This is a genomic window from Mesorhizobium sp. W050 (assembly GCF_054719535.1).
The window spans coordinates 284293-397832 of record NZ_JBTTIH010000001.1; the positions used below are offsets into that span (position 1 = coordinate 284293).

Consider the following 113540-nt stretch of genomic DNA (forward strand, 5'->3'; position numbering starts at 1 on the left):
CTCGAGGCGATTTCCGGCATCAGGCGCGCGGTTTCCGGCTCGGTGATGCTCGATGGCAAGCCGATCGACCTGACCGGGGCCGCCGATCCCGGCGAGTTGCGCGACCGTGGGCTCGCCCATGTGCCGGAGGACCGCCATCATGTCGGCCTGGTGCTGGCCTTCGAGGAGAACGAGAATTCGATCCTCGGCTACCATGACGACCCGCGCTACCTCAAAGGGCCGTTCCTCAACATCGACGCCATCATGACCGATGCCAAGGACAAGATCGAGAAATACGACATCCGTCCCGGCAATCCGCGTCTGAAGACGGCGAATTTCTCCGGCGGCAACCAGCAGAAGATCGTGCTGGCGCGAGAAATGGAGCAGGACCCCGGTGTTCTGATCGTCGGCCAGCCGACACGCGGCGTCGATGTCGGCGCCATAGAATTCATCCACAAGCGGCTGATTGCCATGCGCGACCAGGGCAAGGCGGTGCTGGTGGTGTCGGTCGAGCTCGACGAGATCCGTTCGCTGTCCGACCGCATCCTGGTGATGTTTGCCGGGCGCATCGTCGGCGAACGCGGCCCGGAGGCGACCGAAGGCGAGCTTGGTCTGCTGATGGCAGGCGTCGATCGCCAGGAGGCGGCAGAGTGAGCACGCCTTACGCCAAGCTGCCGGCCTGGGCCGATTATGGGCTGATCCCGCTGATCAATCTGTCAGTGGCCTTCATCGTTGCCGGTTTCGTCGTCATGCTGGTCGGCGAAAACCCGTTTCGTGCCGCCGTCATCCTGGTCGAGGGCGCTTTCGGCAAGGGAACCGGCATTGCCTTCACGCTGTTCTATGCCACCACCTTCATCTTCACCGGCCTGTCTGTGGCGGTGGCCGCGCATTGCGGCCTGTTCAACATCGGGACCGAGGGCCAGGCCTATATTGCCGGCCTTGGCGTGGGCGTGGTCTGCCTCGCCTTCGACACTGTGCTGCCGTGGTGGCTGACCTTTCCGCTGGCGATCGTCGCCGGAGCCGCCGTCGGTGCGCTGTGGGCGCTGATCCCGGCCTATCTGCAGGCCAAGCGCGGGTCGCACATCGTCATCACCACCATCATGTTCAACTTCATCGCGGCCTCGATCATGGTCTACCTCCTGGTTGGGCCGTTGAAGCCGGCGGCGTCGCAGGCGCCGCAGACGCGCAACTTCCTCGCCGGCGCCGAACTGCCCAAACTCAACTGGATCATCGAACTGTTCGGCGCCAAGATCCGCTCGGCGCCGTTCAACATCTGCTTCCTGCTGGCGCTGCTCATGGCATTCCTGGTCTGGCTGCTGATCTGGCGCACCAAGCTCGGCTACGAGATGCGCACCTATGGCCACAGCCCGAAAGCGGCGCGCTATGCCGGCATTTCGGAGACCCGCATCATCATTATCGCGATGATGATTTCGGGCGCGCTGGCCGGCATGATGACGCTGAACCCGGTGATGGGCGACCAGCACAATGTGGCGATCGATTTCGTCTCCGGCGCCGGCTTCGTCGGCATTGCCGTGGCGCTGATGGGCCGTCTGCATCCGGTCGGCATCGTGCTGGCGGCGATCCTGTTTGGCATGCTCTACCAGGGCGGCGCCGAACTTGCCTTCGAAATGCCGGCGATTTCCCGCGACATGATCGTCATCATCCAAGGCCTGGTCATCCTGTTTGCCGGTGCGCTGGAGCACATGTTCCGGCCCTACGTCCAGGCGCTGTTCGCCTCGTTCAGTCCAAGGTCGGTCGGCATCGAAGCGGTCAAAGGGAAGGGCGCCTGAGATGGACGTCTTCATCGCCATCGTGCAGATCCTGGACTCGACCATACGCCTGTCGGTGCCGCTGCTGCTCGCTTGCCTCGCCGGCCTCTATTCGGAACGCGCAGGCGTTTTCGACATCGGGCTGGAAGGCAAGATGCTGGTCGGCGCCTTTGCAGGTGCGGCCGCCGCTTCGGTCTTCCATTCGGCCTTCCTCGGTCTCGGCATGGCGATCGTGATGTCGGTCGCCTTTGCCCTGGTGCACGGCTTCGCCTCGATCACCCATCGCGGCAACCAGATCGTCTCCGGTGTGGCCATCAACTTCGTCGCCGCCGGCTCGACCATCATTCTGGGCCAGGCCTGGTTCCAGCAGGGCGGGCGCACGCCGGCGCTGCAGCCGGGCGAGCGTTTCGAGGCCATCACTCTGCCAGGTGCTGCCGCGATCCATGATGTGCCCATCATCGGGCCGATCTATTCCGAGCTGCTCTCGGGCCATTCGATTCTGGTGTATCTCGCTTTCGCCATGGTGCCGTTCACCTGGTGGGTGTTGTTTCGCACCCGCTTCGGCCTGCGCCTGCGCGCCGTCGGCGAGAACCCGGCCGCCGTCGACACCGCCGGCATCTCGGTCGCCTGGCTGCGCTACCGGGCGCTGATCTGCACCGGTGTGCTGACCGGCATTGCCGGCGCCTACCTCTCGATGGTGCAGAATGGCGGCTTCGTGAAGGACATGACCGCGGGCAAGGGCTACATCGCACTGGCGGCGCTGATCTTTGCCAAATGGCGACCGGTGAACGCCATGTTCGCCTGTCTTCTGTTCGGCTTCCTCGACGCGGCGGCGATCCGCCTACAGGGTTCGCCGCTGCCGTTGATCGGCAAGGTGCCGGTGCAGTTCATGCAGGCGCTGCCCTATGTGCTGACCGTGATCCTGCTTGCCGGCTTCATCGGCAAGGCGATCCCGCCGCGCGCCGGCGGCGTGCCTTATGTCAAGGAACGTTGATCCGGGCGCCCAGGAGCACTGTGTCGAACATGCGGCTGGTGCTCGAAAGGCGCCAGGAAAACGCAAATGGCCGGGTTTTGACCACGATCGTCGGAGAGAACGTCTAGATGTCGCATGATCTGTTCGAAGCCGCGCAGGAGGCCATGGCCAAGGCCTACGCGCCCTATTCGAAGTTTCCGGTGGGTGCGGCGTTGCGCACCGAAGACGGCCGTGTCTTCACCGGCGCCAACATCGAGGTCGCGTCCTATCCGGAAGGCTGGTGCGCCGAGACCACGGCGCTCGGCCATTACATCATGGGCGGCGGCGGCAAGATTGTGGAAATCGCCGTCATTGCCTCGCGCATGGCCAAATGCTCGCCCTGTGGCGGCTGCCGGCAAAGGCTGGCGGAATTCTGCCGGCCGGACACAAAGCTCTATCTTTGCGACAACACCGGCGTGGTCGAGACCGTGACCATGGGCGACATGCTGCCCTACGGGTTTCGTGGCGACATTTTGAAGTGAGAGTTGGCTGATATGAAGGAAGCTCTGGACCACCTCGTTGAAAGGCTGGACGGGTTGGCGCCGACAACGGCGATGGTGCTGGGGTCGGGCCTTGGCGGGCTTGTCGACCAGGTCGAAAATGCCGTGCGCATCTCTTATGCCGACCTGCCGGGTTTCCCCCGCAGCGGGGTGACTGGCCATGCCGGCGAGGTGGTCGCGGGGCTTTTCGCCGGCACGCCGGTGCTGATGCTGTCCGGCCGCGCCCATTATTACGAGCACGGCGTTGCTGCGGCGATGCGGCCGGCGCTGGAGGTGCTTGCCGGCATCGGCATCACCAAGCTGATCCTTACCAATGCCGCCGGCTCGGTCGATCCCGACATGCTGCCTGGATCGGTGATGCTGATCACCGACCACATCAATTTCTCCGGCTCCAACCCGCTGATCGGCGAGCCTAGCGACCGCCGCTTCGTCGGCCTGACCGAAGCCTATGATGCCGGCCTGCGCGCGGCGATCGAACGGGCGGCGAAGGCGACAGGGACGGCGCTGCACAAGGGCGTCTATATGTGGTTTTCCGGTCCGTGTTTCGAAACCCCTGCTGAAATCCGCATGGCCCGCGTCATGGGCGCCAAAGCGGTAGGGATGTCGACCGTACCGGAGGTCATTCTCGCCCGCTTCTTTGGGCTTCGCGTAGCCGCCTGTTCGGTGATCACCAATCTCGCCGCCGGGATGACCGGGGCGGAACTGTCGCACCAGGAGACCAAGGACATGGCGCCGATCGGCGGCGCACGGCTGGCGACGATCCTTGCGCATGTGTTCCAGGATGGGTTGCCGGAGCCAAAGGGCACCTGATGCTTCCGCAGGAAATCATCCGCCGCAAGCGCGACGGCCAGAAACTGTCCGCGCAGGAGATTTCGGCCTTTGTCGCCGGCGTCACTTCGGGCAGCGTCTCGGACGGCCAGGTCGGCGCCTTTGCCATGGCGGTGTTCTTCAACGGCATGAACCGCGACGAGGCGGTGGCGCTGACGCTCGCCATGCGCGATTCCGGCGATGTGCTCGACTGGTCGGACCTGCCGGGTCCGGTCACCGACAAACATTCGACCGGCGGCGTCGGCGACAATGTCTCGCTGATGCTGGCGCCGATCGTCGCCGCTTGCGGCGCCTATGTGCCGATGATCTCCGGCAGGGGCCTTGGGCATACCGGCGGCACGCTGGACAAGATGGACGCCATCCCGGGCTATATCAGCCAGCCGGATATCGCGCGCTTCCGCAAGACGGTGCTCGAGACCGGCTGTGCCATCATCGGACAGACCGCCGATCTCGCGCCCGCCGACCGTCGCCTCTATGCGATCCGCGATGTGACCGGAACGGTGGAATCGGTGCCGCTGATCACTGCCTCTATCCTGTCGAAGAAACTCGCGGCCGGCCTGCGGTCGCTGGTGCTCGACGTCAAGGTCGGCAATGGCGCCTTCATGGAGAAGTCGCGCGACGCGACAGCACTGGCCAACAGCCTGGTCGAGATCGCCAACGGCGCCGGCCTGAAGGCCTCGGCGCTGGTCACCGGTATGAACGAGCCGCTGGCGTCGGCGGCCGGCAACGCGGTCGAGGTGCGCAACGCCGTCGATTTCCTCACCGGAAGGTTCCGCGACAAGCGACTGGAGGATGTGACGCTGGCGCTGGCCGCCGAGATGCTGCAATCGGCAGGGCTGGCGTCGTCCAATCAGGACGGTCTCAGGCGCGCGGCCGAGACGCTGGCCGGCGGCCGCGCGGCAGCCGCCTTCGCGCGTATGGTCGCAGCCCTTGGCGGTCCCGCCGATTTCGTCGAGAAGCCGGAAAAATACCTGCCGAAAGCGGCGGTGGAGTTTGCGGTCAAGGCGACAGGCAACGGTTTTGCCACCGCTATTGCCACCCGCGATATCGGCCTTGCCGTGGTCGGGCTCGGTGGCGGGCGCACGCGGCCGGACGACAGGATCGACCATGCGGTCGGCATCACCAGGCTGCTGCCGCTCGGCGCCGAGGTGCGGGCCGGCGAGCCGCTGGCGCTGGTCCACGCCCGCACGCAAGTGGAGGCCGAAGCGGCCGCAGCCGCCGTGCTTTCGGCCTATACGATCGGGGCGTCGAAACCAGCCGCCGACAAGACTGTCATCCGGCGCGTGCTGCCGCGCGGGTAGCGGAACGCGCTACTGCACCAGCAACAGTGTGCCGTTTTCGACCTGGTATTTTGCCAGCCGCTGCAAAAAGCTCATGCCAATGAGGTTGGTGCGCAGAGCCTTGTCGTCGAGCACTACCGCCTGGACGTTGTCGACGCTGATCTTGCCGATCTGCAGGCGATCGATGTTGACCACGGCGGCCCTGATCGCGCCATTGGCGGTGTTGACCTGCTGGTTGAAGTCCGACGGGTTGAGCGAGATGCCGATGCGGCGCGCCGTCGAGGTGTTGATGGCGACCAAAGTGGCGCCGGTGTCGATCATGCCGTCGACCTGGCGGCCGTTGAGCTTGAAGGCGGAGGTGAAATGGCCGCGCTCGTCAGCCGCCACCAATACTTTGCGCCCAGTGGGCAGCGGTGCGGCCGGCTTGCCGGGAACCGAGGCCATGTTCAGTTCGGGCTGAGGCTGCGCGGACGGCTTGCCGGCGACGGTCGACTTCAACAGGTTGTCGAGAATCTGCGGATTCGACTGATAGACGATCGGGATCGATGCCGACGTTCCGGCGAACACGCCCAGAATGACAAGCTTGCGCAGCATGAATGGACCTTCGTGAAGGCCCATTCTTGCCCACGTATGGTGTGTGCCGCTTTAACGCCAACCCGAAACCGCGGCTTTGCGTAAACGGGCGGTAAACGACTGGATGTCAGCTGGCCTTGCCAGCCGCCGTCATTTGGTTCCGTACATGCGGTCGCCGGCATCGCCGAGGCCGGGCATGATGTAGCCCTTCTCGTTGAGCTGGCGGTCGATGGAAGCGGTGAACACGGGAACATCCGGATGCGCCTTGGTGAAGCGCTCGATGCCTTCTGGCGCCGCCAGCAGGCAAAGGAAACGGATGTTGGTGGCGCCGCGCTCCTTCAGCTTGTCGATGGCCGCGATGGCCGAGTTCGCGGTCGCCAGCATCGGATCGACGACGATCACCAGCCGGTCGGCGAGATCGCTCGGCGCCTTGAAGAAATATTCCACCGCCTCCAGCGTTTCGTGATCGCGGTAGAGGCCGACATGCGCGACGCGGGCCGCCGGGACCAGGTCGAGCAGGCCTTCGAGCAGGCCATTGCCGGCGCGCAGCACCGAGGCGAAGACCAGCTTCTTGCCCTCCAGCGTCGGCGCTTCCATGGTTTCCATCGGCGTTTCGATGGTCGTCGTCGTCAGTTCGAGGTTGCGGGTGACCTCGTAGCCGAGCAGGAGCGAGATCTCGCGCAGCAGCCGCCGGAAACCAGCGGTCGACGTCTCCTTCTTGCGCATGATGGTGAGCTTGTGCTGGACAAGCGGGTGGTCGACGACGGTGACGCCCTGCATGGGTTGCTCCAGTGAATGGTGAATAGTGAATAGTGAATAGTGAGCAGGTTTGCGAGTCCCGATGGATCGATCATTGCCGTTGACAGGCCGAAGCGCCGGCAAACCAATCACCAATCACCAATCACCAATCACCAGTCACCTCTTCGCATCGAGCCGGGCAAGCAGCGCGCTTTTCGTCTTCCTGTCGACGAAAGCCGCCTCGATCGCGGTTCGGGTGATGGCGGCCAGCGCCTTTTCGTTCATGGCGAAATGCTCGGCGGCGATGTCGTATTCGCGCTTCAGCGAAGTCCAGAAATAGGGCGGGTCGTCAGAATTCAGCGTCACCTTGCAGCCGGCTGCCTGCAGCGCAGGGAAAGGGTGATCGGCGAAACTGTCGTAGACCTTGAGCGCGATGTTGGAGCCGGGGCAGCATTCCAGCACGATGCCCTCATCGGCGATGCGCCGCACCAGATCGGGGTTTTCGATGGCGCGCACGCCATGGCCGATGCGCGACGGGCGGATATGGTCGAGTGCGGCCTGCACCGTCTCCCATCCGGTCAGCTCGCCGGCATGGATGGTGATGCCGAGGCCGGCTTCGCGGGCGATCTCGAAGGCCCTGACATAATCCTCCATCTCGCCCATGCGCTCGTCGCCGGCGACGCCGAAGCCGGTGACCAGCGGATTTCCGCAGCGCGCCGCAAAGCGCGCCGCCTGCTCGATCGACTCGACGCCGACATGGCGTACGCCGGTGACGATCATGCGGCCCTCGATGCCGGTCTTGGCTTTGGCGCGCAGCATGCCTTCGCCGAGCGCATCGGTATAGGCCTTGGGCGACAGGCCGGCCCTGACGGCATGGTCGGGCGAGGTGAAGACCTCGGAATAGATGGCGCCGTCGCGGGCAAGGCTGGTCAGATAATGGTCGGCGAGGCGGGCATAATCCTCCTCGGTGCGGAACAGGTCGGCGGAAAAATCATAAGCCGCCAGGAACGAGGTGAAATCATGCCAGACGAAGGAGCCGTTCTGGATATAAAGCGAGGTGTCCTTGCCGTATTTCTGCGCCTGACGGATGACGAGTTCGGGCGCCGCTGCCCCCTCGATGTGGCAGTGCAGTTCTGCTTTCAAAGGCATGCAGTTATCCCGTCTCATCAGTCCAGGCCGTAAAGCCCACCACCTGGAAGCGCGGCCGAACACCGCGCCTTAAACAATAGCGCCCGCACCATCGATCGGCTATGGTCCCGCCGGTTTTATGACGGATCAAAATAATGTCAGTTGAGAGAACCACGGCCGCGGGCGGCATGGAAACCTCCTATGGTTTCAAGAAGGTAGGGCCAGGCGACAAGCAGCCTCTGGTCAATGAGGTTTTCCACAAGGTGGCGAACCGCTACGACCTGATGAACGACCTGATGTCGGCCGGGCTGCACCGGCTGTGGAAGGATGCCATGGTGACATGGCTCAATCCGCCGAAACGTCCGGGCTGGAAAGTGCTCGACGTGGCGGGCGGCACCGGCGACATCGCCTTCCGCATCGTCGACGCCAGCCATGGCAACACGCATGCCACGGTGCTCGACGTCAACGGCTCGATGCTCAGCGTCGGCCGCGACCGGGCGGAAAAGAAGGGCCTGTCCGGGAATACCGATTTCGTCGAGGCCAATGCCGAGGAACTGCCTTTCACCGATAGCACCTTCGACGCCTACACCATCGCATTCGGCATCCGCAACGTGCCGCGCATCGATGTCGCGCTGACGGAAGCCTTTCGCGTGCTGAAGCCCGGCGGACGGTTCCTGTGCCTGGAGTTTTCCGAGGTCGAGATGCCGCTGCTCGACAAGGTCTACGAAGCCTGGTCGTTCAACGCCATTCCGCAGATCGGCAAGATGGTGACGGGCGACGGCGAGCCCTATTCCTATCTGGTCGAATCGATCCGCAAATTTCCCAACCAACAGAATTTTGCTGCCATGATCACCCGCGCCGGCTTCGAGCGCGTGTCTTTCCGCAACTATTCCGGCGGCATCGCAGCGCTTCATTCGGGCTGGAAGCTTTGAGGCCGGACAGTTTGCAGCAGCAGGGTAGACGATGAGCAGCGTCGGCGCCGCCTTTCGGCTCGCGCGGGCCGGCTGGGTGCTGGTCCGCGAGGGCGTGATCGCAGCACTGCCGGGGGACGAACTCAGCGGCCTGCCGAAATTCGGCTGGCGCATGGCCCGGCTGTTCACCCGCCGCCGCGCGCTCGCTTATGAGCGCAGCGACCGGCTGGCCAAGGCGGTGGTCCGGCTCGGACCCTCTTATGTCAAGCTCGGCCAGTTCCTGGCGACGCGGCCCGATGTCGTCGGCAACGACATGGCGCTCGACCTCGCCATGCTGCAGGACAAGATGCACACTTTTTCGCAGGCGGAAGCGGTGGCGGCGATCGAGGGGTCGCTCGGGCGCAAGATCGGCGAACTCTATACGCAGTTCGGCGGGCCGGTCGCGGCGGCCTCCATCGCCCAGGTCCATCCCGCGCAGGCCATGCATGACGGTGTCGATACCAAGGTGGCGGTGAAGGTGATCCGGCCTGGCGTGCGCCGCCGCTTCTTTCAGGATCTCGAAAGCTATTTCCTCGCCGCCCGGCTGCAGGAGAAATACATCCCGTCGTCGCGCCGGCTGCGGCCGGTCGAGGTGACCGAGACGCTGGCGCAGACCACCAAGATCGAGATGGATCTTCGCCTCGAGGCGGCCGCACTTTCGGAACTGGGCGAAAACACCAAGGACGATCCGGGCTTCCGCGTGCCGTCCGTCGACTGGGAGCGCACCGGGCGCGATGTGCTGACCATGGAATGGGTCGACGGCGTCAAGATGAACGACATCGCCGGCCTCGCTGCGGCGGGGCACGATCTGAAGGCGATCGCCACCAACCTGATCCAGTCGTTCCTGCGTCACACGCTGCGGGACGGCTTCTTCCATGCCGACATGCATCCAGGCAATCTGTTCGTCGAGGCCAATGGCAATATCGTCGCCGTCGATCTCGGCATTGCCGGACGGCTCGGCAAGAAGGAGCGCCGGTTCCTCGCCGAAATCCTCTACGGCTTCATCACCCGCGACTATTTGCGCGTCGCCGAGGTGCATTTCGAGGCCGGCTACGTGCCGCGCCAGCACAATGTCGCGGCTTTCGCGCAGGCGATCCGCGCCATCGGCGAGCCGATCCACGGCCAGCCGGCCGAGACCATTTCGATGGCCAAGCTTTTGACGCTGCTCTTCGAGGTCACCGAACTGTTCGATATGGCCACGCGGTCGGAACTGATCCTGTTGCAGAAGACCATGGTGGTGGTGGAGGGCGTCGCGCGTACGCTCGACCCGGCCTTCAACATGTGGAAGACGGCCGAGCCGGTGGTCGGCCAGTGGATCGCCGGCAATCTCGGGCCGAGCGGCCTGCTGATGGACGCGCGCGACGGCGCCAAGGCGCTGCTGGCGCTCGCCCGCCAGGCGCCGGACCTTGCCGCTCGCACCGAGCGGCTGTCACGCGAGATCGATTTTATGGCGGAGCACGGCCTCCGCTTCGACGAGGCGACATCGCGCGCCATCGGCAAGGCCGAAGCCCGTTACACCCGCTCGGGCCGGCTGGCGGTGTGGGTGATCGCGCTGACGCTGGTTTACATCGCGTGGAAGCTGCTCTGATCGCTTGCAACGCTAGCAACGGTGGTGCTAGCGTTGCAGTCGCGCTATTGATGTCGCGGAGCAAGTCATGGGCACCATTACTGTCCGCAATCTAGCTGACGACGTGAAGCAGAAATTGCGTGAGCGCGCTGCGGCGCGCGGGGTGTCGATGGAGGAAGAGGCGCGTGATGCGCTTGCCAAGAGCGTGCTGTCGGCGGAAGCCGGCATGCCCGCGAGCGAAACCCTCTATGCAACAATCCGCCGCTTGGTTGAGCCTCATGGAGGTTTTGACATCGATCTGCCCCAGCGAGGTCAATCCACAAAAACGCAAAAAACCCTCGACGGCAAGCGCATCCTGCTGATCATCGGCGGCGGCATCGCCGCCTACAAGGCGCTCGACCTGATCCGCCGGCTGCGCGAGCGCGGTGCTGGCGTGCGCGTGGTGATGACATCGGCCGCGCAGGAATTCGTCACCACGCTTTCGGTCGGCGCGCTTTCGGCCGACCATGTCTTCACCGAACTGTTCGACCGCAATGACGAGCACGATGTCGGCCATATCAGGCTGTCGCGCGAGGCCGACCTCTTGGTGGTGGCGCCGGCCACTGCCGATCTGATGGCCAAGCTCGCCAACGGCCATGCCAACGATCTGGCCTCGACGGTGCTGCTCGCCACCGACAAGAAGGTGCTGATGGCGCCGGCGATGAACCCGAAAATGTGGTCGCATGCCGCGACGAGCCGCAACCGGGCGACGCTCGCCAAGGATGGCATCGCCTTCGTCGGCCCGGCCAAGGGCGAGATGGCGGAAAGCAACGAGGCGGGCGAGGGCCGCATGGCCGAGCCGCTGGAGATCGTGGCAGTGATCGAGGCACAGCTCGACAGCAGGCCGAAGCCGCTGGCCGGCCGCAGGATCATCGTCACCTCGGGGCCGACGCATGAGCCGATCGACCCGGTGCGCTACATCGCCAACCGCTCTTCGGGCAAGCAGGGCCATGCGATTGCGGCAGCGCTGGCAAGACTGGGCGCGGATGTACGCCTGATCTCCGGTCCGGTCAGCATTGCCGATCCGGCCGGCGTTGTGACGACACATGTCGAGACCGCGGCCGAGATGAAGGCGGCCGTCGAACAGTTGTTGCCGGCGGACGCTGCGGTCTTCGTAGCTGCCGTCGCCGACTGGCGCACCGCTGGCACGGCCGGCGAGAAGATCAAGAAGGTGGCGGGCCAGGGCCCACCGGCGCTGCAGATGATCGAAAACCCCGACATTCTCGCCGGTGTTGGTCATCACGGGCAACGGCCGGGGCTGGTTGTCGGCTTCGCCGCCGAGACGCAGGACCTGATTGCCAACGCCGAGGCCAAGCTGAAGAAGAAGGGCGCCGATTTCATTGTCGCCAACGATGTCTCGCGTGAAAGCGGCGTCGGCCCCACCGGCGTCATGGGCGGCGACCGCAACAAGGTGCGCATCGTCTCGAAGGACGGCGTCGAGGAATGGCCTGAGATGGGCAAGGACGAGGTGGCGGCGCGGCTCGCCGCGCTCATCGCCGAGCGTTTGCAAGCCTGAGCGGCCGCCGGTCCGCAATCAGGCACGGGCCATGGTCTTGCAAGCAGCCTTGTGGTCGAGGGCATTTGACGCCGACAGCGCCGGCGGAATGCTGTCGCCAAATTCTCCATCCGCCGTGCCCTCAGCCTGTCGCCAATTGCGGCCGGCGTGCCGCCAAAGCCATCTTCAACGCCGCCAGGCAACCGACAATGCCAAGTGGCACGAAGGCCAGGTACAGCCAGCCGGCGACGTGCGCTGCTGCCTCGCGGTTCAGCCCGTCCGAAAAGCCGCTGGCATTGGCGATGATGCCGGCCATGGCGGCGCCCACGGCGTAGCCGATGCGCTGCATGGTCGGCACGGCGGCCGAGGCGATCGTCTGCTCGCCGTTGCGGGCCGAGGCGACGATGATGCGGGTCAGGAAGGGCCATGACATGCCGAAGCCACCGCCTTGCAACAAAGCGCAGAGCAGGATCACCGGGATCGAGCCGGCGGGGATGGCATAGGCGAAACCGGCGAGGCCGGCTGCAATCATCAGCGCGCCGATAACGAGGATCTGCCGTTCGCGCTGCAGCGGCGCATTGGCGACGGCGATCGACAGGATTGACCAGGCGATCGATTCGGCGGCGATGATGTAGCCTGTGGTCAGGATCGGGATGCCGTGCAGCGTGGTAAGCAGAAGCGGCCCGTAGATGGAAAAAGAGACTGTCGCCACCGAGAAGGCGGCAACCATGCTCATGCCGCTGCCGACCGGCGAGCGCCATGAGAACAGGCCCGACGGGAACAGTCGCGATTGCGGCTTCATGGCGTCAACGAAAACGAACAGCGCCAGGCCGGCGAGGCCGAGGACCAGCAGCAGCGACGAGCGCAGCAAGGCGACGTCGACGCCTGCGGTGGCGATCAGCACGACGGCGATGGCGAGGCAGCCAAGTGCTGCAAAGGGGAAGGGCGGCGAGGTGCCGGCGGCGGCTTGCGGCTTCGTCGCTTCCGGCGTGTTCAGGACGATGAAGCTTGCCGATGCCATGGCGATGCCACCCAGCACGAAGACGCCGAAGGCCCAGCGCCAGGACAGGAGCTCGACCATGATCGCGCCGAGCATCGGGCCGCTGAAGGCGGCGACGCCCCAGATCGCCGACATGATGCCGAACAGCTGTGGCCAGATGCTGCGGTTAAACAGCCGCTCGACCGAGACGAAGGCCAGCGACACCAGCGCACCGCCGCCGAGACCCTCGACCAGACGGCCGCCAAGAAACACCGGCATGGACGGCGCGGTGGCGCAGATCAGTGCGCCCACGGCATAGAGCAGGGCGGCGACCGTGACGTTGGAGCGTAGAGCGACATAGCTGACCAGCCGCCCGGCCGCTGCGCCGGCGACAATGGCGCCGAGCTCGTAGACGGCCAGCGACCAGCCGACGAACTGCACACCGGCGAGGTCCCCGACCATGGCCGGCATGACCGTCGCCACCATCGTCTCGTTGGTGGCGTGCAGCAGGATGCCGAGGCTGATGAAGCAGAAGCGCGCGAGGTCGCCGCTTGCCCACAATGCCCGCCAGTCGACCTTGTTGCTGGTGATTCCAGTCATTCTTTTACCCTGCCTTTGCATATCTCGATGCCGGCGCATGGCGCCAGAAGCCAGTCGGGCTTTCCGGCGGGGCCATGCGCGCTGTTTCAGTCAGGCGAGTTGTAAAACCTCAAGCGCAGTTGAGCTCAAGTGGCTTTTTATCGAAGTGCAAACGGTCGAGATTGGCCGGAAGCCTCTCCGCTTGATGCGCCGGTCAGTTCTCAATGCTGCGCAGCTGAAACTGGCTGACGCCGATCGCAATGTTGATACCGGTCTGCGTCTGCAGGCTGAGCGGCTGCAGGGTGAAGGCCTGCGAGGAGCCGCCGACCAGGAGATTGGCGCCGGCGCCGACCGCCGCGGTCACTTCGGCGCTGGCGCCGATATAGTCGCCGGCCAACGCGCCGGGCGCATAGATGTTCCTCAGCGGCGTCAGCACCAGCCATTGCATGACGGTCTGCTTGGTGGTGCCGATGTCGAGCCCGTATTTGTTGACGGCGCCGAAATAGGCTTCCGGCGAAAAGCTCTTGTCGGCCGGCGTGAAGGTGCAGCTCAGATCCTTGCTGGAGCCGAAGATGAAGCCGGTGCCGCCGCCGATGGCGCAATCGAGCACACCGAGTTCGATACCCTGGCCTTGCGCTTGGGCCTGGGGTACAGATGATGGTGATAGCGGCGGCGATGGCTGGTTTCAGCACGGCGGATCCCCCAAAAAGCATGCGGCGCGAAACAGTAACCTGTTCCGCGCCGCGCGTAGAGGGATCAGTCGATCCTTATTTGCCGATGCTTATTTGAACGAGTGGATCAGCTCCAGGGAGGTCACGGCGACCGCTACATTGACGCCGGTCTGCGCCTGGACGCTGAGCGGCTCCAGCACAAAGGCGCCGTCCAGCCCGCCGACCAGCAGATTGGCGCCGCCGCCGGTCACCACGCTCGCCTCGGCGTTGACGCCGTAATAATGGCCGGCAAGGTCGCCCTCGTCATGGCCGCGGGTGGCGGCCAGAACCGCCCACACCAGCTGGCCCTGATGCGTCTGGCCGAGATCGACGCCGAGCTTGGAGATCATCCCCGTGTATTTCTCGGACGGCCCATGGTGATAAGGGCGGAACGTGCAGTCGACGCCCTTGTTCGACGTGATGACGTAACCGACGCCGCCGTCGATGGTGCAATCGAGCGTGCCGAGCTGAAGCTTGCCGGCGCTGGCGGGAACGGCAAGCAGCGTCGTGGCAAGTGCCGCGGCACAGATGATTTTCTTGATCATGGGTCAGTCCTTTCGAAAATGCCTTCAACAACGGTTGAATGGCCCGGAGCGTTCCGCTGAAAACTTGGCGCGATCAAGGCAGGGGTTAACGCTTTGCCCCCGGTGGTTAAGATTGGGTGATAGTGGGGTTTTCTGGATACGCAATCTCAAGGGGAAGCGCTCTGCGCTTTCCCTTGGGAGAAACCGCTCACGCGGCGCACTGCATCAGGAATAGAACGTTGTTATAAAAGGCCGCCGATGGCGGCGCGCCGGCTGCATCTCAGCCGGCGGTGGCGCCCGATGTGCGCGACAGGCCGTCCTTGGCCGGCTGGTAGGTCGGGTCGAGATGGACGGCTTCGCGGTAGGCCTTCGAGGCCTTGACCTTGTCGCCGCGGCGCTCGTAGATCAGGGCCTGGTTGGACCAGGCTTCGGCGTTCTTGCCGTCGAGCTTGATGGCCATGTTGAAGTCGGAGAAGGCGTTGTCCTCGTCATTCATGGCGAGATAGGAGAGGCCGCGGCCGTTGTAGGGTTCGGCGGCGTCCGGCGCCAGCGAGATGGCGGTCGAGAAATCCTCGATGGCAAACTTGTGCTGGCCTTGGCTCTGATAGATCAGGCCGCGATTGTGGTAGGCACGGGCATCCGTGGTGTCGAGCTGGATCGCCTTCTGGAAATCGTTGAAGGCCTGCTGGGTCTGGCCGGCCTTGCGATAGAGGTTGCCGCGGCCGATATAGGCGGCGTCATAATTTGCATTGATCTGGATCGAGCGGTTGTAGTCGGCAAGGGCGGCCGCCTGGTTGCCGAGGAAGCGCTGGATCAGCGCCCGGTTCGAATAGGCCTGGTAGAAATTCGGGTTGAGCTGGATGGCGGTGTCGAAATCCTTCAGCGCCGCCTGATACTGGCCGCCACGGCCATAGGCCGAGCCGCGCACATTGTAGCCTTCCGGATCCTGCGGATTGCGCTGGATCACCGCCGACAGCGAGGAGATGTTCTCGCTCGAGCCTTGCGCCTTGTCAATGTTGTTGAATTCGCCGGTCGGAACGCTCTGGCAACTGGCAAGCACCAGGCCGGACATCAGGGCTGCCGCCAGGGCCAAACCGCGCATTGTGGTTCTGCGCTCTACGCCGATTGCGTTCATGTCTGCCCTGTCCTCACTTCAGCCTCGCCGTCCAGGTCCCCCTCCGGGCCGGGTCACAGATTCTCGTAACAGAATCTAGAACGCCGTTTGCGCGTTCAAGGGAACGGCCTCCAACAGAATGGCGGCGCTCCAAACAAAAAGGTGGCGGCGATTCCGCATCGCGCCACCTCTGAGTATCCTTCGAAAAGGACGAAAAATTGGCGTCAGAACCGCGGCGGACGCGGAGCACCACCAGGACCACCGGCGGCGCCGGCAGCAACCGGGCGCGGCGTCATCGGCAGCAGGCCTTCGCGCTGGGCGCGCTTGCGGGCCAGCTTGCGGGCGCGGCGAACGGCTTCGGCCTTTTCACGGGCGCGCTTCTCGGAAGGCTTCTCGTAATGGCCGCGCATCTTCATTTCGCGGAAAATGCCTTCGCGCTGCATCTTCTTCTTGAGAGCGCGAAGCGCCTGATCAACGTTATTGTCGCGGACGAGTACCTGCACGGGCAATCCTGTCTTTCGGGTTTGATATCAACAGGCAAGTGGCCATAGCCACATGCCTCCGCGGCGCTTTACACCACGAATTGTGGCGGCTGATAGCAGAATCAGGCCGCGCTGTCCACACTGGAAATGAAGGACAACCGCCAATTTGCCACGGCAGCCCCGAGATAGGGCGCCAACTAGGCGCTGGCCAGATGGAGCCGTGCGAAATCCTCGAAGAATTCGCCGTAATCGCAGGTAATTTCCTCGCCGGCTGATATATCTCGAGTGGCGGTGGCGCCGCCATATTGCGAAAAATCCGTGTTCGGCCGCTCGGCGTGGTTCATGAAGCGGCCATTATCGACTTCATAGACCATGAAGCCGGGACGGTCGGGGCTCGGATAGGCATAGCGGTCGAGCAATTCCTTGAGGTGCGGCGGCGCCGCCTCGTATTTGTCCATCGGGATCAGCCGGTCGAAATCCGGATCGAGCCGCCAGATCGAGGCGCCCTTCCTGATCGGCTCGGCGGCGAACACGCCGACGCCTTCGATTGCGCTCTGGGCGACATAGGTCCTGATCAGCAGCATGTCCGTCCTCCTCACCCGAAACCGAATCGCCAAATCGCGAGGAAAAAGCAAGTCCGGTTTCGGGTTCTATGGCTGATCGGCGCGGGCGATGACCCGCGAAATGCTTCACGTCCGGGTGATCGAGACGCCGCCATCGGCAAACAGCGCCGATCCTGTGGTGAAGCTCGACGCATCCGATGCCAGGAAGAGCGCAGCGCGGGCGATCTCTTCAGGCACAGCGACACGTTTCAAGGCATGCAGGTTTTCCACGAAAGCGCGTGATTCCGGCGTCTTGAATGTTGCCGACGGCGTGTCGGTGCCACCCGGCATCAGCGCGTTGACCCGCACGCCCCTGGGGCCGTATTCGGCGGCCAGCACCTGCGTCAGGCCGATCAGTCCGGCCTTGCTCGCGGCATAGCTGGTCATGCCCGGCATGCCGACTGTGTGACCGACGAAGGTCGAGGTGAAGATCAGCGATCCGCCGCCGCGTTCGACCATCGCCGGCACCTGGTATTTCGCGCCGAGAAAGGCGCTGGTCAGATTGGCGTCGAGCGTCTCGCGCCATCCGTCCAGCGACAGTTCCGAAATCGGACCCATCGTTCCGACGGAGCCGACATTGTTGAAGGCGATATCGAGCCCGCCGAATTTTTCGACGGCGAGATCGACGAGGGCTTTTGCATAGGCTTCGTCGCGGACATCGCCGGCAAGCGCGACTGCCGTGCCGTCGGCGTCCTCGATTTCGACGACCAGCGCATCGAGTTCGGCCTGGCGGCGGGCGGCGATGACGACCCTGGCGCCTTCTTCGGCAAAGAGTTTTGCGGTGGCGCGGCCGATGCCGGAACTGGCGCCGGTGACGATCGCTATTTTATTGGTGAGTGCGAACATTTTTTACATCCTTTCATCGCGCCGGCTGTGCCGGCAACCGGGATGTTGATCGCAGTTCGGGACGGTGCTAGCCACCCGATACGTGCTCGACTTGCTGAATGGCTTCGCAGCGGCACAAGCGCCGCGCGCCGGACTATTGCTTCAGCAGCCAGCCGAGGCGATCGAGCGAAAATGCGTAGCTGATGGCGATGAGCAGCGTGATGACAACGCCCGTGGTTGTGTGACCGGCGGCATAGAATCCGGCTGCACCGCCAAACAGGATGGCCAGTTCAAGCACCAGCCTGACTGCGCCTGGTACAGGAACCGGCGCGCGTCCGGACCGGCTCGGATCGCCGCGCACCGCGAAGGTTCCCCACAGCGCAGCTGCAATGAACGGCAAGGCCAAGGCGAAGAGCCAGCGCCACCATCCGCCGGAGAGGCTCCAGCCGGCAAAGCCGAGGCCAAGCAAGGCGGCAAGTTCCAGCAGGAAACGCAACGTCAGATTCCACCAGGCGTTGCCCATATCCGTCCTCCAGAGTCTCGCGATCGCCAGTGTGTCCGAACGCAGCCATGCCTGCCAGCCCGGGCAGGTCTTTTCCACCGCGGCGCAAAACGGCAAGCGCCGTCGCAAACAGCGCAAGGGTGGAAGCGCCGTTTCGCTAGTGATACACCTCGCGCGCCGGGGCTGCGTAAAATACCCCACCGCCATTGCGAGGCTGGAACGTTGAAAAAATATTCGGTATTCGCCATCGCCCGCGAGGCCATGCGCGGCCACAAGGGCTGGGAGGAACAATGGTCCTCGCCGGAACCGAAGAAGGAATATGACGTCATCATCGTCGGCGCCGGCGGTCATGGCCTGGCCACCGCCTACTATCTCGCCACCGTTCACGGCATCACCAATGTCGCGGTGCTGGAAAAGGGCTGGCTAGGCGGCGGCAACACCGGGCGCAACACCACCATCATCCGCTCCAACTACCTTTACGACGAGAGCGCCGGCATTTACGACCATGCGCTGAAGCTGTGGGATGGGCTCTCCCAGGAACTCAACTACAACGTCATGTATTCGGCGCGCGGCGTCATGATGCTGGCGCACAATGTGCACGACATCCAGGTGCTGAAGCGCCATGTCCATGCCAACCGTCTCAATGGCATCGACAATGAATGGCTGACGCCTGAGCAGGCGAAGGAATTCTGCCCGCCGCTCAACATTTCCAGGCAGGCGCGCTATCCCGTCGTCGGCGCTGCCTTGCAGCGGCGAGGCGGCACGGCGCGTCACGATGCGGTGGCCTGGGGCTATGCGCGCGGCGCTTCGGCGCGCGGCGTGCACATCATCCAGAATTGCGAGGTCACCGGCGTCAAGCGGGCGGCCAATGGCGCGGTCATGGGCGTCGACACGACGCGCGGCTTCATCAGCGCCAAGAAGGTCGGCGTGGTGGCTGCAGGCCACTCCTCGGTGATCATGAACATGGCCGGCGTGCGCATGCCGCTGGAAAGCTATCCGCTGCAGGCGCTGGTGTCGGAGCCGGTCAAGCCGGTGGTGCCGTGCGTGGTTATGTCGAACACGGTGCACGCTTATATCTCGCAGTCCGACAAGGGCGAGCTGGTGATCGGCGCCGGCACCGACCAGTATGTCTCCTATTCGCAGACCGGCGGCCTGCATATCCTGCAGCACACGCTCGACGCCATCTGCGAGATGTTCCCGATCTTCACCCGCATGAAGATGCTGCGCTCGTGGGGCGGCATCGTCGACGTGACGCCCGACCGTTCGCCGATCCTGGCCAAGACGCCGGTGCCCGGCCTCTACGTCAATTGCGGCTGGGGCACGGGCGGCTTCAAGGCAACGCCCGGCTCAGGCCATGTCTTTGCCCACACGATTGCCAAGGACGATGCGCATCCTATCAACGCGCCCTTCACCATCGAGCGCTTCCGTACCGGCCGCCTCATCGACGAGGCAGCGGCGGCGGCGGTGGCGCACTGATGATGGTGGAGTTGGCTGTAGCGGTGCCGCTGGTGCTGGCGGGGGAGCAGGACCTGTTCCACTTTCCGTCACCGGACGAAGTGCGCACGCAGCCGATCAGCCGCGCCGGCAACGAAGCCAATTGGCCGTTTTCGATCGACGCCGGCATTCTGGGATGCGTGTGGAGTGGTGGCCAGAAGGTGGTCATCTTCATGGAGAACAGGCCCTCCGATCTCGGCGAGGACGACACATTCGAGCCGCGCAGCGTCATCGTGACGACCGATCCGTTTCAGCTCACGATCGGCAACATGGCGTATCGCGAGCTGTTTCGCCCCGCCGCAAGTGTAGAGGAGCGCATTCGGCTCGTCGCGCCTTTTGCGGCGATGGGCCAGAGGCTTTGCAACCAACCGGCCGGCGCGCATGTCGGCCACGGCGAATTGTAGGGACGAACGATAATGCTTCTCATCCGCTGCCCCTATTGCGAGGAAGAGCGCCCGGAGCTCGAGTTCCGTAACGCCGGCGAGGCGCATATTGCGCGTTCGGCCAACATGGCGGGCGAGAGCGACGACGATTTTGAAAAGTTCTTCTTCATCCGCTCGAACCCCAAGGGCATCATCTATGAGCGCTGGCGCCACATCCATGGCTGCGCACGCTTCTTCAATGCGGTGCGCGACACCGTCACCGACAAGTTCGTCATGACTTACAAAGCCGGCGAGCCGAAACCGTCCAAGCTGCCCAAAAACTCCAACGAAATGGCTTCCAAATGAGCGGCGCGTTCCGCATTCCGAGCGCCGGCCGTCTCAGCCAGGCGAAGACCGCGCGGTTCTCTTTCGACGGCCAGTCTTACACCGGCATCGAAGGCGACACGCTGGCCTCGGCGCTGCTTGCCAATGGCGTGCATTTGGTGGGACGTTCGTTCAAGTATCACCGTCCGCGCGGCTTCCTGTCGGCCGGAGCGGAAGAGCCCAACGCGCTGGTCGAGGTCAAGCGCGACGCGGCACGCAAGGCGCCCAACATCCGCGCCACGGTGCAGGAGCTCTATGACGGGCTCGTCGCCAACTCGCAAAACCGCTGGCCGTCGCTCGCCTTCGACGTCGGCGCGGTCAACGACATTGCATCGCCGCTGTTTTCGGCCGGTTTCTACTACAAGACCTTCATGTGGCCGAAGGCGGCCTGGAAGAGCCTCTACGAGCCGAAGATCCGCGCCGCGGCCGGCCTCGGCGTTTCGCCTGACAAGCCAGATCCCGACCATTATTCGTCGCGCTATGCGCATTGCGACGTACTGGTGCTTGGCGGCGGTGCGGCCGGCATTGCGGCAGCGCTCGCCGCTGCCGAAACCGGCGCGCGTGTCATCCTCGCCGATGAACAGGCCAGCTTCGGCGGCAGCCTGCGCTTCGAGAGCGGGGCGAAGATCGACGGCCAGGACGGTTATGCCTGGGCGCAAGGCGCGGTGGCCAAGCTCACCGCCCTGGACAATGTCCGCGTTTTGTCGCGGACGACGGCGTTCGGCTACTACGCGCAGAACTTCGTCGGCCTGGTCGAGCGGGTCAGCGACCATCTGCAAAACCCCGGCCACGATTTGCCGCGCGAGCGCCTATGGCAGGTACGCGCCAAGCGCGTGGTGCTGGCGACCGGCGCCATCGAACGCCATATGGTGTTTGCCGACAATGACCGGCCCGGCATCATGCTGGCCTCGGCGGCGCGGACTTATCTCAACCAGTACGGTGTCGCGGTCGGCAAAAATGTCGGCGTCTACACCGCAAATGACTCGGCCTACTCCGCCGCGATCGACCTGAAGAAGGCCGGCGTCAACGTGGCGGCGATCGTCGACCTGCGCGACCATCCGACCGGACCTGTGATCGACGAGGCGAGGGCGCTCGGGATCGAGGTCAATTTCGGCCGCGCGGTGATCCGCGCCGGCGGCAAGTTGCGCGTGACCTCGATGACGGTGCAGCCGAAGAATGGGGGCGGCGAGCGCACCATTCCGGTCGACGCCATCCTGATGTCGGCCGGCTGGACGCCGTCGGTGCATCTGTTCTCACAGTCGCGCGGCAAGGTCGCCTTCAATGACGAGACCAAGCGCTTCGTGCCGGGCATCTATGCGCAGGACTGCGTTTCGGTCGGCGCCTGCAACGGTACGGATGGGCTCTCGGCGTCGATCGATGAGGCCTATGCGGCCGGCGCAAAGGCGGCGAAGGATGCGGGCGGCAAAGTGGCCAAGGGCGTAAAGCCGAAGGTCGACGCGTCGGAAAGCTGGTCGCGCGGCATGCTGGGCGCGGCGCCCGGCGCCGGGCCGGACAGGACGGTCAAGGCCTTCGTCGATTTCCAGAACGACGTCACCGCCAAGGACATCCGCCAGGCGGTGCATGAAGGCATGCGCTCGATCGAGCACGTCAAGCGCTTCACCACCAACGGCATGGCGACCGACCAGGGCAAGACCTCCAACATGCACGGCCTGGCGATTGCCGCCGAGACGCTTGGCAAGCCGATCCCCGAGGTCGGGCTGACCACGTTCCGCGCACCCTATACGCCTGTTACTTTCGGCGCGATCGTCAGCCATTCGCGCGGTCCGCTGTTCGACCCGACACGGAAGACCGCGATCCATCCCTGGGCGGAAGCTCAAGGCGCGGTGTTCGAGGATGTCGGCCAGTGGAAGCGCGCCTGGTATTTCCCCAAACCCGGCGAGGACATGCACAAGGCGGTCGACCGCGAATGCGTCGCTGTGCGCACCAATGCCGGCCTGTTCGATGCCTCGACGCTGGGCAAGATCGAAGTGGTCGGACCGGATGCGGCCAGGTTCATGGAACTGCTCTATACCAATCCATGGGAGAAGCTTGAGCCCGGCCGCTGCCGCTATGGCATCATGCTGCGCGAGGACGGCTTCATCTATGATGACGGCGTCGTCGGCCGACTGGCGCCGGATCGTTTCCATGTGACGACGACAACGGGTGGCGCGCCGCGCGTCATGAACCACATGGAGGATTATCTCCAGACCGAGTTCCCGCATCTCAATGTCTGGCTGACGTCGATCACCGAACAATGGGCGGTCATCGCCGTGCAGGGGCCGAAGTCGCGAGACATCATTGCACCGCTGGTCGAAGGCATCGACATGTCGGACGAGGCGCTGCCGCATATGTCGGTGCGCGAAGGCAAGATCTGCGGCGTTCCGACCAGGCTGTTTCGCATGTCGTTCACCGGCGAGCGCGGTTTTGAAGTCAACGTGCCGGCCGATCACGGCCAGGCTGTCTGGGAGGCGCTGTGGGCCGAAGGCCAAAAGCATGGCGCGACTGCTTACGGCACCGAGGCGATGCACGTGCTGCGCGCCGAAAAGGGCTACATCATCGTCGGCCAGGACACGGACGGCACGGTGACGCCGAACGATGCCGGGCTCGACTGGGCGGTCGGCAAGAAGAAGACCGACTTCGTCGGCATCCGCGGCCTGACGCGGCCCGACCTTGTCGCCAAGGGCCGCAAGCAACTGGTCGGCTTGAAGACCAAGGACCCGAAAGTGGTGCTTGAGGAAGGCGCGCAGATCGTCGCCGACCCGAAGCAGGCGATCCCGATGAAGATGATCGGTCACGTCACATCCAGCTACTGGTCGGAAAATTGCGGTCGCTCGATCGCGCTGGCGCTGGTTGCCGGCGGGCGCGACCGGATGGGCGACACGCTCTATGTGCCGATGCCGAACGGGATGATCGAAGTGGAGGTTACCGGCATGGTGTTCTTCGACGAGACGGGAGGGCGCCTCAATGGCTAAGGCTGCTGCAAAGAAGACGGCCCCAGCTGCAGCGCCGTCGGTCGAGCGCCGCCCGGCCCTGGCTGAACGCGTCGTTTCCGCAACGGATGTCAAGGTCGAGGTGCTGCCGCCGGCGGAGCGCATGTCGCTGCGCGCGCCGGAGGCTTCCGTCGCGGCGCTGTCGAAGGCGCTCGGCCTGACCTTGCCGAAGCAGCCGAAAACTTCGGCGTCGAAGACAGGGCGCACGGCGCTGTGGCTTGGCCCTGACGAGTGGCTGGTTATCGATGAGGCTGGCAAGGATCCGCTGGCCGATCGTGCTGGGGTTGCCGCATTGCATTCGGCGGTCGGCATCTCGCACCGCAACGTCGCCTTCGCCGTCACCGGCCCGGCGGCTGCCGCCGCGATCAATGCAGGCTGCCCGCAGGATTTGTCGCTCGAGGCTTTTCCGGTGGGCGCGGCGTCGCGCACCATTCTCGGCAAGTGCGAAATCCTGCTGTTGCGCACGGCAGCCGACGCTTTCCGGGTCGAGTGCTGGCGTTCCTTCTCGGACTATGTCTTTACTTTCCTGTCGGAAGCAGCCAGCGACGCGGCGGCGTAGGAACGTTTGACGGGTCAAGCCGTTCTGCTTCCCCCATCAGGGAGAACATACGATGCCGTCGAAAGCGCCGCCGAAGTCAGCTGGCAAGACGTCCGCCGTGCGCTCACTCGAACATGAGCAGCATCACGAGGTGACTGCCGAAGAGGAACTCGAGGAAGGCCTCGAGGACACGTTTCCGGCCAGCGATCCGGTGTCGATCACCTCGACCGCCATCCCAGGCGCGCCGGCAAGACCCGGCAAGGCCAAGACGGTGCCGGGTCGCAAACCGCGCAAGAAATAACCCGTTCGGCTACGCCAGGTTTGAACTCAGGAAAAGCCGGCTTGCGCCGAGGAAAAAAGGGCGGCCGGGATTATCCTGCCGCCCTTAAATTAGTCGTTGTGCTCTGGTCGAGCCCGATCAACTTAGAACGTGCTCGGCACGATCCACGGGTTGATCTCGATGCCGAGACGCGGGCTCTTGGCCTTGACGTCGGACTTTTCGACCGAGCCGGTCACGGCGCAATCGAGCTTGGCATTGGTCGTGGTGTCGACGCAGGTGGCGGCGGGGGCCTGCTTGGTCGAGTGTGTGTTGTTGGCGGCGAAACCCGAGCCGGAGAGAGCCAGCACGGTGGCGAGGGCGAGAAGGGTCTTGTTCATGTCTGTCTCCATCGGTTAAATTCTTTTCGTACATGTACGATACAACGTACACATACGCCCACCGAGATGGGTTTTCAAGTCGGAAAACGTACGCGTACGAAAAATCTTTTTGAACGCCGAAAATTGTGGCGCACTGACACAGCCGAAGCTGTCAGGCCGGACGTTGAATTGGAGGGGCGGGGATGCTCAGCAGTCGACCGGGGTCTCGGTCAGCGGCGGCACATTCTGGGTGCTGAGCGTGGCGAGTGTGAAATCGCACATCCGCGTCACGAAAGCCTGTGGATCGCCGAAGGGGTAGAACGGGAACGTGATCAAAAGCGAGATGGTGCCGTGGCCGACTGCCCAAAGCATGGTGGCGATGGCGCGCGGATCGCCCTGCAGCTTGCCTGCAGCAACGCAGGCCTCGACCCTGGATATCAGCGCTTTCATCGCCGGGTTGGCCTCTTCCATGTCCTCATAGCTTCTGCCTTCCGGCAGCTTGGTCTTTTCGGTCATGAACACGGTGCGGTATTCGTTGGGATTGCCGAGCCCGAAGGCAGCATATTCGGTCATCACCGCACGCAAGGCCTCGATCGGATCGTCGGAAGGATGCTCCTCGATGCGGCGGGCAAGTGTTTCGAAGGCATCCTCGGCCAGCGCAAACAGGATGTCTTGCTTGTCGGCGAAGTAGGAATAGACCGACATCGGAGCATAGCCGACCCGCTTGGCCAACTTGCGGATGGTCAGGCCTTCATAGCCCTCTTCCTTGACGAGCTTGTGGGCTGCGTCGAGCAATTCGGAACGCAGTTCGGCTTTTTGTTTTTCGCGGCGTTTCTGGACGCTCAGTGGCAAGACCCGGTGCCTTTGGTTGGTTGTGCATGGCTAAATATATACGCTGTACGGAAACGGGCAAGGGCGCTGCCAGGGACATCAAAAAGCGACCCTCAAGCTATCTCTCGAATAGTCGTGTCCGTTCTGGTCTATTTCGCCAGCATCTATGTCACAGCATGTGTAACATGGGCGCTCGCAGGCAACATCGGACCGTTACAAACAAAGCCTATCTGGCGGCTCTGCAAGAAATTTCGGTTTTGGGGGGCCTCTATGGCTGCGATAGAGCTTTCGTCCGGGCTGCCGGGCGCACATCCACTTTCTCATGGCGCCAGGCTGGCGCTCAGGCGAGTCGTGATAGTCGCATGGCTGGCGATCGCAATCGGCTTCGCCATGGAAGCGCTTATTCTGACTGCCGGATTTGCGGCAGGTTCGCACCCGGCCCCGACCCAGGTTCTGATCGACTTGGCGCAAGGCGTGACCTGGTCATTCTTCGTCTGCGCCGGCGTCAGCCTCGGCACGGCGATCACCAAGGTGCGAGCCTCGCTTGGCGGCCTGATCGCCATGATCTCGGGGCCGCTGGCCATGGGCATCGCCAAAGGTACGCAAAAGGTGATGGTGAGCGCGCTTGATGTATCGGCAAAGCCCGTGATCCTGTCGCTCACCACGCTCGGTATGTTGCGGGCGATCGAGTATGGTTTGCTGGGCTGGATGCTGGCTTCGCTCGCATCCAAGGAAGAACCTCGCTCGCTGCATTTCATGCTGGCGGGTGCCTTGGCCGGCGCGGTGTTCGGCGGCGGGATCACGGCGCTGACGATCGAGACTGCCGCAGCCAAGGACATTGCGCTGGCATTGCCGCAGGCTGTCGCCACCGGCCTCATTGAGATCGTGTTTCCGATCGGATGCTCGCTGGTCGTCTACATCGCCCTGCAAGTCAGCCGGCACATGAAGTTCATTTCCAGCGATGCGCGCTAGAGCCGGATGATTTCAGGTCGAATTGACCTCAAATCTGAAACCGGCTCTAATCAAATAGATAGAGCATGATGTCGTCCGAAAACCGCTTCACACTTTTCGGCATCATGCTCTGTCTACAGACGGTGATCGGTTTGCGTCCTGTTTCCAGGCCGGTTGCCACCACCTCCGTATGGGCTTGCTCCCCGGTCGGGGAACGGAACTGATCCGATCTGTCATCAAATCGCGCCGACCACAATATCTCATTGTCGAGTCAGGTTCGGTCGATCAGGTTGGCGGAAAGGTGCGACAGCAGCTTCACCGCTTCGCCATAGGTTTTTGCCTTTTCGGGATTTGAGGCGTTGCCGTCGAGCGCCCGCTTGTAGACACCCTGGCAGATGGCCGCCAAACGGAAGAAGGAGAAGGCGAGGAAGAAGCTCCAATTGTCGATGCCGCCCAGCCGGCGCCGCCTGCAATAGGCCGCGACATAGGCTTCCTCCGAGGGCAGGCCGAGGGCGGCGCGGTCGACGCCGCCAAGGCCGCGAAAGCCTGAGGCGTGCGGCAGCCGCCATTGCATGCATTGATAGGCGATGTCGGCGAAGGGATGGCCGAGTGTCGACAGTTCCCAGTCGAGAACCGCCAGCACTTTCGGCTCGCTGGGCGCGAAGATCATGTTGTCCAGCCGGTAGTCGCCATGCACGAGGGATATCCGGCCGTCATCGGTCGGCATATGCGTCTCCAGCCAGGCGATCAGCCGGTCCATGTCGGCGACCGTGCCGGTCTCCGAGGCGCGGTACTGGCTGGTCCAGCGTGCCAGCTGGCGTTCGAAGTAATTGCCGGGTTTGCCGAAATCGCCGAGCCCGACCGCCTCGACATCGACATCGTGCAGGGCCGCAAGCGTGGCGTTCATAGCATCGTAGAGGGCGGCGCGCTCATCGTTGCCAGCGGCCTCCGGCACTGCCGGATCCCAGAAGATGCGGCCGTCGAGAAAGTCCATGACGTAGAACATGCGGCCGATCGGCGTCGCCTCCGCCGACAGATGCAGCATCGCCGGCACCGGCACGGCGGTGCCGGCCAGGGCCTTCATGACCGTGAATTCGCGGTCGACCTGATGCGCCGATTTCAGCAACTGGCCCGGCGGCTTGGCGCGCAGGACATAGCGGCCGCTGGCCGCGGTCAGCAGATAGGTCGGGTTGGACTGGCCGGATTTGAATTTTTCGATGGAATGAAGTCCGGCAAAACCCGGGATGTGCAACTCGAGATAGGGCGCAAGTTCTGTCTGATCCAGCGCATTGGCGTCGCCGCTCATGCGGTCTCCGGCTCACGCTCCATCAGCGTCAGCGTCAGCCAGCGCGCGGTCAGCGCCGGCTTCTTCGAGCCTTCGATCTCGATGGTCACGTCATGCGCCGTCTGCACCCAGCCCGACGGCCTGACCTTGACGTCGGCCAGCACGAAGCGGGTGCGGATGCGCGCGCCGGTCTTCACCGGCGCCAGGAAGCGCAGCGAATCGAAACCGTGGTTGACGCCCATCTTGCCCTTTTCCAGCGGCGGCATGGTCTCGAAGGTCATCGCCGAGAGCAGCGACAACGACAGGAAGCCATGCGCGATGGTGCCGCCGAACGGCGTCTCGTTTTTGGCCCGCTCGGGGTCGCAATGGATGAACTGGTGGTCGTCGGTGGCGTCGGCGAACTGGTCGATCATGGTCTGTGTGACCTCGCGCCATGGCGAGACGCCGACTTCCTTGCCGACGCTGGCCAGAAGCACATCGAGACTGATCGGTTCCACTGCGGTGTCCTCCCCTCGCCGCCGACCGCGGCTCATTCCTTGAACAGTGTCAGCCCATGCTGCACCGACTGCCCGCCGTCGATCGGCAGGATGGCGCCGGTGACATAGGAACCGGCACGGCTGCACAAATAGAGCGTTGCGCCGCCGATGTCATCCGCCACGCCGATACGGCCGATGGGGACATGGCTGCCGACATGTCTGGCCTTTTCGTCGGTGCCCGTGGCAAAGGCGGTCATCCGGCTCTGGAAGGGACCGGGCGCGAAGGCGTTGACGGTGATGCGCCGCGCCGCGAGTTCGATCGCCAGCGTGCGCGTCAGGTGGTGAACGGCGCCCTTGGACGCGGTATAGGAATAGGCGTCGTCGGCCAGCGGCTGCGTGCCCATCACCGAGCCCAGATTGATGACGCGAGCCGGATCGGCATCGCTGGCGGCGGCTTCCAGCAGCGGCAGCAATTCGCGCGTCAGATGAAAGACGGCGGTGACGTTGACGGCGAACACCTTGGCCCAGCCGCTATAGGGAAAATCCTCCAGCGAGGCGCCCCAGGATATGCCGGCATTGTTGACGAGGATGTGCAGCTTCTCGGTGCGCGCCTTGACCTCGCTGACCAGCGCGGCAATGCCTGCTTCGCTCGAGACGTCACCGGCGAAACCTTCGGCACTGCCGGAGCCGCCGAGCCCGTTCAACTCAGCGGCGACCTTGATGCAATCCTCGCCCTTGCGCGAGGCGATCATCACGGTAGCGCCGGCTTGGACCAAAGCGGTCGCCACCATGCGGCCGATGCCGGTCGCGGCTCCCGTCACCAGCGCTGTCTTGCCGGCGACTGAGAACAGTTCTTCCAGATAGCTCATCGCAATTCCTCCGCGCCTCTCTGCTCACGGTCTGGGGCGAAAGGGCTCGCGTTGACAAGGCTACCCGAAGTACGGTCATCCTTGCCACGGGTAAAGTGCCCCAGATGCGTGAAAGGGTTGGAGACCGATGGCGGACATGAATCTCGGCATGACCGAGCGGCTGAAGCCGATCCACGCCCGCGTCGCCACCATGGTGCGCGATGAGATCATGCCGCTCGATCATGAGTTTTTGAGCGAGGTCGGCAAGGGCGGCGACCGCTGGGTCTACACCGCGCGGCAGACCGAGATCCTCGAAGGGTTGAAGAAGACGGCCAAGGAGCGCGGTCTGTGGAATTTCTGGCTGACCGGGTCCGAGCGCGGCTACGGGCTCTCGACCGTTGAATATGCCTATCTCGCCGAGGAGATGGGCAAGGCGCATCTCGGCGCCGAGACCTTCAACTGCTCGGCGCCCGACACCGGCAATATGGAGGTGCTGGAGCGCTATGGCTCGGAGGATCACAAGCAGGCATGGCTGGCGCCGCTGCTCGAGGGGAAAATGCGCTCGGCCTATCTGATGACCGAGCCGGACGTCGCTTCCTCCGACGCCACCAACATCGCCATGCGCTGCGAACGGCGAGGCGACGACTATGCACTCAACGGCGAGAAATGGTGGGCGTCGGGGGCCGGGGACCCGCGCTGCGCCATCTACATTGTCATGGTCCGCACCGGCGGCGAAGCCGAGCCGCAGCACCGCCGCCATTCGATGATCCTGGTGCCGTCCGGCACCAAGGGCGTGATCAAGCTTCGACCGATGCAGGTCTATGGCGATGACGGCGCGCCGCACGGCCACATGCACCTCCGCTTCGACAATGTCAGGGTGCCGGCCGGAAACCTGATCCTCGGCGAGGGCAGGGGGTTCGAGATCGCCCAGGGGCGGCTTGGCCCCGGCCGCATCCACCATTGCATGCGCGCCATCGGCCAGGCCGAAATGGCGCTGGAGCTGCTGTGCCAGCGCTCGGTGCGCCGCGAGGCCTTCGGCCAGCCATTGGCCAAGCTCGGCGCCAATTTCGACATCATCGCGGAGTGCCGCATGGAGATCGAGATGGCGCGGCTGCTCTGCCTCAAGGCGGCGTGGATGATCGACCAGGGCGATGCGCGCGCAGCCGCGCCCTGGATCAGCCAGATCAAGGTCATCGCACCGCGCGTCGCGCTCAAGGTCACCGACGAGGCAGTGCAGATGTTCGGCGCGCAAGGCATCAGCCAGGACACGCCGCTGGCACGCTCATGGACGCATCTGCGAACCCTGCGCCTCGCCGACGGGCCGGACGCCGTGCACCGCCGGCAGGTGGCGCGCACGGAGCTCAGGAAATACACGCAGGAAAAGGTCTGAGTGGATGAAAACCCTCATCGCCCGCGATCGCGCCGCTCGGCCACCTCGTCTATGCCGACAATCTGAAGGAGCTGGGTCGGCTGGCATCGCGCCGGCAAGGTTCGGCCGGTCATCGAAGGCACTTATCCGCTGGCCGATGCCGCCGCCGTGGTGACGCGCGTGCTTGGCCGTGGCGCATCCGGCAAGCTCATCCTCAAACTGTAAGGAGCCCCGCCATGGCGATCCCCTCAGACATGAAAGCACTGCTGCTGACCGGCGACGGCTACACCAGGACGCCCTCCGGCAGTGCGCTGGAGGCGATGGAGCCGTATCTCAAGCTTGGCAGCATCGGCGTGCCGACGCCCGGACCGAGCCAGGTGCTGATCAAGGTCAGCCTCGCCTCGATCAACCCGTCCGACGTCATGTTCATCAAGGGCCAGTACGGTCAGCCGCGCGCCAAGGGCCAGCCGGCCGGCTTCGAGGGTGTCGGCACGGTCGTTGCCAGCGGCGACGAGCCCTATGCGAAAAGCCTGATCGGCAAGCGCATCGCCTTCACCACAGGCGTCACCAATTGGGGCGCGTGGGCGGACTATGCAGTTGCCGAAGCTGCCGGCTGCATTCCGCTGCTCGACACGGTCCGCGACGAGGATGGCGCGGCGATGATCGTCAACCCGCTCACGGCGCTCGCCATGTTCGACATCGTCAAGGAGACGGGCGAAAAAGCCTTCATCATGACCGCCGGCGCCAGCCAGCTTTGCAAGCTGATCGCGGGTCTCGCCAAGGAGGCTGGGTTCCGGCCGATCGTCACCGTGCGCCGCGACGAGCAGATTCCGCTGTTGAAGGAGATCGGGGCTGCCCATGTGCTCAACGAGAAGGCGCCGGATTTCAAGGCAGCACTACGCGATGTGGTCAAGGCCGAGCAGCCGCGCATCTTCCTCGATGCCGTGACCGGGCCGCTGGCCTCGGCGATCTTCGACGCCATGCCGAAGCGCTCGCGCTGGATCATCTATGGACGGCTCGATCTGGACACCACTGTCATCCGTGAGCCCGGCCAGATGATCTTCCAACACAAGCACATTGAAGGCTTCTGGCTGGTCGAATGGATGCGCCAGTTCCGCGACAAGCGCGGCCCGGCGATCATGGAAGCACAGAAGCGCTTTTCGGATGGGCGCTGGTCAACCGACGTGACGGCGGTGCTACCGCTGGATGAGGCGATGGCGAAGGCCCCGGCGGAGCTGGCCAAGCCGAACGGGAAGGTGTTTATTAGGCCGTGACTTTCTACCCTCCCCCTTGTGGGGAGGGTCGACGAAAGAGCAATTTTGCTCTTTCGTCGGGGTGGGGGTCTTGGCTCCTACCTCTGTTATTCGCGGGAGCGCTGCACCGACGTTAGTTGGCGCTGCACCCCACCCCGGACCTGCGGTCCGACCCTCCCCACAAGGGGGAGGGTAAGCGGAGCTATTCCGCCGGCTCGACATTGGCGTACGCCGCTTCCTCAAGCTCCCGCTTCAGCCTCGCTTCCTCATGCGCCTTCGGCGTGACGAAGCGGCCGAGCAGGAGGTAGGCGACCGGGGTCAGGAACAGCGTCGAGACGGTGGCGAGACCCAGCCCGCCGACGATGACCCAGCCGAGCGCGATGCGCGCTTCGGCACCGGCGCCGGCGGCCAGCACCAGCGGGACCCCGCCGAGGATGGTGCAGATCATCGTCATCATCACCGGCCGCAGGCGGATGATCGAGGCCTGCTCGATCGCCTCGCGCACGCCGAGGCCGCGGTCGCGCAGCTGGTTGGCGAATTCGACGATGAGGATGCCGTTCTTGGCCATGACGCCGACCAGAAGCACGAGGCCAATCTGGCTGTAGGCATTGAGGCTGGTGCCTGACAAAAGCAGCGCAAAGATTGCGCAGGCAAGGCCGAGGGGGACCGTCGCCATGATGATGACGGCGCTGACGAAGCTTTCGAACTGGGCGGCGAGCACCAGGAGGATGATGACCAGCGCGAAGCCGAAAATGGTGATCATGGCGCTGTTGGTCTCGCCGAGCGTCGCGGCTTCGGCCAGCGGCAGGACGCGGCTGCCCGGCGGCAGCAGCGGGGCGGCGATCTGCTCGGCAACGCCGAGCGCGTCACCCAGTGCGAAATTGCCGTTCAGGTTCGAGGTGATCGCCACCGAAGGCTGCTGCTGTTCGCGGGTCAGCGACGGCGGCACGGCGCGCTCGGTCAGCGTGGCGATGGTCGACATTGGCACGAAGCGGCCGTCGGCGGTCTTCAGGAAGATGTTTTCCAGATCGGTCGGATCATTGATCGGGTTGGTGGTCGAGACCAGCTTCACGCCATAGCTGCGGTCGGCGATGTAGACATCGACGACATCGTTGCCGTCGAGCATCGCCTGCAAGGTGTTGGCGAGACCCGATATGTCGATGCCGAGATCGGAGGCGCGCTCGCGGTCGATGGCCACCGCCAGCTGCGGCTGCGTCGGGTCGATGGAAAGCCGCGGCGTCTCGAAGCGCGGATCGGCCTGCATCCGGGCGATGATCTTCACCGCCGCGTCGCCGAGCGCCTTGCGGTCGTTGCCGACCAGCGCGAATTGCAGGCCGTTGCCGGCGCCGCGAATGCCGAGGCTATTGGCCTGCACCGGGAAGATGCGCACGGATGGCACCTGCCGGGTCAGCTGGCTTATCTGCGCCATGATCTCCTGCTGGCTGCGCGTGCGCTCGTCCCACGGCGCCAGCGTCATCACCATGAAGCCGGAATTGTAGGCGCCGTTCTGGCCGGCGTTTTCGAAGGTCGAGACGATCTCGCCGGAATCGCGCAGCGGCTGGATCAGCCGCTCGATCTTCTGCATCTGCTGCGTGGTGTAATCGAGGCTGACGCCTTGCGGCGCGTTGATGCGCAACAGCACGACGGCGCGGTCCTCGCTCGGCGTCAGTTCCTGGCGGATGGTGCCGAACAGGCTGAAGGCGACGCCCGCAAACAGCACCGCGACCAGCAGCACGATCCACGGCGCGCCGAGGCAGGCATGCAGGGCGCGTTTGTAGGCCGCGTTCAGCGCACCGCCCATGCGCGCGCCAATGCCGTGACCGCCTTCATGGTGGAGCGATGCGCCGGTCAACATGCGCGAGGCCAGCATCGGGCACAGCGTCAGCGCCACCACGCAGGAGAGCAGCACCGACATGGCGAGGACGAAGCCGAATTCGCGAAACAGGCCGCCGGTCTGTCCCGGCAGGAAGGAGATCGGCACGAAAACGGCAACGAGCGTCAGCGTCGTAGCGATGACTGCGAAGAACACTTCTTGGGCGCCGAGCACGGCGGCGGCACGAGGCCCCATGCCTTCGTTGCGCCGTCGCACGATGTTTTCCAGAACGACGATGGCGTCGTCGACGACAAGGCCGGTTGCCAGCACCAGCGCCAGAAGCGTCAGGATGTTGATGGAGAAGCCGGCGAGATAGATGGCGGCGATGGTGCCAATCATGGCGACCGGCATTGACAGACCAGGGATCAGCGTCGCGCGCCAGTCGAGCAGGAAGATGTAGATGACGATCAGCACCATGGAGATCGACAGGCCGAGCGCGATCTCGACCTCGTGCACGGCGCCGTTGACGAAGACTGCGTCGTCGCTGGTGATCTTGATCGACATGCCCTTGGGCAGGTTTTCCTGCAGCTTGGCGACGGCTGCCTTCACTCCGGTGGAAATATCCAGCGTGTTCGATTCCGCCTGGCGGATGATGCCAAGGCCAATGCCGGTCTTGCCGTCGGAGCGCAACGAGGTCTGGCCGATGTCGGGACCGAGCGTGACGGTGGCGACGTCGCGGATGCGCGTCGTGCCGCCGATGATGATGTTTTCGAATTCTTCCGGCGTCGTCACATCGGCCGTGGTGCGGACGATGAGATCCTGGTTGGTGGTGGTGATCGAACCGGCTGGTGAATCGAAAGCGACCGAGGCAAGCGCTGCCCTCAGATCGGCCACAGTGAAGCCGAGGCTGGCGAGCTTGTTCTGGTCGACATCGATGCGGAAGATCTTGTCGCGGTCGCCATAGACCTGAACGTCGGCGACGCCAGGCACGGCAGCCAGTTCGTCCTCGATCTGGTCCTGGACGATCACCGTCATGTCCTGCACCGACATGGTGTCGGAGGTGACGGCCAGTCGCATCACGGCATCGGAATTCGCATCGGCCTTGACGATGCGCGGCGGGTCGGCGGTCTCCGGTATCATGTTGGCGACACGGCCGACCGCGTCGCGCACGTCGGAGGCGGCGACGTTCAAATCGACGCCGTCGTTGAACTCGATGGTGACGCGGCTCTGGCCGAAGGAAGAGGTCGACGAGATCGACTTGACGCCGGAGACGCGCGCGACCGCACCCTCGATGGTGTCGGTCAGTTCACGGTCGACGGTTTCGGCGGCGGCACCCTCGAAAGCCGTCGACACGGTGACCACGGCGCGGTCGACATCGGGCAGTTCGCGGATTTCGACGCCGTAGAAAGCGGCAAGGCCGGCCACTGCGATCAGCGTGTTCAGCACGAAGGCCATGACCGGCCTGCGGATGAAGAGAGCGGTGAAGCCGGTTTCGCTGGCGGTGCTGACAGGCGCGGTCATGAGCCTTCGGCCGCGTCCGCGGCGCGCTGATCCTGGCCGGCGATGCGGACCGCGCCGCCTTCGCTGACGCTCTGGGTGCCCTCGGTCACAACCATGTCGCCATCCTCGATCTCGGCGTCGATCAGCACCGTCTCGGTGTTGCGCTGGATGATGCGCACGGGAACGCGCCTGGCCTTGCCGTCCTCGATCTGCCAGACATAGGCGCCGTCGGAACCCCACAGGATCGCCAGCGGGCTGACGGCCGGGTAGGTGTCGCCGGGGAAGCGCATGGTGATGCCGAACGACATGCCGGCGCGCAGCGAATCCGCTGGATTGGCGATTGCAGCCTTGACCAGCAGAGTGCGGCTCTTTTCGTCGATGTGGTTGTCGATGGCCGACACAGTGCCGGTATAGGCCTTGCTCGGATTGGCGATCGGCGTCGCCGACAGTTGAGCGCCGACCTTGACGGCGGCGGCGAAGCGCTCGGGCACCAGGAAATCGACCAGGATGGAGGAGCGGTCGTCAAGCGTGGCGATCGCCGACTGGCTGGTGACGTAATTGCCGGCCGATATCGGCAGGATGCCGACCGTGCCGGCGATAGGGGCGACGATCGAACGACGCTGCAAGGCGAGTTCGGCATCCTGCAGCGCCAGTTTGGCGCCGGCCAGCACCACTTGGGCATCGGCGACGGCGACCGGAGTCGCGGCGTTGGAGGCCCTCAATGATTTCACCCGCTCGAGCTTGTCATGGGCATCCTGCAAGGCGAGCTTGGCACGATCTTGCGAGATCACCTCGGTCTCGGAATCGAGAACAGCGATGATCTGCCCCTTGTCGACGCGGGTGCCGGACTGGACGAGGAATTCAACCAGCCGGCCGGAGCTGTACGGGTTAACCGTCACCGAGGCGTTGGCGCGGCCGGTGCCGATCGCCTGCAGGCGATCGTTGATGGTGGCGGTGGCCGCAGGCAAGGCGACGACATTTGCCGGGCGGCCGGCAGCGTTGCGGCCGCCTGCCTGTTTTGTCGTGTCGACCGCACCGGTTGTGGCGGGCGCCGAAGCATAGGTCCAGTCGATGCCCCAGCGTGCCAGAACCTCCGGCGCGCCCGGGAAGAATCGCGCCCAGGCGAGGACAGCCGCGGCCAGGACCACAAGCGCAAAAACGATCTGTTTCCAGGCGACCATCGACACTCCGGTTGGCAAAACGTCTACCGGTTTCACCAAGCAAAAAAACGCGCAGCGACGCACCCGGTATGTGCGAAGCCGCCGCAATATCATGGCTTTATGGCAATTCTGCCGCTTCCATGCACATTAAATCTGCGTAATTTTGCGCACCTGCGGCCGGGATTGAGCGTGTCAGCGCAGGCTTTCCAGGTCGCGGATGCGCCTGGCGCTGTCGGCCTCGAGCTGCCTGGTGACGGCGCCGATCAGCGTCTCGGCGACAACGAACAGAGCGGCGGAAGAGTCCCACGCCGAAGGCACGGCGGTGCGTCCGGCAATGACATGGCGGGCGAAGCGGGCGATCGGCGATAGCCACTGGTCGGTGAACAGCACGATCTGAACGCCGCGCTGATGCGCGGTCTCGGCAAAGCGGACCAGACTGTCCTGGTAGCGCCTGATGTCGAAGATCACCAGCACGTCGCGCTTGCCCATGTCGATCAGCCGGTCGCGCCAGATGCTCTCCTGGCCGGCGATGTGATAAACGTCGGGCTGGATGATGGCGAGGTGGGCGGCCATGTAGCGCGCCAACGGATCGGTGAAGCGGCCGCCGATCAGGAATGTCTTGCCGCGCCGTTCGGCGAGCCTTGCGGCGATCTCGGCAAGCTGTCTGTCGGAGAGATGCCTGAAGGTCTCGCGCATATTGTCCAGCGTCGCCTCCAGCATCGGCGACACGGCACTGCTGCCCGGCGAGGCCGGGTTGAGCGTGCGCGATGCCGGCGACTGCAATTGCGCCGCCAGTTCGTCCTGCAGCGCCGACTGGAACTCGGGATAGTTCTGGAACCCTAGCCTCGAGACAAAGCGCAGGATTGTCGGCGACGATACGCCGGCGGCGGTCGAGAACTCGGCGACTGTCTTCAGCCCGATCAGCGGATAATTGGCGATCAGCGTTTGCGCGGCGCGGCGCTCGCCGGCCGGCATCGTGCCGATGCGGTCCGAAATCAGTTCGGCAATGCTGGAAATCATCGTTTTCCCCACCCCTGAGCCCGTCCAGACCGCTTCCCCGAAATCGCGTTTGACAAAGCCGGACAAACTGTATGAAATCATCCACAGGGACGCAATGAGGCAAAATACGTAACATAAGATACAGCGCTCCCCAGGGGACGGCAGACTATGGAGAGAGCACGGCCCGCCAGCCTTGCATCGTCTGATACCGTAGGGGTGACGAACCCCGGCGGGTCCAGCCCTTTCGTGCTGACCTGCGACCACGCTTCCAACTTCCTGCCATCCGAATTCGGCACGCTTGGCCTGCCGGCCGAAGATCTCTCCCGCCACATCGCCTGGGACCCCGGCGCGCTGCCGGTGGCCCGCCGCATCGCGACCGCCCTCGATGCGACGCTCATCGAAACCCGCATCTCGCGCCTGATCATCGACTGCAACCGTCCGCTCGACGCACCGGACCTGGTGCCGCCGGTCAGCGAGACGACGGCCATTCCGGGCAATGCCGGCCTGTCGGACAGTGAGCGCGCCGAGCGCATCGCTTTGTCGTGGCGGCCGTTCCACGACACGATCGCATCGATCATCGACGACCGGCAGGCGCGTGGGCAGGAGACCCGGCTGGTGTCGGTGCATTCCTTCACCCCGGTCTACAAGGGCAAGAACCGGCCCTGGCATATCGGCATCATCCACGATGACGACCGCCGGCTGGCGTCGCCGCTGATAGCGGCGCTGCAGCGGCTCTCCGGCGTCAGTGTCGGCATCAACGAGCCCTATTCGCCGGCCGACCGCGTCTATTTCACTTTGGAGCGCCATGCACGCTCGCGCGGCCTTGCCTGCGCAATGATCGAAATCCGCAACGACGAGATCTCCGGCGAGACCGGGCAGCGGAAATGGGCGGATCTGCTCACAGGCATTTTTTCTGACCTGGAACCCGAGGAGGCCAAGGGTTCCCGGCGACACGCAGTGGGAAAGTCAGTTCAATCGGCCAGCTAGAAAAACAGGGGACGAAAATGGCAGGACCGGACAAATCAGACGCTGAAAGATCGGAGGATGTAAAAACCCTCCATAGCATGGGCTATGCCCAGGAGTTGGCTCGCCGCATGAGCGGCTTCTCGAACTTCGCTATTTCCTTTTCGATCATTTGCATTCTGGCGGGCGGCATCACGTCCTTCCCGCTGGCCATGGCGACCGGCAGCGGCTTCGAGGCGACTGTCGGCTGGGTCATCGGCGGCGTCTTTGCACTTGTCGTTGCCGCGTCCCTTGGCCAGATCGGCTCGGCCTACCCAACGGCCGGCGGTCTCTACCACTGGTCGTCAATTCTCGGCGGGCGCGGCTGGGGCTGGGCCACGGCCTGGATCAACCTGCTCGGCCTGGTCTTCGTCGTCGCCTCGGTCAATGTCGGCGTCTACGCGCTGTTCAAGGACCTTGTCTGGTCCGGCGTGTTCGGCAACGACGTCTCCGCGTGGGGCTATCAGGAGCAGGTGATCGGCGTTGTGATCATCACGGTCGCACAGGCGCTGATCAACCATTTCGGTATCAGGCTCACCACCATGCTGACGGATTTCTCGGGCTACCTCATTCTGGTCGTCGCCGTCGTGTTGACCGCGATGTTCCTGATCTGGGGCGCAAGCTGGGATTTCTCGCGGCTCACCACCTTCGTCAACAACACCGGTGATCCAGGCGCAGGCTACGTTCCGACCGCACGGACGGCACTCGTCGCCTTCCTGATCGGCCTGCTCTACCCACTCTACACCATCACCGGCTTCGACGCTTCGGCCCACACGTCCGAAGAGACCCACAATGCCCGCGTGGCGGTGCCGCGCGGCATGATCCATTCGGTCCTGTGGTCGCTGGTGTTCGGCTTCGTCATGGCCGTTTCGTTCGTACTGGCCAGCCCCGATCTGGCAGCGACGGCCAAGGATGGCGCTAATGCCTGGTTCAATCTCTTCAACAACCTGCCGGCACCATTCCTGCTGAAGAGCATCATTGCCATCGCAATCGTGCTGGCGAACTTCATCTGCGCTCTCGCCGGACTGACGTCGACCTCGCGCATGATCTTTGCCTTCGCGCGTGACGGCGGCCTGCCCGGTTCGTCGGTGTGGAAAACCGTCAGCCCGACATGGCGCACGCCGGTGGCGGCAATCTGGCTCGGAGCGGTGCTCGCGGTCGCAGCGACATTGTACTCGCCGGCTTTTGCCGCACTGGCGGCCGGCTGTGCATTGTTCCTCTACGTGTCCTACGCCATGCCCGTGGCCGCCGGCCTGCTTGCCGAGGGCAAGAGCTGGACCGAATTCGGCCCGTTCCGCCTCGGCATCTGGTCCAAGCCGTTCGCCGTCATCACGGTGCTTGGCGTTCTGGTGCTGATGTATGCCGGCATCCAGCCGCCCTTCGACATCCTGATCAACTATGCCATCGGCCTGATCGTTCTGCTCGTGGTGCTGTGGTTCGGCATCGAATCGCGCCGCTTCAAGGGCCCGCCGATCGGCGCCGACATTGCTCGCCGCGCTTCCGAGATCGCGGCCGCGGAAGCAGCCGTCGGCCAGACGGCAGGCTAACAGCAAAGACTAGATGCTCCGGCCGGCGCAAGCCGACCGGGGCAGGGCCGGCCAGTTAAGAATGCAAAGGGGACTACAATGGCAGCACCGGGTTATTCAGACACAGACAAGGCGGAAGACGTAAAGCACCTCCATTCCATGGGCTACGCCCAGGAACTTGAGCGGCGGCTAAGCCGCTTCTCCAACTTCGCCGTTTCCTTCTCCATCATCTGCATCCTGTCGGGCGGCATCAATTCGCTGGCGCAGGCAACGTCGGGCGCCGGTGGCATCGGCATCGGCATCGGCTGGCTGGTCGGCTGCTTCGTCTCGCTCACCTTCGCGGTCGCCATGTCGCAGATCAGCTCGGCCTATCCGACGGCCGGCGGCCTCTATCACTGGGGTTCGATCCTCGGCAATCGCGGCACCGGCTGGGTGACGGCCTGGCTCAACCTGCTCGGCCTGATCACCGTGCTCGGCGCCATCAATGTCGGCACCTGGACGTTCTTCATCGGCGCCTTCGGGCCGACGCTCGGCATCGAGGGTACGCTGACCAATCAGATGATCTTCCTGGTCATCATCACCGGCGCCCAGGCCCTGATCAACCATCTCGGCATCAAGCTGACTGCGAAGTTGACCGACTTTTCGGGCTACCTGATCTTCTTCGGCTCGATCCTGATTGCTGTCGTCTGCCTGTTCTCCGCCGAGACCTGGGATTTCAGCCGGCTCTTCACCTTCCACAACTACTCGGGTGAGGCCGGCGCCAGCGTCTGGCCGTCCGTCTCGAACGCCTGGGTGTTCGCTCTCGGCCTTCTGCTGCCGATCTACACCATCACCGGCTACGATGCTTCGGCACACACTTCCGAGGAAACCATCAAGGCGGCCTCATCGGTGCCGCGTGCGATGGTGATGTCGGTTATCTGGTCGGCGGTCTTCGGCTATTTGTTCCTGGCCGCCTTCGTACTGATGATCCCCAACATGGACGACGCCGCCAAGCAGGGTTGGAACGTGTTCTTCTGGGCCTTCGACCAGCGCGTCAGTCCCGGCCTCAAGGAGTTCGTCTACCTCGTCGTGTTCATCGCCCAGCTGTTGTGCGGCCTCGCAACCGTCACCTCGGCTTCGCGCATGATCTTTGCCTTCTCGCGTGACGGCGGCCTGCCGGGCTCGTCTGCACTGGCCAAGGTCAGCCCGACCTATCGCACGCCGGTGGCGGCGATCTGGACGGCGTCGGTCCTGTCGGTGCTGTTCGTCTGGGGTTCGACGCTGGTTTCGGTCGCCGGCACCTCGGCCTACACCATCGTCGTGTCCTGCACCGTCATCTTCCTGTTCCTGTCCTTCACCGTGCCGATCGTGCTCGGCATGGTGGCCTGGGGAACGCCGAAGTGGGACAAGATGGGACCGTGGAACCTGGGCCGTGGCATCTTCATGCTGTTCGGCGTTCTCTCGATCGTGTCGATGATCCTGATCTTCATCATCGGCATCCAGCCGCCGAACGACTGGGCGCTGTACATCACCGTCGGCTTCTTCATCCTGACGGCGATTGTCTGGTTCGCCTTCGAGCGCAATCGCTTCCAGGGCCCGCCGCTGGGGGACATCATCGCGGCACGTCAGGCAGCGATCAAGGCCGCCGAACAGGCGGTCGGCGAAACCGGCCACTGACGTCACCATCATGGCCATGGCCGGCGTGCAGCCGGCTATGGTTTCGTCCTCAACGACCAAGCACTGGAGTGCCAAAGGAAATGGCCGGAAATTTCTCGTTCGATCAGTTGAAGAAAGCGGTCTCCAGTGGCGAGATCGACACGGTGCTGGCCTGCATCGTCGACATGCAGGGGCGGCTCGCGGGAAAGCGTTTCCTGGCGCAGTACTTTGTGGATTCTGCTCATGACGAGACGCATGGCTGCAACTATCTGCTCGCCGCCGACATCGATATGGAGCCGGTGCCGGGCTACAAGGCGGCAAGCTGGTCGAAGGGCTATGGCGACTTCGTCATGAAGCCGGACCTTGCGACGCTGCGGCGGATTCCGTGGCTGGAAAAGACCGCGCTGGTGATCTGCGACGTGCTCGACCACCACACCCATGACGACCTTCCGCATTCGCCGCGCGCGATGCTGAAAAAGCAGGTCAAGCGGCTCACCGAACGCGGCTATATCGGCTACTTCGCCTCCGAGCTCGAATTCTACCTGTTCAACGAGACCTATGATTCCGCCCGCAAGAAGCACTGGCAGGGCCTCGATACCGCTTCGCCCTATATTGGCGACTACCAGATCGGCATCACCACCAAGGAAGAAGGCGTCATGCGCCGGCTTCGCAACGAGATGGAAGCGGCCGGCATTCCGATCGAGAATTCCAAGGGCGAATGGGGCCCAGGCCAGGAAGAGATCAATGTGCGCTATGCCGAAGCGCTCGACATGGCCGACCGCCACGTCATCCTGAAGAACGGCGCCAAGGAGATTGCCGAGTCCGAAGGCAAGTCGATTTCCTTCATGTCGAAATACAATTACGGGCTCGCCGGTAATTCCAGCCACATCCACAATTCGCTGTGGAGCGCCGACGGCAAGACGCCATTGTTCTTCGACAAGAAGGCGGACTGGACTTTGTCCACGCTTGGCCAGCAATGGGCGGCTGGGCAGCTCAAATATGCCAGGGAGTTTACCTGGTTCCTGGCGCCCTACATCAACTCCTACAAGCGCTTCCAGGCCGGCACCTTCGCACCGACCAAGATCATGTGGAGCGAGGACAACCGCACCGCCGGCTTCCGCCTGTGCGGTGAGGGCACCAAGGGCATCCGCATGGAATGCCGCATCGGCGGCGCCGACCTGAACCCCTATCTCGCTTTCGCCGCGCTGATCGCCGCCGGCCTTGCCGGCATCGACGAGAAGCTCGAACTGCAGAAGCCGTTCGTCGGCGATGCCTACCAGGCCTCGCGCCTGCCAGAGATCCCGAAGACGCTTCGCGACGCCACCGAGACGCTGGCCAAGTCGAAGATGCTGAAGCAGGCGCTCGGCGATGACGTGCTCGAACATTATGTCCACACCGCAAAGTGGGAGCAGTTCGAATACGACCGCCGGATTACGGATTGGGAACTGCACAGGGGGTTCGAGCGGTATTAAAACTTTATACAGCTTTAATGTTGACAATGTAGTGAAGTTAGTACCATATGGTATCTGTAAACTACAGTGCGCTACATTGAGGAGTTTGCAATGTCCAAATATGCGCCGCTCAAGGACTTTCTCATTGCCCAAAATGTCGATCGCGTTCCGATGTCATTCGCCGAAATCGAGAGAGTGCTCAATCTGCCGCTGCCCGCATCGAAGCAATACCCTGCATGGTGGAGCAACAATCCGAGCAACAATCCCATGACAAGGGAGTGGCTTGAGGCCGGGTTCGAGACCGAATCCGTCAATATAGGGAGTGGGAAACTGGTATTTCGCCGCGTTCGCAAAGTGCCCATTTCGGCGCCGCCCAGTGGTAGCGTGCCTCCCGCGCCAAAGGAGGCGCGCGCGGATCGCCACCCCGGTTTTGGTTTCATGAAGGGCCTGATAACAATCGAAGCCGGATTTGATATCACCAAACCTTTCGATGACGAGCCATGGGACCGGGGCTATCTGGGCGGTGAGGCTGACGCGCGTGACGGCAAACTTGCGGTGCGTAAATGAGCGAAGGGCCAAACCTGCTTCTGGATACATGTGCGATGATCTTTGTCGCCAACGATAGTCTGATCGATCCGCACGCAAGCCGGGAGATTTCGGAAGCGGCCTATGACGGCCGTCTGTATCTTTCGCCGATGTCGGCATGGGAGATCGGAATTGGCGTAGCCAAGGGCCGGCTCAATCTGCCATTGGCGCCACTCGACTTCGTGGAGCAATTCATCGAGCGAATGTCGGCAAAGCTCAGCGCTATCTCACCAGCCATTCTGATTGCGTCATCCAACCTGCCCGGTCCGCCTCATGGTGATCCCACGGATCGGATACTGATGGCAAGTGCGAGAGCGTTGGACATGGTTCTGGTGACGCGTGACGAGCCCATCCTTCGCTATGGCCGCAATGGCCATCTGCGCACCCTAGCCTGCTAACTTGGAGTATCCTTTGGAAACCGTAAAACTCAAAGCGCCCATCGATGGTTCGATTTACGCCGAGCGGCCGATCGCGACCGACCAGGCGATCAATGCCGCGGTCGAGCGCGCCAAGGCGGCGCAGGAGAAGTGGGCGCTGACGCCGATCGTCGAGCGCGGCAAATTTATGCTGGCGATGCTCGAAGCGCTGGTCGCGATGACCGACGAGATCGTGCCGGAGATCGCCTGGCAGATGGGGCGACCGGTGCGCTATGGCGGCGAGTTCGGCGGCGTCAGGGAACGCACCAATTACATGGTCGAGATCGCTGAAGCCGCGCTGAAATCCGTGCCGGCATCCAACCCGAAGGACGGCTTCCGACGCTATGTGAAGAAGGATCCGCTCGGCGTCGTCATGGTGATCGCGCCGTGGAACTATCCCTATCTGACCGCCGTCAACACCATCGTGCCGGCACTGATGGCCGGCAATACCGTTATCCTCAAACATGCGGCGCAGACGCTGCTGGTTGGCGAACGGTTCCAGCAGGCGTTCGACAAGGTTGGGCTGCCCAAGGGCGTGTTCCAGAATGTCGTGCTGAACCATGCCCAGACCGAGAAGCTGCTCGGCTCGGGCAAGATCGACCATGTCAATTTCACCGGTTCGGTCGGCGGCGGCCGCGCCATCGAGAGGGCGGCGGCCGGCACCTTCATGACGCTCGGGCTCGAACTCGGCGGCAAGGATCCGGCCTATGTGCTGCCCGACGCCAAGCTCGACCATGCGGTGGCCAATCTGGTCGACGGCGCCTTCTACAATTCCGGCCAGTGCTGCTGCGGCATCGAGCGCGTCTATGTGCATGAGAAGGTCTACGACCAGTTCGTCGAAGGTTTCATCGCCGAGACGAAGAATTATGTCGTCGGCAATCCGCTGGAACAGGCGACGACAATGGGGCCGATGGCGCAGGCGCGCTTTGCCGACCTGATCCGCGAGCAGAAGGCCGAGGCGCTGCGCAAGGGTGCAATCGCACACATCAATATGAAGGTGGCTAACGACAAGGCCGGCTCGCCCTATCTGGCGCCGGAAGTGCTGACCGGCGTCGACCACCAGATGAGCGTCATGCGCGAGGAAAGTTTTGGCCCGATCGTCGGCATCATGAAGGTGCGTAACGACGAGGAGGCGATCGCGCTGATGAACGACAGCCCCTACGGGCTGACCGCTTCGATCTGGACCGGCGATATCGAGCATGCGGTGGCGATCGGCGACCGCGTCGAGACCGGCACCGTGTTCATGAACCGCTGCGACTACCTCGATCCGGCGCTGGTCTGGACCGGCGTCAAGGACACCGGCAAAGGCGTTGCCCTTTCGGCGCTCGGCTACGACAATCTGACCCGGCCGAAATCCTTCCATCTGCGCGAAGCCATCTGATTTTTTGAAAGACAAGACATGTCCAAGCTGATCTCCAAATGGAACTACCCGACCACCGTCCGCTTCGGTGCCGGGCGCATCAAGGAACTGCCTGAGGTGCTCGCGGCCACCGGCATTAAGCGGCCGCTTTTCGTCACCGATCCGGGGTTGGCGAAACTGCCGGTCGTCGCTTCGACGCTGAAAATCCTCGACGACGCCAAGGTATCCTATGGCGTGTTCTCCGAGGTGAAGCCGAACCCGGTCGATTCCAACCTCACCGCCGGGATCGCCGTGTTCAAGAAGGGCAAGCATGACGGCGTCATCGCCTTCGGCGGCGGTTCAGCGCTCGATCTCGGCAAGCTGATCGCGTTCCAGGCTGGCCAGACGCGGCCGATCTGGGACTTCGAGGATGTCGGCGACTGGTGGACGCGCGCCAATTCGGATGCCATCGCGCCGATCATAGCCGTGCCGACCACTGCCGGCACAGGCTCGGAAGTCGGGCGTGCCGGCGTCATCACCAATGAGGCGACGCACACCAAGAAGGTGATCTTCCATCCGAAGCTTTTGCCGGCAATCGTCATTGCCGATCCGGAACTGTCGGTCGGCATGCCCGGCTTCATCACCGCCGGCACCGGCATGGATGCGCTGGCGCACTGCCTCGAAGCCTATTGCGCGCCGGGCTATCACCCGATGGCCGACGGCATTGCGGTGGAAGGTGTGCGCCTGGTGTTCGAGAACCTGCCCAAGGCCTACGCCAACGGCAAGGACCTTGTCGCGCGCGCCCACATGATGAGTGCGGCCGCCATGGGTGCTGCCGCCTTCCAGAAGGGTCTTGGCGCCATCCACTCGCTGTCGCATCCGATCGGCGCGCTCTACGACACCCATCACGGCATGACGAATGCGGTGTTCATGCCCTATGTCTTGGCCTTCAATCGCGACTCCATCGAGGAGCGGATTGCCCGGCTCGCTGCCTATTGCGGCATCAAGGGTGGCTTCGACGGCTTTGCCAAAGCGATCATCAAGCTGCGCAAGGAATTGAAGGTGCCGCATGCGCTGCCCGATCTGATCAAGGGGCTCGACATGGACAAGAAGCGCAAAGGGCTGATCGCCGACATGGCGGTGGTCGATCCGACCGCCGGCGGCAACCCGGTCAGGCTGACCAAAAAGGCGGCGCTGACGCTGCTCGAGAACACTATCGCCGGCACTGTCTGAGGCGGTTTCTGCGCCGGACGTGATCTAAAAACGAAGGGAAAGGAAGGGCAAGGGGGCAAAAAGCAAGGCAATAAACCATTAGCCGGGAAATTAAGTCGAGGCTAATTGCTACAGCCGGTTAAAAAGAGTTAACTTTTCGTACCGCCGGGGGCCAGTTTCAAAAAGCTTTCATCTGGCTGTCATATGAAACCGATACCGCATCGCAGGCGTCCAGGACGCCAGTTCAACGGAGAGAACACATGTTCAAGTTCACAGGGAAAGTGCTTTCCCTTTCGGCCGTCGCCCTCATGGCGACCTCTGCTATCTCGTCGGCCCAGTCCATGGATGAACTGGTTGCCGCTGCGAAGAAGGAAGGCCAGCTCACGACCATCGCGCTGCCGCATGACTGGTGCGGCTACGGCGCCGTCATCGACGGCTTCAAGGCAAAGTATCCTGAGATCACCATCAACGAACTCAACCCCGATGCCGGCTCCGGCGACGAGGTCGAGGCGATCAAGGCCAACAAGGACAACAAGGGCCCGCAGGCGCCCGACGTCATCGACGTTGGCCTGTCCTTCGGCCCGACCGCCAAGGCTGACGGCCTGATCCAGCCCTACAAAGTGTCGACCTGGGACTCGATCCCCGACAGCGCCAAGGATGCCGATGGTTACTGGACCGGCGACTACTATGGCGTGCTATCCTTCCTGGTGAACAAGGACCTCGTCAAGGAAGCGCCGGCTGACTGGGCTGACCTGCTGAAGCCGGAATTCGCCAACACCGTGGCGCTTGCCGGCGACCCGCGCGCCTCGAACCAGGCCATCCAGGCCGTCTACGCGGCCGGCATTTCCGGTGGTGCGGCTGCCGGCGAAGCTGCTGGCACTGCTGGTCTCGACTTCTTCAAGAAGCTTAACGCCGCCGGCAATTTCGTGCCGGTCATCGGCAAACCGGCGACCCTGGCACAAGGCCAAACGCCGATCCTGGTGACCTGGGATTACAATGCACTTGCCGGTCGCGACACGCTGAAGGGCAATCCGCCCGTCGACGTCGTCGTGCCGAAGACCGGTGTCGTTGCCGGCGTCTATGTGCAGGCGATCAGTGCTTTCGCACCGCATCCGAACGCTGCCAAGCTCTGGCTGGAGTATCTCTACTCCGACGAAGGCCAGATCGGCTGGCTGAAGGGCTATTGCCACCCGATCCGCTTCAACGATCTTGCCAAGAACGGCAAGCTCCCGGCGGACGTGATGGCCAAGCTGCCGCCGGCCGAGGCTTACGCTGCCGCGGTGTTCCCGACGCTGGACGAGCAGGGCAAGGCAAAGGAAGCCGTCACCAAGAACTGGGATGCCGTCGTCGGCGCCAACGTCAAGTAAGGCTTGAAACCAACCGGGCGGCCTCGCGGCCGCCCGGTGTTCCTCGGAGACGGTAGCCGGCGCATGACAGATATCTCGCTTTCCGATCACGCAGTTGCCGGGAAGACCGCGCCCCCCAGCGAGGCGCGTGCAATGCGACTGCCGATGCAATGGCTCGGCGTTGCGCCATTCTTCATCTTCGCCATCATGTTCCTGATCCTACCCACGCTCTATCTGATGCTGGGTGCATTCCAGAACGATGCCGGCGAATTCACGTTCGAAAACATAGCAGCACTGGCGCAGCCATCGATTGTCGCCGCCTACTGGATCTCGCTCAAGGTCAGCCTTTCCTCGTCGCTGATCGGCGCCTTCGCAGGTCTCGGCATCGCCATCGCCATCGTGCGCGGCGGCCTGCCGGAGTGGATACGTTCGGCGACGCTGACATTCTCCGGCGTGGCTTCCAATTTCGCCGGCGTACCGCTGGCCTTCGCCTTCATCGCCACGCTCGGACGCCTCGGTCTCGCCACGGTGCTGCTCAACACCGTGTTCGGCCTCAACATTTATGCGCACGGCTTCAACATCCTATCGTTCTGGGGTCTGACGCTGACCTATGTATATTTCCAGATTCCCCTAATGGTGGTCATCATCACGCCGGCGATCGACGGCTTGAAGAAGGAGTGGGGCGAGGCTGCGGCGACGCTTGGCGCCACCCAGACGCAATACTGGCGCATGGTGGTCATCCCGGTGATCTGGCCGAGTTTCCTCGGCACGGTCATCCTGCTCTTCGCCAATGCCTTCGGCGCCATCGCCACCGCCTATGCGCTGACCGGCTCTTCACTCAACATCGTGCCGATCCTGCTCTATGCGCAGATACGCGGTGACGTGCTGCACAATGCCCATCTCGGCTATGCGATCGCCTTCGGCATGATCGTCATCACCGGGCTGGCCAATGTCTTCTACATCTGGTTCCGGACGCGCTCGGAGAGGTGGCTGAAATGAAGTCCGGAAAATTCTGGGCCTGGGTCGTCTTCGGGCTGGGTGGGGCCTATTTCTTCATTCCGCTGATCGCGACGGTGGAATTTTCCTTGCGCATGCGGCGCGGCGCTTATTCCTTCGACGCCTATCAGATCGTGCTTGGCGACCCTCGTTTTCAGGCGACCTTTGGCTACTCAGTGCTTGCCGCCATCTTCACCATCATTCTGGGCGTGTTGATCGTGGTGCCCGCCGCCTACTGGATTCGACTGCGCCTGCCGCAACTGCGGCCGATCGTAGAGTTCATCACGCTGCTGCCGCTAGTCATTCCCGCCATCGTCATCGTCTTCGGCTATATCAGGATGTACGGTTCGAATTCGCCGCTGCCGTTCCTGGCGACCGACATGGGCACAAATGCCTTGCTGGTCATCGGCTATGCAATGCTGGCGCTGCCCTACATGTATCGCGCGGTCGATACCGGACTGCGCACCATCGACGTCAGGACGCTGACCGAAGCGGCGCAGATCCTTGGCGCCGGTTGGGGCACGATCATTGGTCGTGTGATCCTGCCCAATGTGCTGATCGCCGTGCTGTCGGGCGCCTTCCTTACCTTCGCCATCGTCATTGGCGAATTCACCATGGCCAGCTTGCTCAACCGGCCCGCCTTCGGCCCCTATCTTCAAAACGTTGGCGCCAACCGCGCCTATGAGCCGGCGGCGCTTGCCATCATCGCCTTCGCCATCACCTGGGGCTGTATGTCGCTGATCCAGATCCTGTCCCGTTTCGCGCCGAGATCGGCGAACCGCCCGAACTGATCGACAAAGTACTGATCGAAAGAAAAAGCCATGGCCGAACCATTCCTCTCCATCCAGCATGTGCGAAAATCCTTCGGCGCCACCACCGTGGTCGAAGATTTCAATCTTGATGTCGAGCCGGGCGAGTTCGTTTCCTTCCTTGGGCCATCGGGTTGCGGCAAGACCACCGTGCTGCGCATGGTCGCCGGTTTCGAAGAGCCGTCGGCGGGCAAGATCGTCGTCGCAGGCAAGGACATTACGCGGCTGAAGCCCAACCAGCGCAATGTCGGTATGGTGTTCCAGGCTTACGCGCTGTTCCCGAACCTGACCGTGGCGCAAAATATCGGCTTCGGCCTGAAGGTCGCCGGCATGGCAAGGGCAGAGATCGATTCCCGGGTCGCCGAGATGCTCGACATCATCAAGCTGCCGCAGATGGCAGACCGCTATCCCTATCAGCTCTCAGGCGGCCAGCAGCAGCGTATCGCGCTGGCGCGTGCCATCGCGCCGAAGCCGAAGCTGCTTTTGCTCGACGAGCCGCTGTCGGCGCTCGACGCCAAGGTGCGCGTCTCGCTGCGCGAGGAAATCCGCTCGATCCAGAAGAAGCTCGGCATCACCACCATCTTCGTCACACATGACCAGGAAGAGGCGCTGTCGATCTCGGACCGCATCGCGGTGATGTATGGCGGCAAGGCCGAGCAGGTCGGCACGCCGTTCGAGATCTACAACCGGCCGGCGACCAAGTTCGTCGCCAATTTCGTCGGCACGCTGAACGTGCTCGAAGGCAAGGTCACTGACGCCGCGGCCGGCACGGTGCAAGTCAACACGCAGGAAGTCTCGCTCAAGGGCAAGCTCAACGGCTCGAAGTCCGGTGACACCCTGTCGCTGGCGCTGCGTCCCGAGGCGATTTCGCTAGGGCGCCAGCCCGGTCGCGATTCAAGCCTGTCGGGCGAAATCTCCGAAGTGCACTTCCTCGGCTCGGTGATCCGCGTTCGCGTCGGCATCGGCGGCAACACGGTGTCGCTCGACACCTTCAACAGCCCGGCCACACCACCGCCGGCTGTTGGCGAGAAGGCGGAGATATCGTTTTCATCGAGCGACATGCTGGTGCTGCACTAGTAAAAGCAGCATCCCAAGGGAACCGAGACGGTCGAATCAGGCCAGCGCGATGAACGGCCGTATCCTGCCAAGGTCGGGCGTTTGCTGGACAATCAACAGCATCTTGCCATCCAGCCACTGCCCATGATGCCGCTTCGCCGCTACGATGGGCCATGGCGCTATTCGAACTTACCCTCATCCTGCTTCTGGCTGCCGTCGCGCTGACGGCGCTGTCGCGGCGGCTGGAAATTCCCTATCCGTCCCTGCTGGCTCTGGCCGGCGTCGCGATTGCCTTCGTACCCGGTGCGCCGACGATCGAGATCGATCCGGAGCTGGCGCTTGCCCTGTTCATCGCGCCGGTGCTTCTCGACGCCGCCTATGACACGTCGCTGCGCGACCTCAAGCGCTACCGGCTGTCGCTCGCGTTGCTCGCGCTGGGCGCCGTGGTCTTCACCACCGTGGTGGTTGCCTTGGTCGGCTGGAAGATGGCCGGCCTGCCGATCGCGGCGGCAATCGCGCTTGGCGCCATCGTCGCGCCACCGGATGCGGTGGCCGCATCCGCCGTGCTCAGCCAGTTCAAGGTACCGCACCGCATCACCGCCATCCTGCAGGGCGAGAGCCTGCTCAACGATGCCACGGCGCTGCTGATCTACCGGCTGGCGGTTTCGGCCGCGCTTGGCACGATCATGCTCAGCAACGCCGTTCCGGTGATCCTGCTGGCAACGATCGGCAGTGTGATCGCGGGCTATCTGTTTGGCCGCGTCTCGCTGCTGGCGCTCGGCCGCATCGAGGATGCGGCGAGCAGCACGGTGGTGCAGTTTGCCGGAACCTTCGCCGTGTGGATCATCGCCGACAGGCTCGGCCTTTCCGCCATCATCACCATCGTCGTCTATGCCATGACCATTGCGCGCAGGGCGCCGCGCCAGTCGTCGGCGAGACGCCGCGTCAGCACCTATTCGGTCTGGGAGTCGGCGGTGTTCGTGCTCAACGTGCTGGCTTTCGTGCTGATGGGCCTGCAGGCACGCACGATCGTTGGCAGGCTGGCCGGCGACGGGCAAGGCGAAGCATTCCTTTTCGCCGCAACGGTGCTGGTCGTCGTTATCGTCGCGCGCCTTGTCTGGGTGGCGAGTTACGTCGCGATCATCCGGTGGCTTGCCCGCTTCGGCAGCCAAGAGGCAAGGCGGGAATTGCCGACGTTCGGCGGCGCCGTCATTGTCGGCTGGTGCGGCATGCGTGGGTTGGTGACGCTGGTGGTGGCCATTGCGCTGCCGGCCGATTTTCCCGGCCGCGACCCGATCGTGCTTGCCGCCTTCGCGGTGGTGCTGGGCACGCTGGTGCTGCAAGGCATGACGCTGAAGCCGCTGCTGCGCTGGATCAACTTCGACCCCGATAGAACCGTCGACAATGAGGTGGCGCAGGCGCGCGTCGCCATCATGCAGGCAGCACTGGACGTGCTGAGCCGCAAGACATCTGCGGCCGCCGCCGTCGTGCGCGAACAGTATGAAGCGCAGCGCCTGATTGCGGAAAACCCGGAGGACGCTCAGGCCGCGACCGAATACGACCGGCTGCGCCTCTATGCCATCAACCGCCAGCGCGACACGCTCGAGGAGTTGCGCAGCAACGGCACGATCGGCGACGAAGCCTACCACCGGCTGGAGGAAGAGATCGACTGGGCCGAACTGGCGGCATCGCCGGCGGGCCGGTTCCAGCCGCTGACCACATCATAGACGCTGGCCCAGTTCCGCCGTCGTGCCGGTACATTGCAACCCGTCTGCCGAACCGCTACTGCCAAAGCGAAATTGAGCCGGATAAGCAATGAAGCTGGTCAGCTACAACATCCAGTACGGGTTCGGCGGCGATGGCCGTTACGATCTTTCGCGCTGCACCAAGCTGGTCGACGGCGCCGATATCATCGCGCTGCAGGAGGTCGAGCGGCATTGGCAGCGCACCAATGAGGACGACCAGCCGGAGGTCCTGTCCAAGCTGCTGCCTAGCTATTACTGGGTCTATGGCCCGGCCTTCGACATGGACGCCAGTGAGCAGCGCGACGGCCGGGTGGTCAACCGCCGCCGCCAGTTCGGCACCATGCTGCTGTCGAAGCTGCCGATCGCCTGGTCGCGGCTGCACGCGCTGCCCATGCGCCGCACGCTGCGGCCGCTCAACACGCGCAACGCCGCGCTCGAATGCATGATCCGCACGCCGGCCGGACCGGTAAGGGTCCTGTCGCTGCATCTCGCCCATATCGCGGCGGAGGAGCGTCTGGAGCAGATCGACTATCTCTTGGCCGAGCATCGCCGCGCGCCGTTCGAGGGAGGCCCGTGGAGCGGCGCGGACGATGAGCCTTCGCGCAACTGGACCAGTGGCGAGGCCGAGCCGGAGAACCCGACGGCGGCGATCTGGATGGGCGATTTCAACATGGAGCCTGGCAGCGCCGAATACAGCCGCATCGTCGGCAGCACGCCCTATCATCGCGGGGCAGCTTATCTCGACGGCTTTGTTGATGCCGCTGCCGTCGCTAGCGAGCCGGCTGCCGATTTCCACACCCATGTGAAAACGATCGACGGGAAAGTGGCAAAACGCCGGCTCGACCATTGCTTCGTCGGCGGTATGTTCGCGGACCGTGTGCGCTCGGTCAGTGCCGATATAGGCGAGATCGCTTCAGACCATTTTCCGGTCCGGATCGATATCGATCTCGAAACGCCTTTGAGCTCAGGAGATCGGTGAGCCCTCAATGACGCTTTTCGTCTTTTTCGCGGTGCTTGCCGCCGCCGCCATGCACGCGATCTGGAACGCGCTGGTCAAGGTGCATCTCGATCGCTTCCTGTCGATCACGCTGATGACGCTGGGCATGGGTTTTGCCGCACTGTTCGTGCTGCCCTTCGTCGAGTTTCCAAAGGCCGCGGTATGGCCCTTTATAATCGCCTCGGTGCTCTTTCACATGGGCTACCGGACCTTCCTCATCGGCGCCTACAAGGCAGGCGACTTTGCCCAAACCTATCCGCTGGCGCGCGGTACGGCGCCGCTTTTGACCGCCCTCGGCGGCGTTGTCGTGGTGCAGGAGATGCCGGCGCCTTTCGCCATCCTCGGCATCCTGCTGCTGTCGGCCGGCACGCTGGTGATGTCGTTTCGCGGCGGCGCGCATCTGGAGCGGATCAATGTGCGGGCGGTCGGCTTTGCGCTCGGCACTTCGATCTTCATATCCAGCTATACGCTCTCCGACGGCAGCGGCGCGCGGCTGGCCGCAACGGCAACGAGCTATGCCGCATGGCTGTTCATCTGCGATGCCACGTGGGCGCTGGTGCTGTGCCTCATCTTTCGCGGGCCCAAGGCGCTGCCCGTGCTGGCGCGTGACTGGAAGGCAGGCCTGTTCACCGGCGTGCTCAGCGGCGCGGCCTACTGGATCGTCATGTGGGCGATGACCAAGGCGCCGATCGCCTCGGTGGCGTCGTTGCGCGAGACGTCGATCCTGTTTGCCATGATGATCTCGGTTTTCGCGCTCGGCGAGAAGATGACAGGCTGGCGCGGCGGGGCCGCGCTCAGCATCGTCGCCGGTGTCGTGGCCCTCAGGCTGGGCTGAGATTCTGATACTTCAGCCGAGCACCGTCATCACCTGTCCGCGCCGTTCCGGACTGAAGCGGATGACGAGGATGATGCAGACGGCGACCACGCCGGCAAACAGCGCCAGCGCGTAGCCATAGCTGCCTCCAGACGCCTCGGCGATGCCGGCCTGGTAGGGACCGCCATAGGACGCCGCGAGATTGCCGGCCTGGTAGATGAAGCCGGGCAAGGTTGCCCGCACGGCGCCGGGCGACAGCTCGTTAAGATGCACCGGGATGACTCCCCAGGCGCCCTGCACCGCGACCTGCATGACGAAGGCGCCGATGGCCAGCATGAACGGTGTCGAGCTGAAGGCCCAGAGCGGAATCGAGGGCAAGGCAATCAGGCAGGCGAGCGTTATCGCGTTGACGCGGCCGATCTTCTCCGACAGTGCGCCGAACGCCAACCCGCCGACGATGGCGCCGATATTGGCGACGATGGTGATCCAGCTCACCGTGTGCGGGTCGAAGCCATGCTGCTTCTTGAGGAAGGTCGGGTAGAGGTCCTGCGTGCCGTGGCTGAAGAAATTGAAGAACATCATCAGCACGACCGCATAGACGGCGACGCCCCAGTGCTTCTGCAGCGTTTCAAGAAGGCCAGGTCTGACGGATTTCTGCGCCTCGACGAAGGCCGGCGATTCCGGCACATGCGAGCGGATGAAGAGCACGATCAGTGCCGGCAGGAAGGAGAGCAGGAACATGGCGCGCCAGCCGATCGTGTAACCACCGATCGTCTGCTGGTAGAGCACGCCGTAAACCACGGCCGCCAGAAGGTAGCCGGTGGGATAGCCGCATTGCAGGATGCCCGAGACCATGCCGCGGGCACTGGGCGGAATGGACTCCATGGCGAGCGAACTGCCCAACCCCCATTCGCCGCCCATGGCGATGCCGAACAGAGCGCGCAGCGCGAGGAAAATGCCGAGGTTGGGCGAGAAGGCAGCCAGCGCGCCGATCACCGAATAGCTGACGATGTTGAGCATCAGAATGGGCTTGCGGCCATATTTGTCGGCCAGCCTGCCGAAGAAGAAGGCGCCGATGAAGCGTGTCGCCAGCGTCAGGAACAACGCTTTGGAGACTGCCGGGACGTCAGTGTTGAAATCGGTTGCGATATCGGTGAGCAGGAAGGTCAGAAGGAAGAAATCAAAAGCGTCGAGCGTCCAGCCGAGGAAGGAGGCAAGGACGGTTTTCTCCTGCTGCGGTGAGAGCCACGACGTTCCTCCTAAACGCCCCCGGGGAACGATATGTTCCTTGGGGCGCAAAAGTGAACAGGCGTCAGCCGGCTTTCGAAAGAAGCGCGGTCACTTTTTCGTAATGTCGAGATCGAACACCATCAGCCCGTCGGTGCCGCCTTCGAGCGCTGCGACCAATCGGGCGCCGGCGCGCTGATGCGCTTCATGCACGAGATAGGCGTCGCGGGCGGCGGCATCGCGGAAGTCGATGGTGAAGGCATGGCTGAAGCCGCGCGCGAACGGCTCCGGGCTGACATTGGTGCTGAAATGGACCGTGTCCATGCCGTCGACAACGGAGCGCAGTGCTTCGAGATCGGCGTGGATTGCCGTGCACTCGGTGGCGGGCACATCGCTGCGGAAGCGTACGAAGACGCAGTGTCTGATCATTGGTTCGTTCTCCTAAGTGGCTATGCGGCCCGATTGCCGGAGAACACCGCCGGCGGAAGCGGCTCGCGGCCGAGGATGATGTCGGCGCCTTTTTCGCCGACCATGATGGTCGGCGCATTGGTGTTGGAGGAAGGCACGCGCGGCATCACCGAGGCATCGCAGACGCGCAGGCCCTCGATGCCGCGCAGACGCAGGTCCGGTGTGACCACCGCCATATCGTCATGGCCCATGCGGCAGGTACCCACGGGGTGATGGTCGGTCTTGGCGGTGCGGCAGGCATAGTCGATCAGCTCGTCATCGCTGGCGAGCGATGGTCCGGGCAGCACCTCGCGCAACACGTAAGGCGCAAGCGCCTTCTGCCGCATGATCTCGCGCGCAAGCCTGAGGCCCTTGATCGACATGGCGCGGTCATAAGGGTCCGACCAATAGTTGGGATCGATCAGCGGGTGGTCGGCCGGGTCGGCGCTGCTCAGCCGCACCGTGCCGCGCGAGCGCGGGCGCAGGAAGGCCGAGTTCAAGGTCACGCCGGGGTTCTTCAACCTCTCGACGCCGGCCTCGATGCCGGAGCCCAGTCCCAGATGGAACTGGATGTCGGGCGAGGCGGCGGTCGGATCGGCGTACCAGAAGCCGCCGGTCTCGAACAGGCTGGAGGCGACCGGCCCTTTCTTCAGCAGCAGATACTGCAAGCCGGCCCACGCGGTGCGGTGCAGCTTGGCGTAGTTGTCATAGGTGTGGTCGCCGGTGCATTCGGCGATGACGAACAAATCGAGATGGTCCTGCATGTTGGAGCCGACACCGGGCAGATCATGCACCGGCGTCACGCCGACCGATTTCAGGTGATCAGCCGGGCCGATGCCCGACTGCATCAACAGCTTCGGCGAACCGATGGCGCCGGACGAGACGATCACTTCGCGCTCGGCGCGCATGATGGTCTTCTCGCCGCCGGGTTTGTCGACGATCTCGACGCCGGTGGCGCGGCCTTTCTCGACGACGATGCGGGTGACCAGCACATCGGTTCGGACCGTCAGGTTCTTGCGGGCGCGGATGGGCTTCAAATAGGCGACCGAAGCGGATGAGCGCCGGGCGTCCTTCTGGGTCAGCTGGTAGTAGCCGACGCCTTCCTGGCTAGCGCCGTTGAAATCCGGGTTGAAGGGGATGCCCATCTCTTGGCCGGCGCGGAAATAGGCTTCGCAAATCGGCAGCGGCGAAATAGGGTTCGACACGCCGAGCGGCCCCTGGTCGCCGTGAAAATCGTTGGCGAAGCGCTGGTTGTTCTCGGCGCGCTTGAAATAAGGCAGCACGTCGCGATAGCCCCAGCCCGCGAGGCCCTCTTCCTTCTCCCATGCGTCGTAGTCGCGAGCGTTGCCGCGCGTGTATATCTGGGCATTGATGGACGAGCCGCCGCCGACCACCTTCGCCTGCGTATACCAGAAGACGCGGTCCTGCATGTGCCTCTGCGGCACGGTCGACCAGCCCCAGGAAGCGATGCCCTTGGTCATCTTGGCAAAGCCCGCCGGCATGTGGATGTAGGGGTGCCAGTCCTTGCCGCCGGCCTCGAGCAGCAGCACGGAATTCGCTGGATCCTCGCTCAGCCGGTTGGCCAGAACGCAGCCGGCCGGGCCGGCACCTACGATGATGTAGTCGGTCATAACCCTATCCACCTACAGTCGAGGCACGGAGAGCGCGCCGTCGACATTGATAATCGAGCCTGTGGAAAAGCCGAGCTTGCCGGCGGCAAGCGTCGCCACCACGGCGCCGATGTCCGATGCTTCGCCCCAGCGTTTTGCCGGCACCAGGCCGCTGTCGATAAGCGCGTCGTATTTGGCTGATACGCTCGCGGTCATGTCGGTGCGAATGATGCCCGGCCGCAGTTCGAACACGCCGATGTTTTCCGGCGCAAGCCGTAGCGCCAGGTTCTTCACCCACATCGAAAGGCCGGCTTTCGAGATGCAGTAGTCGGCGCGTTCCGGCGAGGCCATATCGGCGCTGACCGAGGTGATGGTGATGATCGAGCGCGGATGATTGCTGGGAGCCGCCAGCATCGCCTTGGCGACGGCCTGGCTAAGGAAGACTGTGCCGCGCAGATTGACGTCCAGCGCACGGTCGAAATTCTCGGGCTTCAGCTCCAGCAGATCGCCGCGCACCACGGCGCCGATGCCGGCATTGTTGACGAGGCAGTCGATGCGGCTGAAGGCACGTATGGCGGCGTCGACGAGGGCCGTGTGATCCTCGAGGTTGGCGATATCACAACGGACATAGGCGAACTCCGCACCCCGTGCGGTGATGTTGGCGGCCAGTTCGTCCGGCGCTTGTTCGGCAAGGTCGGCGATCAAAATGTCGAAGCCGTCCCCGGCCAGCGCCTCGGCGCAGGCCAGTCCAATGCCGCGCGCGCCGCCGGTGACGATGGCTGCGGGGCGGGTCATGCCGCGAGGTCCGTTCGGCGAATATGCTCGGCCACGCGCAACGCCTGGGCGGCAATCGACAGCGCCGGATTCACGGCTGCGGAGTTCGGCAGAAAACTGGCGTCGACGACGAACAGGTTCGGGTGGTCGAAGGCGCGGCAGAAGGGGTCGAGCGGCGACGTCGCCGGGTCATCGCCCATTTTCACCGTGCCGCACTGGTGCGAGGGCGTGCGCTTGTCGAAGGGACGCGACAGCACGATGGGATAACCGCAGGCGCGGAAGTTCTCACGCATCACCTTGGTCAGCCCGTCCAGCGACTGCATGTTGGAGCGCCGCCATTGCATGACGATGTCCTTGCCGTCGACCATGATGCGGCTTTCCGGATCGGGCAGATCCTCGCACATCAGATACCAGTCGACGGCGCGACCGGCCATGTAATCGAGCGCGAATTTCGGCACGCGTTTGACGTTGGCCTTCAACATGTTGCCGTCGATCTTGCCGAGCAGTTGGACGTTGCCGAGCGGCTTGCCGCCTTTGCCGTCGGAGAGATAGTAGTCATTCAGCATCAGCGTCTTCTGGTAGACGCTGTCGTTCCTGCGGCGCGGATCGATCGCCAGCATGGCGCTCGAATTATGGTTCATGAAATTGCGGCCGACCTGGTCGGAGCGGTTGGCGAAGCCTTTGCCATCTGGTGAAGGCGAGCGCAGCAGGATGACGGCGGAATTGACCGCGCCGGCGGACAGGATGACCAGCTTCGGCGCGACTTTCTTCAGCTCGCCATTCTGACGGTAGTGAACGGCAGCGATGCTTTTGCCGTCGGACGACGCTTCGAGATATTCGACATGGCAGCCGGTTTCGAGTCGGATATTGCTGTCCTTGAGTGCAGCCGTCAGCGGTCCGGTCTGCGCATCAACCTTGCCCTGGGCGGTGTTGGGGAATGCGTCCCAGCCGGTCTTGCCCTCTTTCAGCCAGGTGTCGATGTCGACGCCGAGCGGCAGCGAGGCCGGATGCAGGCCGAGGGCTTTCAACTCAGCGCGGGCGCGCGCAATCGGCGCCTCGTCGGGCACCGGCTTGAAGGCATAGGGGACCGAGTGGAACGGTTCGGTCGGGTCCTCGCCGAGTGAGCCGCGGACGCGAAACAGCTGCTCGGCTTTCGAATACCAGGGCTCGAATTCATCGTAGGAAAACGGCCATGCCGGCGAGACGCCACCGAAGTGCTCCATGGCGGCGAAATCCTCTTTGCGGTAGCGGATCAGCACCGCGCCGTAGAATTTCGAATTGCCGCCGACATAGTAGTAATTGCCGGGGTTGAAGGCGCCGCCGCCGGCCTCGCGCCACATCTCCTTCGGACGGTAGTGGCCATCGACGAAGATCGAGCGCGTGTCGCGGGCATGCGGCGTTGCCGGCAAGGGCTCGCCGCGCTCCAGCATCAGGACCGAGGCGCCGCTGCCGGCCAGGCCGGAAGCGATCGTAGCGCCGCCGATGCCGGAGCCGATGATGACGATATCGGGGCTGACCATCTCGATCAGCGGATGCGGTGTTCGGTCGCCGGATCGAAGAACACGGCCTTGGTCAGGTTGAAGGCGAGCGGCGTGCTGGTGCCCGGCTGGATGTTGGCGTCGGCCCGCAACCGCGCCACCACGCCCTTGCCGCCGAGGTTGGTCACCGCGAAAGTGTCGGACCCTGCCGGCTCGACCACTTCGATGTGCAGGTCGGCAGTGGCAATGTTGGAGGCGTTGCGTTCCGCACCTTCCGGATCGGTCAGCGCTTCCGGGCGCACGCCGAAGATGATCGGCTTGCCCTGGAACGCCGACAGGCCCGCCGGCGCATTGGCCATCGGCAGCGTAATGGGCTCGCGCGCCTCGCGCTCCAACACGACGGACAGCGCATTGCCCGACGTGGCAATGGTCGCCGGGATCAGGTTCATCGCCGGCGAACCCATGAAGTCGGCGACGAACAAATTGGTCGGGTTGTTGTAGATCTCGGCCGGGGTGCCGAACTGCTGCACCTCGCCGTCGCGCATGACGGCGATCTTGGTAGCCAGCGTCATCGCCTCGATCTGGTCGTGGGTGACGTAGACGATGGTTGTGCCAGTGGTGGCATGCAGGCGCTTGATCTCGATGCGCATGTCAACGCGCAATTTGGCGTCGAGGTTGGACAAAGGCTCGTCGAACAGGAACAGCTTAGGGTCGCGCACCAGCGCCCGGCCCATGGCGACGCGCTGGCGCTGGCCGCCGGAAAGCTGGCTCGGCTTGCGCTGCAGGAGGTGGCCGATCTGCAGGACCTTGGCCACCTTGTCGATCGCCTTTTGGCGTTCGTCGGCCGGCACGCCGCGCATCTCCATGCCGAAGGAGATGTTTCCGGCCACCGTCATGTTCGGATAGAGCGCATAGCTCTGGAACACCATGGCGATGTCGCGCTTGGATGGGTGCAGATCGTTGATGGCGCGGCCGTCGACGCGGATTTCGCCCTCGGTGATCTGCTCTAGGCCGGCAATCGTGTTGAGCAAGGTGGACTTGCCGCAGCCGGACGGGCCGACCAGCACCAGGAAGCCGCCCTTTTCGAGCTCGACATCGATGCCCTTCAGGATCTCGACATTCCCGAAGCGCTTCTTCAGCCCATCAATTTCCAGAAAAGCCATCAGATTATCCTTTGACCGCGCCCGCCATCAGGCCACGCACGAAGTAGCGGCCGGCGACCACATAGACGAGAAGGGTGGGCAGGGCTGCGATCATCGCCGCAGCCATGTTGACGTTGTATTCGACGACGCCTGTCGAGGTGTTGACGACGTTGTTGAGCGCCACCGTCATCGGCATCACGTCGCCGGAGCCGGCATAGGCGGAGGCGAACAGGAAGTCGTTCCAGATGTTGGTGAACTGGTAGATCACCGTCACCACGATGATCGGCAGCGAGTTGGGCAGCATGATGCGCCGGAAGATCTGGAAGAAGCTTGCCCCGTCGATCTGCGCCGCCTTCACCAGCTCGTTCGGAAACGCTTCGTAGTAATTGCGGAAGAAGAGGGTGGTGAAACCGATGCCGTAGACGACGTGAACGAACACCAGGTTCACGGTCGGATTGCCAAAGCCGAAGGTGAAACCGGTCGCGTTCTGCAGCTTGACGCCGAACCGGCCCAAGCTGCCGAGGATCGTTGCCATCGGCAGCAGTACCGACTGGAACGGGATGAAACAGGCAAACAGCATCAGCCCGAACACCAGCGTCGCCCCGCGAAAGCGCCATTTGGTCAGCACATAGCCGTTGAGCGCGCCGAGCAGGGTCGAGATGATGACTGCCGGAACCACCATCTTGATCGAGTTCCAGAAATAGCCCTTCATGCCGACGCAGGTCAGGCCCGAGCAAACTTCGCTCCACGCCTTTATCCATGGGTCGAAGGTCGGCGCCTGGGGCAGCGCCAGCATGTTGCCGTTCTGGATCTCCTCCATGGTCTTGAACGAGGTCACCAGCATGACGAACAGCGGCATCAGGTAGAACAACGCAAACAGCGCCAGCAGTCCGTAGATGACGATGCGGTTGAGGGTCTTGGTGCTCATGCCGCTAGAGGCCTGGCGGGCAGGGGTGGCAACGGCGCTCATTGCGGCTTCTCCCGCAGTTCCGAATAGAGATAGGGCACGATGATGGCGACGATGGTCATCAGCATGATCACGGCACTCGCCGAGCCGACAGCCATTTCGTTGCGCTTGAACGTGTACTCATACATGAAGTTGGACGGCAGCCAGGCCGAGCCACCGGGGCCGCCGCTGGTCAGCGCCACCACCAGATCGTACGACTTGATGGCGAGGTGGGCGAGCACGATGAAGGCCGACAGGAAGATCGGCCGCAGCAGCGGAATGACGATGCGGCGGTAGAGCTGGAAAGTAGTGGCGCCATCGATCTGCGCCGCTTTCATGATCTCACCGTCGATGCCGCGCAGGCCGGCCAGGAACATCGCCATGATGAAGCCGGAGGCTTGCCAGACGCCGGCGATGACCACCGTGTAGATGACGAAATCCTTGTTCTTGATCCAGTCGAAATGGAAGCTCGTCCAGCCCCATTGATGCAGGGTCTGCTCAAGGCCGAGGCCGGGATCGAGAAACCATTTCCAGGCGACGCCGGTAACGATGAAGGACAGCGCCATCGGGTAGAGATAGATCGGCCGCAACACGCCTTCGCCGCGGATCTTCTGGTCGAGCAGGATGGCCAGGAACAGGCCGAGCGCCAGGCACATGGCGATGTAGAGAAAGCCGAAAATGCCCATATTGACGATCGACGTGTACCAGCTCGATGGCGGGTCGGAGTCGAACGTCCAGCCCCATAGCCGTAGGTAGGCGCGCGGTCCGGTGATGACATAGGACGGAAAAGTCTTGGAATTGGTGAAGGACAGATAGACCGTCCACAGGATGAAGCCATAGACGAAGACGATGGTGATGGCGAAGCTCGGCGCCAGCACGATCTTCGGCAGCGCGTTCTGCAGTCGCGCGCGCACCGAGGGGCGCGACCGCTCCGGCGTCAGCTTGATCTGGGTTGTCGCTACACTGCTCATGAGGCTCCTCCCGTTTCGGGTTGTCCGTGCTCTGCCGTCAGGCGGCAAGGCGACCCCGTGCATACGGGTCTCTGGTCGGCATGGTGTTCAAGAGCGTTTTCACCGTTTCACGGAAACGGCGAACCTCTCTAACTCTTTCTTTTACGCAATTCCGGCCGGAAAACCGCTCACACTTTTCCTGGAATTGCGCCAGCTGGCCAATCCTTAGGTGAAACCTTCCCCGCCGAAGCGGGGAAGGTGTGTTTCTGGCTAGCGCTTACTTGGCGTCGTCGATCGCCTTTACCAGTTCGGTCACGGCTTCGTCCGAGGTCTTGATCTGACCATGGACGAATTTCGAAACGACGTCCTTGTAGGCATTGGCGACTGCCGGAGGCGCGCCATAGCCCTGGGCAAGCGAGCCGAACAGCGTGCCGCCTTCGTTGGCAGCCTTCAGGTCGGCGATGCCCTTCTTGCCGCACGCGTCGAAGTCGGTGTCCGGAACGTCGGTACGGGCGGGAACCGAACCCTTGACGACGTTGAAGGCCGACTGGAAGCTCTTCGACAGGGTGGCGGTGGCCAACGCGACCTGGGCGGCCTTGCGGTCGTCCGGAACGTTGAACATGCCGAACATGTCGGAGTTGTAGACCACCGAGCCTTCCGTGCCCGGGAAGCGATAGCACAGGAAGTCGGTGCCCGGCGTTTTCTTGGCGGCGTTGAACTCGCCCTTGGCCCAATCACCCATCACCTGCACCAGGGCATCGCCCTTGATGACCATGGCGGTGGCAAGGTTCCAGTCGCGGCCCGAGAAGTTCGGGTCGACATAGGTGACGAGCTTGGCGAGGTTATCGAACGACTTCTTCATCGTGTCGGACTTGAGGGACTCGTCGTCGAGGTCGTTGAAGGCCTTCTTGTAGAACTCAGGCCCGCCGGTCGACAGCACGACCGAGTCGAACATGGTGGCTTCCTGCCAGTTCTGGCCGCCAAGGGCGAGCGGGATAACGCCAGCCGCCTTGGCTTTGTCGAGCAGGGCGACGAAGTCGTCGAAGGTCTTTGGCTCGGTGCCGCCGATCTTGTCCATCACCGCCTTGTTGATCCACAGCCAGTTGACGGAGTGGACGTTGACTGGAGCAGCGACCCACTTGCCATCATAGACGGAGAACTTTTGCAGGGCTGCCGGAACCGACTTGTCCCAGCCTTCCTTCTTCGCCGTCTCGGTCAGGTCGCCCATGACGCCGGCCGCCGCATAATCGAGCACGGTGTAGCCGAGCATCTGCGACGCGGTCGGGTAATTGCCGGCCGCGACCATCGCCTTCAGCGCAGTCATGGCGGCGTCGCCGCCACCACCGGCCACCGGCACGTCCTTCCAGGCATAGCCTTCCTTGGCAAGGTCGCCCTTGAGGACGTTGAGAGCAGCCGCTTCGCCGCCCGACGTCCACCAATGCAGCATCTGCACTTCCTTGACGTCCTCGGCATGGGCCGAGAAAGCAAAGGCCGTCGCCAGAGCCGTTCCGATAAACAGTTTGCGCAACATGTTCTACCTCCCTTGTTGCATTACATGACCGGTGGAAGCCCACCGGGTTCTTCCAAACTCAGCCGACCCACCAACCGGTGCGCTGGCCGCGATGAAACTGGATTGTCTTTTCCTCGGTATAATCCTCGACAGCGCGTTTGCCGAGTTCGCGTCCTATGCCGGACTGCTTGTAGCCCCCGAATGGCAACTCGGGAAAGCCTTCCATGAATGTGTTCACCCAAACGGTCCCCGAACGCACACCACGCGCCACCGACATACAAGTGTCGATGCTGGCGCTCCACACCCCTGCCGACAGACCATAGGGCGTGTTGTTGGCGATGTGCAACGCCTTTTCAATCGATCCAAAAGTCAGCACGGAGAGCACCGGGCCGAACACTTCCTCGCGCGCAATAGCCATGTCTTCGGTAACACCGCGGATGATGGTCGGATCGAGGTACTGGCCGGCATTGGACGCCAGCTGGCCGCCACCGCAATAGACATTGCTGCCGTCTTTTGCTGCCACCGCGACGTAACCCGCGACCTTGGTCAGATGATCGGCTGATATCATCGCGCCGACCTTGGTTCGGTCGTCGAGTGGGTCGCCGACCGTTACCTTGGCGGTGAGGGCCTTGACAGTGGCGAGGAAATCGTCGGCGATGGCTTCATGCACGATCAGCCGACTGCCGGCATTGCAGCATTCGCCGGCATTGAAGAAGCCGCCGAAGACAGCCGCGTCAGCGGCCGCCTCGAGATCGGCATCGGGGAAGACGATCTGGCCGTTCTTGCCGCCGAGCTCCATCGAGACTTTCTTCAGCGACTGCGCGGCGGAAGCCATGGTCATCTTGCCGACGCGGGTAGAGCCGGTGAAAGAAACCATTTCCACCAGCGGATGGCTGACCATCGGCCCCCCGACATCGGCGCCGAGGCCGGCCAGGATGTTGACGACGCCCGCGGGCAGGCCGGCCTGCATCAGGATGTCGCCGAGCACGAAGGTCGAGGCCGAGGTCATTTCGCTCGGCTTGACCACCGCGGTGCAGCCGGCGGCGAGCGCGAAGGGCAGTTTCTGGCTGACGATCAGGAACGGGAAATTCCACGGGGTGATGATCGAGACGACGCCGATCGGCTCGCGCAGGACCACGCCCAGCATGGCGTCGCCGAGATTGGCGTAGCTTTCGCCGTGCAGCGTGCGGGCGAGCGAGGCGGCATAGCGCCAGATGTCGATGGCGCCGCCGATCTCGCCGCGCGCCTGGGCGATCGGCTTGCCGGATTCCAGCGCATCGAGTCGGGCGATGTCTTCGAGCTGGGCCTCGATCAGGTCGGCCGTCTTGAGCAGGATGGCGGCGCGCTCGGCCGCCTTCGTGCGCGGCCACGGGCCGGTCTCGAATGCCTTGTGCGCGGCCTGCATGGCCGCCTCCACCTCGGCCTCGCCGGCCCGCGCATAGCGCGAAACGGTGAAGCCATGGCCGGGGCTGTTGCGCGCCAGCGTGCGGCCATCGCGGGCATCGACATGCTTGCCGTCGATCAGGAGCTTGTAAGCCTTCGGCGCCTTGGACGCCTCGGCTGGCATGGAAATGTTGAGCGGTGCGTTCATCGTGCTTTCTCTAGGATCTCGAAAAGGCCGGCTTCTGCTTGGCCTTGAAGGCGCTCACGCCGGCTTTGAGGTCGCCGGTCAGCGCAATGAAGCCGCTGGCGAGCGCCTCGGTGGCGGCCGCACTTTCCTCGCCTTCGGCGACTGCGATCATCAGCTTGGCGGCTTCCGTTGCGAGCGGCCCGCGCCCGGCGATCTTTTCTCCCCACGCCTTCGCCTCGGCCAGCGCCTGGCCGGTCTCGACCACACGATCGACAATGCCGAGGGCGAGCGCGTCGGGGGCGGCAAAGACCTCGCCGCCGAGCGCCATGCGGCGCACGATCTGCGCACCGAAGCGGCGCACGGCGCGCTGCGTGCCGGACCAGCCGGGGACGACGCCGATCGATGTCTCGGGAAAGCCGAGCTTCACCTGTGTTTCGGCCACACGGAAGTCGCAGGCGACCGCCAGTTCCAGCCCGCCACCCAGCGCATGGCCGGAAAGCACCGCGACGGTCGGCTGCCGCAGCCGCGCCAGTCGGTCGAAGACGCGGTGGCCGTAGCGCACCCATTGCACCTGAAAGTCGGCAGCGCTCATCTCGCCCCAGGCCTCGACATCGCCGCCGGCGCAAAAGCCTTTGCCTTCGCCGCGGATCAGCACGACGCGCACGCCTTCAGCCATTTCGGCCTCGTCGAGCGTTGCCTCGAGCGCGCGCAGCATCGGAATGTCCAACGCATTGAACTTTTCCGCCCGGCGCAGCGTGACGATGCCGATGGCGCCGTCCTGTTCGAAGGTGACGAGGCGCTCAGCCATGCGCGCCTCCGAGCGAAGCGCCGCCATTGAGCGACAGGCCGATCGGCCGATCCTGGTACAGCGCCGCCGGTGTCACCTTGAGGTCGTTGGCGACGCCGAGCGGTGTTTCGGACTGAGCCAACACATCGCGCTCGAGGTCGACGCCCGGCGCAAGTTCCGTCACCATCAGGCCGTCCGGCGTCAGCTTCATCACGCAACGCTCGGTGACGTAGGTGATGTCCTGGCCTTGAGCGACGGCGCGCTTGCCGGAGAAGGAGATGTGTTCGACCTCGTTGACGACCTTCTTGACCTTGCCTTCCGCGTCGATGCGGATGCCGCCATCGGCGAGCGAAAGCTTGGCGCCGGCGTTGAAGAAGCCGGAGAAGACGATCTTCTTCGCCCGCGCGGTAATGTCGACGAAGCCGCCGGCCCCGGCTGTGACATGAGGCCGTGCCGACAGCTTCGACACGTTAACCGAGCCATGGCGGTCGATCTGCAGGAAGGACAACAGCGAGGCATCGAAGCCGCCGGCCTGGAAATAGATGAACTGGTGCGGCGAGGGCATGATCGCCTCGGCATTGGAAGCGCAGCCGAACTTGAAGTCGAGCAGCGGCACGCCGCCGACGGCGCCCTGCTCGATCACCCAGGTGACTTTGCCGTGCTGGCCTTCCTCGAGAAGGATACGCGGCACGTTGGCCGAGATGCCGAAGCCGATGTTGACCGCCATGCCGTCGCGCAATTCCATGGCGACGCGGCGCGCGATTACTTTCTGGACGTTCATGTCGGCGTTGCGGAAGCTGGACAACGGCCGGAAGATCTCGCCCGAAATCGCCGGGTCGTAAGGAGTCAGCGTCGTCTGCAATTGGTCCGGCGCCACCACGATGTGGTCGACCAGGACGCCGGGCACGCGCACGTCATGCGACTTCAGCGTGCCGTTCTCGACGACCCGCTTGACCTGCGCAATGACGATGCCGCCATTGTTGCGCGCGGCGAGCGCCTGTTCGAGGCCGCCCAAATAGGCGCCTTCATGCTCGTAAGTGAGGTTGCCGCGCTCGTCGGCGGTGGTGGCGCGGATGATCGAAACGTTGGGCACGATCGAGCGGAAATAGAGCCATTCCTCGCCGTCGAACTGCTGCACCGAGACGATCGGCTCGCTTGCAGCCTCATTCATGGCGCAGCCCTGGTGGCGCGGGTCGGCAAAAGTGTCGAGGCCGACCTTGGTCAGCACGCCCGGCCGCTTGGCGGCAGCTTCGCGGTGCATGTCGAACAGGATGCCGGAGGGCACGTTGTAGGCGGCGACCGAATTGTCGCCGATCATCTTCCATATCTGCGGCGGCTCGGACGAGGAGGGGCCTGAGGGATAGGAGCCGCAGAGCGTGCGCTTCAACAAGCCGGGCTTGGCCAGATGGTCGATGCCCTTGATGCCATACATGTCGCCGGCGGCGATGGGGTGCAGCGTGGTGATGTCTTTGGGATGGCCTTCGGCGTCGAAGCGCTCGCCGATGGCGGCCAGCACGGCATCCGGGCAGCCGAGGCCGCTCGACGACGAGACGGAGACGGTCATGCCGTCCTTGATCAGGCTTGCTGCTTCAGCGGCGGAGACGAGCTTGCTCACGCGACACCTTTCGGATCGATAGTGACGGCCTTGCCGGATTTTGCCGACTGCAACGCTGCTTCGGCCGACGCCAGGGACCAGACGCCGTCCTCGCCGGTTGCGGAGGGCTGGCCCGCGCCGCTGATAGCGGCATGGAACTGGCGCAGCGACCTGACGTAGAGGTCTTCGCGGTCGAAGCTCAGTTCCTCCTCGCCCTTGGCGGTGCGTAGAAGCACCGAACCGACCGGCTTCTGCGTCATCACATTTTTGGCAATCAGCGAGCCTTCCGAGCCATGCACTTCGAAGCCGGTATCGGCGTAGCTGGTGGTGAAGCCTTCATGCGACTGGGCAATCACGCCAGACTTGAAGCGCCAGATGCACATGGCGCCGTCTTCCAGCCCGCTGCCGGCCATGCCGGCCGACTGGGTGAAGGCCGAAATCTCGATCGGGTCGTCGCCGAGCACGAAGCGCAGCGTGTCGGCATCGTGCACGGTGATGTCGAGCACCACGCCGCCGCCGGCTTCCGGTTTGGTGATGCGCCAGCCCTGCAGGTTCTCCGGCAGATAGACCGCATGGAACATACGCGCGGCAATCGGCTTGCCGATACGGCCGGCTGATATGGCGTCGCGCATGGCGCGGTGGGCGCCGGCATTGCGCAGATGATGGTTGGTGCCAAGCACGACGCCGGCTTCCTTGGCGGCAGCGACCATTGTGCGTGCGTCGGCGCTGGTCAGCGCAAGTGGCTTTTCGCACAGAACATGCTTTCCCGCGTCGATCGCGGCCAGCGCCTGTTCGAGATGCAGTTCGTTGGTGGTCGAGATGTAGACGGCGTCGATGTCGGCGCCGAGCAGGTCATCGAGCGTCGAGACGGCAAGCGGGATGTTGTGTTCATCGGCATAGGTCTTGGCACGCTCCGGGCTGGAGCTCATCACCGCTGATATTTCGCCACCCTCTTGCGCGCGAATGGCGTTGATCATGAACTGTTTGGCGATCGTGCTGGCGCCGATCAGTCCCCATTTGACGCTCATGCCGCGTCTCCCAATCCTGCTGATGTGTCCTGGGCGCGGCGATCGGGACCACAGCTGTCCCTGACGACCAGATTGACCGCGCCGACATGGTCCTCGGCATGCGTGATGCGCGACTGGATCATCTTCAGCATGACGTGAGCGGCGCGTTCACCGAGGCCGGGTGTGTCGACCGAGACGCTGGTCAGCGCCGGCATATAATGCTCGGCCTCGACCACGTCGTCGAAGCCGACGACGGCAAAGTCCGCGCCGGGCTCCAGCCCGCGCTTGCGCAGCGCCAGCATGACGCCGAAGGCGACGGCATCGTTGAAGCACAGTGCCGCCGTCGGCGGCTCGGCCATGGCAAGGGCGGTTTCCAGGCACGCGATGCCGCCCCTGCGGCTGGTCTCGCCTTCGACGACAAGCACGTCGCGCCTGGCAATGCCCAATGTCTCGCAAGCTTGACGAAAACCGCCCAGGCGCTCCTGATAGACGACTAGGTCGGAGGTGCCGCCGAAGAAGGCCAGCCGGCGATGGCCCTTGCCGATCAGATGGGCGGCGGCGAGATACGCGCCGCGATGATTGTCAGGCGCGATCACCGGGATGCGGCTGTCCGGCAGGCGGCGCATGGCGAAGACGACCGGCACGCCCGCCATCTCGAGGCGACGGAAGGCGCCCGGCGTGGTGCCGCGCGCCGGTGACACGATCAGGCCTGCGACGCCCTGTTCCATCAGCGACTTCAGCACTTCTTCCTGGCGCACCGGGTTCTCCGCGGTGTTGGCGATGAAGGGCACGATGCCGGCTGACTGGAAGACGCGCTCCATGCCGACCGCCAGTTCGGCGAAAAAGGGGTTGGTGAGATCGTTGATGACCATGCCGATGACGTTGGAATGGGCTTTGCGCAGATTGGCGGCGCCGCGGTTGTAGACATAGCCGACATCCTCGATCGCCTTGCGAACCTTGACCGCGGTTTCAGGCCGGATCAGCCCTGAGCCTTGCAGCACAAGCGACACCGTCGATTTGGACACACCAGCCTCGCGGGCGATGTCCAGGATCGTTGCCTTGGCCCGGCTGGCCATGTCGGTGGTTCCTCCGCCTAAATGGGCAAATCTATTGGAACGTTCTAATCACTCTGCCAAACGAGAGTCAATCAGGATTCTTGCGGAGATCGAAAAGGTGACGAATGTGGTTTCCAGCAAGGACTATTAGCCTTCTTCGGCAGTTGGACCGGTTCAATCGCCGGAATCATAAAGGTTCTTGATTTATTAGAACGTTCCATTTATTGGATGCCTAAAACGGAGGTTGCCATGGATATCACCCTGCCTACGCAGAATGGCGGCCGCGTCAGCTACAAGCTCGCGGGCAGTCCGGTCGAGGCTGCAATCGGCGCGGTTTTCTCGCGCATCGCCTATGCCGCGGCCCATGTCGTCGCCGACCCTTTCGCGATGACCGACCCCTGGTCGAAGCCTGCGGTCGATTGGGACAAGACGATGGCGTTTCGGCATCATCTGTGGCGGCTTGGCTTCCGCATCGCCGAAGCGATGGACACCTCCCAGCGCGGCATGGGTTTCGACTGGGCGAATGCGCAGGAATTGATCCGGCGTTCAATCATCGAGGCGCGCAGCGTCGAAGGCGCAGACCTCGCCTCGGGCGCCGGCACCGATCATCTGGCGCCGGGAGCTGCCAAAACCCTCGACGAGGTGACCGCCGCCTATGAGCAGCAGTTCGCTTTCATAGAAGGGCAGGGCGGCAAGGCGATCATGATGGCAAGCCGGGCGCTGGCAGCCGTGGCCAAGAGCTCAGATGACTATGTGCACGTCTACGATCGCATCCTCAGCCAGGCATCCGGCAAGGTCATCCTGCATTGGCTGGGCGACATGTTCGATCCGGCACTGAAAGGTTATTGGGGCAGCGGCAATTTCGAGGCCGCGCTCGACACCGTCGTCGCCATCATCGAGCGCCATGCTAATAAGGTCGAGGGGATAAAGATATCGCTGCTCGATGCCGGCAAGGAAGTTGCCTTGCGCAACCGGCTGCCGGAAGGCGTCGTCATGTTCACTGGCGACGATTTCAACTATCCCGAACTGATTGCCGGCGGCGGGAAGCGGCATTCGCACGCCTTGCTCGGCATCTTCGACGCCATCGCGCCGGTCGCCAATGCGGCGCTCGCAAAACTGGCTGACGGAGACCGCGCCGGCTATGACGCGCTGATGGCGCCGACCGTGCCGTTGTCGCGCAAGATCTTCGAGGCGCCGACCGAGTATTACAAGGCCGGCATCGTCTTCATGGCCTGGCTCAACGGCCATCAGGACCATTTCGCCATGGTCGGCGGCATGCAGTCGGCGCGCGGTATCCTGCACTATGCCGACATCTTCCGCCTTGCCGACCAGGCAGGGTTGCTCGCCGATCCCGAGCGTGCGCTGGCCAGGATGAAGCATTTCTGCGCGATTGCAGGTGCCTGAGAACGACACAATCGCTGGCTGAAACCTGTCCCCCGTATGGGGGATTTGCGTTCTCGCGCCAAATCTGTATTCGGTTGCCGGGATTGGATGCGGACGGAGTGGCAATGATGGAAAAAGTGGCGCTCATCACCGGTGTAACCGGGCAGGACGGGGCCTATCTCGCAGAATTGCTTCTGCAGAAGGGCTATATTGTCCATGGCGTCAAACGCCGCTCGTCCTCGTTCAACACCGAGCGCGTTGACGACATCTATGTCGATCCGCACGAGCGCGGTGCGCGTTTCTTCCTGCATTATGGCGACCTGACCGACGCGACCAACCTTATTCGCCTGGTGCAGGAGACACAGCCCGGCGAGATCTACAATCTCGGCGCCCAGAGTCATGTCCAGGTGAGTTTCGAGACGCCGGAATACACCGGCAATGCCGATGCGCTGGGAACACTCAGGCTGCTCGAGGCGATCCGCATCCTGCGCCTGGAGAAGTCGGTACGCTTCTATCAGGCATCGACGTCGGAGCTTTACGGCAAGGCGCGCGAGGTCCCGCAAAGCGAGGCGACGCCCTTCCATCCGCGCTCGCCCTATGCCGCGGCCAAGCTTTACGCCTACTGGATCACGGTCAACTACCGCGAGGCTTACGGCATGTTCGCCGCCAACGGAATCCTGTTCAACCACGAAAGCCCGACACGCGGCGAAACCTTCGTCACCCGCAAGATCACGCGGGCCGTCGCCTCGATCCATCACGGCCTTCAGGCCACGCTCTATCTCGGCAATCTCGACGCCAAGCGTGACTGGGGCCATGCGCGCGACTATGTGGAGGGCATGTGGCGCATTCTGCAGCACAGTGAAGCCGACGATTTCGTGCTGGCGACCGGTGAGGCGCATTCGGTGCGCGAATTCGTCGAACTGGCTTTTGCCGAGACCGGACGCACCATCCGCTGGCAAGGCGAGGGTGTCGATGAAGTCGGTGTCGATGCCGGTTCGGGCACTGTCCTGGTGCGCATCGATCCGCGCTATTTCCGGCCGACCGAGGTCGACCTGCTGCTCGGCGACCCCGCCAAGGCCAAAGCCAGGCTGGGGTGGTCGCACACGACCGGCTTCAGGGATCTGGTGGCGGAAATGGTGCAGGCCGATCTGGCGCGCACCGCCGGCGGCACGCGGCAGAACAGCCGTTCTGCGTGAGGCAGGTTCATGGACGCGACATTTGATCTGAAAGGCAAGCGTGTCTTCGTCGCCGGGCATCGCGGCATGGTCGGTTCGGCCGTCGTGCGCCGGCTGGCGAGCGAGGACTGCGAGATACTCACCGTATCGCGCGACAGGCTCGACCTGCTCGACCAGGCAGGGGTGCAGCGCTGGATGGCCGAGCACAGGCCGGATGCGGTGGTGATGGCGGCCGCCAAGGTCGGCGGTATCCTGGCCAATGACCGGTTCCCGGTCGATTTCCTGCAGGACAATTTGGTCATGCAGGGCAATGTCATCGACGGCGCCTTTCGCAGCGAGGTCGGCAAGCTTTTGTTTCTCGGCTCGTCCTGCATCTATCCAAAGCTCGCGCCGCAGCCGATCAGGGAAGACGCGCTGCTGACCGGTCCGCTCGAACCCACCAATGAATGGTATGCGATCGCCAAGATCGCCGGGCTCAAACTGTGCCAGGCCTATCGGCGCCAGCATGGCGTCGACTACATCTCGGCGATGCCGGCCAACCTTTACGGTCCTGGCGACAATTTCGATCTCCAGTCCAGCCATGTCGTGCCGGCCCTGATGCGAAAGGCGCATGCGCTGGCGCTGAGCGGCGGCAACAGCCTCGAGGTCTGGGGCTCGGGCACGCCACGGCGTGAATTCCTGCATGTCGACGACGCCGCCGATGCCTTGGTCTGGCTGTTGAAGAATTATGCCGGCGACAGCCACGTCAATGTCGGTTCGGGCGAAGATGTCACCATTGCCGAGCTTGCCCAGACCGTCGCATCGGTCGCCGGCGTCGAGGCTGATATCGCCTTCGATACGACCAAGCCAGATGGCACGCCGCGCAAGTTGATGGATGTTTCGCGGCTGTTTGCGACGGGATGGCGCCCGCGCTACGCGCTTCGCGGTGGATTGGAACAGACATATGCGTGGTTTCTCAACCATGTTGAGAAGGGTGATGTCCGCCTCGGCGCGGCCTGATTCCAATTTTCCTTGAACCATTTCGCTGCCGCCCGCGACCAAGCGGTGTGTAGCAAACACGGTCCATCAAGGAGAACGTCAATGTCTATCACTTCAAGAAACGCATTTCTCGCCGCCATCGCGGTTTCGGTGCTGGCAGGGTGTCAGACGGCACCGCCGAGGGAATGCGAGAAGACCAAGCCCGGTGTCACCTACAACGGCAAATGCTGCGGCATCGGCACCCCGTGCCGTGAAGGCAGCAACGCCCCTCATGACAAGCCCGACAGGCCCGATCCGCGGCCACAGTGATCCGCGAGCCAGAAACGTCCCGGCACGTGCCGGGACGTTTCGCCCCCGACAGGGCGGATACGGATCGGAAGGCCGCTACCCGGTTCCTTGCTGGCCGGCATTTGAACACGAAACGGGACGGCGGGGCAGTAGACGATGCGGTCGCGCAGATCGCGCGAAAACTTCCCGCCGGATCTGTACTTCAAGGGGCTGTTCGACTGTTCGAAGGGAAGGTCCCGTAGAAACTCAGATTTCGCTTTCCGTCGATGCGAAGGATGCTACTAAAAAAAATTCGAGATGCTCTTGAACTCATTTGGGGCGCCTCCTAATTCGATTTCCGCCAAGGCCATAAGGCTCGGCAAAAAATGGCGGCGCCGCACGGGGCGGCGTCCTTGTACCCATGTTGCTTCAAGGAGGATGTGGCTATGAGAACCTTTGATACCCTCTATCGGACCACCGTCGGTTTCGACCGGCTTTTCGACATGCTCGACAGCGGCACGCGTCCGGACTGGCCGCCCTATAACATCGAGAAGGTCGACGAGAACGATTACCGTATCTCGATGGCCATCGCAGGCTTCAGCCAGGATGAGGTGGAGCTGACCCAGCATGGACCCGAACTGGTCGTGGTAGGCCAGAAGGCTGATGATCAGAGCGGACGCCAGCTGCTGCACCAGGGCATCGCCTATCGCAGTTTCAGGCAGACGTTCAAGCTTGCCGACCACATGAAGATCAAGGCAGCCAAACTGGAGAATGGCCTCCTCTCGATCGACATCGTCCGTGAGATTCCCGAAGAGCTGAAACCGCGCCGCATCAGCATCGGCGTGGGCGACACGCAAACGGTCGCCACTCAGATCACGCAAGACACGGACCGCGCGCGTAAAGCCGCGTAATCCTGTCGATCTGTCACTTTGAACTGCGGGTCCGCCTCCCGGCTTCGGCCGGGAGGCCGTGATTGCGGAGAAACGAAGATGATCACTGCAGGACGTACTGGCGCGCCTCTGTCGCGCTCCCGCAGTTGGCCTGGACCGCGCAAACCATGAAACTCAATGGTTCGTTCGATTTGGAGGATCATATGAACGATCGGATGTTCGACAGCGCCGTTTTCGTGAAAAGCGGCGACAACCTTGTTCAGGAAATCACGTGTCTCGAGGATGCTCTGGAGTTCCTCTATGAATGGCCAAAGGACAGGCGCGGCCCCATTCACCAAACCGCATTGCGGGCCTGCCAGCGAGCTTTCGATAGCGATTATCCGCTTTCCGCAGCCAGAGACGCGTTCAGCGGTTTTGCGAAAGCAGCCAGAATCCTTGAAGAAGCATCCACGACAATGCCGTGGATGATGGGCAGAGGTGGCGAAGGCGGAGGAGTGACTGCCTAAAGCGCGTCGCGCTGAAACCGATTCATGCGACACGCTTTAAGTCTTTGTTTTGATGCATGTCGTTGTCCCAGACCCGCGGCACACTTCTGGGTGACATGCATTAGGAAAGGAGGTCATGATGCTATCGAAACCTTTTGAAAAGCCGGTCCGGGTGTGGGTGGGCTTGGGCTTTCCCCGCCAACTCAACACGGTCGCAGATGCCTATCAATTCGCAGCCGAATGGTGTGGCAACAGCCCGGAGCAGAGAGCTGCTATTCGCGCTTGCAAAGCCGCTCTGATTGGTGATGTGGAACCCGAGACAGCACGAGGCGTCTTCGTCGCGTTCGCTCGCAAGAAGGATATTCTTATGGAGGACGGCATCGAGCCTGCGCCTTCAAGGACGCTAAGCCCGCACCACGTCTAAAGCGCGTCGCGTTTGAACGAGGCGGCTGCCACAAGCGGTGGCCGCCTTACCGGCTAAGTCGTCGAAGGGGTCAGCCAAAAACGGGCTTGGCTAAGTTATTGAAAGGATGGTGGGCGTGACAGGGATTGAACCTGTGACCCCTGCAATGTCAATGCAGTGCTCTCCCGCTGAGCTACACGCCCATCCGAAGCCGCGCATACACCATTTTTGGTCCAGCGCGTCAATAGCCGGAAAGGGAAAGAAAGGCTCGTTTTGTCGCGCCGCCGACGAAGCGGCGAGATCACACTGTGCGTGCTTCAGGCGGCCTGCAGCATTTTTTCGACCTCGTTGACGAGATCGCGCAGGTGGAAGGGCTTGGACAGCACCTTGGCGTCTTTCGGCGCCTTGGAATCGGGGTTGAGCGCGACGGCCGCGAAACCGGTGATGAACATCACCTTCAGGTCGGGATCGATCTCGGTGGCGCGGCGGGCGAGTTCGATGCCGTCCATCTCCGGCATGACGATATCGGTCAGCAGCAGGGAGAAAGGTTCTTCGCGCAGCCGCTCGTAGGCGCTGGCGCCATTGTCGAAATCGCTGACGTGGTAGCCGGCCCGCTCCAGTGCCTTGACCAGGAACCGGCGCATGTCGTCGTCGTCTTCCGCCAGCAGAATGCGTGCCATCTTGTCCCGTCCGAATCACCCCAGCCAAGCCTGCCGTCCGGCAAGCCCGTTAACCATCCTGTATATGAGGAGCTGACGGTAAACATCAAGTGAACGTTGGCGGCATTAATCCTGATTTGACGGGGTTCCTGACATGCCGAAATGCTGGACATGCGGCCGATGAGGTGGCAGTTTCCCATCATGATGCATTGCTGTTTCCGGGTTCGTTCAAATTGACGACGGCAGCCGAAGATTTTTCGGTCGTTCCACCCTTCGAAATCCGATCGGGCGCCGAGCAGCGCGTTCCCTTCGTCTTCAACTCACCGCATAGCGGCCGCTATTATCCAGACCGCTTCCTGGCCATGGCGCGGCTCGACCGGAACGCCATCCGCCGCTCCGAGGATTGCTATGTCGACGAGCTGTTCGGCAGCGCGGTGGTGCTGGGCGCGCCGATGCTGGCGGCGAATTTTCCGCGCGCCTACCTCGACGTCAATCGCGAACCCTGGGAACTCGACCCGCGCATGTTCGCCGAGCCGGTGCCGTCCTTCTGCAACATCCGCTCGGCGCGCGTTGCCGGCGGGCTCGGCACCGTGCCCAAGCTGGTGGGTGAGGGGCTCGACATCTATTCCGGCCGTCTGCCGCTGGCGGAGGCCGTCCAGCGCATAGAGGCGGTCTACAAACCCTATCACGAGACGCTGAAGCGGCTATTGACCAGAACCCATGCCAGGTTCGGCTATGCCGTGCTGATCGACTGCCATTCGATGCCGGCGAGCATCAGGGTGGGCGACAGCGGCCTGCGGCCGGATTTCATCGTGGGCGACCGTTTCGGCATCTCGGCCACGGCGGCCCTGACCGAGACGGCGATCGGCCTGCTCATCGGCATGGGCTACACCGTCGCCCACAACAAACCCTATGCAGGGGGTTTCATCACCGAGCATTACGGCCGGCCGGCGCGCCATCTGCATGCGCTGCAGATCGAGGTCAATCGCGGCCTCTACATGAATGAGCGGACGTTCCAGAAATCGGCCGGCTTCGATGCGCTGGCCGACGATATGGCGCGCTTTTCGGCCGACCTGATGGCGATGCCCGACCACCACTTCATCGACCTGCCGCTGGCCGCCGAATGACGCCGGAGCGGCGGCTGTTCATGAGATCCCGCGCTGGCCATCCCGCAGCGTAAAAAAAGACCGCATCGTTTGCACGACACGGTCGAAGTCTAGGGAGGAAACGCCCAAGGAGGGCATGGACAGGAAAACCTGTCCGAGAACAAATTTATTGTGCGATGCACAAATGTCAATCGATTCCACGCTTTTTTAATTCACTCTGATGTGAAAATGCGTTTCGATGGTCCCGATGTGTGACATTTCGGCAACGCTGATGTCTCTGATAAATCGACAAACCGGCTTGTTTTGGCGGGAAAGTGCCGGCAGACCGGGTTGGCACTCTGCAATGCGGGAGAATCACGTGGACATCAGCATCGATTTCATGCGCCGGATCGCGCAAGCGGCGGCGGCTGAAACCTTGCCGCGTTTCCGCGCACAGGGCGCGGTGGCCAACAAGGAAAAAGGCAGTTTCGACCCGGTCACCGAGGCCGACCGCGAGGCCGAGCGCGCCATCCGGGCGCTGATCTCGGCTGAGTATCCCGATCACGGTATCCTTGGCGAAGAACATGGCAGCGAAAACATCTCCTCAAGGCATGTCTGGGTGATCGATCCGATCGATGGTACCCGCGCCTTCATCTCAGGCTTGCCGGTGTGGGGAACGCTGGTCGGATTGACGGTCGACGGTGACGCCGTCGCCGGCATGATGGCGCAGCCGTTCACCGGCGAGCTGTTCTACGCCAACGCTTCCGGCTCCCACTACGAAGGCCCCGGTGGGCCGCGGAAGCTGTCGACCCGCAAGAGGACGAAGCTTGACGAGGCGACCTTGTTCACCACCACGCCGGCGCTTTTCAAGGGCGAGGCGCGCACCCGCTACGACGCGTTCGAGAAACAGATCCAGCTCGCCCGCTACGGCGCCGATTGCTACGCCTTTGCCATGATTGCCTCGGGCAGCGTCGACATCGTCGCCGATCCCGGATTGAAACCCTACGACATCGTGGCGCTGATCCCGATCATCGAAAAGGCCGGCGGCGTCGTCACCACATTCGAGGGCGGTCCGGCGGAAAAGGGCGGCGACATCCTGGCCGCCGCAACGCCGGAGCTTCATGCGGCTGCAATGGCAGCCCTGCGGGGCTGATAGTCGACCCGATCAGCGCGGCTTGATCGAGCGCTGGAATTCCGCCGGCGTTCGCCCGTAGACCTGCCTGAACGCTGAGCTGAAATGGCTGTGGCTGGAGAAGCCGAGGTCCAGGCCGAGCGTGGTCAGATTGTCGTAGCGGCCAAGCAGGTCGAGCGCGCGCGCCAGCCGCATGCGCAGATGGTAGCGATAGAGCGGCATCGCCTCGACCTGCTGGAAAACCTGCGTGAGATAAACCGGTGATACCCCGACTTCAGCGGCGATCTCGGCCAGCGTCCAGCGCCGCGAAAGATCCGAGGACAGGACGAGCTTGGCGCGATCGACCAGCTTCTGCCGGCCAGCGCTTGCGCCGGCGGCATGCGAGGTGCGCTCGCCGAGGGAGCGCCGCACCAGCGTCAGCGCCAGGGTTTCGGCCTCCAGCGTTTCGGCAATGTTGCGGCTCAGGCTGTGGCGCAGCACCGCCACCAGCGCCTGAGCCCGCGGGTCGATGCGGCGGCGCTGACGACGAAACGCCACGGCGCTGCCCGAGCGCAACTGCTCCTTCGGCGTCAGCTCCTGCAGTTGCGCCTCCTCGACAACGAGATCGAGGCAGGAATCGCCACCCTTGACGGGATGGCTGATCCGGTAGCCTTCGGCGTTGTTGAAGAACAACAACTGGTTGGCTTCGGCGACCGCATCGTTGCGGCCGACATGGCGCACGAAGACGCCGCGATAGGGAAACACAAGATGCGTGGCAGCGGTGCACTCTTCTTCGCTCTTGTGCCGGCATTCGCCGCTGCAGAGGACATCCCTCACCCTGACGGTGCCGGTGTCCAGAAGCGTCTGTACCGTGAACTGCGACATGGTGAGCTGAGACATGGCCGTTGCATTCTACCCTTGCACCGAAAGCTGCTCCGGCACATTTAGGCGATTGGCTTGTCCAAACCTGTCAGGAGACTTCACCTGTCGGGCCCTTCGTAACGGCCATGGCTCAGTCCCACAAACGGCGCATGTATTCGCAGTGAGCGTCGCTGCGCGACAGACCGATGTCCTTGAGCTGTTCGTCGGTCATTTCGAGCAAGGCAAGGCGGCTTCGGCGCCTTTCCAGTTGACGGCCGATCCAGTTGGCCGCCGCGATGCCTTGTGTCCGCAAGGACCGCCGGAACGTCGCGGTTTGAGTTGTCGGCTGATGTGCGAGGCATTGCGCCGCCGCTGCATGATCGGGGCGCATCGCTCAGGCTTCCCCGTTGCCGGCCACTGATGCGCCGGCCACTGAGGCGCCGGCTTCGTTCAGCGCAATCGCGCATTCCTCGCAGCAGACCTCGACGGTCTTGCCGCCGACCTTGACGCGGATCGGGTTGGCGTCCAGCTGGCAATCGCAGGCAGCGCAGGTTTTCTCGGTCATGACGTCATCCCCTTGGCGTTCAGTATGCGGAGAGATGAGCATTCCGGGGCGGCACCGGCTGTCAGAATCTTTAGCTCTTTGGGTGCTGCCGGCGCTGCTCCTGACAGAAGGCTGTCAGCAGGCGCAAGCTCAAGGCGCCGCAACATGCAGCGCCGGCGGCATCAGGCTGTCGGGTCGTCGTTGCCGGGTATGAAGGCGTCGAAGGCGGCGAGCAACTGCTCGCGATAGACATCGGCCTCCTGCAGGATCTCGTGTTTCGAGCCATCGATCATCAGCAGCGAGCCGAGGCGCAGACGCCTGGCGTAGGCTTCCACGGCCTTGGTCGAGACGACCTGATCGGCGCCGGCGGCGATCATCAGCAGCGGCACCTGGATCCTGGCCATGAAGTCGGGCTCGCTGATGGCTTCGCCTGCCTTGATTGCCGCCTGCAGCCAGCGGATCGTCGGCCCGCCGAGCGCCAGTTGCGGATAGTGCTCGTAGATTTTCGTGTTGCGCTGATAGCGCCCGGGGTCCGATGTCACCTTGTTGAGGGCGAAGGGCAGGGTTTCCCTGGGACGCGGACCCCAGGCGGCGTAGAGCCGGCCGAGGCCGAGAAAGCACAATATCGAGCAGACGCGGCGCGCGGTTTTTGCCGACACGGGCGAGTCGGGCACCGTCAGGAAAGGCGCAATCAGCACCATGCGACGCACCCGGTTGACCATCGACGGTGCCGCGAGCAGCGCGATCACGGCGCCCATGGAATGGGCGAGGATGTAATACGGGCCGCGGCAGTCGGGCAGCACGATATCCTCGAAGAACTGTTCGAGGTCGCCGGTGTAATCGTAGAAGGAGCGGACATAGCCGCGTTGCGGGTCGGCGATCAGCCGGTCGGAATCGCCCTGGCCGCGCCAGTCGAGGGTGGCGACGCCGAGGCCGCGGTCGGTCAGGTTGCGGATGGTTTCGAAATATTTCTCGATGCACTCGTTGCGGCCGGGCAGCAGCACGACGGTGCCTTTCAGCGGCCGGGTGACCGCGGCAAAAAGGCCGTAGCGGATCTTCTTGCCGTCGCGCGTGGTGAAAAAGCCGCCGCCGACATTTTGCGGCGGCGGATTGCCTGGCGTGGGATGGAAGAGATCCGTCATTAGGCGCTTGCGTGTTCGTGGTGTCTCACCCGGCAGGGGCGTCGGCATGGTGATAGACGCCAATGGATGAAAAGCAAAGGGAGGGCGCCAAGGGGGCGGACGAACAACGAGCAAGGCCGGAAGCAGCCTGCGGCGGCGTGCTTCCGGCCTCTGTCGATCCGGGAGGAAGGGACGTTACACCCGGTCGGCCTCGTCGCGGCGCTTTCATCCGGCGCCGCCTGGTTCTTTATCGTGGGGCACTCTGGCACCGGCCGGCTGAACGGGCGCCGAAGCGGCGGTTCATCTGCCGTTCATCGACGCCTCGATTGGCGCTCTTCAAAAATCCTTGAAATGCGCTTTTGCGCTCCCCAAATGTCGGATGCAGCCGCCGCTCTTGGGGCTGCTGGTCCACCGAAACGCCTTTCCAGGGTTTCGCACCGGCCACACGCAAACATGTTGCTCAACAGGAGAACACCTCATGCGTCACGTTGATTTTTCCCCGCTCTATCGCTCGACCGTCGGCTTCGACCGCCTGTTCACCATGCTCGACTCGCTGGCCCAGCCTGATGGCGCGCAGACCTATCCGCCCTACAACATCGAGCGCACCGGCGAGGACGCCTATCGCATCTCGATGGCGGTTGCCGGCTTCTCGGACGAAGAGATTTCGATCGAAGCCCACCGCAACGTGCTGACCGTCAAGGGTGAGCGCAAGGAAGAAGGCAATGGCGAAGGCTCCGAGCTGCTCTACCGCGGCATTGCTTCGCGTTCGTTCGAGCGCCGCTTCCAGCTTGCCGACCATGTCGAGGTCGTCGGCGCCACGCTGAAGAACGGCCTGCTTTTCGTCGACCTTAAGCGCAACATCCCCGAGGAGCTGAAGCCGCGCAAGATCGCGATTACCGCCTCTTCGGCCAACGCCAAGCAGATCGAGGCCAAGAACGCCGCGTGACCAAGACGGCGGCGTCACAACGCCCAAGGTTAAAAGCGTCTCCTCCCGAGACGAAAGCGGCGCCGCGAGGCGCCGCTTTTTTCGCCGCAGCCTCTGTCACCCCAACCGAAGAGTTCTGGCTCTTTTGCGGCGGGCGCCGTCTTCCCATGAAGGGCGATGTCTGATCTCTCGGCTGATTTTTCCCTGGCCCTAACGGCAACCATTGCGGTGACCTTCCTGCTGGCCGGCATCGTCAAGGGCGTTACCGGTATGGGACTGCCGACGTTGGCGATGGGGCTGCTGGGCACAATCATGCCGCCGGTCGCCGCGGCTTCGCTGCTGATCGTGCCGTCCTTCGTCACCAATATCTGGCAGCTGTTTGCCGGCCCGAGCTTCGGATGGATCCTCAGTCGGCTGTGGCTGATGATGGTCGGCATCGTCGCCGGCACGCTGGCCGGCTCATGGCTGCTGGCCAGCGACAATGTCAAATGGACGACGGCCGGCCTCGGGGCGGCGCTGATCGTCTATGCCGTCTATACGCTGCTGGCGCGGCAGTTGACGGTTCCCGCGTCAGCCGAGCGCTGGTCGTCGCCCATCGTCGGTTTCCTTACCGGCATCGTCACCGGCGGCACCGGCGTGTTTGTCGTGCCCGCTGTGCCTTACATTCAGGCGCTGGGCTTGAGCCGTGACGATCTGATCCAGGCGCTCGGCCTGTCCTTCACCGTGTCGACGATCGCGCTCGCTGCCGGCCTTGCCTCGCACGGCGCGTTCCAGGTCGGGCATGTCGCCATGTCGTCGCTGGCGGTTGCGCCGGCCTTGCTCGGCATGTGGCTCGGACAGTTGCTCCGGCAGCGGATCAGCCCGGCGACCTTCCGGCGCTGGTTTCTTATTTTCCTGATCTTGCTTGGCCTCGAGCTTTTGGCGCGGCCTTTCCTTGCTTAGCGACCGGTGCCGGTTGCGAGAACGGCCTCGACGTTTTGCCGGTGGACGGGCTCGTACAGCGCGAAGTACTCGACCGCGCCCGTGGCGAACATGTCGGCGCCGAAGGTTTTCAGATCCTGCTTCGCAAGATCAGGCTCACGCCGGCAGCGAAGCAGTTTTTGAACGTAGGCTTGCGTGGCGGCGATGAGGCCTTTGTCGTAGCCGCCTCGCTCAATCGCTTCGAGCGAGCCGTGATTGGGCAAGATGCGGTCTATCGACCAGCCGGCCATGCGTTCGAGATCAACCAGATGTTGCGCCAGCCGATCCGCCTCGCTGACATAGGTGATCGGATCCTCGAGCGTGTCGCCCGCCAGGAGCAGGCCGGTTTCGGGCATGAACAGCACCGTGCCGTCATGGCTGTGGATTTCGACCTGACGCAGTTCGACGGCGATCGATCCAACGGCGAGGTCAAGACTGCCTGCGAAGGTCCTGTTCGGCAGCACGAGAGGCTTGATCGGTGGAACACCGCTTTCGATCTCAGCCCGGTTGTTCGCGAGCGCCGAGGCGGTGAGCGTGTTGGCGATAATCTCGCAATCCTGAAACACCTCATTGCCGGCAATATGATCGTCATGCCAGTGGCTGAGCACGACCCGGATCGATGTTGCGCCCATCTCTTCGAGCGTCTGCCTGATGAAGCGCGCGTGAGGCAGCGAAATATGCGTGTCGTAGACAAGCGCCTGCGAACCATCGACGATCGCATAGGTGCAGATGCCGAGGGCATAGGCGCCGTCGTCCAGCCAGTTCGGCTCGTCCGACCAGGCGCGAACGCCGTCAACGCGGCCATCGTAGAAGCCGAGCACGTTTGGCGCCGGGCGAACCAGCCGCATGGTTGAGCCGAGAGGTGGCTTTGTCATTGGCGCGGTCTCGCGGGTTCAGGCGATCATCTGGCCGAAGCGATCGACCTCATCTGAAGTCGTGGCAAAGCTGGTGACGAAGCGATAGAGCAACTCGTCCTCGCCGACATGGCCGTCGAAGCCGTGCGGCCTGTGCCAGTCGTAAAAGGCTGCGCCGACGGATTGCAGCCTTTCGGCTTCCGCCTTTTTCATCACCGCGAACACCTCGTTGGCCTGCGGCAACCAGGCGAGCTTCGCCGTTGCCGAATCCTCGATCGCAGCCGCCAGGCGCGCGGCCATGGCATTGGCATGACGGGCCGTGTCCAGCCACAGGCCGTCTGTGAAGTAGGCGTCGAACTGCGCTGCGATGAAGCGCGACTTGGAGAACAGCTGTGCGGCGCGCTTGCGCAGGAAGGACAACTCCTTGGCGCGGTCTAGATCGAACAGCACCACCGCTTCGGCACACCAGCAGCCGTTCTTGGTGCCGCCGAACGAGACGATGTCGACGCCGCGCTTCCAGGTCATTTCGGCCGGCGTCGTCTCAAGCGCGACCAATGCGTTGGCAAAACGGGCGCCGTCCATATGCAGCGGCAGGGAAAAGCGTTTGGCGATCTCCGAAATGGTGGAAATGTCGTCGAGCCCGTACACTGTGCCGACTTCGGTCGATTGGGTGATCGAGACGGCCGTCGGGCGTCCCCAATGGACGATTTCGGGTGCGAAACGGGCGACGGCGCGTTCAAGATTGTGCGGATCGATCTTGCCCAGGGCGCCGTCGACAGCATGGAGACGCGAGCCGCCGCTGAAATATTCCGGCGCGCCGCATTCGTCCTCGATGATGTGCGATTCGCGGTGCGCAAAGGAAATGCCGCCGGGCTTGTTGTAAGCGGCCAGGGACAGCGAGTTGGCCGCCGTGCCGGTAGCGACGAAGAACACCGCGACCTCGCGTTCGAAGATCTCGCTGAAACGCTGGTAGACGGCCCGGTCGAGATCGCCATCGCCATAGGCGGTCGAAAAGCCGCCAGCATTGGCTGACAGCCCGGCGGCAATGTTGGAATGGACGCCCGCCCAGTTGTCGGATGCAAAGAACATCAGGAAAGTCCCTGCCTGGTTGAGAAAGTCTGGTTGCGACAAGAGCGCGACCATGGCCGTTTCGGGGTTTGACGCGCAAGGGCCAAGGGCTGAAAAAGCGGTAAAGCCAAAGGCGATCACGAAGGAGTGCCGGGACCGAAATTTCGTTTCAACAGCGCCCGACGCAATTTTCTGTCGCCAAACGTCCAAGAATTTGGTGAATCGGTCTTGTGTGCGCCTAGGATTTCTGCCATAAAAATTTAGGACAGTAGTGCTGTCTTATTTTGTCGCACAAGTCAGGCTGGATTGGCGTATCATTTGGGCCACTCCGGCCGTTGCCGCGAGCGACGGGTAGACGGCTCGGCTGTGGCCTGTACGATACCGGATACGAACCGGCGGTGCACCGCACGGTCCGCCAAGGATTTCGAAAAGACGTGCCGCAAGAATGAGAGCGGAAGCCAGTCGCTTCCCAAGGTAGACCAGCGCCCCAAATGCTAGACGTGCAAGGGGCCGGAACGGAGGACAGGACGATGACGGAACTGACGCCATCTGCGATTATCGGCCAGGCCGCGCAGACGAAAGCGGCAGCCGTTAAAAATACCGTTCTGACCAAAGAAGGCCAGACCACCAACGGCCTGACCACCAATGGCATGGCCGCGCAGGGTCTCTATGATCCGCGCAACGAGCATGACGCGTGCGGCGTCGGCTTCATCGTCAACATGAAGAACGTGAAGTCGCACCAGATCGTCAAGGACGGGCTCTTCGTGCTCGAAAACCTGACGCATCGCGGCGCTGTCGGCGCCGATCCGCTGATGGGCGACGGCGCCGGCGTGCTGGTGCAGGTTCCCGATCATTTCTTCCGCGAAGAGATGGCGGCCCAGGGCGTCGAACTGCCGGCGGCAGGCCAATACGGCGTCGGCCACTGGTTCATGCCGCAGGATGCGGCACTGCGCGCCCATATCGAAGAGATCATCGCCGAATCGGCGCAGTCAGAAGGGCTGCCGCTGCTCGGCTTTCGCGACGTGCCGGTCGACAATTCATCGCTGTCGAAGGCGCCCGATATTGCGGCCTCCGAACCGTTCCATCGCCAGGTCTTCATCGGCCGCACATCGGACATTCCAGATGACGAGGAATACGAGGCCAGGCTGTACCTGCTGCGCAAGGTGATTTCCGGCCGCATCTACGCCGAGAACAACAACAAGGATATCGGCGCCTACTGTGTGTCGCTATCGGCGCGTACCATCGTCTACAAGGGCATGTTCCTGGCCTACCAGGTCGGCGCCTATTACAAGGATTTGTCGGATCCGCGTTTCGAGACCGCGCTGATCCTCGTCCACCAGCGCTTCTCGACCAACACCTTCCCGTCATGGAAGCTCGCGCACCCCTACCGCATGGTCGCGCATAATGGCGAGATCAACACGGTGCGCGGCAACAACAACTGGATGGCGGCGCGCCAGGCCTCGGTCGATTCCGAACTGTTCGGCAACAACATCTCCAAGCTGTGGCCGATCTCCTATGACGGCCAGTCCGACACGGCGTGCTTCGACAATGCGCTCGAATTCCTGTTCCAGGGCGGCTACAGCCTCAGCCACGCCATGATGATGCTGATCCCGGAAGCCTGGGCCGGCAACAAGCTGATGGATGCCGACCGCAAGGCTTTCTACGAATACCACGCAGCCCTTATGGAGCCGTGGGACGGGCCGGCCGCGGTCGCCTTCACCGACGGTCGCCAGATCGGCGCCACGCTCGACCGCAACGGTCTGCGCCCGGCGCGCTACATCGTCACCGACGACGACCGCGTCATCATGGCGTCAGAGGCCGGCGTGCTGCCGGTGCCGGAGGAGAGGATCGTCAAGAAGTGGCGGCTGCAGCCCGGCCGCATGCTTCTGATCGACCTCGCCAAGGGCCGCATCATTTCCGACGAGGAGATCAAGTCGGAGATCGCCACCAGGCATCCCTACAAGACCTGGCTCAACAACACGCAGCTGATCCTGGAGGATCTGAAGCCGGTCGAGCCGCGCGCGCTGCGCAAGGATGTCAGCCTGCTCGATCGCCAGCAGGCGTTCGGCTACAGCCAGGAAGACACCAAGCTGCTGATGTCGCCGATGGCGACCACCGGCCAGGAAGCGGTGGGTTCGATGGGCACGGACACGCCGATCTCGGCGATGTCGGACAAGTCGAAGCTGCTCTACACCTACTTCAAGCAGAATTTCGCCCAGGTCACCAACCCGCCGATCGACCCGATCCGCGAGGAACTGGTGATGAGCCTGGTGTCCTTCATCGGGCCGCGGCCGAACATCTTCGACCTGGTTGGCAATTCGCGCCGCAAGCGGCTCGAAGTGCGCCAGCCGATCCTGACCAATGGCGATCTGGAAAAGATCCGCTCGATCGGCCACACGGAAGACCGTTTCGACACCAAGACCATCGATATCACCTACGGGTCGAGCGAGGGCGCGTCCGGCATGCAGGGCGCGGTCGAACGTCTGTGCGAGCGGGCGGAAGCCGCTGTCGCCGGCGGCTACAACATCATCATCCTGTCCGACCGCCAGGTCGGTCCCGACCGTATCGCCATTCCGGCACTGCTGGCGACGGCTGCGGTGCACCACCATCTGATCCGCAAGGGTCTGCGCACCGCGGTCGGCCTGGTCGTGGAATCCGGCGAGCCGCGCGAAGTGCATCATTTCTGCTGTCTCGCCGGCTACGGCGCCGAGGCGATCAACCCCTACCTTGCCTTCGATACGCTGCTCGACATGCACAAGCGTGGCGAACTGCCGGCTGAGGTTGACGCCTACGAGGTGGTCTCGCGCTACATCAAGTCGATCGGCAAGGGCATCCTCAAGGTGATGTCGAAGATGGGCATCTCCACCTACCAGTCCTATTGCGGCGCGCAGATATTCGACGCCATCGGGCTGAAGTCAGATTTCGTCGAGAAGTACTTCACCGGCACAGCGACGCTGATCGAAGGTGTCGGCCTGGACGAGGTCGCGGCTGAGACGCTCAGCCGCCACACCGACGGTTTCGGCAACGATCCGGTGCTGCGCAACAGCCTCGAGGTCGGCGGCGAGTACATGTACCGCATGCGCGGCGAAGCCCATATGTGGTCGCCCGACGCCGTCGCCACCTTGCAGCACGCCGTGCGCCAGGGCTCGTGGGAGACGTTCAAGGAGTATTCCGCGCAGATCGACAGCGAGACGGCCCGTGCCCAGACCATACGCGGCCTGTTCAGGATCAAGCTTGCGGAAGAGACCGGCCGCAAGAAGGTGGCGATAGAGGACGTGATGTCGGCGGCCGATATCGTCAAGCGCTTCTCGACAGGGGCGATGTCGTTCGGCTCGATCTCGCGCGAGGCACACACGACGCTGGCGCGCGCCATGAACCAGATCGGCGGCAAGTCGAACACCGGCGAGGGCGGCGAAGAGGCCGACCGCTATCTGCCGCTGCCCGGCGGCGGCAAGAACCCCGAACGTTCGGCGATCAAGCAGGTCGCCTCGGGGCGGTTTGGCGTCACCGCCGAGTATCTCGTCAATTCCGATGTCATGCAGATCAAGGTCGCGCAGGGCGCCAAGCCCGGCGAGGGCGGCCAGCTGCCCGGCCACAAGGTCGACGCCACCATCGCCAAGGTCCGGCACTCGACGCCTGGCGTCGGCCTGATCTCGCCGCCGCCGCATCACGACATCTATTCGATCGAGGATCTGGCGCAGCTGATCTATGATCTGAAGAACGTCAACCCGGCGGCCGACGTATCGGTCAAGCTGGTGTCGGAAGTCGGTGTCGGTACGGTTGCGGCCGGCGTCGCCAAGGCACGCGCCGACCACATCACCATATCGGGCTATGATGGCGGCACCGGCGCGTCGCCGCTGACCTCGCTCAAGCATGCCGGCAGCCCGTGGGAAATGGGCCTAGCCGAGACGCACCAGACGCTGGTGCTGAACGGGCTGCGCTCGCGCGTTGCGCTGCAGGTCGATGGTGGCTTGCGCACGGGGCGCGACGTCATCATCGGTGCGCTGCTCGGTGCCGACGAGTTCGGCTTCTCGACCGCGCCGCTGATCGCGGCCGGCTGCATCATGATGCGCAAGTGCCACTTGAACACCTGCCCGGTCGGCGTCGCGACGCAGGACCCGGTTCTGCGCAAGCGTTTCAAGGGCACGCCCGAGCATGTCATCAACTTCTTCTTCTATGTTGCGGAAGAGGTGAGGGGGCTGCTGGCCGAGATGGGCTACACCCATATCGACCAGATCATCGGCGACAGCGACCTGCTGGAAAAGCGCGAGATGATCCAGCATTGGAAGGCGCGTGGGCTCGATTTCGGCAAGATGTTCTTCAAGCCGGACGCGCCGCATGAGGCGGTGCACTGGACCGAACGGCAGAAACACCCGATCGACGATGTACTCGATCGCAAGCTAATCGAACTGGCGAAGCCCGCGCTCGAAAGCAAGCAGCCGGTCAAGATCGAGGTCGACATCCGCAATGTCGATCGCTCCACGGGCGCCATGCTGTCGGGCGAAGTCGCCAAGCGCTTCAGGCACAAGGGCCTGCGCGAGGACACGATCCAGGTGAAGCTGACCGGCACCGCCGGCCAGTCGTTCGGCGCCTTCCTGGCGCGCGGCATCTCGTTCGATCTCGTCGGTGCGGCCAACGACTATGTCGGCAAGGGCCTGTCGGGCGGACGCATCGTCATCCGGCCGCCGGAGGAGTCCAGGATCGTCGCGGCGGAATCGATCATCGTCGGCAACACCGTCCTCTATGGCGCGACCGAGGGCGAGGCCTATTTCGCAGGTGTCGCCGGCGAGCGCTTCGCGGTGCGCAATTCGGGCGTCGCCGCCGTCGTTGAAGGCGTCGGCGATCATGGCTGCGAATACATGACCGGCGGCATCGTCGTCGTCATCGGCCAGACCGGTCGCAACTTCGCTGCCGGCATGTCGGGCGGCGTGGCCTATGTTCTGGATGAGGCCGGCGATTTCGCCGCGCGCTGCAACATGGCGATGGTCGAGCTGGAGCCGGTTCCGGAAGAAGACGATCTGATGGAAAGGCTGCTGCATCATGGCGGTGACCTCGACCACAAGGGTCGCGTCGACGTCTCGGGCGACATGACCACCCATGACGAGGAACGGCTTTACCAGCTTATCTCGAACCACGTCCATTTCACCGGTTCGGTACGCGGCCGCGAGATACTCGACGACTGGACGATCTTCAGGCCGAAATTCCGCAAGATCATGCCGGTCGAATACCGCCGCGCGCTGATCGAGATGGAACGCATGCGCATGGGCGTGGCGGCGGAATAGGTTTTTCGACTTGCCGGGAGGCGCAGGCTTCCCGGCGGAACTTTCAGCGACAGTTTGACCTCGGATGCAAGGTTGCCATGGCTGCCTCAAGGGGTTAACGGGTGCGAAAACCGCACCATCTGGACAGCAGGAACTGGACTATGGGCAAGGTAACAGGCTTTCTCGAAATCGACCGGCAGGTGCACAAGTACCAGCCGGCCTCCGACCGCATCCGGCATTTCCGCGAATTCACGCTGCCGATGTCGGACAAGGAGGTCGAGAAACAGGCCGCGCGCTGCATGGATTGCGGCATCCCGTTCTGCCACGGGCCGACCGGGTGCCCGATCCACAACCAGATCCCGGACTGGAACGACCTCGTCTACAATGGCGACTGGGACAATGCGATCCGCAACCTGCATTCGACCAACAATTTCCCCGAGTTCACCGGCCGCATCTGCCCCGCGCCCTGCGAGGAAGCCTGCACGCTGAACCTCGAGGACATTCCGGTTGCCATCAAGACCGTTGAACAGGCAATCGCCGACAAGGCTTATGAAACCGGCCATATCCGGCCTTATCCGCCGGAGAAGAAGACGGGCAAGCGGGTCGCTGTCATCGGCTCCGGCCCGGCAGGGATGGCGGCGGCGCAGCAGCTTGGCCGCGCCGGCCACGAGGTCAGCGTTTATGAGCGTGAGAGCCGTCCCGGCGGGCTGATGCGCTACGGCATTCCCGACTTCAAGATCGAGAAGCACTATATCGACCGCCGCATCGAGCAGATGCAGGGCGAGGGCGTGACCTTCCATTGCGGCGTCAATGTCGGCGTCGACAAGCCGGTGGCAGAGTTGCTCGCCGGATACGATGCGGTGCTCTATTGCGGCGGTTCGGAATCGCCGCGTCCGGCCAACATTCCGGGCGACGATCTCGGCGGCGTCTATGACGCCATGCCCTATCTGGTGCAGCAGAACCGTCGCGTCGGCGGCGAGCCGATCCAGTCGGTGGCCTGGCCGTCGCATCCGATCATCGCCGGCGGCCAGCATGTCGTCGTCGTCGGCGGCGGCGATACCGCGTCCGACTGCGTCGGCACCGCCTTCCGCCAAGGCGCGGTGCGCGTCACCCAGCTCGACATCCGCCCGCAGCCGCCGGAGAAGGAAGACAAGCTTTCGGTCTGGCCTTACTGGGCGACCAAGATGCGCACCTCGTCCTCACAGGCCGAAGGTGCGGAGCGCGAATTCCAGGTGGCGACGCTCGAATTCATCGGCGAGGACGGCCAACTGACCGGCGTCAAATGCTGCGAAGTCGACGAGAAGCGCAAGCCGATCGCCGGCACCGAATTCGTCATCCGTGCAGACCTCGCCTTCATCGCCATCGGCTTTGCCGGACCGGCTGCCGCCGGCGTCGCGAAAGAGCTGGACGGTGAGATGAAAATCACCACCGACAGCCGCCGTTCCCGCAATGTCGAAGCCAACGATCGCGACTACAAGACCAGCGTCGACAAGCTCTACGCCGCAGGTGATGTGCGCCGCGGCCAGTCGCTGGTTGTGTGGGCGATCCGCGAAGGCCGCCAGGCCGCGCGCTCGATCGATGAAGCGCTGATGGGGTCGACGGTACTCCCCCGTTAACGGTTGATCGCCGTCGTCGTATCCGTCGCGGCAGCGGCCTTGGGCGGCCACGAGAAGTCGTCGGCGCGGCCGGGCGAGGCCTCGGGCGCCTTGCCTTCGAGGATTAGTTTTTCGCCGGGCAGATCCGGATTGGCTTTCGGCGCCGCCGCCGCACCGAGAAGTTCGGTACCGCCGTCGAGCGCCGGATCGTTGAGCAGCATTGGAACGGTGCGGTCGACCACGATCGGGGCGGCGGGCAGCGACGGCGCCTCGACCGGGGCGCCGGCCGGTGCGGCAGCCGTCACCACGCTTCCCGGCGCTGCCAGGCCGAGGATCTTGGCCAGCGGCTTTTCGGTGTAGAAGGCGAGCTTTCGCTTGCCGGCTTTCGAGACGTTGATGCCGTCGTCGGAGCGCAGCCGCACGGCCTGGCCGTTAATGTCGGGGCCGGTCGAGACAAAGGCGCCGTTCTCGTCGACGAACCCATCCCAGACATCGACGAATTCGCCGCCGTTCTTCTCGGCAGCCGAGTGGTAGATATCGTTGAATGCCAGCATGTCGGAGGTCATCTTCGGCGTCTTGAAGGCTGGCATGCCGACCCACAGATAAGGCACCTTGGTCGCCGCCAGCGCCTTGCCCAAGGCCTCGGTCCGGCGTTCGTATTCCTTGGTCCAGTTCTCGGAGCGCGGCTGCTCGCGCACATCGTTGACGCGCATCTGCTGGCGGTCGTTGGAGCCCAGCATGACGACCACGGCGGCGGGCCTCTCGCTCTCGACCAGCGATTTGACCTGTTCGGGCCAGTTGTAGACATCATCGCGCACGAAACCCGAAGAACCGTTGGCGCGCTCGACGATCCTGATGTTGGCATTGTCGGCAAAGGCTGTTTCGAGGCCTTCGGCCAGGCCGTTGGCCATGAAATCGCCGATCACCAGAACGACGCGGGCATCCGGTGTCTTCTCGACAATCGGAGCGGAAGGTTCAACCGGTGCACGGGGCTTCTTCTTGACCTTCGGCTTTGCCTTGCGGACATCGAGCGGCGGCTCGATGCGTTCGCTGCGGCGCGGGAACAGAAGGTCGCGCAGCGACCAGCCGCGGTTCTGCGGTTGCTCCTGCGCCAAAGCCGGTGTGTGGAAACTGCCGGCGACCCCCGTCGCCAGGACGACGATGGCCAGAATGAGGATCGGCAAGCGGAAAACGATCACACGGATACGCGCTGCCGAAACCAAGCACCCTCTCCATCCCTTGGTGCATGGCCCTCGCAGGCGATCATGCACAGACCGATGCTACGGCATCCCTTGCGTCGCAAATGCAAGCTGCCGTCGCTGGCTCTATTTCTTTCTGAGCCATTTGAGCACTTCCATGCTCGGATACCCGTCCTGGGTCAAGCCGACCGTTGCCTGATAGGTCATGATGGCGGTTTTCGTGCCGTCACCGATCTTGCCGTCGAACTTGCCGTCGTAAAGTCCGTGCTGCGAAAGCCGCTTCTGCAACTCCTGCCTTTCCTCGAAGGACAGTTTGGTGAAAGGCCGCTTCCAGTCCTGCACCAGACCATTAGAACCGGCGATTTCGTCGGCAAGAAGGCCGACGGCCAGGGCATATTTGTCGGCGTTGTTGTAGGCCTTGATGACGGAGAAGTTCTTGATCATCAGGAAGGCCGGTCCGCCGCGGCCGTCCGGCACTTTCAGGGTCGCCTTGTCGGTTGCGTTCTTGAACGGCTTGCCATTGGCCCTGGCGACGCCGAGCGCCTGCCACTGCGCCAATGTCTTCGAGCCGGCCGGCAGTTTGCCCGCCGGAATGGTGACCTCGTAGCCCCAGGTCTTGCCGCCCTGCCAGCCATTCTTCTTCAGCAGATTGGCTGATGTCGCCAACGCATCGGGGATCGAATTCCAGATGTCGCGCTTGCCGTTGCCGTCCATGTCGACGGCATAATGCTGGTAGCTGGTCGGGATGAACTGGGTCTGGCCCATGGCGCCGGCCCAGGAGCCCATCAGGTGGCTTTCGTCGATGTCGCCGGTCTGCAGGATTTTCAGCGCGGCGACCAATTGGGTGCGGGCGAATTTCGAACGCTTCGGGTCGCCATAGGCGAGGGTTGCCAGCGAGCGGATGACATTGCGCATGATGTCGTCGCGCTTGAGGATCTCGCCATAATTCGATTCCATCGACCAGATGGCGAGCAGGATGTAGCGGTCGACGCCGAACCTCGCCTCGATCCGTTCCAGCCACGGCTTCCATTTTTTGGCCATCTGCTGGCCGACGGCAACGGACTGGTCGTGGACGCGGTTGTCGAAATAGTCCCAGGCAGGTGCGGTGAATTCGGGCTGGGTGCGTGCCTTTTCCAGCACCACCGGGTCGGGCTCATTGATGCCCCGGAACGCTCGGTCGTAGACCCCGCCGGAAACGCCGCCCGCCACGGCCGTGGCGCGGAATCCGGCGACCCATTGCCGAAAACCGGCATCGGCGAAGGCCGGTCCGGCCGGCATCAGCAAGGCGAGCGAGAGGCTGGCCGCCGTCAGCACGCTGGTAAAGAGTTTTGCGGCACTGCGAACGGACATATTTTCCCCTTTCTCTATCTCAGGAAAGACCATTCATCGCCGAACCGGGTTAGCAATTGGTTTACCATAGGCGGCGCCTGGAACGAAAAGACACCTGGATGCTTTACCGGTTGATGTTTCCCTCAATGGCCCGATAATCCACAATTCCGGCGCGAAAATGTCGCGAGGCGGGATTGCCGGGCACGCCCTCAAACGGATAATTGACGCATGAAGCGAGTTCGCAAGGCAGTTTTCCCGGTCGCCGGTCTCGGCACACGGTTTCTCCCGGCTACCAAGGCCATTCCCAAGGAGATGCTGACCGTCGTCGACCGGCCGGTCATCCAGTATGTCGTCGATGAGGCGCGCGAGGCCGGCATCGAACATTTCATCTTCGTCACCGGCCGCAACAAGGCGGTCATAGAAGACCATTTCGATATCCAGTTCGAGCTCTATGATACGCTGGCACAGCGCGGCAAGGACGATCAGCTGGCCCGCTTGCAGCGGCTGCAGCCGGCGCCGGGGCAGACCTCGTTCACCCGCCAGCAGGTGCCGATGGGGCTCGGCCACGCCGTCTGGTGCGCCCGCGAACTGGTCGGCGACGAACCCTTCGCGCTGTTGCTGCCCGACATGATCATGCAGTCGGAGAAGAGCTGCACGAAGGCCATGGTCGAGCTCTACGAGGAGACGGGCAACAACATCATCGCCGTGCAGGAATGCGATCCGGCCGAAACCCACAAATATGGCATTGTCGGCCGGGGCGAGGACACGCATCACGGCTTCCGCATCACCGAGATGGTCGAAAAGCCGAAGACCGGCACCGCGCCGTCCAATCTCTACATCAACGGCCGCTACATCCTGCAGCCCGAGATTTTCAAGATCCTGGAAAGCCAGGAAAAGGGCGCCGGCAACGAGATCCAGCTCACCGACGCGATGCTGAAGCTGGAAAAGCAGCAGCCCTTCTTTGGCTACCACTTTCAGGGCCGCACCTTCGATTGCGGCTCGCCGGAAGGCTTCGTCGAGGCCAATGTCGCTTTCGCGCTGTGGCGCAGCGACATGAACGAGAACATGGCCGGCGTCATCCGCACGCTGCTCGATGAGATGAAGCCGTCCGAGCGTCGCGGCGCTGCTTTTTAGCTACCGCTGCAGCTTCAGCCCCAAATAGATGCTGTTGGCGGTGTAGTTGCGCCCGGGCAGATTGCTGGTCAGCTTTTCGGTGCGGGCGCGGCTGGTGAGGCCGACATAGCGGTTCAGCCACCAGGTCAGCCCGGCCTCTGCACTCAGCGTCATGTCATGGCCGTCGGAGCCGGTGTAATTGCGCCAGTCGAGCCCAAGGGCTGCGTTGCCGGTCAGGTCGGCGCGGATCTGCCGCTCGCCGGTGAGGCGGCCGGAATAGAGGATGTCGCCGCTCTCACCGGCATTCGTCGTGCCTTCGACCGTGGTTCGCCCGGTGAGGCCGATGATGGTGCCGCGCTCGGGCGACCATTTGAGGTCGGCATTGATGGTGGCTCCCGAAATCGCCTCCAGGTTCTTGTCGTCGATCGCTTCCCGCAGCCAGCCGGCCGAGAACTCACCTTTGAGCTTCTCGCCCATGTCGACTTCGATACCGGCGCGTGCGCCAAGCCGGGTCGAAGAGCGCTCGAAGCCCTTGTTGTCGATCCGTTGGTCATATACCCGGCGGCCGAGCTCAATCTCGGCAAAGGGCGTCAGAGCCGGGGAAATTTCATAGCCAGTCCGCAACGTTGCGGTGTAGAGCGTGTTGTCCTGGTCCTTCTGCGACAGCGAGGTGCCATCGGTAAGTTCGGCATCGCCATAGATGTCGTGGGTGACTGCGCCGGTCAGCGCAAAGCGCATCTTGCCAACGTCCTTCTCGACGCCGAGGCTGCCGTCGACCGTCTGGCGGATCGGCTGCGATTTGACGCCGGCAATGGCGTCGGGCGCGGAGGCCGATTCCGGCGCAATCTCGTAGCCGAGCTTGGCGATGGCGCGCAGTTCATTGTCGAGGTCGACATTGTACGTGCCTTGGATACGGCCGCGTGCCTCATTGATCTTCTGGCCCGAAATGGTGTTGCGGAAATTGCCGTAGCCGTCGATGACCGCCGAATTCTCGCGCCAATCGGAGGCGGCGGAGAAACGCAGCGCCGTTTCGGACAGCACCGCCGACTTGCCGCCAGCGCTGGAATCGGCGTTCGACGTGACGGCAACGCCCTGCTCGAGCGTCGGCCGCAGCAGGAACGAGCCGACCTTGATGCCGGTTGCCGCGTACGGGTCGTCCTCGAGCTTCTTCTTCTGGCCCTCGATGGCGTTGGTGCGCTCGGCGCCGGGGTCGAGCTTTCGTCGGTCGACGCCGTCGACGGTGAGGACACGGCGGTTAGCTGTGTCCTGATCGGCGTCGCCTGCCGCAGTGCCGTCCGGGGTCGTTCCGGTGGTGGTCTGGTCCGTGGCTTTGCCAGGCTTCTTCTTGTCGGCAGCCTTGGTTTTGTCCTTGGCCTTGTCTGCATCCGCGGCGGCGCGTTGCTTTGCCGTCGACAGACGGCGTGGCTGGACGGTTGGCGGCTTGTCGGCGAACGAATTGTCGATGGTCGCCGGCGGGTCGAAAATGCTGTTTGCGCCGGCCTGTGACGGGTCGGTGTCGTCAGGCAAGGCGCCATCGCTGGCCGGCACATAGGCGGTTGGCGTGTTTCCCGTGGGGGCGGTGTCGGCAGGGGCGGGCTTGACCTGCGTGTTGGCCTTGCTCAATTGCCTGGCCCGGCGCTGCTGGTCGGACAGGATCGCCGATTCCGAAACTTCACCGCGCAGCTCCGTCTCCTGGGCATGAAGCGCAGTTGGCCGCAGCAAAGCGAGCACGCTCGTCGCCAGAAGCAGAGCGCAAAAGGCTCTGCCCGTTCGACCTTTTTTCTCTTGAGGCTGGGCCCGCGACATCGTCACCACTGCTTGCGCGGCGCAAGCGCGCCATACTTACCGAACCGTAAACGGGGATGGTTAACGGAGGGTTGAAGGGCGGCCTGTCGGACATGGCTGGACGGCAATTCTGTTGGACAGGCGAACGGCAAAGCGCTAATCGCATCAGCCATGCATGCGGGATCCCAAGAAAAGAAGCCTTTGGAGGCTTCGATCGCCTCGGCGCTGAGAACGGTAGCCACGGAACAGGCCGGCGTGGCGGCATTGGCCGCCGCGCTGGAGAACGAACTGGCCGAACCTTTCGCCCGCGCCGTCGACATGGTGTCGCGCATCAATGGCCGCGTCATAGTCACCGGCGTCGGCAAAAGCGGCCATATCGGCACTAAGATCGCGGCTAGTCTGGCTTCGACCGGCACGCCTGCCTTCTTCGTCCATCCGGCGGAGGCCAATCATGGCGACCTTGGCATGATCGCCAGAGACGATGCCATCATCGCCATGTCATGGTCCGGCGAGAGCAAAGAATTGATGGGCATCGTCGCCTATTCCAGGCGCTTCTCGATCCCGCTGATTGCGATTACCGCGGGCGCGGCCTCGGCGCTGGCGCGCGCGGCCGACGTGGTGGTGCTCCTGCCGTCCGCGCCGGAAGCCTGCCCGCACGGTCTGGCGCCGACGACATCGACCCTGCTGCAACTGGTGGTCGGCGATGCGCTGGCCATAGCGCTGCTCGAAGCGCGCGGCTTCACGCCCGACCATTTCCGCACGTTCCACCCCGGCGGCCAGCTCGGCGCCAATCTCACGCAGATCCACGAGATCATGCATGTCGGCGAAAGGCTGCCGCTGGTGGCTTCCGGCACGGGCATGCGCGAGGCGATCCTCGAATTGTCGAACAAGGGCTTCGGCTGCGTGGCGATCGCGACGGCGGATGGCGCGTTGGTGGGCATCATCACCGATGGCGACATCAGGCGTCACATCGGCAGCAATCTCATGGAAATGAGCGTCGATCAGGTGATGACGAAAAAGCCGAAGACGGCCACACCGGACACGCTGGTGGCGACGGCGCTGCAGATTATCAACAATTCGGCCATTACGAGCCTGATGGTGGTCGAAGGCAGGCGGCTCGTGGGACTGGTTCATCTGCACGACCTGCTGCGCATCGGCGCCGCCTGAAAAAATCAAAGGACGCGTCGCGTTCGGGAAGCCCTAGGCGACGCGGCCTGATTTTCCGGATCGAAAGCGCCATGCGCTTTCGAAATGTCAAACTGCCTCGACGGTCAGTTCCAGATCGGTGTCGGCCGAACTGACGACGCGCACCTGCGTGCCGGCCGGCAGGTCGGGACCGGAGACGCGCCACAGTGTGTCGCCGAGTTTGATGCGGCCGCGACCGTCCTTGATCGGCTCGGCCAGCGTTGCCATCCTGCCGACCAACTGCGCGCCGCGCCGGTTGAGCAGCGGCTGGTCGCTAGGGGTATTACGCCCACCAACCAGCTTCTTTCCGGCAAAGGCCGAGACCAGCGACAGGGCCAGGAAGGCGAGGACCTGGACTTCCCAGGCCCAGAAGCTTGCGTCCCAGACGAGCAGGGAAATCACACCGATCACCAATGCGGCGATGCCGATCCACAGCATGAATATTCCTGGCGCGATGACCTCCATCACCAGGAGGACGAAGCCCAGAACCATCCAGTTCCACGGACCAAGTTCGGAAATGATGCGGTCGAACATGGGAGTGCGCTCCTGATCTCAGTGCTCAGCTAGCCTCAATTCTCGCTTGGGCGAACCACCGGAGGGCGGGCGGCCTGCCTGGCGGCGCCGGCGGTGCCTTCGCTGCGGAACACCTCCCTGGCGATCTCGCTTATGCCGCCGAGCGTGCCGATCAGCGCCGAGGCTTCCATCGGCATCAGCACGACCTTGCTGTTGTTGGCGGTGCCGATCTTGCCCATCGCTTCGGTGTATTTGAGCGCCACGAAGTAGTTGAGTGCCTGCACGTCGCCCTTGGAGATGGCTTCCGATACAACCTGGGTGGCTCGCGCTTCGGCCTCGGCCGAGCGTTCGCGCGCCTCGGCGTCGCGGAAGGCGGCTTCCTTGCGGCCTTCGGCCTCGAGGATCTGCGACTGCTTGAGGCCTTCGGCGGCGAGGATCTGCGCACGCTTGTTACGTTCAGCCGTCATCTGACGACCCATCGATTCGATGAGGTTGGCCGGCGGATTGATATCCTTGATCTCGACGCGGGTGATCTTGATGCCCCACGGATGGGCCGCTTCGTCGACGACGCGCAGCAGGCGCTCGTTGATGGCGTCGCGGTTCGACAGCAATTCGTCGAGGTCCATCGAGCCCATGACGGTACGGATGTTGGTCATCGTCAAATTGAGAATGGCGTTCTCCAGGCCGGCGACCTGGTAGGCGGCCTGCGCCGCATTGAGGATCTGGTAGAAGGCGATGCCGTCGACGCCGACAATGGCGTTGTCGCGCGTGATGATTTCCTGGCTCGGAACGTCGAGCACCTGCTCCATCATGTTCATCTTGGCGCCGATTCGGTCGACGAACGGCACGATGAGGTTGAGGCCGGGGCTTAGTGTTTTGGTGTAACGACCAAAGCGCTCCACCGTATAATTATAGCCTTGCGGGATTGTCCGGATGCCTTTGATAAGAAGCACCAATACCAGAAAGGCAAGCGCACCAATCGCAATACCGAAACCACTGAAGTCCATTTGAATCTCCCTCAGATGCCGGCCATGGCGTTGATTCCATGCAACCGACTTCACCAAACACTTAGGTGTGTTTCAATAATGTTACAATCAGGTGATCGTTGATTATTAGTGCATGGAATAGCGCAACTGCGGCGATCGATCGCCGCAACGTGGCGGCCTCAGACCCAGCCCGACAGCTCGCGCCGCACCATCGCCTCGATCACCGCCATGCCTTCTGCACTGTCGTTGAGGCACGGGATGTGGGCGAATTTCTCGCCGCCGGCGTGATGGAAGGTCTCGGCCGCCTCGCGGCCGATTTCGTCCAGCGTCTCGATGCAGTCGACGGAAAAGCCTGGGTTGACGATGGCGATCGATTTCACGCCGTCCTTCGCCAGTTTCTCGACCGTCTTGTCGGTGTAGGGCTGCAGCCATTCCTGGGCGCCGAAGCGCGACTGGAAGGTGATGATCAGCTTCTTTTCATCCCACCCCAGTCGTTCACGCAACAGCCGTGTCGTCTTCTGGCAGTGGCAGTGATAGGGATCGCCCTTCTCGAAATAGGGCTTCGGGATGCCGTGATAGGAGGTGATGACCACCTCGGGCTCGAAGTCTAGCGTTGCCAGATGCCGTTCGATCGAATGGGCGAGCGCCTCGATGTAGACCGGCTCGTCATAGTAGGGCGGAACACTGCGCACGGCAGGCGCGCGGCGCATCTTCATCAAGGCGCGAAACAGCTGGTCGTTGGCGGTCGCGGTGGTGGTCGCGGAGTATTGCGGGTAGAGTGGGAACGACAGGATGCGGTCGCAGCCTTGCTCGACCAGCCTTTGCGCGACGCTCGCGGTCGAGGGGTTGCCGTAGCGCATCGCCCAGTCGACCACGACATCGGGTAGGTCGATGAGCGCTGCGGCCAGCTTTTCGCCCTGCGCCCGGGTGTAGGTGCGCAGCGGCGACTCGTTCCTCTCGCGGTTCCATATCCTGGCGTAATTGGCGCCGGACTTGTTCGGTCTCGTGGTCAGCACCAAGCCGTAGAGGATCGGATACCAGACGGCCTTGTTGAGCTCGATGACCCGCGGATCGGACAGGAATTCGCGGAGATAGCGCCACATCGGCTTGAAATCGGTGCCGTCCGGCGTGCCGAGATTGACCAGCATGACGCCGATCTTGCCTGCCTTTACCGGCGGATGTCCGGCCGGTAGCGGGTCGAGCGCTTTCGCGGCTTTGGGGTCGACAGGCGTGGAAAGCGTCATGAAGGTCTCCCGACACCGCGAAAACCGACGATGTCGGGCGAACCTAGCGATGCGGAGCAAGTTTTCAATGCTGCGTCTGGCCGCACCTTACCTTGAAAGCCAAAAACCCGTCCGGTTACCCGGACGGGTTTTGCTGGTCGTGAGTGCGAAGCGAGGTTACTTCGCCGGAATGGTCAAGGTCGCGCCGACAGGAAGCCGGCGTGGTTCGTAGCCTTTGTTGGCCTCGGAGATCACCTTCCACTTGGCGCCGTCGCCGTAGGCCTTCTTGGCGAGATCCCAATAGGTATCGCCGGCGACGATGACATGGCTGGCTTCGGCCGGGGCGGCGTCAGCCGGCTTTGCCGGAGCAGGTGCGGCTTCGGCCGGTTTTGCCGGTTCGGCCGGAGCCGGCGTTGCCGGGGCGGTTTCCGCCGGGACAGTCGGCGGCGTGGTGGTGATGTCGCCGGAGCCTGCCGGCAATGCGGGAATCGCCGGCTCCGCCGGTGCAGCCTCGGCCGGTTTTGCCGGTTCCGCTGGAGCAGGTGCCGGTTCGGCTGGTTTTGCCGGCTCGGCGGCCGGGGCAGCCGCTACGGTTGCGGCAACCTCGGTGATGCGGCCGTCGAGCTTGGGCGTGTAGGGCCGGTGCGCGGCGAGATAGTCGGCGACCACCTGTTCGAGGCCCGGGCCGTAATCATAGGCGTTCTTGGCCTTCTCGGCGAAGACCTTGTAGCCGTCGCCGCCCTGGCGGACGTAATTGTTGGTGGCGACCAGATAGTCCTTGTCCGGATTGATCGGCGCCCAGGCACCGTTCTGCATCACCTCGACCGACTTGACTCGGCCGGCATTGGGCGCGACCGACTTGTCGAAGGAGTATTTGAGACCTGCCACCTGCGGGAAGCGGCCGCCGCCGTCCTCGACCTGGCTGACGCCGTTTTCCAGCCCGGCAACCAGATCCTTTCCGGAAATCTGGAAGGTCGCCAGCGTGTTCTGGAACGGCAGCACGGTCAGCACCTCGCCCATGGTGACGGTGCCCTTGTCGATCGAAGCACGCAGGCCGCCGCCATTCGAGACGACGATCTCGACGCCCTGTCCCTTGACGCGGTCGAGGATGGCGTCGGAGACGAGGTTGCCCATCGCGCATTCCTTGGTGCGGCAGCTTTCGCGGCTGCCGTCGATGGCCTCGGTGGTCTCGGCCACTTCCTTGTTCTTCAGCGCCTCGATCGGCGCGCCGAGCTCCTTGATGCGGGCAAGAACGGCCGGATCGGGAGTGATCGACTTGTCGAGGAAGATCGGGTCGCCGCTGGCTTCCTTGACGTTGCCATTGTCGTCGAACACGACCTTGAATTCGCCGAGATATTTCGAATAGGACGCGGCCTGCACCACAGGCACCTTGGAGCCGTCGGGGTTGTCGACCATCGTCGGGTAGGGGCCTTCAGCCTTCGGGTCGGTGTTGGACAGAAGCGAATGGCTGTGGCCGCCGACCACCACATCGATGCCCAGGATCTTGGCGATGACATCGCGCTCGCGCCTGTAGCCGATATGGGTGACGGCAATGATCTTGTTGACGCCTTGCGCCTTCAGCTTCTCGACCTCGGCGGTGATCGACTTGACATCGTCGGCGATGGTGATGTTGGGGCCGGGAGAGGCGAGTTCCGGCGTGTCGTTGGTCACGGCGCCGACAATGCCGATCTTCTGGCCGCCGACCTCAAGCACAATCGACGGCTTGATCTTGCCTGCGGCGCCGGACTTGTCGTTGGGCACGACATTGGCGCTGACGATCGGGAACTTCGCCTTGTCGAGATAAGGCACCAGCGCGCTCTCGCCATCGTCGAATTCGTGGTTGCCGAGCGTCACCGCGTCGGACTTGATCTGATTGAGGAATTCCTCCTCCGCCGTGCCCTTGTAGGTGATGTAGAACAGCGATCCCTGAAAGCTGTCGCCGGCATTGAGCAGCAGCACGTTCTGGCCTTCGAGCTTCTTGCGCTCCTGTGCGATCGCGGTGACCAGCCGGCCGGCGCCGCCGATGCACTCACCCTTGGTCTCTTCCTCGGCCGAGCAGGTCGACTCGTATTTGTTGTTGCCTTCGATGCGGCTGTGCCAATCGTTGAAATGCAGGATGTTCAACGTGTAGTCGGCAAAGGATGGTGCGGCCGACAGGCCGAGTGTCGAGGCAGAGAGGGCGGCAATGGCGGCGAGCTTCTTCATCTTCGTCTCCCGGATATGATCAAAGGCGTTTAACGCTCTTGCCCGACTGCAGGATAACAGCCAGCATTTCGGGTATGTTCACATCGCGGTTGTGGCGATGCAAGAAGAATCAGGGCGGATAACCGGCATCGGTTTGCCGGCATAAAAAAGGCGGCGGCATCGCGCCGCCGCCATCCGCAAAGCCGCATGGGAAAGGTTCAGCCACGCCTGGTCAGCACGAAGTTCTGCCCGGCGGAGCTGGTGCAATTCAGCTGGTTTATGGACACCAGCAGGCAGTTGAAAGCGATTGGCTGCTGCCGGATCAGCGAGGTTCCGTTGATCTCGACCGAGGTGGCGCCGGTCTTGGTGTAGCTGCCGTCAGCGAATTTCTCACCGGTCTCCGCCGAAACGGTGGTGAAGACGCCGCCGTTCAATGTCGAGACCGCCTTGCCTTCGGCGTTCAGCCATGAGCCTTCGACGCCTCGCGCCTGCGCTGAGATCGGTGGCCCGTCGGAGCCGCCGGTGGTGCAGGCGGCAAGCATCGTCGCAAGAACGCCCGCCGCGCCCGCAGAAAGAATTTTGCGCGCAATCGTCATATCAAATCCTCTCCTGACGCATCGGCCCAATCGTCAAACGACGTTTTGGGGAACACGATGTGCGTGGCCTCAAGTTTCCAGAGCCGTCCCTCGTGCGTCCAAATGGATGCACACTGCTCTCGTCCGCATCCTTCAATCGCCCGATTTCCGGGCGATTGCAAGGCAGTGAGGCAGGGGTATGGAACCGCTATCGAACGAGGATGTTGCGGAATTGCCACGGGTCGCTTTTGTCGAGGTCTTCGGGAAACAGGCCCGGACGGTTATCGAGCGGCGTCCAGTCGGTGTAGTAGCCCTTGACCGGTCCGAGATACTGGGACTGCACTTCTAGGCAGCGCTTGTAGTCCATCTCGTCGGCCTCGACGATGCCGGCTTCCGGGTTTTCCAGCGCCCAGACCATGCCGGCGAGCACGGCCGAGGTGACCTGCATGCCGGTAGCGTTCTGGTAGGGCGCCAGCTTGCGGGCTTCGGCCAGCGACAGCTGCGAACCGTACCAGTAGGCGTTCTTGGCATGGCCGTAGAGCAGCACGCCAAGCTCGTCGACGCCGTCGACCAGCTCGTTTTCGTCGAGCACATGGTGGACCGGCTGCGGCTTGCCGGCAGCGCCGAACATTTCGTGGAGTGACAACACGGCGTCGTTGCAGGGGTGATAGGCATAGTGGCAGGTCGGGCGGTATTGGACCTTGCCCTTCTTACCGCGCACGGTGAAGAAGTCGGCGATCGAGATCGCCTCATTATGCGTCACCAGGAAACCGTATTGCGCGCCCGGCGTCGGGCACCAGGAGCGCACGCGGGTGTTGGCGCCGGGCTGTTCGAGATAGATCGCAGCCTTGGAGCCATGCTTGTGCTCCTTGCCGTTCTTCGGCATCCATCTCTCATGCGTGCCCCAGCCGAGCTCGGCCGGCTGCAGCCCTTCCGAGATGAAACCTTCGACCGACCAGGTGTTCCAGAACACGTTCATCGGCTTCGGCTTCTTGGTGCGCTGGGTGTCGCGCTCGGCGATGTGGATGCCCTTGACGCCGGCCTTCTTCATCAGCTTCGCCCAGCCGTCACGGTCGTCCTGCGCGGGTTCGGAAAACTCGAGGCCGAGGTCGCCGGCAAGGTTCAGCAGCGCCTGCTTGACGAACCACGAGACCATGCCCGGATTGGCGCCACAGGTCGAAACCGCGGTAGCGCCGCCGGGCTTGTCGTGCTTCTCCTTGATCAAGGCTTCGCGCAGCGCGTAGTTGGTGCGGCTGGCATTGTCGGCCTTGGCGTCGAAATAGAAGCCGAGCCACGGCTCGACGACGGTGTCGATGTAGAGCACGCCGAGCTTGCGGCAGAGCCGCATCAGGTCGACCGAGCCGGTATCGACCGACAGATTGATGCAAAAGCCCTGGCCGCCACCATTGGTCAAAAGCGGCGTCAGCAGTTTCTTGTAGTTTTTCTCGGTCACGTGCTCCTGGACGAAGGCGATGCCGCGCTCGTCGAGCAGCTTGCGGTCGGTGTCGAGCGGGTCGATGACCGTCATGCGCGACTTGTCGAATTTGAAATGGCGCTTGATCAGAGGCAGCGTTCCCCGTCCGATCGAACCAAAGCCGATCATCACGACAGGGCCGGTGATTTCACCGTAAACGGGCCAGTTTTCATTCGCCATTTTATCGAGCACTCCTTCAAGCAACGCGCCAAAACGGCCGTTCGACCGCCGCGCGACAAACCATAGATCATTGTCACAATAAAGCGAAAAGCAGGGATAAGGTTAGTTCCCGGCCGCGCAGATACGCCTACGGTTCGAGCAGTTTCGCGAATTCCGGTGTGAACAGCGCTTGTGCTTCGGAGACCGGCATTTCAACGAGATCGCCGCCGCAAGCCTGGATGACGTTGGGCAAACCTTGCAGGCCGAAGACCAGAACCTGCCTGTCGCCATCGCGCTTCAGGCTGGCGCCGAGAAAGTCGCCGATCAAATCGTCGATGCCGCATTCGGCCTCGTAATCCACCTCGGTCTGGTCGCTGGGCTTCTTGCGCTTCTCTTTGACGAAGGTGGCCAGCGAGGGGCCTGGCTTGCCGTCGACCGTATCGGAAAACATGTCCTGAAGGGTAAGCAAGGCGCCACGGCGCACGTCCATGACATAGGCGTCGGAATAGTTGTTCGGATGCGCACCGCCGCAATAGAGGCTGCCGGATTCGGACCAACTCATCAGCTTCGGCGTCAATGACGTAACTTTGAACGTCGAGTCTTCATAGCCGCCAAGCGAATCGTCATCCATGCCCTCCATCGGTGGTCCATCGTGGAAGCCGGCGTATTGCAGCGCCGCGCACGTCAAGGCGCTGAGGCTGTCATGCCAATGGCGGTTCTGCAGCAAGGCATTGGCGGCTTCGATCGGCGCGCCGCCGGCGAGATCGACGATGCGCGGCCTGGCGAATTTGGTGCGTGGATCGGTGACATAGTTGTAGGCTGCATCCGGCCAACCTTCCTTGGCGTCTGCCTCGGGCGCGAAATCCAGCTTGAGATAGTCGTAGGGCGATGCCGCCATGGTGATCGGCGCATCGTCACCCGAGAATGTCATGTCGGTGAAATCATAGAGATCGCGTGGCGTCGTCGCCGGCGTCTCCGTCTGGGCACGGCTGGCGATCCTTGTCAGCTTCAGCGGCAGGGTCTTTTTGGCCGTCCAGGTGCCTTCCAGCGTCTTGCCATTGTCGGCGGAACTCAATCGCCAGACGGCGCCGATGGGTGGAGCCTGGCCGTCGCCGCACTTCTTGGCATCGCAGGCTTCTTCCTCGGCCAATTGAAAGGTGGCGCCCTTGCTCGACTTCGCCTGCAGAGGAATATCGACGCCCTTGGAGCGGTAGAAATAGCGGCCCGCCAGTGCCTCTCCAGCCGTCGCCGGATCACCGGTAAACTCGACGACGATGTCGATGTTGCCGAGCTTCCCCGCATAGGTCACCGGTTCCGCATGCGCTGTTGCCGGCAACGCCAGCAATGCACCGAGCAGGACGGCTAGCTTCAGAACATGTCGGATCATCGTCACTCCTGAGCCATGGTTTGCAGGCGTTGCACCAGCCGGTCACGGTCTGATGTCATCCCCTTATAGTCGAGTTGAGCCTCATCCAGCGCCTGCAATTGCGCCGCGAAAGAGGCGGCAAGCGTTGCCCGGTCGGGATGCCGCGCCAGCACTTTCAGCGGGTCGAGATGGATGCGGATGGTGAACAGGATGTCGCGCGACAGAGGCAGTTTGCGCAGCGTCTGGCGCTCGACGCGGATGAAGGCGTGGGCGTTGACGTCGCCGTCGGGAAATCGCGAGGGGCGGTTGGTGGCACGGTCGATGCGCTCGACATTGGAGAGCGGATGATAGAGCGCGTCGCCGGCCTGGATCGACCAGTTGAAGCGTTCGACGGCCTGACCCTGCAGGCCGTCGAACATGCGGTTGATGAGCTCGGCCGGCCTGGTGCCCGGACCGAAGCCCGGCACCGGTGCGTGGATCTGCTGCAGCGGCCGGCCGAATTTTTCGACCAGCGACCAGGATGACGGGAAACACAGCGAGCCGGCGGCGAGCCGCCAGCCGGTGTCGTCACGGCGCATCAGGATCAGGTCTTCCTGAACGAGCAGCGACGCTGCGACCAGCGGGGCATCGGGGAAGGTGGCGTCAGAGTCGGCTTTGGCGCCAATGACCTCAACCCCGGCATTGGTGCGCCGGTACATCCCGGGAAATGTCGACAGCAGATGTGCTTCGATGAGGCCGCCCACTTCGCGCTGGGCGTCGCGCGTGCCGTCTTCCTCGACAAACACCTTGTCGGGAATTTCGGCATACAGCCGGCGCTTTTCGGCGAGATGGTCGAAGAGATACCGGTCGACCTCGATCCACTTGTCGAGTTCGAGCGGCTTCAGCCCGATGGTGAAGAGCTTTGAGGAGCCATCATAGGGCGTGTGCGTGGGCTGACGAGAATTCATGCTTCGCTAGAAAGTGTCCAATGCCGGCGGTTATTCTCGCAGCCGCTTCGTATCAGGCCAATGTTGCCGGGATCAAGCCGCGCAGAGAATTGCCGACGAACAGTGTTTTGGCGGATTTCAACTCGTCATAGCTGTAGATCGCCTCCTGGGCGCGGCCTTCGTCCAGCAACTCGGCGCGCAATACGCCAGGCAGCAGGCCGCAGTCGAGCCTGGGTGTCATCAGCATGCCATCACCGAAATCGGCGAAGACGTTGGTGATGGTGCCTTCGCAGATTTCACTGCGCTCATTTGCGAGCAACACTTCGTCGGCCTGGGTGATCAGATATTCGGAGCGGGCGTGAGTGTAGACTTGCCGCCGGCCGGTCTTGTGGCGCAGCAGCGTGTCGGTGGAGGAGAGCCGGACCCGCGCCAGTCGCAGCCGCCAGACCTTGTCGGCGGCGAGTGGCTCGTAAGGCTGAACAGAAGCCGTCACCTCGCCATTGCGCTGCAGGACGAGCCGGGTGCGCAGCGCCGTCTGCTGCGCCCCGATAGTATTCGCCAGCACCTCGCCGATCCGCTGCGGATCGCAGGCAAAGCCGAGTTCTTCCGCCGAGCCGTAAAGGCGTGCGAGATGGCGTTCGAAGCGCAGAAAGCCCTGGCCGGGCTCCCAGCGCATCGTCTCGATCAGCTCGAAATCGGCGGTGTCCCCGTCGCGAAGCGCGCCTTCAGCAGACACTCCTGATACTCCCCTTGCGCCGTCGAATCGAAGACGACGCCGCCGCCGACATTGTAAACGGCCTCGCCACTGGAAAAGAGCGATATGGTGCGGATCGCCACCGAAAAGCGCATCATGCCGCCAGGCGCGATCCAGCCGATGGCGCCGCAATAGACGTCGCGCGGTGTCTCTTCCAGCTCGTGCAGGATTTCCATGGCGCGGATTTTCGGTGCGCCGGTAATCGAGCCACAGGGAAACAGCGCGCCAAAGATTTGGCGGATGCCGAGATCAGGCAGAAGCTTCGCCCGCACACGGCTCACCATCTGATGGACGGTCGGGTAGCTCTCGATGCGGAACAGTTCCGGGACTTCCAGCGTGCCGACCTCGCTGATCAGCGAGATGTCATTGCGCAGGAGATCGACGATCATCCGGTTCTCGGCCTGGTTCTTTTCGTCGCTGCGCAAGAAGGACTTCAACCGCGCGTCCTCGGCCTTGGTCGCGCCGCGCGGTGCGGTGCCCTTCATCGGATGGGTTTCGATCATGCCTAAGGCATTGATCTCGAAGAACAGCTCGGGCGAACGCGATAAGACGATGGGATCGCCGAGCGAAATCAGTGCGCCATACTTGACCGGCTGGCGTCCTGTCAGTGCGTCGAAGGCAGCAACCGGATCGCCCGACCATTGGGCACGGACCGGAAAGGTCAGGTTGCCTTGGTAGCAGTCGCCCTTGCGGATGTGGTCGTGAAGGCGCGCGAAGCGTTTGGCGTAATCCTGAGCGGACCAACTGGCCCTGGCGTCGAAGATGGGGCCATTGGTGGCCGGCGCATCGTTGCGCGGCATCGCCTCTTCGACCGGAGCATCGAAGACACCCAGACAAACCAGTGGCGCGCGCCGGCCTTCAGGCAGCAGCGGCACGAGTTTCGGTTCGAGCAGATAGCCCGCTTCGTAGGAGAAATAGCCGGCCAGCCATTTGCCGGCATCGCTCGCCGCCTGCGCAGCCGCCAGCGCCGGCAGAAAATCCTTGGCATCATAGGCAATGATGATGTCGGCCGGGTGGTCGAAGACCAACTGACGGCCGCTTTCATCGTTGCGGAAAATGGCAGAGGGCAGGGGCATGGGGCTCGGGTACTGCGGTCGATGACGCCAGAACCGCTCTATATGGGGGCCGGGCGGCGTGCAATCGAGGGAGCGGCGTCGCAGGGCGCAAAGACAGTGGCGAATGCAAAAACAAAGACGGCGCCCGAAAGCGCCGCCTTCTGGTTATGTTGCCGATGACGGATCAGCTGTTGTTGGCGGTCCCGGCGCTCGGGAATTGGCGTGCGAACTCCTTTTCGTCGCCGGTGGCAAGCAGCTTGGCCTGCTCGACCCACTTTTCGCGGGCGATGCGGCCGTCGAAATTCAGCGTGTCCTCGATGCGCTTGACGTCGGCCGCGGTCCAGCCGGCGATCTGCGCGTAGGTCGTGACGCCAAGGCCCTTGAGCAGTTTGTCGTTGACCGGGCCGATACCGATCAGGCGGCGCAGATTATCGGCCTTCCCAGCTGCCGGGGCGGCCTTCTTCGGGACGGCAGCGGGCTTTGAAGCAGCGGCTTTGGGCGCGGCCTTGGCGGCGGCAGGTTTGCTGGCCGCTGGTTTTGCGGCCGCGGATTTGGCCGCAGCTGGTTTGGCCGCGGCGGGTTTGGCGGGGGCCGGTTTCGCGGCCGGGGCGGACTTGGCCTTTGCCGGTTTCGATACCAGCGCCGCCGGCGCCGAACTTGAAGGCTTGGCGGATGGAGCCGATGTTTCACGCAGCCGGCGTTCGAGATCGGCGCGGGTCTTGCCGCAGGCGTCGAGTTCGCCAGTCAGGCGATCGGCGTCGGCGCGCAGTCTGTCACGCTCGCTGCGGGTGCGGTCGAGATCGCCGCGCAGGCTGTCGAGTTCGCCGCGCAGCCGGCCCCAGATAAACCAGCCAACCAACACACCTACAAGGAACGCCAGGACAATGTAAAAGAAGGTCATCGTCTCTCTCCAGTCGGATCCGTCCGCCGCCGTCCCAAGTCATGACCTTGGCAGATCGGATCATCCAATGTGGTTCGGCGGCTCAGGGAACAGCCGGTCTGTCGTCGAGTGTCGGCGTTCGGCTTTCCGCCCATTGCCAACCGTCGCTGTCGCATTCGTCAGACCGCTGCCATGGGCCGGGATGCTGTCCGGCCTTAAGCCGCGCGCCCGGCTGAGCTTCAGTCGGAAAGCTATCATACGGCTTCGGGAAAGCTAACGGAATTTTCGCCGGAGAGTTATTCAAGAACAGATATTTAGAACAAGAACAGAGCTGCCGTCACATGCATTCCGGCTAAACTGTTCTGCGATTCTGCAAAGTCGAGGCCGCTCCTGAACCTGCCACTCTGCGCCATCGGTCCAATGGGTGCGCGCATTAACTGTCGAGCGCTTCCAACTCGTCGATCAGGCCGCCGATCACGCCAAGCCCGATCTGCCAGAAGGCGGGGTCGGTGGCGTCGAGGCCGAAGGGGGCGAGAAGTTCGGAGTGATGCTTGGTGCCACCAGCGCGCAGCATCTCGAAATACTTGTCCTGGAAGCCATGCTCGGCGTTCTGGTAGACCGCGTAGAGCGAGTTCACCAGGCAGTCGCCAAAGGCATAGGCGTAGACGTAGAAGGGGGAGTGGACGAAGTGCGGGATGTAGGTCCAGAAGACCTCATAGCCCTCGCGCAGCTTGATCGCCGGCCCCAGGCTTTCGGCCTGCACCTCGAGCCAGAACTGGCCGAGCTTGTCGGAGGTCAGTTCGCCGTTCTTGCGCTCTGCATGCACTTTGCGCTCGAACTCGTAGAAGGCGATCTGGCGCACGACCGTGTTGATCATGTCCTCGACCTTCTGGGCGAGCATCGCCTTGCGCTCGCGCTTGTCGGTGGTCTGGTCGAGCAGCGAACGGAAGGTCAGCATCTCGCCGAATACTGAGGCCGTCTCGGCCAAAGTCAGCGGCGTCGAAGCCATCAGGGCGCCCTGGCCGCCGGCCAGCACCTGATGCACGCCGTGGCCGAGTTCATGCGCCAGCGTCATCACATCGCGCGGCTTGCCCATGTAGTTGAGCAGCACGTAAGGGTGCGCCGAAGGCACGGTCGGATGGGCGAAGGCGCCGGGCGACTTGCCGGGCCTGACCGGCGCGTCGATCCAGTTGCGGTCGAAGAAGACGCGGGCGATCTCCGCCATATCGGGGGAAAAGCGCTGATAGGCCGACAGCACGGTGTTCCTGGCGTCGTCCCAAGGGATCACGGCCTGCGGCGTTTCGGGCAAGGGGGCGTTGCGGTCCCAGTGGTTCATCACCTCCATGCCGAGCCAGCGCGCCTTCAGCGCGTAGTAGCGATGAGACAGGCGCGGATAGGCCTCGCGCACGGCCGACGCCAGCGCATCGACCACGCTGCGCTCGACGCGGTTGGCGAGATGGCGTGAATCGGCGATGTCCTCGAAGCCGCGCCAGCGGTCGGAAATCTCCTTGTCCTTGGCCAGCGTGTTGGTGATCAGCGTGAAGGTGCGCAGGCTCTTGCGGAAGGTTGCGGCCAGCGCTTCGGAGGCGCGGCGGCGGACCTCCCCATCGGCGTCCTGCAGGCGGTTCAGCGCCGGCTCCAGCGTCAGTTCCTCGCCGTCTATGTCGAAGCGCAGATCGGTCATCGTCTCGTCGAACAGCCGGTTCCAGGCACCGCGTCCGGTGATCGATTTCTCATGGAACAGCTGCTCGACCCGGTCCTCGAGCTGGTAGGGCTTGTCCATTCTGAGGTCGAGCACCCAGGGGCGGTAATGGGCAAAGCCGGCGTCGGCGGCGAGGGCTGCTTCGAGCGCCTTGTCGTCGATCAGGTTCAGCTCCAGCGCGAAGAACAGAAGATGCGCGCTGGCGTCGGTCATCTTCTCCTGGATGTCGCCATAGAGCTTTGCGCGCTGCGGATCGGCGGTGTTGCCGGCATAGATCAGGCCGGCATAGGAGACGATGCGGCCGATCAGTTCCTCCAGCGCCTCATAGGCTGTCAGCGCCTCGCCAAGCCTGCCGGCGCTGCCGCGCTCGGCCTCCGCAGCCAGCGTGCCCTTCCAGCGGTTCTCGAAGGCGACGGCATCGGCCGCCGCCTTGGCAAGGTCGCGCTTCAGTTCGGGCGCCTCCATGCCGGAATAAAGATCGGCGAGATTCCATTCCGGCAGGTCGCCGAGTTCCGCCGCGCCCTGACCGGACGCTACCGCCGCAAGCTGCCGACCGAGAATCCTGCTCATCAACAATTACCTTCTGGAATCAAGGGGAAAGGACAAGCCGGTCAAATCCTAAGGAATTCGTTCACCGGGTTTTTTGAAACCTTGTTTAGAACCCTGTGCCAAGATGATCCATGGGAATTTCCCAAGGCGGGCAACTCAAATCAGTCATGACAGGTTCCATTCTTATAGTCGATGACGATCCCGTGCAGCGCCGGCTGCTCGAGGCGGCGGTGACGAAATTCGGCCACAGCGCCATCGTTGCCGATGGCGGCGAGGCCGGTCTGAGCGCGCTTGACGGACCCAATGCGAGGGATATTTCGGCAGTCATCCTCGACCTTGTCATGCCGGGCCTCGACGGCATCGGCGTGCTGAAGGCGATGCGCGAGCGCGGCATCACTGTTCCCGTCATCGTGCAGACTGCGCAGGGCGGCATCGAAACGGTGGTTTCGGCGATGCGCCACGGCGCCTTCGATTTTGTCGTCAAGCCGGCGTCTCCCGACCGGCTGCAGACCGCGATCGGCAACGCGCTCAAGGTCGAGGCGGTCGAGGACGAGGTCAAGCGCACGTCGCGGCGTCGCGGCGGCCACCTGACCTTCAAGGACATGATCACGCACAGCCCGGCGATGGACCGGGTGATCCGCCTCGGCCAGAAGGCTGCGGCCTCCAACATCCCGATCCTGATCGAGGGCGAATCAGGCGTCGGCAAGGAATTGGTGGCGCGCGCCATCCAGGGCAGCGGCGAACGCCGCACAAAACCGTTCGTCACCGTCAATTGCGGCGCCATCCCCGACAATCTGGTCGAATCGATCCTGTTCGGTCACGAAAAAGGCTCGTTCACCGGCGCCACCGAAAAGCACACCGGCAAGTT

103 protein-coding genes, 1 tRNA gene and 1 pseudogene (2 of these 105 only partly in view) are annotated in these 113540 nt (G+C 63.3%); 49 read left to right on the forward strand and 56 right to left on the reverse strand.

What is annotated here, in order from left to right; translation table 11 throughout:
- The 6 genes from ACYG9Y_RS01335 to deoA form a co-directional block, all read left to right on the forward strand.
- A protein-coding gene (locus ACYG9Y_RS01335; protein WP_023698756.1) for an ABC transporter ATP-binding protein crosses the window boundary here: on the forward strand, positions 1–633 show its 3' end. The gene continues 900 nt to the left of window position 1, outside the view; the window shows 633 of its 1533 coding nt (coding positions 901–1533); its start codon lies off the left edge, out of view; the stop codon is at positions 631–633.
- Entirely contained in the window at positions 630–1769 is a 1140-nt protein-coding gene (locus ACYG9Y_RS01340) for an ABC transporter permease (RefSeq protein ID WP_023686470.1), read from the forward strand. The genes ACYG9Y_RS01335 and ACYG9Y_RS01340 overlap by 4 nt, the downstream gene beginning before the upstream one ends.
- A 1-nt stretch (position 1770) precedes the next feature.
- Positions 1771–2742, forward strand: a complete 972-nt coding sequence (locus ACYG9Y_RS01345; protein WP_023683182.1) for an ABC transporter permease — start codon at positions 1771–1773, stop codon at positions 2740–2742.
- A 107-nt stretch (positions 2743–2849) separates the two neighbouring features.
- Entirely contained in the window at positions 2850–3242 is a 393-nt protein-coding gene (gene cdd / locus ACYG9Y_RS01350) for a cytidine deaminase (protein ID WP_023683183.1), read from the forward strand.
- 12 nt (positions 3243–3254) lie between these two features.
- Positions 3255–4070, forward strand: a complete 816-nt coding sequence (locus ACYG9Y_RS01355; RefSeq protein ID WP_023735052.1) for a purine-nucleoside phosphorylase — start codon at positions 3255–3257, stop codon at positions 4068–4070.
- Entirely contained in the window at positions 4070–5389 is a 1320-nt protein-coding gene (deoA, locus tag ACYG9Y_RS01360) for a thymidine phosphorylase (RefSeq protein ID WP_023733522.1), read from the forward strand. Before ACYG9Y_RS01355 ends, deoA begins: the two co-directional genes overlap by 1 nt.
- Positions 5390–5398: 9 nt before the next feature.
- Here deoA and ACYG9Y_RS01365 read toward each other — a convergent pair whose 3' ends face one another.
- The 3 genes from ACYG9Y_RS01365 to ACYG9Y_RS01375 all read right to left on the reverse strand — a co-directional run bounded on the left by ACYG9Y_RS01365 (position 5399) and on the right by ACYG9Y_RS01375 (position 7828).
- Positions 5399–5962, reverse strand: a complete 564-nt coding sequence (locus ACYG9Y_RS01365) for a TIGR02281 family clan AA aspartic protease (RefSeq protein ID WP_023695614.1) — start codon at positions 5960–5962, stop codon at positions 5399–5401.
- A 129-nt stretch (positions 5963–6091) separates the two neighbouring features.
- A complete protein-coding gene (upp, locus tag ACYG9Y_RS01370) occupies positions 6092–6721 on the reverse strand; it encodes a uracil phosphoribosyltransferase (RefSeq protein ID WP_023671129.1) in 630 nt (209 codons plus the stop codon).
- 135 nt (positions 6722–6856) lie between these two features.
- Positions 6857–7828: an adenosine deaminase gene (locus ACYG9Y_RS01375; RefSeq protein ID WP_023695615.1), complete on the reverse strand. Its 972-nt coding sequence runs from the start codon at positions 7826–7828 to the stop codon at positions 6857–6859.
- A gap of 134 nt (positions 7829–7962) precedes the next feature.
- On the opposite strand from ACYG9Y_RS01375, the gene ubiE reads away from it, so the two are divergent.
- The 3 genes from ubiE (at position 7963) to coaBC (ending at position 11879) form a co-directional block, all read left to right on the forward strand.
- Entirely contained in the window at positions 7963–8739 is a 777-nt protein-coding gene (gene ubiE / locus ACYG9Y_RS01380) for a bifunctional demethylmenaquinone methyltransferase/2-methoxy-6-polyprenyl-1,4-benzoquinol methylase UbiE (RefSeq protein WP_023737606.1), read from the forward strand.
- Between the two features lie 31 nt (positions 8740–8770).
- Positions 8771–10345, forward strand: coding sequence for a 2-polyprenylphenol 6-hydroxylase (ubiB, locus tag ACYG9Y_RS01385; protein ID WP_023749085.1), 1575 nt, complete (start codon positions 8771–8773; stop codon positions 10343–10345).
- A gap of 67 nt (positions 10346–10412) precedes the next feature.
- Positions 10413–11879, forward strand: coding sequence for a bifunctional phosphopantothenoylcysteine decarboxylase/phosphopantothenate--cysteine ligase CoaBC (coaBC, locus tag ACYG9Y_RS01390; protein ID WP_023737607.1), 1467 nt, complete (start codon positions 10413–10415; stop codon positions 11877–11879).
- Positions 11880–12000: 121 nt separating this feature from the next.
- On the opposite strand, the gene ACYG9Y_RS01395 is transcribed toward coaBC, so the two are convergent.
- From ACYG9Y_RS01395 to ACYG9Y_RS01430, 8 genes and pseudogenes are all read right to left on the reverse strand, one after another.
- Positions 12001–13437, reverse strand: a complete 1437-nt coding sequence (locus tag ACYG9Y_RS01395; RefSeq protein ID WP_023737608.1) for an MFS transporter — start codon at positions 13435–13437, stop codon at positions 12001–12003.
- A 193-nt stretch (positions 13438–13630) separates the two neighbouring features.
- Positions 13631–14108: pseudogene (locus ACYG9Y_RS01400) on the reverse strand (DUF992 domain-containing protein).
- Between the two features lie 89 nt (positions 14109–14197).
- Positions 14198–14671 carry a DUF992 domain-containing protein gene (locus tag ACYG9Y_RS01405; protein ID WP_023671136.1) on the reverse strand — a complete coding sequence of 158 codons (474 nt, stop codon included), beginning with the start codon at positions 14669–14671 and terminating at the stop codon, positions 14198–14200.
- Between the two features lie 259 nt (positions 14672–14930).
- Positions 14931–15785, reverse strand: a complete 855-nt coding sequence (locus ACYG9Y_RS01410; protein WP_023700994.1) for a tetratricopeptide repeat protein — start codon at positions 15783–15785, stop codon at positions 14931–14933.
- A gap of 203 nt (positions 15786–15988) precedes the next feature.
- Positions 15989–16267, reverse strand: a complete 279-nt coding sequence (gene rpsU, locus ACYG9Y_RS01415) for a 30S ribosomal protein S21 (protein ID WP_023671138.1) — start codon at positions 16265–16267, stop codon at positions 15989–15991.
- A 176-nt stretch (positions 16268–16443) separates the two neighbouring features.
- Positions 16444–16830, reverse strand: a complete 387-nt coding sequence (locus tag ACYG9Y_RS01420; RefSeq protein WP_023671139.1) for an SET domain-containing protein — start codon at positions 16828–16830, stop codon at positions 16444–16446.
- Between the two features lie 105 nt (positions 16831–16935).
- Positions 16936–17694 (reverse strand): SDR family oxidoreductase, encoded by a 759-nt coding sequence (locus ACYG9Y_RS01425; RefSeq protein WP_023671140.1) that lies wholly within the window; start codon positions 17692–17694, stop codon positions 16936–16938.
- Between the two features lie 133 nt (positions 17695–17827).
- On the reverse strand, positions 17828–18196 hold the full coding sequence (locus tag ACYG9Y_RS01430; protein WP_023671141.1) for a YrdB family protein: 369 nt from the start codon (positions 18194–18196) through the stop codon (positions 17828–17830).
- 201 nt (positions 18197–18397) lie between these two features.
- On the opposite strand from ACYG9Y_RS01430, the gene ACYG9Y_RS01435 reads away from it, so the two are divergent.
- The 6 genes from ACYG9Y_RS01435 to ACYG9Y_RS01460 are packed head-to-tail and all read left to right on the forward strand — an operon-like array spanning position 18398 to position 24244.
- Positions 18398–19651, forward strand: coding sequence for a sarcosine oxidase subunit beta (locus ACYG9Y_RS01435; RefSeq protein ID WP_023737610.1), 1254 nt, complete (start codon positions 18398–18400; stop codon positions 19649–19651).
- Complete coding sequence (locus ACYG9Y_RS01440) at positions 19651–20073, forward strand: hypothetical protein (protein ID WP_023671143.1); 423 nt, start codon at positions 19651–19653, stop codon at positions 20071–20073. The genes ACYG9Y_RS01435 and ACYG9Y_RS01440 overlap by 1 nt, the downstream gene beginning before the upstream one ends.
- 12 nt (positions 20074–20085) lie before the next feature.
- Complete coding sequence (locus tag ACYG9Y_RS01445) at positions 20086–20397, forward strand: sarcosine oxidase subunit delta (RefSeq protein WP_023683197.1); 312 nt, start codon at positions 20086–20088, stop codon at positions 20395–20397.
- Positions 20394–23387 carry a sarcosine oxidase subunit alpha gene (locus ACYG9Y_RS01450; RefSeq protein ID WP_023737611.1) on the forward strand — a complete coding sequence of 998 codons (2994 nt, stop codon included), beginning with the start codon at positions 20394–20396 and terminating at the stop codon, positions 23385–23387. The genes ACYG9Y_RS01445 and ACYG9Y_RS01450 overlap by 4 nt, the downstream gene beginning before the upstream one ends.
- Complete coding sequence (locus ACYG9Y_RS01455; RefSeq protein WP_023691852.1) at positions 23380–23964, forward strand: sarcosine oxidase subunit gamma; 585 nt, start codon at positions 23380–23382, stop codon at positions 23962–23964. Before ACYG9Y_RS01450 ends, ACYG9Y_RS01455 begins: the two co-directional genes overlap by 8 nt.
- Before the next feature lie 52 nt (positions 23965–24016).
- Complete coding sequence (locus tag ACYG9Y_RS01460; protein ID WP_023671147.1) at positions 24017–24244, forward strand: hypothetical protein; 228 nt, start codon at positions 24017–24019, stop codon at positions 24242–24244.
- A 122-nt stretch (positions 24245–24366) separates the two neighbouring features.
- Here ACYG9Y_RS01460 and ACYG9Y_RS01465 read toward each other — a convergent pair whose 3' ends face one another.
- Both ACYG9Y_RS01465 and ACYG9Y_RS01470 read right to left on the reverse strand, forming a co-directional pair.
- Entirely contained in the window at positions 24367–24600 is a 234-nt protein-coding gene (locus tag ACYG9Y_RS01465; RefSeq protein ID WP_023737612.1) for a DUF680 domain-containing protein, read from the reverse strand.
- 186 nt (positions 24601–24786) lie between these two features.
- Positions 24787–25431, reverse strand: a complete 645-nt coding sequence (locus ACYG9Y_RS01470) for a TetR/AcrR family transcriptional regulator (RefSeq protein WP_023671149.1) — start codon at positions 25429–25431, stop codon at positions 24787–24789.
- Between the two features lie 114 nt (positions 25432–25545).
- Here ACYG9Y_RS01470 and ACYG9Y_RS01475 point away from each other — a divergent pair, with 114 nt between their 5' ends.
- Positions 25546–26382, forward strand: coding sequence for a hypothetical protein (locus ACYG9Y_RS01475; RefSeq protein ID WP_156929734.1), 837 nt, complete (start codon positions 25546–25548; stop codon positions 26380–26382).
- Positions 26383–26632: 250 nt separating this feature from the next.
- Here the strand turns inward: ACYG9Y_RS01475 and ACYG9Y_RS01480 are convergent, their stop codons facing one another.
- The 3 genes from ACYG9Y_RS01480 to ACYG9Y_RS01490 are packed head-to-tail and all read right to left on the reverse strand — an operon-like array spanning position 26633 to position 28991.
- Entirely contained in the window at positions 26633–27667 is a 1035-nt protein-coding gene (locus ACYG9Y_RS01480) for a phosphotransferase family protein (protein ID WP_023737613.1), read from the reverse strand.
- Positions 27664–28179, reverse strand: a complete 516-nt coding sequence (locus ACYG9Y_RS01485; RefSeq protein ID WP_280790892.1) for a MaoC family dehydratase — start codon at positions 28177–28179, stop codon at positions 27664–27666. The genes ACYG9Y_RS01480 and ACYG9Y_RS01485 overlap by 4 nt, the downstream gene beginning before the upstream one ends.
- Complete coding sequence (locus ACYG9Y_RS01490) at positions 28176–28991, reverse strand: SDR family oxidoreductase (RefSeq protein ID WP_023710918.1); 816 nt, start codon at positions 28989–28991, stop codon at positions 28176–28178. Before ACYG9Y_RS01490 ends, ACYG9Y_RS01485 begins: the two co-directional genes overlap by 4 nt.
- A 127-nt stretch (positions 28992–29118) precedes the next feature.
- Here ACYG9Y_RS01490 and ACYG9Y_RS01495 point away from each other — a divergent pair, with 127 nt between their 5' ends.
- Together ACYG9Y_RS01495 and ACYG9Y_RS01500 are read left to right on the forward strand one after the other, a co-directional pair.
- Entirely contained in the window at positions 29119–30360 is a 1242-nt protein-coding gene (locus tag ACYG9Y_RS01495; RefSeq protein WP_023737615.1) for an acyl-CoA dehydrogenase family protein, read from the forward strand.
- A 215-nt stretch (positions 30361–30575) separates the two neighbouring features.
- Positions 30576–31613: a zinc-binding dehydrogenase gene (locus ACYG9Y_RS01500; protein ID WP_023737616.1), complete on the forward strand. Its 1038-nt coding sequence runs from the start codon at positions 30576–30578 to the stop codon at positions 31611–31613.
- Positions 31614–31794: 181 nt separating this feature from the next.
- Here ACYG9Y_RS01500 and ACYG9Y_RS01505 read toward each other — a convergent pair whose 3' ends face one another.
- The 3 genes from ACYG9Y_RS01505 to ACYG9Y_RS01515 all read right to left on the reverse strand — a co-directional run bounded on the left by ACYG9Y_RS01505 (position 31795) and on the right by ACYG9Y_RS01515 (position 37085).
- Positions 31795–34926, reverse strand: a complete 3132-nt coding sequence (locus tag ACYG9Y_RS01505; protein ID WP_023737617.1) for an efflux RND transporter permease subunit — start codon at positions 34924–34926, stop codon at positions 31795–31797.
- A complete protein-coding gene (locus tag ACYG9Y_RS01510) occupies positions 34923–36086 on the reverse strand; it encodes an efflux RND transporter periplasmic adaptor subunit (protein ID WP_023737618.1) in 1164 nt (387 codons plus the stop codon). The genes ACYG9Y_RS01505 and ACYG9Y_RS01510 overlap by 4 nt, the downstream gene beginning before the upstream one ends.
- Positions 36087–36257: 171 nt before the next feature.
- Complete coding sequence (locus tag ACYG9Y_RS01515) at positions 36258–37085, reverse strand: MurR/RpiR family transcriptional regulator (RefSeq protein WP_023737619.1); 828 nt, start codon at positions 37083–37085, stop codon at positions 36258–36260.
- 147 nt (positions 37086–37232) lie between these two features.
- On the opposite strand from ACYG9Y_RS01515, the gene ACYG9Y_RS01520 reads away from it, so the two are divergent.
- The 15 genes from ACYG9Y_RS01520 to ACYG9Y_RS01590 all read left to right on the forward strand — a co-directional run bounded on the left by ACYG9Y_RS01520 (position 37233) and on the right by ACYG9Y_RS01590 (position 54014).
- Complete coding sequence (locus ACYG9Y_RS01520; RefSeq protein WP_023686445.1) at positions 37233–38051, forward strand: N-formylglutamate amidohydrolase; 819 nt, start codon at positions 37233–37235, stop codon at positions 38049–38051.
- A 17-nt stretch (positions 38052–38068) separates the two neighbouring features.
- Complete coding sequence (locus ACYG9Y_RS01525; protein WP_023691842.1) at positions 38069–39613, forward strand: amino acid permease; 1545 nt, start codon at positions 38069–38071, stop codon at positions 39611–39613.
- Between the two features lie 78 nt (positions 39614–39691).
- A complete protein-coding gene (locus ACYG9Y_RS01530; RefSeq protein ID WP_023691841.1) occupies positions 39692–41248 on the forward strand; it encodes an amino acid permease in 1557 nt (518 codons plus the stop codon).
- A gap of 80 nt (positions 41249–41328) precedes the next feature.
- Positions 41329–42699, forward strand: coding sequence for a glutamine synthetase family protein (locus ACYG9Y_RS01535; RefSeq protein WP_023701008.1), 1371 nt, complete (start codon positions 41329–41331; stop codon positions 42697–42699).
- A 90-nt stretch (positions 42700–42789) separates the two neighbouring features.
- On the forward strand, positions 42790–43245 hold the full coding sequence (locus ACYG9Y_RS01540; protein ID WP_023737620.1) for a DUF7662 domain-containing protein: 456 nt from the start codon (positions 42790–42792) through the stop codon (positions 43243–43245).
- Entirely contained in the window at positions 43242–43661 is a 420-nt protein-coding gene (locus ACYG9Y_RS01545) for a type II toxin-antitoxin system VapC family toxin (protein ID WP_460223097.1), read from the forward strand. Before ACYG9Y_RS01540 ends, ACYG9Y_RS01545 begins: the two co-directional genes overlap by 4 nt.
- A gap of 13 nt (positions 43662–43674) precedes the next feature.
- Positions 43675–45060, forward strand: coding sequence for an aldehyde dehydrogenase family protein (locus tag ACYG9Y_RS01550; RefSeq protein WP_023737622.1), 1386 nt, complete (start codon positions 43675–43677; stop codon positions 45058–45060).
- 18 nt (positions 45061–45078) lie between these two features.
- Positions 45079–46251: an iron-containing alcohol dehydrogenase gene (locus ACYG9Y_RS01555; RefSeq protein ID WP_023683212.1), complete on the forward strand. Its 1173-nt coding sequence runs from the start codon at positions 45079–45081 to the stop codon at positions 46249–46251.
- Positions 46252–46490: 239 nt separating this feature from the next.
- Entirely contained in the window at positions 46491–47597 is a 1107-nt protein-coding gene (locus tag ACYG9Y_RS01560; protein WP_023671169.1) for an ABC transporter substrate-binding protein, read from the forward strand.
- A gap of 63 nt (positions 47598–47660) precedes the next feature.
- Positions 47661–48575 (forward strand): ABC transporter permease, encoded by a 915-nt coding sequence (locus tag ACYG9Y_RS01565; protein ID WP_023737623.1) that lies wholly within the window; start codon positions 47661–47663, stop codon positions 48573–48575.
- Positions 48572–49363 carry an ABC transporter permease gene (locus ACYG9Y_RS01570; protein WP_023704039.1) on the forward strand — a complete coding sequence of 264 codons (792 nt, stop codon included), beginning with the start codon at positions 48572–48574 and terminating at the stop codon, positions 49361–49363. Before ACYG9Y_RS01565 ends, ACYG9Y_RS01570 begins: the two co-directional genes overlap by 4 nt.
- Before the next feature lie 30 nt (positions 49364–49393).
- Positions 49394–50458 carry an ABC transporter ATP-binding protein gene (locus tag ACYG9Y_RS01575; RefSeq protein ID WP_023691836.1) on the forward strand — a complete coding sequence of 355 codons (1065 nt, stop codon included), beginning with the start codon at positions 49394–49396 and terminating at the stop codon, positions 50456–50458.
- A gap of 152 nt (positions 50459–50610) precedes the next feature.
- Positions 50611–52164, forward strand: a complete 1554-nt coding sequence (locus tag ACYG9Y_RS01580) for a cation:proton antiporter (RefSeq protein WP_023704038.1) — start codon at positions 50611–50613, stop codon at positions 52162–52164.
- Between the two features lie 88 nt (positions 52165–52252).
- Complete coding sequence (locus ACYG9Y_RS01585) at positions 52253–53161, forward strand: endonuclease/exonuclease/phosphatase family protein (protein WP_023691835.1); 909 nt, start codon at positions 52253–52255, stop codon at positions 53159–53161.
- Positions 53162–53168: 7 nt separating this feature from the next.
- A complete protein-coding gene (locus tag ACYG9Y_RS01590) occupies positions 53169–54014 on the forward strand; it encodes an EamA family transporter (RefSeq protein WP_023737624.1) in 846 nt (281 codons plus the stop codon).
- A 12-nt stretch (positions 54015–54026) separates the two neighbouring features.
- Here the strand turns inward: ACYG9Y_RS01590 and ACYG9Y_RS01595 are convergent, their stop codons facing one another.
- From ACYG9Y_RS01595 to ACYG9Y_RS01660, 14 genes are all read right to left on the reverse strand, one after another.
- Positions 54027–55292, reverse strand: a complete 1266-nt coding sequence (locus ACYG9Y_RS01595) for an MFS transporter (RefSeq protein WP_444849028.1) — start codon at positions 55290–55292, stop codon at positions 54027–54029.
- A 39-nt stretch (positions 55293–55331) separates the two neighbouring features.
- On the reverse strand, positions 55332–55649 hold the full coding sequence (locus tag ACYG9Y_RS01600) for a Dabb family protein (RefSeq protein WP_023737626.1): 318 nt from the start codon (positions 55647–55649) through the stop codon (positions 55332–55334).
- A gap of 20 nt (positions 55650–55669) precedes the next feature.
- Positions 55670–57298, reverse strand: coding sequence for a GMC family oxidoreductase (locus tag ACYG9Y_RS01605; RefSeq protein ID WP_023671177.1), 1629 nt, complete (start codon positions 57296–57298; stop codon positions 55670–55672).
- A 12-nt stretch (positions 57299–57310) separates the two neighbouring features.
- Positions 57311–58072, reverse strand: a complete 762-nt coding sequence (locus ACYG9Y_RS01610; protein WP_023671178.1) for a 3-ketoacyl-ACP reductase — start codon at positions 58070–58072, stop codon at positions 57311–57313.
- On the reverse strand, positions 58069–59571 hold the full coding sequence (locus ACYG9Y_RS01615; RefSeq protein ID WP_023737627.1) for a GMC oxidoreductase: 1503 nt from the start codon (positions 59569–59571) through the stop codon (positions 58069–58071). The genes ACYG9Y_RS01610 and ACYG9Y_RS01615 overlap by 4 nt, the downstream gene beginning before the upstream one ends.
- Positions 59572–59576: 5 nt before the next feature.
- On the reverse strand, positions 59577–60692 hold the full coding sequence (locus tag ACYG9Y_RS01620; RefSeq protein ID WP_023671180.1) for an ABC transporter ATP-binding protein: 1116 nt from the start codon (positions 60690–60692) through the stop codon (positions 59577–59579).
- Between the two features lie 4 nt (positions 60693–60696).
- On the reverse strand, positions 60697–61641 hold the full coding sequence (locus tag ACYG9Y_RS01625; protein ID WP_023704034.1) for a carbohydrate ABC transporter permease: 945 nt from the start codon (positions 61639–61641) through the stop codon (positions 60697–60699).
- Positions 61638–62588 carry a carbohydrate ABC transporter permease gene (locus ACYG9Y_RS01630; RefSeq protein WP_023737628.1) on the reverse strand — a complete coding sequence of 317 codons (951 nt, stop codon included), beginning with the start codon at positions 62586–62588 and terminating at the stop codon, positions 61638–61640. The genes ACYG9Y_RS01625 and ACYG9Y_RS01630 overlap by 4 nt, the downstream gene beginning before the upstream one ends.
- A 256-nt stretch (positions 62589–62844) precedes the next feature.
- Entirely contained in the window at positions 62845–64098 is a 1254-nt protein-coding gene (locus ACYG9Y_RS01635; protein ID WP_023737629.1) for an ABC transporter substrate-binding protein, read from the reverse strand.
- 58 nt (positions 64099–64156) lie between these two features.
- Positions 64157–65668 carry an aldehyde dehydrogenase family protein gene (locus tag ACYG9Y_RS01640; RefSeq protein WP_023737630.1) on the reverse strand — a complete coding sequence of 504 codons (1512 nt, stop codon included), beginning with the start codon at positions 65666–65668 and terminating at the stop codon, positions 64157–64159.
- Positions 65669–65678: 10 nt separating this feature from the next.
- Complete coding sequence (locus tag ACYG9Y_RS01645; RefSeq protein ID WP_023737631.1) at positions 65679–66455, reverse strand: enoyl-CoA hydratase/isomerase family protein; 777 nt, start codon at positions 66453–66455, stop codon at positions 65679–65681.
- The gene (locus ACYG9Y_RS01650; RefSeq protein ID WP_023737632.1) at positions 66448–68049 is read right to left on the reverse strand and encodes an acyl CoA:acetate/3-ketoacid CoA transferase; all 1602 of its coding nucleotides are present in this window, start codon (positions 68047–68049) and stop codon (positions 66448–66450) included. The genes ACYG9Y_RS01645 and ACYG9Y_RS01650 overlap by 8 nt, the downstream gene beginning before the upstream one ends.
- Positions 68046–69056, reverse strand: coding sequence for a Gfo/Idh/MocA family protein (locus ACYG9Y_RS01655; RefSeq protein WP_023737633.1), 1011 nt, complete (start codon positions 69054–69056; stop codon positions 68046–68048). The genes ACYG9Y_RS01650 and ACYG9Y_RS01655 overlap by 4 nt, the downstream gene beginning before the upstream one ends.
- The gene (locus ACYG9Y_RS01660) at positions 69053–70111 is read right to left on the reverse strand and encodes a LacI family DNA-binding transcriptional regulator (RefSeq protein ID WP_023737634.1); all 1059 of its coding nucleotides are present in this window, start codon (positions 70109–70111) and stop codon (positions 69053–69055) included. The genes ACYG9Y_RS01655 and ACYG9Y_RS01660 overlap by 4 nt, the downstream gene beginning before the upstream one ends.
- 228 nt (positions 70112–70339) lie before the next feature.
- On the opposite strand from ACYG9Y_RS01660, the gene ACYG9Y_RS01665 reads away from it, so the two are divergent.
- From ACYG9Y_RS01665 to ACYG9Y_RS01695, 7 genes are all read left to right on the forward strand, one after another.
- Positions 70340–71494 (forward strand): dihydrodipicolinate synthase family protein, encoded by a 1155-nt coding sequence (locus tag ACYG9Y_RS01665; RefSeq protein WP_023737635.1) that lies wholly within the window; start codon positions 70340–70342, stop codon positions 71492–71494.
- A gap of 104 nt (positions 71495–71598) precedes the next feature.
- The gene (gene gmd, locus ACYG9Y_RS01670) at positions 71599–72669 is read left to right on the forward strand and encodes a GDP-mannose 4,6-dehydratase (RefSeq protein ID WP_023737636.1); all 1071 of its coding nucleotides are present in this window, start codon (positions 71599–71601) and stop codon (positions 72667–72669) included.
- Between the two features lie 9 nt (positions 72670–72678).
- Positions 72679–73647 carry a GDP-L-fucose synthase gene (fcl, locus tag ACYG9Y_RS01675; RefSeq protein WP_023737637.1) on the forward strand — a complete coding sequence of 323 codons (969 nt, stop codon included), beginning with the start codon at positions 72679–72681 and terminating at the stop codon, positions 73645–73647.
- Between the two features lie 81 nt (positions 73648–73728).
- Positions 73729–73935 carry a hypothetical protein gene (locus tag ACYG9Y_RS01680; protein ID WP_084014257.1) on the forward strand — a complete coding sequence of 69 codons (207 nt, stop codon included), beginning with the start codon at positions 73729–73731 and terminating at the stop codon, positions 73933–73935.
- 404 nt (positions 73936–74339) lie between these two features.
- Complete coding sequence (locus ACYG9Y_RS01685; RefSeq protein ID WP_352459862.1) at positions 74340–74804, forward strand: Hsp20 family protein; 465 nt, start codon at positions 74340–74342, stop codon at positions 74802–74804.
- 182 nt (positions 74805–74986) lie between these two features.
- Complete coding sequence (locus ACYG9Y_RS01690; RefSeq protein ID WP_023733492.1) at positions 74987–75289, forward strand: DUF982 domain-containing protein; 303 nt, start codon at positions 74987–74989, stop codon at positions 75287–75289.
- Between the two features lie 115 nt (positions 75290–75404).
- Positions 75405–75692, forward strand: coding sequence for a DUF982 domain-containing protein (locus tag ACYG9Y_RS01695; protein WP_245260022.1), 288 nt, complete (start codon positions 75405–75407; stop codon positions 75690–75692).
- 107 nt (positions 75693–75799) lie between these two features.
- On the opposite strand, the gene ACYG9Y_RS01700 is transcribed toward ACYG9Y_RS01695, so the two are convergent.
- Together ACYG9Y_RS01700 and cpdR are read right to left on the reverse strand one after the other, a co-directional pair.
- A tRNA-Val gene (locus ACYG9Y_RS01700) sits at positions 75800–75874 on the reverse strand.
- Positions 75875–75988: 114 nt separating this feature from the next.
- On the reverse strand, positions 75989–76351 hold the full coding sequence (cpdR, locus tag ACYG9Y_RS01705) for a cell cycle two-component system response regulator CpdR (RefSeq protein WP_023671195.1): 363 nt from the start codon (positions 76349–76351) through the stop codon (positions 75989–75991).
- A gap of 164 nt (positions 76352–76515) precedes the next feature.
- Between cpdR and ACYG9Y_RS01710 the strand changes: the two genes are divergently transcribed.
- Together ACYG9Y_RS01710 and hisN are read left to right on the forward strand one after the other, a co-directional pair.
- The gene (locus ACYG9Y_RS01710) at positions 76516–77457 is read left to right on the forward strand and encodes an N-formylglutamate amidohydrolase (RefSeq protein WP_023704024.1); all 942 of its coding nucleotides are present in this window, start codon (positions 76516–76518) and stop codon (positions 77455–77457) included.
- Positions 77458–77794: 337 nt separating this feature from the next.
- Entirely contained in the window at positions 77795–78568 is a 774-nt protein-coding gene (gene hisN, locus ACYG9Y_RS01715; RefSeq protein ID WP_023671197.1) for a histidinol-phosphatase, read from the forward strand.
- A 12-nt stretch (positions 78569–78580) separates the two neighbouring features.
- On the opposite strand, the gene ACYG9Y_RS01720 is transcribed toward hisN, so the two are convergent.
- The 4 genes from ACYG9Y_RS01720 to ACYG9Y_RS01735 all read right to left on the reverse strand — a co-directional run bounded on the left by ACYG9Y_RS01720 (position 78581) and on the right by ACYG9Y_RS01735 (position 81073).
- Positions 78581–79411, reverse strand: coding sequence for a helix-turn-helix transcriptional regulator (locus ACYG9Y_RS01720; RefSeq protein WP_023737638.1), 831 nt, complete (start codon positions 79409–79411; stop codon positions 78581–78583).
- Positions 79412–79538: 127 nt separating this feature from the next.
- Entirely contained in the window at positions 79539–79778 is a 240-nt protein-coding gene (locus tag ACYG9Y_RS01725; RefSeq protein WP_023686421.1) for a DUF1127 domain-containing protein, read from the reverse strand.
- 3 nt (positions 79779–79781) lie between these two features.
- A complete protein-coding gene (locus tag ACYG9Y_RS01730) occupies positions 79782–79952 on the reverse strand; it encodes a hypothetical protein (RefSeq protein WP_023683236.1) in 171 nt (56 codons plus the stop codon).
- A gap of 161 nt (positions 79953–80113) precedes the next feature.
- Positions 80114–81073 carry an alpha/beta fold hydrolase gene (locus tag ACYG9Y_RS01735; protein ID WP_023737639.1) on the reverse strand — a complete coding sequence of 320 codons (960 nt, stop codon included), beginning with the start codon at positions 81071–81073 and terminating at the stop codon, positions 80114–80116.
- A gap of 457 nt (positions 81074–81530) precedes the next feature.
- Here ACYG9Y_RS01735 and ACYG9Y_RS01740 point away from each other — a divergent pair, with 457 nt between their 5' ends.
- Together ACYG9Y_RS01740 and ACYG9Y_RS01745 are read left to right on the forward strand one after the other, a co-directional pair.
- The gene (locus ACYG9Y_RS01740; RefSeq protein WP_023671202.1) at positions 81531–81998 is read left to right on the forward strand and encodes an Hsp20 family protein; all 468 of its coding nucleotides are present in this window, start codon (positions 81531–81533) and stop codon (positions 81996–81998) included.
- Between the two features lie 156 nt (positions 81999–82154).
- A complete protein-coding gene (locus ACYG9Y_RS01745; protein WP_023728418.1) occupies positions 82155–82919 on the forward strand; it encodes a sulfite exporter TauE/SafE family protein in 765 nt (254 codons plus the stop codon).
- On the opposite strand, the gene ACYG9Y_RS01750 is transcribed toward ACYG9Y_RS01745, so the two are convergent.
- Together ACYG9Y_RS01750 and ACYG9Y_RS01755 are read right to left on the reverse strand one after the other, a co-directional pair.
- Positions 82916–83812 carry an MBL fold metallo-hydrolase gene (locus ACYG9Y_RS01750; protein WP_023737640.1) on the reverse strand — a complete coding sequence of 299 codons (897 nt, stop codon included), beginning with the start codon at positions 83810–83812 and terminating at the stop codon, positions 82916–82918. The genes ACYG9Y_RS01745 and ACYG9Y_RS01750 overlap by 4 nt on opposite strands.
- Positions 83813–83830: 18 nt before the next feature.
- Positions 83831–84880: a threonine aldolase family protein gene (locus ACYG9Y_RS01755; protein ID WP_023686416.1), complete on the reverse strand. Its 1050-nt coding sequence runs from the start codon at positions 84878–84880 to the stop codon at positions 83831–83833.
- A gap of 509 nt (positions 84881–85389) precedes the next feature.
- On the opposite strand from ACYG9Y_RS01755, the gene gltB reads away from it, so the two are divergent.
- Together gltB and ACYG9Y_RS01765 are read left to right on the forward strand one after the other, a co-directional pair.
- Positions 85390–90141, forward strand: a complete 4752-nt coding sequence (gene gltB, locus ACYG9Y_RS01760) for a glutamate synthase large subunit (protein ID WP_023737641.1) — start codon at positions 85390–85392, stop codon at positions 90139–90141.
- Between the two features lie 140 nt (positions 90142–90281).
- The gene (locus ACYG9Y_RS01765; protein WP_023671207.1) at positions 90282–91736 is read left to right on the forward strand and encodes a glutamate synthase subunit beta; all 1455 of its coding nucleotides are present in this window, start codon (positions 90282–90284) and stop codon (positions 91734–91736) included.
- Here the strand turns inward: ACYG9Y_RS01765 and ACYG9Y_RS01770 are convergent.
- Both ACYG9Y_RS01770 and ACYG9Y_RS01775 read right to left on the reverse strand, forming a co-directional pair.
- Complete coding sequence (locus tag ACYG9Y_RS01770) at positions 91733–92938, reverse strand: SGNH/GDSL hydrolase family protein (RefSeq protein WP_023737642.1); 1206 nt, start codon at positions 92936–92938, stop codon at positions 91733–91735. The genes ACYG9Y_RS01765 and ACYG9Y_RS01770 overlap by 4 nt on opposite strands.
- Before the next feature lie 102 nt (positions 92939–93040).
- Positions 93041–94264: a lytic murein transglycosylase gene (locus tag ACYG9Y_RS01775; RefSeq protein WP_023691763.1), complete on the reverse strand. Its 1224-nt coding sequence runs from the start codon at positions 94262–94264 to the stop codon at positions 93041–93043.
- 207 nt (positions 94265–94471) lie between these two features.
- Between ACYG9Y_RS01775 and galU the strand changes: the two genes are divergently transcribed.
- Positions 94472–95377 (forward strand): UTP--glucose-1-phosphate uridylyltransferase GalU, encoded by a 906-nt coding sequence (gene galU, locus ACYG9Y_RS01780; protein WP_023671956.1) that lies wholly within the window; start codon positions 94472–94474, stop codon positions 95375–95377.
- On the opposite strand, the gene ACYG9Y_RS01785 is transcribed toward galU, so the two are convergent.
- A complete protein-coding gene (locus ACYG9Y_RS01785; RefSeq protein WP_460223098.1) occupies positions 95378–97162 on the reverse strand; it encodes an outer membrane beta-barrel protein in 1785 nt (594 codons plus the stop codon).
- Positions 97163–97312: 150 nt separating this feature from the next.
- Between ACYG9Y_RS01785 and ACYG9Y_RS01790 the strand changes: the two genes are divergently transcribed.
- Positions 97313–98308, forward strand: coding sequence for a KpsF/GutQ family sugar-phosphate isomerase (locus ACYG9Y_RS01790; protein WP_023683246.1), 996 nt, complete (start codon positions 97313–97315; stop codon positions 98306–98308).
- Between the two features lie 87 nt (positions 98309–98395).
- Here the strand turns inward: ACYG9Y_RS01790 and ACYG9Y_RS01795 are convergent, their stop codons facing one another.
- From ACYG9Y_RS01795 to ACYG9Y_RS01850, 12 genes are all read right to left on the reverse strand, one after another.
- Positions 98396–98860, reverse strand: coding sequence for an NfeD family protein (locus ACYG9Y_RS01795; protein WP_023671953.1), 465 nt, complete (start codon positions 98858–98860; stop codon positions 98396–98398).
- Positions 98861–98895: 35 nt separating this feature from the next.
- Positions 98896–99846, reverse strand: coding sequence for an SPFH domain-containing protein (locus ACYG9Y_RS01800; protein ID WP_023671952.1), 951 nt, complete (start codon positions 99844–99846; stop codon positions 98896–98898).
- A 158-nt stretch (positions 99847–100004) separates the two neighbouring features.
- Positions 100005–101069 (reverse strand): ferrochelatase, encoded by a 1065-nt coding sequence (gene hemH / locus ACYG9Y_RS01805; RefSeq protein WP_023735036.1) that lies wholly within the window; start codon positions 101067–101069, stop codon positions 100005–100007.
- A gap of 156 nt (positions 101070–101225) precedes the next feature.
- Positions 101226–103253, reverse strand: coding sequence for a bifunctional metallophosphatase/5'-nucleotidase (locus ACYG9Y_RS01810; RefSeq protein WP_023737644.1), 2028 nt, complete (start codon positions 103251–103253; stop codon positions 101226–101228).
- 197 nt (positions 103254–103450) lie between these two features.
- Positions 103451–103828 (reverse strand): hypothetical protein, encoded by a 378-nt coding sequence (locus ACYG9Y_RS01815; RefSeq protein WP_023735034.1) that lies wholly within the window; start codon positions 103826–103828, stop codon positions 103451–103453.
- Between the two features lie 187 nt (positions 103829–104015).
- Complete coding sequence (locus tag ACYG9Y_RS01820; protein WP_023737645.1) at positions 104016–105461, reverse strand: homospermidine synthase; 1446 nt, start codon at positions 105459–105461, stop codon at positions 104016–104018.
- 127 nt (positions 105462–105588) lie between these two features.
- On the reverse strand, positions 105589–106827 hold the full coding sequence (locus ACYG9Y_RS01825; RefSeq protein ID WP_023737646.1) for a hypothetical protein: 1239 nt from the start codon (positions 106825–106827) through the stop codon (positions 105589–105591).
- 2 nt (positions 106828–106829) lie between these two features.
- Positions 106830–107753: a heme-dependent oxidative N-demethylase family protein gene (locus tag ACYG9Y_RS01830; RefSeq protein WP_023737647.1), complete on the reverse strand. Its 924-nt coding sequence runs from the start codon at positions 107751–107753 to the stop codon at positions 106830–106832.
- A gap of 52 nt (positions 107754–107805) precedes the next feature.
- Positions 107806–108468 carry an aminotransferase class IV family protein gene (locus tag ACYG9Y_RS01835; RefSeq protein WP_031253204.1) on the reverse strand — a complete coding sequence of 221 codons (663 nt, stop codon included), beginning with the start codon at positions 108466–108468 and terminating at the stop codon, positions 107806–107808.
- Complete coding sequence (locus tag ACYG9Y_RS01840; RefSeq protein WP_023737649.1) at positions 108417–109562, reverse strand: aminodeoxychorismate synthase component I; 1146 nt, start codon at positions 109560–109562, stop codon at positions 108417–108419. Before ACYG9Y_RS01840 ends, ACYG9Y_RS01835 begins: the two co-directional genes overlap by 52 nt.
- A 163-nt stretch (positions 109563–109725) precedes the next feature.
- The gene (locus ACYG9Y_RS01845; RefSeq protein ID WP_023737650.1) at positions 109726–110442 is read right to left on the reverse strand and encodes an NADH:quinone oxidoreductase; all 717 of its coding nucleotides are present in this window, start codon (positions 110440–110442) and stop codon (positions 109726–109728) included.
- Between the two features lie 412 nt (positions 110443–110854).
- A complete protein-coding gene (locus ACYG9Y_RS01850; protein ID WP_023737651.1) occupies positions 110855–112693 on the reverse strand; it encodes a M3 family oligoendopeptidase in 1839 nt (612 codons plus the stop codon).
- A 146-nt stretch (positions 112694–112839) separates the two neighbouring features.
- Between ACYG9Y_RS01850 and ACYG9Y_RS01855 the strand changes: the two genes are divergently transcribed.
- Positions 112840–113540 carry the 5' end (the start) of a sigma-54-dependent transcriptional regulator gene (locus ACYG9Y_RS01855; RefSeq protein ID WP_023686396.1) on the forward strand. 838 nt of this gene lie beyond the right edge of the window, so 701 of the gene's 1539 nt are visible here — the first part of the coding sequence; it begins with the start codon at positions 112840–112842; its stop codon lies off the right edge, out of view.

Excerpts from the sequence above, each read along its gene's own strand:
- ACYG9Y_RS01345 (WP_023683182.1), top strand. The coding sequence starts at position 1,771 with ATGGACGTCTTCATCGCCATCGTGCAGATCCTGGACTCGACCATACGC.
- cdd (WP_023683183.1), top strand. The coding sequence starts at position 2,850 with ATGTCGCATGATCTGTTCGAAGCCGCGCAGGAGGCCATGGCCAAGGCC.
- ACYG9Y_RS01355 (WP_023735052.1), top strand. The coding sequence starts at position 3,255 with ATGAAGGAAGCTCTGGACCACCTCGTTGAAAGGCTGGACGGGTTGGCG.
- deoA (WP_023733522.1), top strand. The coding sequence starts at position 4,070 with ATGCTTCCGCAGGAAATCATCCGCCGCAAGCGCGACGGCCAGAAACTG.
- ACYG9Y_RS01365 (WP_023695614.1), bottom strand. The coding sequence starts at position 5,962 with ATGCTGCGCAAGCTTGTCATTCTGGGCGTGTTCGCCGGAACGTCGGCA.
- upp (WP_023671129.1), bottom strand. The coding sequence starts at position 6,721 with ATGCAGGGCGTCACCGTCGTCGACCACCCGCTTGTCCAGCACAAGCTC.
- ACYG9Y_RS01375 (WP_023695615.1), bottom strand. The coding sequence starts at position 7,828 with ATGCCTTTGAAAGCAGAACTGCACTGCCACATCGAGGGGGCAGCGGCG.
- ubiE (WP_023737606.1), top strand. The coding sequence starts at position 7,963 with ATGTCAGTTGAGAGAACCACGGCCGCGGGCGGCATGGAAACCTCCTAT.
- ubiB (WP_023749085.1), top strand. The coding sequence starts at position 8,771 with ATGAGCAGCGTCGGCGCCGCCTTTCGGCTCGCGCGGGCCGGCTGGGTG.
- coaBC (WP_023737607.1), top strand. The coding sequence starts at position 10,413 with ATGGGCACCATTACTGTCCGCAATCTAGCTGACGACGTGAAGCAGAAA.
- ACYG9Y_RS01395 (WP_023737608.1), bottom strand. The coding sequence starts at position 13,437 with ATGACTGGAATCACCAGCAACAAGGTCGACTGGCGGGCATTGTGGGCA.
- ACYG9Y_RS01405 (WP_023671136.1), bottom strand. The coding sequence starts at position 14,671 with ATGATCAAGAAAATCATCTGTGCCGCGGCACTTGCCACGACGCTGCTT.
- ACYG9Y_RS01410 (WP_023700994.1), bottom strand. The coding sequence starts at position 15,785 with ATGAACGCAATCGGCGTAGAGCGCAGAACCACAATGCGCGGTTTGGCC.
- ACYG9Y_RS01420 (WP_023671139.1), bottom strand. The coding sequence starts at position 16,830 with ATGCTGCTGATCAGGACCTATGTCGCCCAGAGCGCAATCGAAGGCGTC.
- ACYG9Y_RS01425 (WP_023671140.1), bottom strand. The coding sequence starts at position 17,694 with ATGTTCGCACTCACCAATAAAATAGCGATCGTCACCGGCGCCAGTTCC.
- ACYG9Y_RS01430 (WP_023671141.1), bottom strand. The coding sequence starts at position 18,196 with ATGGGCAACGCCTGGTGGAATCTGACGTTGCGTTTCCTGCTGGAACTT.
- ACYG9Y_RS01440 (WP_023671143.1), top strand. The coding sequence starts at position 19,651 with ATGATGGTGGAGTTGGCTGTAGCGGTGCCGCTGGTGCTGGCGGGGGAG.
- ACYG9Y_RS01445 (WP_023683197.1), top strand. The coding sequence starts at position 20,086 with ATGCTTCTCATCCGCTGCCCCTATTGCGAGGAAGAGCGCCCGGAGCTC.
- ACYG9Y_RS01450 (WP_023737611.1), top strand. The coding sequence starts at position 20,394 with ATGAGCGGCGCGTTCCGCATTCCGAGCGCCGGCCGTCTCAGCCAGGCG.
- ACYG9Y_RS01455 (WP_023691852.1), top strand. The coding sequence starts at position 23,380 with ATGGCTAAGGCTGCTGCAAAGAAGACGGCCCCAGCTGCAGCGCCGTCG.
- ACYG9Y_RS01460 (WP_023671147.1), top strand. The coding sequence starts at position 24,017 with ATGCCGTCGAAAGCGCCGCCGAAGTCAGCTGGCAAGACGTCCGCCGTG.
- ACYG9Y_RS01465 (WP_023737612.1), bottom strand. The coding sequence starts at position 24,600 with ATGAACAAGACCCTTCTCGCCCTCGCCACCGTGCTGGCTCTCTCCGGC.
- ACYG9Y_RS01480 (WP_023737613.1), bottom strand. The coding sequence starts at position 27,667 with ATGAGCGGCGACGCCAATGCGCTGGATCAGACAGAACTTGCGCCCTAT.
- ACYG9Y_RS01485 (WP_280790892.1), bottom strand. The coding sequence starts at position 28,179 with ATGAGCCGCGGTCGGCGGCGAGGGGAGGACACCGCAGTGGAACCGATC.
- ACYG9Y_RS01490 (WP_023710918.1), bottom strand. The coding sequence starts at position 28,991 with ATGAGCTATCTGGAAGAACTGTTCTCAGTCGCCGGCAAGACAGCGCTG.
- ACYG9Y_RS01495 (WP_023737615.1), top strand. The coding sequence starts at position 29,119 with ATGGCGGACATGAATCTCGGCATGACCGAGCGGCTGAAGCCGATCCAC.
- ACYG9Y_RS01500 (WP_023737616.1), top strand. The coding sequence starts at position 30,576 with ATGGCGATCCCCTCAGACATGAAAGCACTGCTGCTGACCGGCGACGGC.
- ACYG9Y_RS01505 (WP_023737617.1), bottom strand. The coding sequence starts at position 34,926 with ATGACCGCGCCTGTCAGCACCGCCAGCGAAACCGGCTTCACCGCTCTC.
- ACYG9Y_RS01510 (WP_023737618.1), bottom strand. The coding sequence starts at position 36,086 with ATGGTCGCCTGGAAACAGATCGTTTTTGCGCTTGTGGTCCTGGCCGCG.
- ACYG9Y_RS01515 (WP_023737619.1), bottom strand. The coding sequence starts at position 37,085 with ATGATTTCCAGCATTGCCGAACTGATTTCGGACCGCATCGGCACGATG.
- ACYG9Y_RS01520 (WP_023686445.1), top strand. The coding sequence starts at position 37,233 with ATGGAGAGAGCACGGCCCGCCAGCCTTGCATCGTCTGATACCGTAGGG.
- ACYG9Y_RS01525 (WP_023691842.1), top strand. The coding sequence starts at position 38,069 with ATGGCAGGACCGGACAAATCAGACGCTGAAAGATCGGAGGATGTAAAA.
- ACYG9Y_RS01530 (WP_023691841.1), top strand. The coding sequence starts at position 39,692 with ATGGCAGCACCGGGTTATTCAGACACAGACAAGGCGGAAGACGTAAAG.
- ACYG9Y_RS01535 (WP_023701008.1), top strand. The coding sequence starts at position 41,329 with ATGGCCGGAAATTTCTCGTTCGATCAGTTGAAGAAAGCGGTCTCCAGT.
- ACYG9Y_RS01540 (WP_023737620.1), top strand. The coding sequence starts at position 42,790 with ATGTCCAAATATGCGCCGCTCAAGGACTTTCTCATTGCCCAAAATGTC.
- ACYG9Y_RS01545 (WP_460223097.1), top strand. The coding sequence starts at position 43,242 with ATGAGCGAAGGGCCAAACCTGCTTCTGGATACATGTGCGATGATCTTT.
- ACYG9Y_RS01555 (WP_023683212.1), top strand. The coding sequence starts at position 45,079 with ATGTCCAAGCTGATCTCCAAATGGAACTACCCGACCACCGTCCGCTTC.
- ACYG9Y_RS01560 (WP_023671169.1), top strand. The coding sequence starts at position 46,491 with ATGTTCAAGTTCACAGGGAAAGTGCTTTCCCTTTCGGCCGTCGCCCTC.
- ACYG9Y_RS01565 (WP_023737623.1), top strand. The coding sequence starts at position 47,661 with ATGACAGATATCTCGCTTTCCGATCACGCAGTTGCCGGGAAGACCGCG.
- ACYG9Y_RS01570 (WP_023704039.1), top strand. The coding sequence starts at position 48,572 with ATGAAGTCCGGAAAATTCTGGGCCTGGGTCGTCTTCGGGCTGGGTGGG.
- ACYG9Y_RS01575 (WP_023691836.1), top strand. The coding sequence starts at position 49,394 with ATGGCCGAACCATTCCTCTCCATCCAGCATGTGCGAAAATCCTTCGGC.
- ACYG9Y_RS01580 (WP_023704038.1), top strand. The coding sequence starts at position 50,611 with ATGGCGCTATTCGAACTTACCCTCATCCTGCTTCTGGCTGCCGTCGCG.
- ACYG9Y_RS01585 (WP_023691835.1), top strand. The coding sequence starts at position 52,253 with ATGAAGCTGGTCAGCTACAACATCCAGTACGGGTTCGGCGGCGATGGC.
- ACYG9Y_RS01590 (WP_023737624.1), top strand. The coding sequence starts at position 53,169 with ATGACGCTTTTCGTCTTTTTCGCGGTGCTTGCCGCCGCCGCCATGCAC.
- ACYG9Y_RS01600 (WP_023737626.1), bottom strand. The coding sequence starts at position 55,649 with ATGATCAGACACTGCGTCTTCGTACGCTTCCGCAGCGATGTGCCCGCC.
- ACYG9Y_RS01605 (WP_023671177.1), bottom strand. The coding sequence starts at position 57,298 with ATGACCGACTACATCATCGTAGGTGCCGGCCCGGCCGGCTGCGTTCTG.
- ACYG9Y_RS01610 (WP_023671178.1), bottom strand. The coding sequence starts at position 58,072 with ATGACCCGCCCCGCAGCCATCGTCACCGGCGGCGCGCGCGGCATTGGA.
- ACYG9Y_RS01615 (WP_023737627.1), bottom strand. The coding sequence starts at position 59,571 with ATGGTCAGCCCCGATATCGTCATCATCGGCTCCGGCATCGGCGGCGCT.
- ACYG9Y_RS01620 (WP_023671180.1), bottom strand. The coding sequence starts at position 60,692 with ATGGCTTTTCTGGAAATTGATGGGCTGAAGAAGCGCTTCGGGAATGTC.
- ACYG9Y_RS01625 (WP_023704034.1), bottom strand. The coding sequence starts at position 61,641 with ATGAGCGCCGTTGCCACCCCTGCCCGCCAGGCCTCTAGCGGCATGAGC.
- ACYG9Y_RS01630 (WP_023737628.1), bottom strand. The coding sequence starts at position 62,588 with ATGAGCAGTGTAGCGACAACCCAGATCAAGCTGACGCCGGAGCGGTCG.
- ACYG9Y_RS01635 (WP_023737629.1), bottom strand. The coding sequence starts at position 64,098 with ATGTTGCGCAAACTGTTTATCGGAACGGCTCTGGCGACGGCCTTTGCT.
- ACYG9Y_RS01640 (WP_023737630.1), bottom strand. The coding sequence starts at position 65,668 with ATGAACGCACCGCTCAACATTTCCATGCCAGCCGAGGCGTCCAAGGCG.
- ACYG9Y_RS01645 (WP_023737631.1), bottom strand. The coding sequence starts at position 66,455 with ATGGCTGAGCGCCTCGTCACCTTCGAACAGGACGGCGCCATCGGCATC.
- ACYG9Y_RS01655 (WP_023737633.1), bottom strand. The coding sequence starts at position 69,056 with ATGAGCGTCAAATGGGGACTGATCGGCGCCAGCACGATCGCCAAACAG.
- ACYG9Y_RS01660 (WP_023737634.1), bottom strand. The coding sequence starts at position 70,111 with ATGGCCAGCCGGGCCAAGGCAACGATCCTGGACATCGCCCGCGAGGCT.
- ACYG9Y_RS01665 (WP_023737635.1), top strand. The coding sequence starts at position 70,340 with ATGGATATCACCCTGCCTACGCAGAATGGCGGCCGCGTCAGCTACAAG.
- gmd (WP_023737636.1), top strand. The coding sequence starts at position 71,599 with ATGATGGAAAAAGTGGCGCTCATCACCGGTGTAACCGGGCAGGACGGG.
- fcl (WP_023737637.1), top strand. The coding sequence starts at position 72,679 with ATGGACGCGACATTTGATCTGAAAGGCAAGCGTGTCTTCGTCGCCGGG.
- ACYG9Y_RS01680 (WP_084014257.1), top strand. The coding sequence starts at position 73,729 with ATGTCTATCACTTCAAGAAACGCATTTCTCGCCGCCATCGCGGTTTCG.
- ACYG9Y_RS01685 (WP_352459862.1), top strand. The coding sequence starts at position 74,340 with ATGAGAACCTTTGATACCCTCTATCGGACCACCGTCGGTTTCGACCGG.
- ACYG9Y_RS01690 (WP_023733492.1), top strand. The coding sequence starts at position 74,987 with ATGAACGATCGGATGTTCGACAGCGCCGTTTTCGTGAAAAGCGGCGAC.
- ACYG9Y_RS01695 (WP_245260022.1), top strand. The coding sequence starts at position 75,405 with ATGATGCTATCGAAACCTTTTGAAAAGCCGGTCCGGGTGTGGGTGGGC.
- cpdR (WP_023671195.1), bottom strand. The coding sequence starts at position 76,351 with ATGGCACGCATTCTGCTGGCGGAAGACGACGACGACATGCGCCGGTTC.
- ACYG9Y_RS01720 (WP_023737638.1), bottom strand. The coding sequence starts at position 79,411 with ATGTCGCAGTTCACGGTACAGACGCTTCTGGACACCGGCACCGTCAGG.
- ACYG9Y_RS01725 (WP_023686421.1), bottom strand. The coding sequence starts at position 79,778 with ATGCGCCCCGATCATGCAGCGGCGGCGCAATGCCTCGCACATCAGCCG.
- ACYG9Y_RS01730 (WP_023683236.1), bottom strand. The coding sequence starts at position 79,952 with ATGACCGAGAAAACCTGCGCTGCCTGCGATTGCCAGCTGGACGCCAAC.
- ACYG9Y_RS01735 (WP_023737639.1), bottom strand. The coding sequence starts at position 81,073 with ATGACGGATCTCTTCCATCCCACGCCAGGCAATCCGCCGCCGCAAAAT.
- ACYG9Y_RS01740 (WP_023671202.1), top strand. The coding sequence starts at position 81,531 with ATGCGTCACGTTGATTTTTCCCCGCTCTATCGCTCGACCGTCGGCTTC.
- ACYG9Y_RS01745 (WP_023728418.1), top strand. The coding sequence starts at position 82,155 with ATGTCTGATCTCTCGGCTGATTTTTCCCTGGCCCTAACGGCAACCATT.
- ACYG9Y_RS01750 (WP_023737640.1), bottom strand. The coding sequence starts at position 83,812 with ATGACAAAGCCACCTCTCGGCTCAACCATGCGGCTGGTTCGCCCGGCG.
- ACYG9Y_RS01755 (WP_023686416.1), bottom strand. The coding sequence starts at position 84,880 with ATGTTCTTTGCATCCGACAACTGGGCGGGCGTCCATTCCAACATTGCC.
- gltB (WP_023737641.1), top strand. The coding sequence starts at position 85,390 with ATGACGGAACTGACGCCATCTGCGATTATCGGCCAGGCCGCGCAGACG.
- ACYG9Y_RS01765 (WP_023671207.1), top strand. The coding sequence starts at position 90,282 with ATGGGCAAGGTAACAGGCTTTCTCGAAATCGACCGGCAGGTGCACAAG.
- ACYG9Y_RS01775 (WP_023691763.1), bottom strand. The coding sequence starts at position 94,264 with ATGTCCGTTCGCAGTGCCGCAAAACTCTTTACCAGCGTGCTGACGGCG.
- galU (WP_023671956.1), top strand. The coding sequence starts at position 94,472 with ATGAAGCGAGTTCGCAAGGCAGTTTTCCCGGTCGCCGGTCTCGGCACA.
- ACYG9Y_RS01785 (WP_460223098.1), bottom strand. The coding sequence starts at position 97,162 with ATGTCGCGGGCCCAGCCTCAAGAGAAAAAAGGTCGAACGGGCAGAGCC.
- ACYG9Y_RS01790 (WP_023683246.1), top strand. The coding sequence starts at position 97,313 with ATGCATGCGGGATCCCAAGAAAAGAAGCCTTTGGAGGCTTCGATCGCC.
- ACYG9Y_RS01795 (WP_023671953.1), bottom strand. The coding sequence starts at position 98,860 with ATGTTCGACCGCATCATTTCCGAACTTGGTCCGTGGAACTGGATGGTT.
- ACYG9Y_RS01800 (WP_023671952.1), bottom strand. The coding sequence starts at position 99,846 with ATGGACTTCAGTGGTTTCGGTATTGCGATTGGTGCGCTTGCCTTTCTG.
- hemH (WP_023735036.1), bottom strand. The coding sequence starts at position 101,069 with ATGACGCTTTCCACGCCTGTCGACCCCAAAGCCGCGAAAGCGCTCGAC.
- ACYG9Y_RS01810 (WP_023737644.1), bottom strand. The coding sequence starts at position 103,253 with ATGAAGAAGCTCGCCGCCATTGCCGCCCTCTCTGCCTCGACACTCGGC.
- ACYG9Y_RS01815 (WP_023735034.1), bottom strand. The coding sequence starts at position 103,828 with ATGACGATTGCGCGCAAAATTCTTTCTGCGGGCGCGGCGGGCGTTCTT.
- ACYG9Y_RS01820 (WP_023737645.1), bottom strand. The coding sequence starts at position 105,461 with ATGGCGAATGAAAACTGGCCCGTTTACGGTGAAATCACCGGCCCTGTC.
- ACYG9Y_RS01825 (WP_023737646.1), bottom strand. The coding sequence starts at position 106,827 with ATGATCCGACATGTTCTGAAGCTAGCCGTCCTGCTCGGTGCATTGCTG.
- ACYG9Y_RS01830 (WP_023737647.1), bottom strand. The coding sequence starts at position 107,753 with ATGAATTCTCGTCAGCCCACGCACACGCCCTATGATGGCTCCTCAAAG.
- ACYG9Y_RS01840 (WP_023737649.1), bottom strand. The coding sequence starts at position 109,562 with ATGCCCCTGCCCTCTGCCATTTTCCGCAACGATGAAAGCGGCCGTCAG.
- ACYG9Y_RS01845 (WP_023737650.1), bottom strand. The coding sequence starts at position 110,442 with ATGACCTTCTTTTACATTGTCCTGGCGTTCCTTGTAGGTGTGTTGGTT.
- ACYG9Y_RS01850 (WP_023737651.1), bottom strand. The coding sequence starts at position 112,693 with ATGAGCAGGATTCTCGGTCGGCAGCTTGCGGCGGTAGCGTCCGGTCAG.